115 protein-coding genes, 4 tRNA genes and 2 pseudogenes (1 of these 121 cut by a window edge) are annotated in these 109840 nt (G+C 72.2%); 58 read left to right on the top strand and 63 right to left on the bottom strand.

What is annotated here, in order from left to right; all coding sequences use genetic code 11:
• Positions 1 to 267, top strand: partial view of an AmpG family muropeptide MFS transporter gene (locus miv_RS05875; RefSeq protein WP_207181847.1) — the end only. 1086 nt of this gene lie to the left of the window's left edge; 267 of the gene's 1353 nt are visible here — the last part of the coding sequence; its start codon lies beyond the left edge, outside the window; the stop codon is at positions 265 to 267.
• 107 nt (positions 268 to 374) lie between these two features.
• The gene (locus miv_RS05870; RefSeq protein WP_048425882.1) at positions 375 to 1361 is read left to right on the top strand and encodes an EcsC family protein; all 987 of its coding nucleotides are present in this window, start codon (positions 375 to 377) and stop codon (positions 1359 to 1361) included.
• Positions 1362 to 1368: 7 nt separating this feature from the next.
• Here the strand turns inward: miv_RS05870 and miv_RS05865 are convergent, their stop codons facing one another.
• Entirely contained in the window at positions 1369 to 2766 is a 1398-nt protein-coding gene (locus tag miv_RS05865) for a leucyl aminopeptidase family protein (protein ID WP_425312964.1), read from the bottom strand.
• 215 nt (positions 2767 to 2981) lie between these two features.
• On the opposite strand from miv_RS05865, the gene miv_RS05860 reads away from it, so the two are divergent.
• Complete coding sequence (locus miv_RS05860; protein ID WP_082711420.1) at positions 2982 to 3167, top strand: hypothetical protein; 186 nt, start codon at positions 2982 to 2984, stop codon at positions 3165 to 3167.
• 89 nt (positions 3168 to 3256) lie between these two features.
• Positions 3257 to 4090 (top strand): tetratricopeptide repeat protein, encoded by an 834-nt coding sequence (locus miv_RS05855; protein ID WP_048425885.1) that lies wholly within the window; start codon positions 3257 to 3259, stop codon positions 4088 to 4090.
• 40 nt (positions 4091 to 4130) lie between these two features.
• Here the strand turns inward: miv_RS05855 and miv_RS05850 are convergent, their stop codons facing one another.
• Positions 4131 to 5090: an aliphatic sulfonate ABC transporter substrate-binding protein gene (locus miv_RS05850; protein ID WP_058617236.1), complete on the bottom strand. Its 960-nt coding sequence runs from the start codon at positions 5088 to 5090 to the stop codon at positions 4131 to 4133.
• 880 nt (positions 5091 to 5970) lie between these two features.
• Between miv_RS05850 and miv_RS05845 the strand changes: the two genes are divergently transcribed.
• From miv_RS05845 to miv_RS05805, 9 genes are all read left to right on the top strand, one after another.
• Positions 5971 to 6660 carry a glutathione S-transferase N-terminal domain-containing protein gene (locus miv_RS05845; protein WP_207181843.1) on the top strand — a complete coding sequence of 230 codons (690 nt, stop codon included), beginning with the start codon at positions 5971 to 5973 and terminating at the stop codon, positions 6658 to 6660.
• Between the two features lie 86 nt (positions 6661 to 6746).
• A complete protein-coding gene (locus miv_RS05840; RefSeq protein ID WP_207181841.1) occupies positions 6747 to 8255 on the top strand; it encodes an ATP-binding protein in 1509 nt (502 codons plus the stop codon).
• 201 nt (positions 8256 to 8456) lie between these two features.
• A complete protein-coding gene (locus tag miv_RS05835) occupies positions 8457 to 9041 on the top strand; it encodes a PilZ domain-containing protein (RefSeq protein WP_244276429.1) in 585 nt (194 codons plus the stop codon).
• Positions 9042 to 9269: 228 nt separating this feature from the next.
• Positions 9270 to 9560, top strand: a complete 291-nt coding sequence (locus tag miv_RS05830) for a hypothetical protein (RefSeq protein WP_125901102.1) — start codon at positions 9270 to 9272, stop codon at positions 9558 to 9560.
• Positions 9561 to 9749: 189 nt separating this feature from the next.
• The gene (locus tag miv_RS05825; protein ID WP_048425889.1) at positions 9750 to 11183 is read left to right on the top strand and encodes an NAD-dependent succinate-semialdehyde dehydrogenase; all 1434 of its coding nucleotides are present in this window, start codon (positions 9750 to 9752) and stop codon (positions 11181 to 11183) included.
• A gap of 163 nt (positions 11184 to 11346) precedes the next feature.
• Positions 11347 to 11423: transfer RNA gene (locus miv_RS05820), tRNA-Arg, on the top strand.
• Positions 11424 to 11498: 75 nt separating this feature from the next.
• Positions 11499 to 11575: transfer RNA gene (locus tag miv_RS05815), tRNA-Arg, on the top strand.
• Between the two features lie 75 nt (positions 11576 to 11650).
• Positions 11651 to 11727, top strand: a tRNA-Arg gene (locus tag miv_RS05810).
• A gap of 129 nt (positions 11728 to 11856) precedes the next feature.
• Positions 11857 to 12639, top strand: a complete 783-nt coding sequence (locus miv_RS05805; protein WP_207181839.1) for a class I SAM-dependent methyltransferase — start codon at positions 11857 to 11859, stop codon at positions 12637 to 12639.
• Positions 12640 to 12658: 19 nt separating this feature from the next.
• Here miv_RS05805 and miv_RS05800 read toward each other — a convergent pair whose 3' ends face one another.
• The 4 genes from miv_RS05800 to miv_RS05785 are packed head-to-tail and all read right to left on the bottom strand — an operon-like array spanning position 12659 to position 17941.
• Positions 12659 to 14194 carry a hypothetical protein gene (locus miv_RS05800; protein ID WP_207181837.1) on the bottom strand — a complete coding sequence of 512 codons (1536 nt, stop codon included), beginning with the start codon at positions 14192 to 14194 and terminating at the stop codon, positions 12659 to 12661.
• Positions 14191 to 16158 (bottom strand): NAD-dependent epimerase/dehydratase family protein, encoded by a 1968-nt coding sequence (locus tag miv_RS05795; RefSeq protein WP_207181835.1) that lies wholly within the window; start codon positions 16156 to 16158, stop codon positions 14191 to 14193. The genes miv_RS05800 and miv_RS05795 overlap by 4 nt, the downstream gene beginning before the upstream one ends.
• A complete protein-coding gene (locus miv_RS05790; RefSeq protein ID WP_207181834.1) occupies positions 16155 to 17051 on the bottom strand; it encodes a transketolase family protein in 897 nt (298 codons plus the stop codon). Before miv_RS05790 ends, miv_RS05795 begins: the two co-directional genes overlap by 4 nt.
• Complete coding sequence (locus miv_RS05785) at positions 17051 to 17941, bottom strand: 1-deoxy-D-xylulose-5-phosphate synthase N-terminal domain-containing protein (protein WP_244276428.1); 891 nt, start codon at positions 17939 to 17941, stop codon at positions 17051 to 17053. The genes miv_RS05790 and miv_RS05785 overlap by 1 nt, the downstream gene beginning before the upstream one ends.
• Positions 17942 to 18331: 390 nt before the next feature.
• Between miv_RS05785 and miv_RS05780 the strand changes: the two genes are divergently transcribed.
• Positions 18332 to 19492: a polysaccharide deacetylase family protein gene (locus miv_RS05780; RefSeq protein ID WP_207181833.1), complete on the top strand. Its 1161-nt coding sequence runs from the start codon at positions 18332 to 18334 to the stop codon at positions 19490 to 19492.
• 44 nt (positions 19493 to 19536) lie between these two features.
• A complete protein-coding gene (locus tag miv_RS33810) occupies positions 19537 to 20826 on the top strand; it encodes a L,D-transpeptidase (RefSeq protein ID WP_342345230.1) in 1290 nt (429 codons plus the stop codon).
• A gap of 106 nt (positions 20827 to 20932) precedes the next feature.
• On the opposite strand, the gene miv_RS05770 is transcribed toward miv_RS33810, so the two are convergent.
• Positions 20933 to 21187 carry a PilZ domain-containing protein gene (locus tag miv_RS05770; RefSeq protein WP_207181832.1) on the bottom strand — a complete coding sequence of 85 codons (255 nt, stop codon included), beginning with the start codon at positions 21185 to 21187 and terminating at the stop codon, positions 20933 to 20935.
• A gap of 452 nt (positions 21188 to 21639) precedes the next feature.
• Between miv_RS05770 and miv_RS05765 the strand changes: the two genes are divergently transcribed.
• Positions 21640 to 22062 (top strand): DUF2852 domain-containing protein, encoded by a 423-nt coding sequence (locus miv_RS05765; RefSeq protein WP_207181831.1) that lies wholly within the window; start codon positions 21640 to 21642, stop codon positions 22060 to 22062.
• Positions 22063 to 22756: 694 nt separating this feature from the next.
• Here miv_RS05765 and miv_RS05760 read toward each other — a convergent pair.
• Positions 22757 to 24346: pseudogene (locus miv_RS05760) on the bottom strand (baseplate megatron protein TIM-barrel domain-containing protein); the annotation flags it as partial.
• A 244-nt stretch (positions 24347 to 24590) separates the two neighbouring features.
• Here miv_RS05760 and miv_RS05755 point away from each other — a divergent pair.
• Both miv_RS05755 and miv_RS05750 read left to right on the top strand, forming a co-directional pair.
• Positions 24591 to 25193: a DUF433 domain-containing protein gene (locus miv_RS05755; protein ID WP_058619497.1), complete on the top strand. Its 603-nt coding sequence runs from the start codon at positions 24591 to 24593 to the stop codon at positions 25191 to 25193.
• Positions 25194 to 25544 (top strand): PIN domain-containing protein, encoded by a 351-nt coding sequence (locus tag miv_RS05750; protein WP_207181827.1) that lies wholly within the window; start codon positions 25194 to 25196, stop codon positions 25542 to 25544. It abuts the gene before it with no gap.
• Positions 25545 to 25677: 133 nt separating this feature from the next.
• On the opposite strand, the gene gp17 is transcribed toward miv_RS05750, so the two are convergent.
• Together gp17 and miv_RS05740 are read right to left on the bottom strand one after the other, a co-directional pair.
• Complete coding sequence (gene gp17 / locus miv_RS05745; protein ID WP_207181823.1) at positions 25678 to 25983, bottom strand: tail completion protein gp17; 306 nt, start codon at positions 25981 to 25983, stop codon at positions 25678 to 25680.
• Between the two features lie 503 nt (positions 25984 to 26486).
• Positions 26487 to 26807, bottom strand: a complete 321-nt coding sequence (locus tag miv_RS05740; protein ID WP_207181821.1) for a hypothetical protein — start codon at positions 26805 to 26807, stop codon at positions 26487 to 26489.
• A 222-nt stretch (positions 26808 to 27029) separates the two neighbouring features.
• Between miv_RS05740 and miv_RS05735 the strand changes: the two genes are divergently transcribed.
• Positions 27030 to 27362, top strand: coding sequence for a hypothetical protein (locus miv_RS05735; protein ID WP_207181818.1), 333 nt, complete (start codon positions 27030 to 27032; stop codon positions 27360 to 27362).
• Positions 27363 to 27640: 278 nt separating this feature from the next.
• Here the strand turns inward: miv_RS05735 and miv_RS05730 are convergent.
• Positions 27641 to 27730 (bottom strand) — tRNA-Ser (locus tag miv_RS05730).
• A gap of 300 nt (positions 27731 to 28030) precedes the next feature.
• Between miv_RS05730 and miv_RS05725 the strand changes: the two genes are divergently transcribed.
• Positions 28031 to 28420, top strand: coding sequence for a response regulator (locus miv_RS05725; protein ID WP_058618168.1), 390 nt, complete (start codon positions 28031 to 28033; stop codon positions 28418 to 28420).
• 34 nt (positions 28421 to 28454) lie between these two features.
• On the opposite strand, the gene miv_RS33185 is transcribed toward miv_RS05725, so the two are convergent.
• From miv_RS33185 to miv_RS05700, 5 genes are all read right to left on the bottom strand, one after another.
• Complete coding sequence (locus tag miv_RS33185; RefSeq protein WP_244748887.1) at positions 28455 to 28592, bottom strand: hypothetical protein; 138 nt, start codon at positions 28590 to 28592, stop codon at positions 28455 to 28457.
• A 242-nt stretch (positions 28593 to 28834) separates the two neighbouring features.
• Positions 28835 to 29041: a hypothetical protein gene (locus miv_RS05715; protein WP_207181813.1), complete on the bottom strand. Its 207-nt coding sequence runs from the start codon at positions 29039 to 29041 to the stop codon at positions 28835 to 28837.
• A 118-nt stretch (positions 29042 to 29159) separates the two neighbouring features.
• Complete coding sequence (locus tag miv_RS05710) at positions 29160 to 30176, bottom strand: ABC transporter substrate-binding protein (RefSeq protein ID WP_048426678.1); 1017 nt, start codon at positions 30174 to 30176, stop codon at positions 29160 to 29162.
• A gap of 89 nt (positions 30177 to 30265) precedes the next feature.
• The gene (locus miv_RS05705) at positions 30266 to 31120 is read right to left on the bottom strand and encodes an ABC transporter permease (protein WP_058618172.1); all 855 of its coding nucleotides are present in this window, start codon (positions 31118 to 31120) and stop codon (positions 30266 to 30268) included.
• Positions 31121 to 31212: 92 nt separating this feature from the next.
• Positions 31213 to 31983 carry an ABC transporter ATP-binding protein gene (locus tag miv_RS05700; RefSeq protein WP_207181811.1) on the bottom strand — a complete coding sequence of 257 codons (771 nt, stop codon included), beginning with the start codon at positions 31981 to 31983 and terminating at the stop codon, positions 31213 to 31215.
• Positions 31984 to 32124: 141 nt separating this feature from the next.
• Between miv_RS05700 and miv_RS05695 the strand changes: the two genes are divergently transcribed.
• The 4 genes from miv_RS05695 (at position 32125) to miv_RS05680 (ending at position 35585) form a co-directional block, all read left to right on the top strand.
• A complete protein-coding gene (locus miv_RS05695; protein ID WP_207181809.1) occupies positions 32125 to 32802 on the top strand; it encodes a response regulator transcription factor in 678 nt (225 codons plus the stop codon).
• Positions 32799 to 34184, top strand: coding sequence for a sensor histidine kinase (locus tag miv_RS05690; RefSeq protein ID WP_207181807.1), 1386 nt, complete (start codon positions 32799 to 32801; stop codon positions 34182 to 34184). Before miv_RS05695 ends, miv_RS05690 begins: the two co-directional genes overlap by 4 nt.
• Positions 34181 to 35299, top strand: coding sequence for an ABC transporter substrate-binding protein (locus miv_RS05685; RefSeq protein WP_207181805.1), 1119 nt, complete (start codon positions 34181 to 34183; stop codon positions 35297 to 35299). The genes miv_RS05690 and miv_RS05685 overlap by 4 nt, the downstream gene beginning before the upstream one ends.
• A gap of 130 nt (positions 35300 to 35429) precedes the next feature.
• Positions 35430 to 35585 (top strand): hypothetical protein, encoded by a 156-nt coding sequence (locus tag miv_RS05680; protein ID WP_165602118.1) that lies wholly within the window; start codon positions 35430 to 35432, stop codon positions 35583 to 35585.
• Positions 35586 to 35615: 30 nt separating this feature from the next.
• Here the strand turns inward: miv_RS05680 and miv_RS05675 are convergent, their stop codons facing one another.
• The 3 genes from miv_RS05675 to purM all read right to left on the bottom strand — a co-directional run bounded on the left by miv_RS05675 (position 35616) and on the right by purM (position 37919).
• A complete protein-coding gene (locus tag miv_RS05675) occupies positions 35616 to 35972 on the bottom strand; it encodes a VanZ family protein (protein ID WP_048426644.1) in 357 nt (118 codons plus the stop codon).
• A gap of 214 nt (positions 35973 to 36186) precedes the next feature.
• The gene (gene purN, locus miv_RS05670; RefSeq protein ID WP_207181804.1) at positions 36187 to 36846 is read right to left on the bottom strand and encodes a phosphoribosylglycinamide formyltransferase; all 660 of its coding nucleotides are present in this window, start codon (positions 36844 to 36846) and stop codon (positions 36187 to 36189) included.
• Positions 36843 to 37919, bottom strand: coding sequence for a phosphoribosylformylglycinamidine cyclo-ligase (gene purM / locus miv_RS05665; RefSeq protein ID WP_207181803.1), 1077 nt, complete (start codon positions 37917 to 37919; stop codon positions 36843 to 36845). Before purM ends, purN begins: the two co-directional genes overlap by 4 nt.
• 101 nt (positions 37920 to 38020) lie before the next feature.
• Here purM and miv_RS05660 point away from each other — a divergent pair, with 101 nt between their 5' ends.
• Positions 38021 to 38593, top strand: a complete 573-nt coding sequence (locus miv_RS05660; protein ID WP_207181802.1) for a CDP-alcohol phosphatidyltransferase family protein — start codon at positions 38021 to 38023, stop codon at positions 38591 to 38593.
• Between the two features lie 15 nt (positions 38594 to 38608).
• On the opposite strand, the gene miv_RS05655 is transcribed toward miv_RS05660, so the two are convergent.
• The 4 genes from miv_RS05655 to miv_RS05640 all read right to left on the bottom strand — a co-directional run bounded on the left by miv_RS05655 (position 38609) and on the right by miv_RS05640 (position 41996).
• Positions 38609 to 38935 (bottom strand): hypothetical protein, encoded by a 327-nt coding sequence (locus miv_RS05655; protein ID WP_207181801.1) that lies wholly within the window; start codon positions 38933 to 38935, stop codon positions 38609 to 38611.
• A 104-nt stretch (positions 38936 to 39039) separates the two neighbouring features.
• Positions 39040 to 39885 (bottom strand): class I SAM-dependent methyltransferase, encoded by an 846-nt coding sequence (locus tag miv_RS05650; RefSeq protein ID WP_207181800.1) that lies wholly within the window; start codon positions 39883 to 39885, stop codon positions 39040 to 39042.
• Positions 39882 to 40946 (bottom strand): lysylphosphatidylglycerol synthase domain-containing protein, encoded by a 1065-nt coding sequence (locus miv_RS05645; RefSeq protein WP_207181799.1) that lies wholly within the window; start codon positions 40944 to 40946, stop codon positions 39882 to 39884. Before miv_RS05645 ends, miv_RS05650 begins: the two co-directional genes overlap by 4 nt.
• Positions 40947 to 41108: 162 nt before the next feature.
• Positions 41109 to 41996, bottom strand: a complete 888-nt coding sequence (locus miv_RS05640; RefSeq protein WP_048426651.1) for an alpha/beta hydrolase — start codon at positions 41994 to 41996, stop codon at positions 41109 to 41111.
• Between the two features lie 204 nt (positions 41997 to 42200).
• Here miv_RS05640 and miv_RS05635 point away from each other — a divergent pair, with 204 nt between their 5' ends.
• A complete protein-coding gene (locus miv_RS05635; RefSeq protein ID WP_244748886.1) occupies positions 42201 to 42812 on the top strand; it encodes a GNAT family N-acetyltransferase in 612 nt (203 codons plus the stop codon).
• Between the two features lie 37 nt (positions 42813 to 42849).
• Here the strand turns inward: miv_RS05635 and ppx are convergent, their stop codons facing one another.
• The 8 genes from ppx to miv_RS05595 all read right to left on the bottom strand — a co-directional run bounded on the left by ppx (position 42850) and on the right by miv_RS05595 (position 52304).
• A complete protein-coding gene (gene ppx / locus miv_RS05630; RefSeq protein WP_048426652.1) occupies positions 42850 to 44385 on the bottom strand; it encodes an exopolyphosphatase in 1536 nt (511 codons plus the stop codon).
• 64 nt (positions 44386 to 44449) lie between these two features.
• Positions 44450 to 46804, bottom strand: coding sequence for an RNA degradosome polyphosphate kinase (locus tag miv_RS05625; protein ID WP_420865489.1), 2355 nt, complete (start codon positions 46802 to 46804; stop codon positions 44450 to 44452).
• 121 nt (positions 46805 to 46925) lie between these two features.
• Entirely contained in the window at positions 46926 to 47645 is a 720-nt protein-coding gene (locus tag miv_RS05620) for a P-loop NTPase family protein (RefSeq protein ID WP_207181797.1), read from the bottom strand.
• Between the two features lie 23 nt (positions 47646 to 47668).
• Positions 47669 to 48802 carry an AI-2E family transporter gene (locus miv_RS05615; protein WP_207183412.1) on the bottom strand — a complete coding sequence of 378 codons (1134 nt, stop codon included), beginning with the start codon at positions 48800 to 48802 and terminating at the stop codon, positions 47669 to 47671.
• A 205-nt stretch (positions 48803 to 49007) separates the two neighbouring features.
• On the bottom strand, positions 49008 to 49280 hold the full coding sequence (locus tag miv_RS05610; RefSeq protein WP_048427822.1) for a hypothetical protein: 273 nt from the start codon (positions 49278 to 49280) through the stop codon (positions 49008 to 49010).
• A gap of 94 nt (positions 49281 to 49374) precedes the next feature.
• A complete protein-coding gene (locus tag miv_RS05605) occupies positions 49375 to 50307 on the bottom strand; it encodes a hypothetical protein (protein WP_207181795.1) in 933 nt (310 codons plus the stop codon).
• Between the two features lie 210 nt (positions 50308 to 50517).
• Positions 50518 to 50904, bottom strand: a complete 387-nt coding sequence (locus tag miv_RS05600; protein WP_274534413.1) for a phasin — start codon at positions 50902 to 50904, stop codon at positions 50518 to 50520.
• A gap of 131 nt (positions 50905 to 51035) precedes the next feature.
• The gene (locus tag miv_RS05595) at positions 51036 to 52304 is read right to left on the bottom strand and encodes a TadE/TadG family type IV pilus assembly protein (RefSeq protein ID WP_207181793.1); all 1269 of its coding nucleotides are present in this window, start codon (positions 52302 to 52304) and stop codon (positions 51036 to 51038) included.
• Positions 52305 to 52561: 257 nt separating this feature from the next.
• On the opposite strand from miv_RS05595, the gene miv_RS05590 reads away from it, so the two are divergent.
• Entirely contained in the window at positions 52562 to 52975 is a 414-nt protein-coding gene (locus miv_RS05590) for a hypothetical protein (RefSeq protein ID WP_207181791.1), read from the top strand.
• 72 nt (positions 52976 to 53047) lie between these two features.
• Here the strand turns inward: miv_RS05590 and miv_RS05585 are convergent, their stop codons facing one another.
• From miv_RS05585 to miv_RS05575, 3 genes are all read right to left on the bottom strand, one after another.
• The gene (locus miv_RS05585; RefSeq protein ID WP_244276540.1) at positions 53048 to 53410 is read right to left on the bottom strand and encodes a hypothetical protein; all 363 of its coding nucleotides are present in this window, start codon (positions 53408 to 53410) and stop codon (positions 53048 to 53050) included.
• A gap of 234 nt (positions 53411 to 53644) precedes the next feature.
• The gene (locus tag miv_RS05580; protein WP_048427826.1) at positions 53645 to 54529 is read right to left on the bottom strand and encodes an HpcH/HpaI aldolase/citrate lyase family protein; all 885 of its coding nucleotides are present in this window, start codon (positions 54527 to 54529) and stop codon (positions 53645 to 53647) included.
• A 162-nt stretch (positions 54530 to 54691) separates the two neighbouring features.
• Entirely contained in the window at positions 54692 to 55582 is an 891-nt protein-coding gene (locus tag miv_RS05575) for an N-formylglutamate amidohydrolase (protein WP_207181789.1), read from the bottom strand.
• Positions 55583 to 55823: 241 nt separating this feature from the next.
• On the opposite strand from miv_RS05575, the gene cpdR reads away from it, so the two are divergent.
• From cpdR to miv_RS05555, 4 genes are all read left to right on the top strand, one after another.
• On the top strand, positions 55824 to 56180 hold the full coding sequence (gene cpdR / locus miv_RS05570) for a cell cycle two-component system response regulator CpdR (RefSeq protein WP_048427828.1): 357 nt from the start codon (positions 55824 to 55826) through the stop codon (positions 56178 to 56180).
• A 95-nt stretch (positions 56181 to 56275) separates the two neighbouring features.
• On the top strand, positions 56276 to 56533 hold the full coding sequence (gene grxC, locus miv_RS05565; protein ID WP_048427829.1) for a glutaredoxin 3: 258 nt from the start codon (positions 56276 to 56278) through the stop codon (positions 56531 to 56533).
• Between the two features lie 83 nt (positions 56534 to 56616).
• Positions 56617 to 57456, top strand: a complete 840-nt coding sequence (locus tag miv_RS05560) for a carbon-nitrogen hydrolase family protein (RefSeq protein ID WP_207181788.1) — start codon at positions 56617 to 56619, stop codon at positions 57454 to 57456.
• A 74-nt stretch (positions 57457 to 57530) separates the two neighbouring features.
• Entirely contained in the window at positions 57531 to 58016 is a 486-nt protein-coding gene (locus miv_RS05555) for a DUF1178 family protein (protein ID WP_207181787.1), read from the top strand.
• 4 nt (positions 58017 to 58020) lie between these two features.
• Here the strand turns inward: miv_RS05555 and miv_RS05550 are convergent, their stop codons facing one another.
• Both miv_RS05550 and miv_RS05545 read right to left on the bottom strand, forming a co-directional pair.
• The gene (locus tag miv_RS05550) at positions 58021 to 60219 is read right to left on the bottom strand and encodes a cation:proton antiporter domain-containing protein (RefSeq protein ID WP_207181786.1); all 2199 of its coding nucleotides are present in this window, start codon (positions 60217 to 60219) and stop codon (positions 58021 to 58023) included.
• A 118-nt stretch (positions 60220 to 60337) separates the two neighbouring features.
• Complete coding sequence (locus miv_RS05545) at positions 60338 to 60625, bottom strand: hypothetical protein (RefSeq protein ID WP_207181785.1); 288 nt, start codon at positions 60623 to 60625, stop codon at positions 60338 to 60340.
• A 199-nt stretch (positions 60626 to 60824) separates the two neighbouring features.
• Between miv_RS05545 and miv_RS05540 the strand changes: the two genes are divergently transcribed.
• The gene (locus miv_RS05540; protein ID WP_207181784.1) at positions 60825 to 61175 is read left to right on the top strand and encodes a hypothetical protein; all 351 of its coding nucleotides are present in this window, start codon (positions 60825 to 60827) and stop codon (positions 61173 to 61175) included.
• A 9-nt stretch (positions 61176 to 61184) separates the two neighbouring features.
• On the opposite strand, the gene miv_RS05535 is transcribed toward miv_RS05540, so the two are convergent.
• Positions 61185 to 61709 carry a disulfide bond formation protein B gene (locus miv_RS05535; RefSeq protein ID WP_244748885.1) on the bottom strand — a complete coding sequence of 175 codons (525 nt, stop codon included), beginning with the start codon at positions 61707 to 61709 and terminating at the stop codon, positions 61185 to 61187.
• Positions 61710 to 61719: 10 nt separating this feature from the next.
• On the bottom strand, positions 61720 to 62301 hold the full coding sequence (locus tag miv_RS05530) for a YqaA family protein (protein ID WP_048427835.1): 582 nt from the start codon (positions 62299 to 62301) through the stop codon (positions 61720 to 61722).
• A gap of 280 nt (positions 62302 to 62581) precedes the next feature.
• Between miv_RS05530 and miv_RS05525 the strand changes: the two genes are divergently transcribed.
• On the top strand, positions 62582 to 62878 hold the full coding sequence (locus miv_RS05525; protein WP_207181783.1) for a hypothetical protein: 297 nt from the start codon (positions 62582 to 62584) through the stop codon (positions 62876 to 62878).
• Between the two features lie 417 nt (positions 62879 to 63295).
• Here miv_RS05525 and tyrS read toward each other — a convergent pair whose 3' ends face one another.
• Positions 63296 to 64570: a tyrosine--tRNA ligase gene (gene tyrS, locus miv_RS05520; protein WP_207181782.1), complete on the bottom strand. Its 1275-nt coding sequence runs from the start codon at positions 64568 to 64570 to the stop codon at positions 63296 to 63298.
• A gap of 138 nt (positions 64571 to 64708) precedes the next feature.
• Between tyrS and miv_RS05515 the strand changes: the two genes are divergently transcribed.
• The 3 genes from miv_RS05515 (at position 64709) to trhA (ending at position 67845) form a co-directional block, all read left to right on the top strand.
• Positions 64709 to 65848 carry an anhydro-N-acetylmuramic acid kinase gene (locus miv_RS05515; RefSeq protein WP_207181780.1) on the top strand — a complete coding sequence of 380 codons (1140 nt, stop codon included), beginning with the start codon at positions 64709 to 64711 and terminating at the stop codon, positions 65846 to 65848.
• Between the two features lie 65 nt (positions 65849 to 65913).
• Positions 65914 to 67026 (top strand): COX15/CtaA family protein, encoded by a 1113-nt coding sequence (locus tag miv_RS05510; RefSeq protein ID WP_207181778.1) that lies wholly within the window; start codon positions 65914 to 65916, stop codon positions 67024 to 67026.
• 93 nt (positions 67027 to 67119) lie between these two features.
• On the top strand, positions 67120 to 67845 hold the full coding sequence (gene trhA, locus miv_RS05505; protein WP_048427838.1) for a PAQR family membrane homeostasis protein TrhA: 726 nt from the start codon (positions 67120 to 67122) through the stop codon (positions 67843 to 67845).
• 239 nt (positions 67846 to 68084) lie between these two features.
• On the opposite strand, the gene miv_RS05500 is transcribed toward trhA, so the two are convergent.
• The gene (locus tag miv_RS05500; RefSeq protein WP_048427839.1) at positions 68085 to 68333 is read right to left on the bottom strand and encodes a hypothetical protein; all 249 of its coding nucleotides are present in this window, start codon (positions 68331 to 68333) and stop codon (positions 68085 to 68087) included.
• 186 nt (positions 68334 to 68519) lie between these two features.
• Between miv_RS05500 and miv_RS05495 the strand changes: the two genes are divergently transcribed.
• Positions 68520 to 68735, top strand: a complete 216-nt coding sequence (locus tag miv_RS05495) for a hypothetical protein (protein WP_048427840.1) — start codon at positions 68520 to 68522, stop codon at positions 68733 to 68735.
• 37 nt (positions 68736 to 68772) lie between these two features.
• Here miv_RS05495 and miv_RS05490 read toward each other — a convergent pair whose 3' ends face one another.
• Positions 68773 to 69258 (bottom strand): DUF192 domain-containing protein, encoded by a 486-nt coding sequence (locus miv_RS05490; RefSeq protein ID WP_207181775.1) that lies wholly within the window; start codon positions 69256 to 69258, stop codon positions 68773 to 68775.
• Between the two features lie 94 nt (positions 69259 to 69352).
• On the bottom strand, positions 69353 to 69982 hold the full coding sequence (locus miv_RS05485) for a cold-shock protein (protein ID WP_048427842.1): 630 nt from the start codon (positions 69980 to 69982) through the stop codon (positions 69353 to 69355).
• A 307-nt stretch (positions 69983 to 70289) separates the two neighbouring features.
• Between miv_RS05485 and miv_RS05480 the strand changes: the two genes are divergently transcribed.
• Complete coding sequence (locus miv_RS05480) at positions 70290 to 71285, top strand: acetyltransferase domain-containing protein (RefSeq protein ID WP_425312975.1); 996 nt, start codon at positions 70290 to 70292, stop codon at positions 71283 to 71285.
• 6 nt (positions 71286 to 71291) lie between these two features.
• Here the strand turns inward: miv_RS05480 and efp are convergent, their stop codons facing one another.
• The gene (gene efp / locus miv_RS05475) at positions 71292 to 71861 is read right to left on the bottom strand and encodes an elongation factor P (protein WP_048427843.1); all 570 of its coding nucleotides are present in this window, start codon (positions 71859 to 71861) and stop codon (positions 71292 to 71294) included.
• A gap of 155 nt (positions 71862 to 72016) precedes the next feature.
• On the opposite strand from efp, the gene epmA reads away from it, so the two are divergent.
• The 7 genes from epmA (at position 72017) to miv_RS05440 (ending at position 77262) form a co-directional block, all read left to right on the top strand.
• Positions 72017 to 73084, top strand: a complete 1068-nt coding sequence (gene epmA / locus miv_RS05470) for an EF-P lysine aminoacylase EpmA (RefSeq protein ID WP_207181773.1) — start codon at positions 72017 to 72019, stop codon at positions 73082 to 73084.
• Entirely contained in the window at positions 73081 to 74142 is a 1062-nt protein-coding gene (locus miv_RS05465) for a lysine-2,3-aminomutase-like protein (protein ID WP_207181772.1), read from the top strand. The genes epmA and miv_RS05465 overlap by 4 nt, the downstream gene beginning before the upstream one ends.
• A 17-nt stretch (positions 74143 to 74159) precedes the next feature.
• Entirely contained in the window at positions 74160 to 74777 is a 618-nt protein-coding gene (locus tag miv_RS05460; RefSeq protein WP_207181771.1) for a glutathione S-transferase family protein, read from the top strand.
• A gap of 105 nt (positions 74778 to 74882) precedes the next feature.
• Positions 74883 to 75587: a ribonuclease activity regulator RraA gene (locus tag miv_RS05455; RefSeq protein WP_207181770.1), complete on the top strand. Its 705-nt coding sequence runs from the start codon at positions 74883 to 74885 to the stop codon at positions 75585 to 75587.
• 26 nt (positions 75588 to 75613) lie between these two features.
• Positions 75614 to 76402, top strand: coding sequence for a YdcF family protein (locus tag miv_RS05450; protein ID WP_207181769.1), 789 nt, complete (start codon positions 75614 to 75616; stop codon positions 76400 to 76402).
• A gap of 63 nt (positions 76403 to 76465) precedes the next feature.
• Positions 76466 to 76762, top strand: a complete 297-nt coding sequence (locus miv_RS05445) for a type II toxin-antitoxin system TacA family antitoxin (RefSeq protein ID WP_207181767.1) — start codon at positions 76466 to 76468, stop codon at positions 76760 to 76762.
• Positions 76759 to 77262: a GNAT family N-acetyltransferase gene (locus miv_RS05440; protein ID WP_207181766.1), complete on the top strand. Its 504-nt coding sequence runs from the start codon at positions 76759 to 76761 to the stop codon at positions 77260 to 77262. Before miv_RS05445 ends, miv_RS05440 begins: the two co-directional genes overlap by 4 nt.
• 4 nt (positions 77263 to 77266) lie before the next feature.
• On the opposite strand, the gene miv_RS05435 is transcribed toward miv_RS05440, so the two are convergent.
• From miv_RS05435 to miv_RS05420, 4 genes are all read right to left on the bottom strand, one after another.
• A complete protein-coding gene (locus miv_RS05435; protein ID WP_207181765.1) occupies positions 77267 to 77530 on the bottom strand; it encodes a DUF3253 domain-containing protein in 264 nt (87 codons plus the stop codon).
• On the bottom strand, positions 77520 to 78227 hold the full coding sequence (locus miv_RS05430) for a DUF599 domain-containing protein (protein WP_048427850.1): 708 nt from the start codon (positions 78225 to 78227) through the stop codon (positions 77520 to 77522). The genes miv_RS05435 and miv_RS05430 overlap by 11 nt, the downstream gene beginning before the upstream one ends.
• 13 nt (positions 78228 to 78240) lie before the next feature.
• On the bottom strand, positions 78241 to 78528 hold the full coding sequence (locus miv_RS05425) for an acylphosphatase (RefSeq protein ID WP_207181764.1): 288 nt from the start codon (positions 78526 to 78528) through the stop codon (positions 78241 to 78243).
• An 83-nt stretch (positions 78529 to 78611) separates the two neighbouring features.
• A complete protein-coding gene (locus tag miv_RS05420) occupies positions 78612 to 79019 on the bottom strand; it encodes a hypothetical protein (protein WP_207181763.1) in 408 nt (135 codons plus the stop codon).
• Between the two features lie 223 nt (positions 79020 to 79242).
• Between miv_RS05420 and miv_RS05415 the strand changes: the two genes are divergently transcribed.
• Genes miv_RS05415 through miv_RS05405 form a run of 3 tightly spaced genes read left to right on the top strand, consistent with a single transcriptional unit; the run spans position 79243 to position 82555 of the window.
• Positions 79243 to 79593 (top strand): hypothetical protein, encoded by a 351-nt coding sequence (locus miv_RS05415; RefSeq protein WP_244748884.1) that lies wholly within the window; start codon positions 79243 to 79245, stop codon positions 79591 to 79593.
• Entirely contained in the window at positions 79590 to 81557 is a 1968-nt protein-coding gene (locus miv_RS05410) for an AAA family ATPase (RefSeq protein ID WP_244748883.1), read from the top strand. Before miv_RS05415 ends, miv_RS05410 begins: the two co-directional genes overlap by 4 nt.
• The gene (locus tag miv_RS05405; RefSeq protein ID WP_207181762.1) at positions 81554 to 82555 is read left to right on the top strand and encodes a hypothetical protein; all 1002 of its coding nucleotides are present in this window, start codon (positions 81554 to 81556) and stop codon (positions 82553 to 82555) included. The genes miv_RS05410 and miv_RS05405 overlap by 4 nt, the downstream gene beginning before the upstream one ends.
• A gap of 24 nt (positions 82556 to 82579) precedes the next feature.
• Here the strand turns inward: miv_RS05405 and miv_RS05400 are convergent, their stop codons facing one another.
• Together miv_RS05400 and miv_RS05395 are read right to left on the bottom strand one after the other, a co-directional pair.
• Positions 82580 to 83332, bottom strand: coding sequence for a glyoxalase superfamily protein (locus miv_RS05400; RefSeq protein ID WP_207181761.1), 753 nt, complete (start codon positions 83330 to 83332; stop codon positions 82580 to 82582).
• A 192-nt stretch (positions 83333 to 83524) separates the two neighbouring features.
• Positions 83525 to 84205 carry a hypothetical protein gene (locus miv_RS05395; protein ID WP_207181760.1) on the bottom strand — a complete coding sequence of 227 codons (681 nt, stop codon included), beginning with the start codon at positions 84203 to 84205 and terminating at the stop codon, positions 83525 to 83527.
• A gap of 343 nt (positions 84206 to 84548) precedes the next feature.
• Here miv_RS05395 and miv_RS05390 point away from each other — a divergent pair, with 343 nt between their 5' ends.
• Positions 84549 to 85289, top strand: coding sequence for a trna delta -isopentenylpyrophosphate transferase (locus tag miv_RS05390; protein WP_207181758.1), 741 nt, complete (start codon positions 84549 to 84551; stop codon positions 85287 to 85289).
• A gap of 55 nt (positions 85290 to 85344) precedes the next feature.
• Here the strand turns inward: miv_RS05390 and miv_RS05385 are convergent, their stop codons facing one another.
• The 6 genes from miv_RS05385 to miv_RS05360 form a co-directional block, all read right to left on the bottom strand.
• On the bottom strand, positions 85345 to 86226 hold the full coding sequence (locus miv_RS05385) for a 3-hydroxybutyryl-CoA dehydrogenase (protein ID WP_048427856.1): 882 nt from the start codon (positions 86224 to 86226) through the stop codon (positions 85345 to 85347).
• A gap of 137 nt (positions 86227 to 86363) precedes the next feature.
• Positions 86364 to 87314 (bottom strand): electron transfer flavoprotein subunit alpha/FixB family protein, encoded by a 951-nt coding sequence (locus miv_RS05380; RefSeq protein ID WP_048427857.1) that lies wholly within the window; start codon positions 87312 to 87314, stop codon positions 86364 to 86366.
• A gap of 43 nt (positions 87315 to 87357) precedes the next feature.
• Entirely contained in the window at positions 87358 to 88107 is a 750-nt protein-coding gene (locus miv_RS05375) for an electron transfer flavoprotein subunit beta/FixA family protein (protein WP_207181756.1), read from the bottom strand.
• Between the two features lie 232 nt (positions 88108 to 88339).
• On the bottom strand, positions 88340 to 88915 hold the full coding sequence (locus miv_RS05370; protein ID WP_048427859.1) for a cob(I)yrinic acid a,c-diamide adenosyltransferase: 576 nt from the start codon (positions 88913 to 88915) through the stop codon (positions 88340 to 88342).
• 184 nt (positions 88916 to 89099) lie between these two features.
• Entirely contained in the window at positions 89100 to 89690 is a 591-nt protein-coding gene (locus miv_RS05365; protein ID WP_058620076.1) for an acyloxyacyl hydrolase, read from the bottom strand.
• 135 nt (positions 89691 to 89825) lie between these two features.
• Positions 89826 to 90011, bottom strand: coding sequence for a twin transmembrane helix small protein (locus miv_RS05360; RefSeq protein ID WP_048427861.1), 186 nt, complete (start codon positions 90009 to 90011; stop codon positions 89826 to 89828).
• A gap of 429 nt (positions 90012 to 90440) precedes the next feature.
• Here miv_RS05360 and miv_RS05355 point away from each other — a divergent pair, with 429 nt between their 5' ends.
• Complete coding sequence (locus miv_RS05355; protein WP_207181754.1) at positions 90441 to 91196, top strand: outer membrane protein; 756 nt, start codon at positions 90441 to 90443, stop codon at positions 91194 to 91196.
• A gap of 95 nt (positions 91197 to 91291) precedes the next feature.
• Here the strand turns inward: miv_RS05355 and miv_RS05350 are convergent, their stop codons facing one another.
• From miv_RS05350 to lptM, 4 genes are all read right to left on the bottom strand, one after another.
• A complete protein-coding gene (locus tag miv_RS05350; RefSeq protein ID WP_207181752.1) occupies positions 91292 to 93913 on the bottom strand; it encodes a TIGR02302 family protein in 2622 nt (873 codons plus the stop codon).
• A 98-nt stretch (positions 93914 to 94011) separates the two neighbouring features.
• Positions 94012 to 94251, bottom strand: a complete 240-nt coding sequence (locus miv_RS05345; protein WP_207181750.1) for a hypothetical protein — start codon at positions 94249 to 94251, stop codon at positions 94012 to 94014.
• Between the two features lie 86 nt (positions 94252 to 94337).
• Positions 94338 to 95609, bottom strand: coding sequence for a diaminopimelate decarboxylase (lysA, locus tag miv_RS05340; protein ID WP_207181749.1), 1272 nt, complete (start codon positions 95607 to 95609; stop codon positions 94338 to 94340).
• A 101-nt stretch (positions 95610 to 95710) separates the two neighbouring features.
• Entirely contained in the window at positions 95711 to 96061 is a 351-nt protein-coding gene (gene lptM / locus miv_RS05335; protein ID WP_058618689.1) for an LPS translocon maturation chaperone LptM, read from the bottom strand.
• A 320-nt stretch (positions 96062 to 96381) separates the two neighbouring features.
• Here lptM and miv_RS05330 point away from each other — a divergent pair, with 320 nt between their 5' ends.
• Positions 96382 to 98490, top strand: coding sequence for a hybrid sensor histidine kinase/response regulator (locus miv_RS05330; protein WP_048430008.1), 2109 nt, complete (start codon positions 96382 to 96384; stop codon positions 98488 to 98490).
• A 75-nt stretch (positions 98491 to 98565) separates the two neighbouring features.
• On the opposite strand, the gene miv_RS05325 is transcribed toward miv_RS05330, so the two are convergent.
• The 3 genes from miv_RS05325 to miv_RS05315 form a co-directional block, all read right to left on the bottom strand.
• Entirely contained in the window at positions 98566 to 98799 is a 234-nt protein-coding gene (locus tag miv_RS05325) for a 3',5'-cyclic-nucleotide phosphodiesterase (RefSeq protein ID WP_420865519.1), read from the bottom strand.
• A gap of 271 nt (positions 98800 to 99070) precedes the next feature.
• Positions 99071 to 99982 (bottom strand): hypothetical protein, encoded by a 912-nt coding sequence (locus tag miv_RS05320; protein ID WP_207181747.1) that lies wholly within the window; start codon positions 99980 to 99982, stop codon positions 99071 to 99073.
• Between the two features lie 163 nt (positions 99983 to 100145).
• Positions 100146 to 100778, bottom strand: coding sequence for a DUF1134 domain-containing protein (locus tag miv_RS05315; RefSeq protein ID WP_207181745.1), 633 nt, complete (start codon positions 100776 to 100778; stop codon positions 100146 to 100148).
• Between the two features lie 100 nt (positions 100779 to 100878).
• Here miv_RS05315 and miv_RS05310 point away from each other — a divergent pair, with 100 nt between their 5' ends.
• Positions 100879 to 101364, top strand: coding sequence for a YHS domain-containing (seleno)protein (locus miv_RS05310; protein WP_207181743.1), 486 nt, complete (start codon positions 100879 to 100881; stop codon positions 101362 to 101364).
• A 6-nt stretch (positions 101365 to 101370) separates the two neighbouring features.
• Here miv_RS05310 and miv_RS05305 read toward each other — a convergent pair whose 3' ends face one another.
• The gene (locus tag miv_RS05305; protein WP_207181741.1) at positions 101371 to 102225 is read right to left on the bottom strand and encodes a 3'(2'),5'-bisphosphate nucleotidase CysQ family protein; all 855 of its coding nucleotides are present in this window, start codon (positions 102223 to 102225) and stop codon (positions 101371 to 101373) included.
• A 208-nt stretch (positions 102226 to 102433) separates the two neighbouring features.
• On the opposite strand from miv_RS05305, the gene chpT reads away from it, so the two are divergent.
• The 6 genes and pseudogenes from chpT to miv_RS05275 all read left to right on the top strand — a co-directional run.
• On the top strand, positions 102434 to 103144 hold the full coding sequence (gene chpT, locus miv_RS05300) for a histidine phosphotransferase ChpT (protein ID WP_207181739.1): 711 nt from the start codon (positions 102434 to 102436) through the stop codon (positions 103142 to 103144).
• A 192-nt stretch (positions 103145 to 103336) separates the two neighbouring features.
• Positions 103337 to 106081 carry a hybrid sensor histidine kinase/response regulator gene (locus miv_RS05295; RefSeq protein WP_207181737.1) on the top strand — a complete coding sequence of 915 codons (2745 nt, stop codon included), beginning with the start codon at positions 103337 to 103339 and terminating at the stop codon, positions 106079 to 106081.
• A gap of 78 nt (positions 106082 to 106159) precedes the next feature.
• The gene (locus miv_RS05290; RefSeq protein ID WP_060848869.1) at positions 106160 to 106660 is read left to right on the top strand and encodes a chemotaxis protein CheW; all 501 of its coding nucleotides are present in this window, start codon (positions 106160 to 106162) and stop codon (positions 106658 to 106660) included.
• A gap of 15 nt (positions 106661 to 106675) precedes the next feature.
• Entirely contained in the window at positions 106676 to 107041 is a 366-nt protein-coding gene (locus miv_RS05285; RefSeq protein WP_048430017.1) for a response regulator, read from the top strand.
• Between the two features lie 138 nt (positions 107042 to 107179).
• On the top strand, positions 107180 to 108370 hold the full coding sequence (locus tag miv_RS05280) for a protein-glutamate methylesterase/protein-glutamine glutaminase (protein ID WP_058618692.1): 1191 nt from the start codon (positions 107180 to 107182) through the stop codon (positions 108368 to 108370).
• A gap of 40 nt (positions 108371 to 108410) precedes the next feature.
• A pseudogene (locus miv_RS05275) lies at positions 108411 to 109232 on the top strand (CheR family methyltransferase); the annotation flags it as partial.
• Positions 109233 to 109840 lie beyond the last annotated feature (608 nt).

Here is a 109840-nt window from a genome sequence, read left to right as displayed (position 1 = left end):
GGCACCGCCCTCATCGCCTACATGTCGAGCCTGACCTCGCCGGCCTTCGCGGCGACGCAATACGCGCTCCTCTCCTCGCTCTACGCGCTGCCGGGCAAGTTCGTCGGCGGCCTGTCGGGCTTCGCCGTCGAATCCCTCGGCTACCCGGTCTTCTTCGTGATGACCGCCGCGGTCGGCATCCCGGTGACGCTGCTCTGCCTCGGCCTGCGGCTCCTGCCCGGCGAGACGGAGCCGGTCCGGGCGGAGAAGGTGCCGGCCCGGGCCTGAGGCGCGCCGCCCCTTGCGGAACCGGGCACCGGCGCCCCAGCTTTATCGGCACGTCCGATGCGACGGCCCGCCCGTCGCAACCGCCTGTCGCCCGAAAGGGAGCTCCCGTGTCCGAGATCGTCGCCGTCGAGCCCGTCCCGTCCCCCGTCCCGGTCGGGGCGCAACCCATGAGCGCGGAGGACCGCGCGGCCTTGCGCCGGGCGGTCGCGGCGCTGGAGCGGCCGAGCCTCGCCGGCCGGCTCTCCGCCATGGCGGGCGCTCCCCTCGACATGATCGGCCGCGCCCTGCCGGCCCCGGTGATGGACGCGGTCGGCCATGCCACCGAGACGGCGATGCGCGGCGCCCTGCGGGCAGCGCTGGCGACCCTGCCGGCCAAGGCCTCCGGGACGACCGCCGGGACGGAATCCGATCCCGAGGCCGCGGCGCTGGCGCCCCTCGGCCCGGACCTCTCGCCGTCCGCGTCCTGGCGCGACCGGGCGATCGACCTCATCGGCCGCTTCCCCCCGGGCGACCGCGGCCACAAGGCGCTGGCGGCGGTCTCGGGCGCCATCGGGGGCGCCTTCGGGCTCACCACGCTCGCCGTCGAGTTGCCGCTCTCCACCACCCTGATGCTGCGCTCCATCGCCGAGATCGCCCAGCGCGAGGGCGAGGATCTCGGCGATCCCGAGGCGGCGCTGGCCTGCATGCAGGTCTTCGCCCTCGGCGGCCGCGGCCCCGTCCAGGCCGACGCGCCGGCCGGCACCGCCGCCGAGAGCGGCTATTTCGCGGTGCGCGGGGCGCTGGCCAAGGCGATGTCGGAGGCGGCGCGCTACGCCGCGGGCCGCGGCCTCCTCGACGAGAGCGCCCCGGCGCTGATGCGGTTCGCCGGCCAGGTCGGCGCCCGGTTCGGCGGCGTGGTCTCGCAGAAGCTCGCCGCCCAGGCGGTGCCGGTGCTCGGGGCGCTCGGGGGCGCCGCCGTCAACACCGCCTTCATGGACCACTTCCAGTCGATCGCCCGCGGCCACTTCACCGTGCGGCGGCTGGAGCGCCGCTACGGCAAGGGCGTGGTGCGGGAGGCCTACGAGGCGGAGCGGGCCTCCCTCGGCACGGCATGAGGCCGGCTCAGCGCGCGCCGTAGCGCGCCTTGAGGAGGGCGTAGACGAGGCGTGCGGTCTGCACCTCGCCGCCCTCCGGCCGACCGGGCTTGGCGCTCGGGTTCCAGCCGTAGAGGTCGAGATGGACATGCGCCTTGGCGGCGGGCGCGAAGCGGCGCAGGAACAGCGCCGCCGTCACCGCCCCGGCGAAGGGGCCGCCCGAGACGTTGTTGAGGTCCGCGACCTTCGAATCGAGCAGCCCCGCATAGGGCGCCCAGAGCGGCATCCGCCAGACCGGGTCGTTCACCGCGAGGCCGGTGGCGGCGAGCTCCGCCGCCAGGGCGTCGTCCTCGGTGAACAGGGCCGGCAGGTCGGGACCGAGGGCGACCCGGGCCGCCCCCGTCAGGGTCGCGAAGTCGAAGACCAGCTCCGGCGCCTCCTCGTCGGCGAGGCTCAGCGCGTCGGCCAGGATCAGGCGCCCCTCCGCGTCGGTGTTGCCGATCTCGACCGTGAGGCCGTGGCGGCTCTTCAGCACGTCGCCGGGGCGGAAGGCGTCACCGGCCACCGCATTCTCGACCGTCGGGACCAGCACCCGCAGCCGGACGGGGAGACCCGCCCCCATCACCATCTCGGCGGCGGCGAGCGCCACCGCGGCGCCGGCCATGTCCTTCTTCATCAGGAGCATCGCGGCCGAGGGCTTGATGTCGAGGCCGCCGGTATCGAACACCACGCCCTTGCCGACCAGGGTGACGCGGGGTGCCGACGGGTCGCCCCAGGTGATGTCGATGAGCCGCGGCGCCCGCGGCGAGGCCCGGCCGACCGCGGCGATGAGCGGGAAGCCCGTCTCCAGCGCCTCGCCCTCCACCACCGTGCAGGCGGCACCGAACCGCCCGGCCAGCGCCCGCGCCGCCGCCTCGATCTCCGCCGGGCCGAGGTCGTTCGCCGGGGTGTTGACGAGGTCGCGGCCCGCCGCCACCGCGTCGGCGATGCGGTCGATCTCGGCGGCGTCGACCCCCGCCGGGACGGCGAGCCGTGCCGTCGGCGCCGCCCGCTCGCGGTAGCGGCCGAAGCGGTAGCCCGACAGCCGCCAGGCGAGCGCGGCGAGCGCCGGATCGCCGGGGTAATCCGCCAGCCGGTAGGTTCCCTCCGGCAGGGCGTCGGGCAGGCGCCCGACCGCGAAGGCATCGCCCTTGCCCTTGTCGTCGCCCTTGCCCTTGCCCTTGTCCTCGATCCCGAACAGGACGGTCTCGAGCCTCCCGTCCGCCCCCGGCAAGAGGGCGATCCGGCCGGGCTTGGCCTCGAACCCGCTCGCTTGCGCGAAGGCCGCGGCGAGCGGCGGCAGCGTCGCCAGCACGGCCGGCCAGCCGGCGGCGTCGACGCAGCGGATCGGGGTGGCGGCCTCGGTCGCGGGCAGGAGCGTGGTCACGCGGGACATCCCTTCCTTCAACGCGGACGGCTGAGCGCCGGAGGGGGAGCCAAGACCGGCCGCTTGTCAATCCTCGGGGGCGTGCCGCGGGACGTTGCCGCTCGATCCGGCCCGGCCGGGTGCGCCGCCCGGGCGCCTCGCCGCAGGCCGGGAACCCCGCGGGCCCCTCGGCGTCACCCCGCACGACACACAGTCCCAATCGAGAGGAGCCCGCCATGGCCGAGGACAGGAAGCCCATCAACCCGCTGGAGCGGCGCGAGGCGATCGGCATCGAGGATGGCAGCCGGCACGACGGCGAGGCCGTGACGACGAGCCGCCACGGGGTCGGGACCGACCGGGGCGGCGCCGAGGCCCGGCCGCCCGCCCCGAAGGCGTCGCCCTCGGACACGCCCCGGCGTTAACGGCCGATTAGGGTTAACGACCTATCACCACGGTCACGAGGGCCGTGGGAGCGGGTTGCCACATCCCAGGCCCGTCCCTGGAGTGGCCGATGCCCGCGACCGTCGAGACCCGTCCCGCCCGCTCGAATGCCCTGCGGCGCCTCGCCGTCGTCGCGGCGGTGGCGCTGATGGCCTCCGGCTGCCTGTCGCGCCAGCCCCTCACCACCGGGTCGATCGACGCCGCCGCCCCCGCCGACACCGCGCGCCGCGACGTCGGGCGGCTCGCCCAGCGCTACGAGCGCGACCCGGGCGACATCGGCACCGCGATGGCCTACGCCCAGGCGCTGCGGGCCACCGACCAGGGCGCGCAGGCCGCGGCGGTGCTGCAGCAGACGGCCTTGCGCAACCCCAAGAATCCCGCGGTGCTCGCCGCCTACGGCAAGAGCCTGGCCGAGATCGGCCGCCTCGCCGAGGCGGCGGAGGTGCTGCGCAACGCCCATTCCCCGGCCAATCCCGACTGGCGCGTGCTCTCGGCGCAGGGCGCGGTGGCCGACCAGATGGGCGACCATGCCCAGGCCCAGCGCTACTACGAGGCGGCGCTGAAGATCGTCCCCGGCGAGCCGGCGGTGATGTCGAATCTCGGCCTGTCCTACGCGCTCGCCAAGCATCTGCCCGAGGCCGAGGCGACCCTGCGCCAGGCCAGCGCCGATCCCCGCGCCGACGCGCGGGTGCGCCAGAACCTCGCCCTCGTGCTCGGGTTGCAGGGCCGCTTCGGCGAGGCCGAGCAGATCCTCACCCGCGATCTCGGGCCGGCGGAAGCCGCGCAGAACGTGGCGGCGCTCCGTGCCTCGATCACCCAGCCCAACGCCTGGAAGGCGATCCGCTCGGCCGAGAAGGCCGAGGCACCGGCCCCGCGGCCCCGCGCGGCCGCCTCGGCGATGTGACGCCGCGGGCCCCACGTGTCGCGAAGGCCGGCCGCACGCGTCAGGACGGCGGCGGGGCCACCCACACCGCGTCGCGCACGGTGATCGCCCGTGGGATCAGGCCGAGGCGGTGGAAGCGGTCGGCGGTGGCCTGCTGGCCGGCGAGGATCGCGTCGGTCAGCGGACGCACCGCGAACTGGGTGCGGTCGGCGGCGGCCTTCTGGATCGGCAGCGGGATCCCGGTAACCTCGGCGAGCGCCTGCGCCACCTGATCGCGATGCGCCTCGGCCCAGGCGGCGCCCTGTTCCAGGCCCCGCAGGGCCGCGCTCACCACCGCCGGATGGGCCTGGGCGAAGCTCTTGTTGGCCAGGAAGTAGCCGGACACGTCGAGGGTCTGCCCGGAGGTGGTGAGCACCCGGGTCTTGTCGCGCGCCTGCGCGATGGCGAAGTACGGGTCCCAGATCGCCCAGGCGTCGACGCTGTCGCCGGTGAAGGCCGAGCCCGCATCGGCCGGCGACAGGTAGACCGGCGTGACGTCGGTGAAGCGCAGGCCCGCCTTCTCCAGGGCGGCGACCAGCAGGTTGTGCGAGGAGGTGCCGCGGGCGACCGCCACCTTGCGGCCCTTGAGGTCGGTGACGGTGCGGATCGGGGACGCGTCCTTGACCAGGATCGCCTCGCCCTCGCCGGACGGCGCCGCGGCCGCCGTGTAGACGAGGTTGCCGCCGGCGGCCTGGGAGAAGATCGGCGGCGCGTCGCCGGTATAGCCGAAATCGATGCTGCCGGCGTTGAGCGCTTCGAGGAGCGGCGGGCCGGCCTGGAACTCGAACCAGCGCACCGCGATGCCGCGCGGCGCAAGCTGCCGCTCGATCAGCTGCTGCTGGCGCGTGACGACGATCAGACCGATCTTCTGGTAGCCGATCCGGAATTCCTTGGGCGCGGCGTCCCCGGCGCGGGCCGGGCCCGCCGCCAGGGCGCCGGCCGTCATCAGCCCCGCGAGGACGGAGCGGCGTGTCGGATGCATCGAGTCAACTCCGGTAAGTCATCCGGGGCAAGCGACAGTCGTTGCCGGATCGTCGAGGATGAGCGAAAGCTCTCATTCCCCGGATATGCCGTCAATGAATGAGAAAACCAAAATTGAACGCGAGATAAGGCAGGGTTTCTCTGGTGGCCTGCGTCGCTGGAATTTATTTTCTTGCGCTCATGGAGGCGGACGGCGCGACGCGCATCATCGCGTCGACCAAGCTGTCGCGCTGCGTCGCCACCGCCTCGCTCGCTTCAGGCCGGGCTGTCCGGGGAGGCAGGCGTTCGAAGATCGCGCGTGAGGGCGACATGTTTCAGTGTGAGAGCCTGTTTGAGTGGTTTTCTTTCGCTGAAATCCGGATGATCAAGCATATCCTACCTTCCCACCTCAGGATGAGGTCGTGGGCCGGATATGCCCTGCTGGTTCCGGCTTTATGAAAGACGATCCTGCTCGAACAGGCTCTGAGAGCCTGTTCGACATGACCGACAGTCTTCATACCCTCATCGTCATTCCGGGTTCTTGTGCGCGGACCCGAAATCACATTGAGGATGTCAAATCCGTGGGATGCATTCAAACAGGCTCTGAGCCGCTCGGCGTCGTGCTGATAGCGGGACGATCATAGCCTGACGCAGGATCGCAGTACCCTGCGCGATCTTCGGTCGTCCCTGCCCCTCTCCCACGCGGGAGAGGGGATCCCGAGCTTGATTCTCGGCCGTGGTTTCACCCGGCAGCCATGCGTTGGCGAGCGAGCCCCCGAGACGATCTGCCGAACCGGACCATCCCCCGGGAGGAGACGATCCCGCGTTGCCGCCCGGGCCGCCCGCCGCCATGATCCGCCGGCAAGGCCGCCCGGCCCACGGGGCGCCGCCGGAGGAAGCCCGTGACCCGCGTGCTCTACGAACTCGCCGCCGCCGACCCGGACCGGCGCTTCAGCCCGTTCTACTGGCGCATCCGCCTCGCCCTCGAACACAAGGGCCTCGCCTTCGAGGGACGGCCGTGGCGCTTCACGCAGACGGAGGCGCTCGCCTTCTCGGGCTCGGACAAGGTCCCGGTCCTGGTCGAGGACGGACGGCCGATCGCGGAGTCCTCGGTCATCGCCGCCCATCTGGAGGCGGCCTATCCCGACCGCCCGTCGCTGTTCGGCGGTGACGCGGGCGAGGCGCTGACGCGCTTCCACGTCGCCTGGACCGACCAGGTGCTGCACCCGGCCCTGGTGCCGCTGCTCCTGCTTCCCATCCACCGCCACCTCGCCGAGGCGGACCGGGCCTATTTCCGCCGAAGCCGCGAGGCCCGCTTCGGCAAGCCGCTCGAGGCGGTCTGCCCCGATGAGGACGCGCAGCGCGTCACAGTGCGGCGCACGCTCTCTCCGGTCCGGGCGGTGCTGCGGGCGCAACCCTTCCTCGGCGGGCAGGCCCCGCTCTACGCCGACTACGCCGTGATGGGCGCCTTCCTGTGGGCTCATGCCGTCGGCGGGCCGGACCTGCTCGAGCCCGACGACCCGGTCGAGGGATGGCGGAAGCGGATGCTGGGCCGGATGGGGGAGGGATCGCGGGCCCTGACCTTCGGCTGACGCGAACTCCCTGTGGACCCCGCCGCGCGGCGCGGATCGGGGCGGGGCCTGCCGTGTTACGAGTCGGGCCATCGCAGGGAGCCGAGATGACGATCAGCGTCGAGATGGGGGTGGCGAGCGGCGGCCGGCCGGCCGCCCTCGACCTGGAGGAACTGCTGGCGACGCGCCTCCTCGTCCAGGGCAATTCCGGCTCGGGCAAGTCGCACCTGCTGCGCCGGCTGCTGGAGCAGAGCGCCCCGCACGTCCAGCAGGTGGTGATCGACCCGGAGGGCGACTTCGTCACCCTGGCGGACGCCCACGGCCACGTCGTCGTCGAGGGCGATCACGGCGAGGCCGACCTCCAGCGCATCGCCGCCCGGGTCCGGGCGCACCGGGTCTCGGTGGTGCTGACGCTCGAGAACCTCGACGTCGAGGCGCAGATGCGCGCCGCCGCGGCCTTCCTGGGCGGCCTGTTCGAGGCCGAGCGCGACCATTGGTACCCCGTCCTGGTGGTGGTGGACGAGGCGCAGCTCTTCGCCCCGGCCGCCGCCGGCGAGGTCTCGGACGAGGCCCGCAAGGCCTCGCTCGGCGCGATGACCAACCTGATGTGCCGCGGCCGCAAGCGCGGGCTCGCCGGCATCATCGCGACCCAGCGCCTCGCCAAGCTCGCCAAGAACGTCGCGGCGGAAGCGTCGAACTTCCTGATGGGCCGCACCTTCCTCGACATCGACATGGCGCGGGCCGCCGACCTGCTCGGCCTCGAACGGCGCCAGGCCGAGAGCTTTCGCGATCTGGAGCGCGGTCACTTCATCGCGCTGGGGCCCGCCCTGTCGAAGCGCCCGCTGCCGATCGCCATCGGGCCGGTCGCGACCTCGGCCCGCTCGTCGAGCCCCAAGCTCGTTCCGCTGCCGAGCCCGGCCGCCGGCGATTCCCTGCGCGACCTGATCCTGACGCCCGCCGAGAGCGAGGTGAGCTGGATGCCCGCGCCGCGTCCGGCTCCCGCGCCGCGGGCGACGCCGACCGACCTCCTGCAGCAACTCGCCCAGTACCGCCCGCCGGAGCCGGTCGAGGCGCCGCCGAGCATGAGCGAGGCGGAGCGGGACGCGGCGCTCGCCGAGATCCTGCGCGAGATCGCCGCCGACCCGGACGGGGCCCACCACCCGATCGCGGTGCTCTACCAGGACTTCCTCGTCCGCTGCCGGATGCGCCGGCTGCCGGGCGAGCCCCTCGATCTCGGTCGCTTCCGCCGCCGCCTCTCCATCGCGCGGGCCGGCGTCGACGGCGAGGCCGCCGAGGGCGACGAGGCGGAGGCCGTGATGGCGGCCTGCGCGGGCCTGCCGGAGGAGGTCCAGGGCCTCTTCCTGCTGCTCGCCCGCGCCGCCCGGGCCGGCGCCCCGTGCCCTTCGGACGATGCCCTGGCGCGGGCCATCGGCTCGCGCTCGCCCGGCCGGGCGCGGCGGCTGCTGGCCTATGTCGAGAGCCGCGGCGCCGCGGTGTGCCGCACCGATTTCCGCGGCAACCGCGTCGTCGCCCTGCCGGCCCTCGGCTGCGAGACCGCCCCCGGCGATCCGAAGGGCACCGTGGAGGAGCCCGCCGGCCTGTTCGCGGCGGAGTAGGGCTCCCGGCTTCCGTGATCGCGGCATCCACGGAAGCCGCTTCCACGCCGATGCCGAATCGTGTCCGTTCGTGTCGCATGCACGCCGCATTAAGCCTCTTCGTCGATGGTGGAGCGGCAGCAGCCTGCGCCCTTGCGGTCGAACGATCCTCGGGCGACACGACTGCTGATCGATCGAACGACCGTGGCGGACGCCTTGAAGTTGCATATCCAGCCTGAATCGGAACCGGGTACCCAGCCGATCCACATTCGGGTCGGCGGCCGCTACCTTCTGCCGGGCGGGGCGGAGCATGCCTGCGAGACCCGCAGCCTGTCCCTCGCGGTCATCGACGTGCTGGCGCCCGAGAGCGGCCTCCTGGGCGATCCGGTCACGCTCTATCTCGACGATGTCGGCCCGGTGGCCGGCGCCATCCAGTCGATCCGGCCGGACGGCTTCACCCTGGCGGTCGATGTCGGACCCGAGCGCCGGGCCCGCTTCGCCGCCCGCCTCGACTGGCTCGCCGGCCTGGCGAGCGGGCGGACCGACCAGCGCAGCGACCCGCGCATCGTGCCGACCGTGCGCAGCGTCGAGGTGCGCCGCGCCGACGGCCAGGTCCAGTCCGGGACGATCATCGATCTGTCGATGACCGGTGCGGCCATCTCGGTCGCCGAACGCCCGGCCGTGGGCGAGGTCGTCACCCTCGGCAAGCGCCGCGCGACCGTGGTGCGCCACCTCGAGACCGGGTTCGCCGTCACGTTCCGGCTGCCGTTCCGGCCCGAGACCTTCGGCCTGCACGTCATGCTGTAGGCTGCGGGATCGTCGCCGGGGATCGCGCATGTGCCGACGACGCGGCACCATCAACGACCTGGGGCCGCGCCGGTCGCCGGGCGATCGGGTGCCGCTCGAGACCGCGGTGAGCGGCCGGGGGACGGGATGCTGGGCAAGAGCCGCAGTAGGAGCCGGAGCGAGAACCGGGGCGAAACGTCCGCGACCGGCGGGATCGGGCGCCTCGACCGTGGCCCCGGCCGGGAGCCGGTGGACATCCGCATCATCGTCTCGGCCGCCCCGGCCCGGAGCGCGCGGGAGCGCGCCTCCGCCTACCTGCCCTGGCCGGTCAGGCTCGTGTTGAAGCTCGGCCTTCCGGCCTTCGTGCTGTTCATGGTCTTCGTGCTGCCGAACTACCTCGACTGCCGCACCCGGCACGGATCCGGCCAGTTCTTTCACGGCATGACGGTCGCGGCCTGCACGCGCCAGACGGTCTCCGGCCAGATCGACGAGACGCACAAGCGGTTCGAGGACATCGCCCGCGCCATCGGCGCACGCTGACCGGGCAGGTGGCCCGATTGTCAGGCGGCAACCGTAAGGCGGCAATCGTAAGGCGGGAAGTCTGTCAGGTCCTGGCACGGGCGACAAGGCGCTTGCGGGCACGGGGCCTTGCGCGGCACCGCCTGTCGGTGGCCGGGGGACTGCCTTAAGTTCGGGGCCATTCGCTCCGGTACGAGGACGAGGCCCCCGATGTTCCCAGACGTGAAGCTCCACATCGCCGGCGAGTGGCGCGCCGGCAGCGGTGGCCAGACGATGCCGATCCTCAACCCGGCCACCGGCGAGACCCTGAGCCAGCTCGCGGTCGCGACCACCGACGACCTCGACCAGGCCCTCGCGGCGGCCGAGCGCGGCTTCCAGGCCTGGCGCAAGGTCTCGGCCTTCGAGCGCAGCAAGGTGCTGCGCAAGGCCGCCAACCTCATGCGCGAGCGCGCCGACGAGATCGCCCGGATCATGACCCTCGAGCAGGGCAAGCCGGTGGCGGAGGCCAAGATGGAGGTGCTCGGCGGCGCCGACACCATGGACTGGTTCGCGGAGGAGGGCCGGCGCGCCTATGGCCGGGTGATCCCGCCCCGCGCCGAGGGCGTGATGCAGCTCGTCATCCGCGAGCCCGTCGGCCCGGTCGCGGCCTTCACGCCGTGGAACTTCCCGATCAACCAGGCGGTGCGCAAGGTCTCGGCGGCGCTCTGCACCGGCTGCTCGGTGATCCTCAAGGGTCCCGAGGACACCCCCGCGAGCTGCACCGCGCTGATCCAGGCCCTGCTCGACGCCGGCGTGCCGGGCGACGTGCTCGGCCTCGTCTTCGGCGATCCGGCGACGATCTCGTCCTACCTGATCCCGCACCCGATCATCCGCAAGATCACCTTCACGGGCTCGACCGCGATCGGCAAGGAGCTCGCCGCGCTCGCCGGCAAGCACATGAAGCGCGCCACGATGGAGCTCGGCGGCCACGCCCCGGCGATCGTCTTCCGCGACGCCGACGTGAACAAGGCCGTGCAGGTGCTCGGCGCCAACAAGTTCCGCAATGCCGGCCAGGTCTGCGTCGCGCCGACCCGCTTCCTCGTCCACGATTCGGTGTTCGACGCCTTCGTGGACGGCTTCGTCGGCCTCTCGCAGGGCCTCAAGGTCGGCAACGGCCTGGAGGACGGCGTCAAGATGGGCCCGCTCGCCCATGGCCGCCGCATCGAGGCGATGGAGGGCTTCGTGGCCGATGCCGAGCAGAAGGGCGCGACCTTGCGCACCGGCGGCAAGCGCATCGGCAACCAGGGCAACTTCTTCGAGCCGACGGTCTTCACCGACGTGCCGCTCGACGCCCGGATCATGAACGAGGAGCCCTTCGGGCCGATCGCCGCGATCCAGCGCTTCTCGGACGACGAGGAGGCCTTCGCGGAAGCCAACCGCCTGCCCTATGGCCTCGCCGCCTACGCCTATACCCGCTCGGCCGAGACGGCGACCAAGCTCGCCACCCGGGTCGAGAGCGGCATGATGTCGATCAACCACCACGGCATCGCCCTGCCGGAGACGCCCTTCGGCGGCGTCAAGGATTCGGGCTACGGCAGCGAGGGCGGCTCGGAGGCGATCGAGGCCTACCTCAACACCAAGTTCGTCACCCAAGCCGGCTTCTGACGCAGGGACGGCCCCCGGCGTCGGGGGAGGGGGCTCGATGCCTCCGCCCATCTCCGACGCCCCCTTCGCCGGTGACCCCGCGCCGGCGAAATAAGGGTTGCCAAGCCAGGGCGGACCCCTTAGATCCCACTTCCACCGGCGGGGAGCAATTCCCGCCGTTCAGGCGCCCGTAGCTCAGCTGGATAGAGCACCAGACTACGAATCTGGGGGTCAGAGGTTCGAATCCTTTCGGGCGCGCCATTCCACACCTGTTGCCCGGCTTCGATCGTTACGCGATCGTGGTCGGTTATAGTCGAAGATACGATCTTCGGTCGGGCGCCCGTAGCTCAGCTGGATAGAGCACCAGACTACGAATCTGGGGGTCAGAGGTTCGAATCCTTTCGGGCGCGCCATTCCACACCTGTTGCCCGGCTTCGATCGTTACGCGATCGTGGTCGGTTATAGTCGAAGATACGATCTTCGATCGGGCGCCCGTAGCTCAGCTGGATAGAGCACCAGACTACGAATCTGGGGGTCAGAGGTTCGAATCCTTTCGGGCGCGCCATATTGCTCCGGCATCTCTTACCGACGGCACTTCGCTTCATGATCGTCAGCCTGCCGGACTGCGCATCGCCGCGCGTCGGTATGGCGGCTGTGAGCGCATGAGCGCCCTCGGCGATCGGATCGCGACCGGATGAGCACGCACGCCACGCGCCGCAACCTGATCGAGGCGACGGCCGAGCGCTTCAAGCCGCCGGTCTTCCGCCCCCGCCGCTCCCGCTGGGACGCCCTGCTCGCTGCCGGCCGCCGCCTGCTCGATCTCCAGGCCGGGTCCGCCTGGCGCGACCTGCGGGGCGAACTCGCCGCCGCCTCCGGCGACGTGCTCGATGTCGGTTGCGGCGCCCAGGTCTTCCGTCCGCTCCTGCCGCGGACCGCCCGCTATCGCGGCATCGACCGGGCCGACGCCCGCGACCGCTTCGGCTACGCCATTCCCGATACCGAGTATTACGAGGGCGACGACTGGCCGGTCGCCCCATCCTCCGTCGACCTCGTCCTGTGCACGGAGGTCCTGGAGCACGTCGAGGCCCCGGCGCCCTTCGTCGATCGGCTCTTTGCCTGCCTGCGGCCGGGCGGACGCCTCGTCCTCACGGTGCCCTTCGCGGCGCGCTGGCACTTCGTTCCCTACGATTACTGGCGCTACACGCCGTCCTCGCTCGACCGGCTGCTGCGCCGGGCGGGGTTTCGCGAGATCCGCGTCACCGCCCGCGGCAACCCGGTCACCGTCGCCTGCTACAAGGCGATGGCGCTCTGCCTCCTGCCGCTCGGCGATCCCGCCGGGCATCCGGCGCGACGTCTCCTGGGTCTCGCCCTGCTGCCGGTCCTCGGCCTGCTCGGTCTGATCGGCACCCTGTCCCTGCGCGGCGACTGGGGCGAGGATTGCCTCGGCTATACCGTGACGGCCCGCCGGCCGGGCTGACGGCCCGCCGACGAGGGCCTCAGAAGATCGTCCCGGCATGCTCCTGGTGGGCCGGGTGGTCGGGCCAGCACATGGCCTGCGGCACGCGCCGCACCAGGGCTTCGGGCCTGGCGAGCACGCGGTCGGCGGGCTGCCCCCGCAGGGCGTCGATCCGGGCGACGTAGTGGAAGAGCGGGCCGTCGTTCGGCGGCGTCCGGGCGGCGGCGAGCAGCGAGCAGGAACTGACCGCGAAAGCCGGCACGCGGAGAGCCCGGATCACCTCGTAGACGGGCGTGACGGCGCCGAAACCGAGGATCGCCACCGCGATGATCCGGCGGGGGCCGTGCAGGTCCGGGACCGCCGCCCCGACCCGGAGCGCCAGGAGGGCGAGCGCCGGGATCGAGGCGCGCATGACGAAATCCGCCCCTCCGAGCCGGTAGAGCGGCACGGCGAGCAGCAGACCGGCGACGAGGCCGGTCTCCCGCCGCGTCCAGCGGTCGCCCGCGGACGGCGAAAGCCGGAGGATCAGCAGGAAGGGCAGAAGTTCGAGAGCGATCAGCAGGACGTAGCGGCCGGCGAAGGTGCCGGTCAGCGCCTGCAATCCGTGCGGCACGCGCGTGGCGTCGGCGCCGAGATAGAGCGCCACCGGCACGAGGCCGAGGCCCGCGCAGGCGAGGGCCGTCAGGCCCGCGAGGGTGAGCCGCCGCGCGGAGAGATCCGCGACCAGTGCCGCGGCGAGGAAGGGCAGGGCGCCCATCATGCTGAGCGGCGACCAGAACACGCAGAGGCCGAACACCACCGCGAGCGAGGTCGCCCGCAAGGCGCAGGAGCGCCACAGGCCGTAGGCGCCGACGAAGACCCAGCCGGAGGCCGCATGGTTCGGCACCCAGAAGAGCTGCGTGACGTGGGAGGAGAATTGCAGGGTGCCGAGCCACTGCTCGAGATGACGGCCGGGGATCAGCGGATCGTCGACGATCATGCTGCCGACGATGTCCCAGCCGCTGAAGACCACGAAGACCGCCAGCAGGGCGAGGCCGCGCCGGCGCGAGGGCGCGAGGCGGGCAAAGCCGTAGAACAGGCAACCGAACAGGATCGTGTCCTGGGCCAGCAGCGCGGCATGGGCCCCGGCGAGGCCGACGAGTTTCCCGATCGCCGCCGGCAGCAGGTAGAGGCCGAGCGGCGCGCGCAGCATCGTCGCGTCGCCGGCATAGAGGTAGCCGACCGGCCAGGGCTCGGCGACGAGGTCGTGCAGCACCGCGTCGCGGATCAGCCAGTCGTCGTTGGCGAAGAACAGGTGCGCCTGACCGCCCAGGAGGCAGAGGACGAGGGCGGTCGCGAGACAGACCAGCAGGAGCGGACCGTCGAGCGGCGCCCGCATCCGGCCGAGGTCGCGCAGCACGAGGGCGAGCGCCGCCGCGACGCAGGCGCAGGCGCCCACGGCCAGCGGCCGGTTCGCCAGGTGGGTCGCCAGGAACAGGAGGTTCGGCGCCGCGGCGAGCATCACCACTGCCGCGAAGGGCAAGTGGCCGAGCCCGCGACGGGGCATGTCGTCCGGCCGGGAGGCGTCCGGCGTCACGGCCGGGTCCCGCCCTCGGGCGGCAGGTCGGTCGCGGCGCCGTTGCGGATCAGTGCCGCCCGGATGAGGCGCGGCCGCGCCTTCACCTCCTCCATGATCTTGGCGACGTACTCGCCGACGAGCCCGATCCCGAACAGGTTGAGGGCGCCGAAGAACAGGATGGCCAGCTGGGTCGAGACCGCGCCGCGCGGGGCGATGCCGGGAACGGCGAGGTGCAGCACCACCATGGCGAGGCCGAGGAGCGCGGAGAGGCCGAGGAGCGCGGTCCCGGTGGCGGTGAGCAGCTTCAGCGGGGTGTTGCTGAACGAGAAGATCCCGCGCTTGGCCCATTCGAGGTTGGAGAGCAGGTTGTTCGTGCTCGATCCGAACATCCGCTTGGGGCGCACGTAGTCGACGCCGGTCTGGCGGAAGCCGACATAGGCGCGCAGGCCCCGCATGAACAGGTCGCGCTCGGGGCAGTTGAGCAGCCAGCCGACGACGCGCCGGTCCATCAGCGAGAAGTCGCCGGCATCGTGGGGGATGCGCACGTAGCTGAAGGCGGCGAAGACCCGGTAGAACGCCTTGTAGAGCAGGCCCCAGATCACCGGCATGTCGCGCTTGACGCGCCGGCCGTAGACCACATCGTGGCCTTCGAGCCAGGCGGCGTGGAACTGCTCGATCAGCTCGGGCGGGTCCTGGAGGTCGCCGTCGAGGAGCACGCAGGCCTGGGCGGTCGCCAGCTCCATGCCGCTGCGGAACGCCATCTGCGAGCCGAAGTTGCGCGAATGCGTGATGCCGAGCACGTGCGGGTCCGTGGCCGACAAGGCGCGGATGCGCTCGCCGCACCCGTCCGGGCTCGCGTCGTTGACGAAGATGATCTCGTAGTCGACGTCGATCTTGCGAAACACCGCCGTGAGGCGGGCATGCATGATCGGCACCGCCTCCTCGTCCTTGTAGCAGGCGATGATCGCCGCGATGCTGCGCCGGCGCGTCGCCCCGGCCTTGGTGAGGCCGGTGAGGTCCGCTCCCGCCTCGCGCATCCAGGCGGCGGTGCGGGCGAGCCCCTGCGCCAGCGGCGTGCCGGCGCGCCAGCCGAGCAGGCGCTCGGCCTTCTCGGGGTTCGCCTGCCAGCGCGCCATGTCCCAGGCCCGGGGCGCCATCGCGCCGAAAAGCGGGGCGTCCGCGATCCCCAAGACCTCGCGGGCCGTGCCGGCGAGGTCGCGGATCGTGGTCTCGATCCCGGTGCCGATATTGATCGATTCGCCGTAGAGGTCGGGCGACATCTTGGCGGCCGCGCGCACGAAGGCCTCGCACACGTCCTCGACGTAGACGAAGTCGCGGGCGATGGTCGGGTCGACGAGATCCGGGTAGCCCCCGGCGATTCCCCGCGAGACCACGGCCGGGATCAGCCGGTTGGCATCCTCGTAGGGGCCGTAGACCGAGTAGAGCCGCAGGTTGGCCACCGGCCAGCGCCGCGTCTTGCCGGCATAGGCGAGGTACTGGGCGGCCGCCGCCTTCGACACCGCGTAGGCGCTGTTGGGGACAAGCGCCGCGTCCTCCGGGGGGGCGGCGGAGTTCAGCCCGTACTCGGAGGAGGAGCCGGCATGGATGTAGGCGGCGAGCCGCCCGCTTTGCGCGAACCGCTCCACCCGGTCGACCAGGGCGGTGAAGTTGGTGGCGTAGGTCAGGTCGGCGTCGGTCTCGAACGAGTAGGCGCCGTAGGCGATGCAGTCGAACACCGTTGCCGGATGGATCGCCTCGGCGAAGCTGGCGAGCGCCGCCCGGTCGGTGACGTCGACGGCGACGAGGTGCCTCGGGTCGATGCCGCGCAGGCGGGGCGCCGGCAGGGTGCGGGCGACCGCGTAGACGTCGCGCCGCCGCGCCAGGATGTGGCGGAAGAGGTTGCAGCCGACGAAGCCGCCCGCGCCCAGCACGGCGATGGGGCCCTTCAGGCTGTCGATCCAGTCGGTGGTGGTCGGGGTCATGCGAGAAGCCCGCGGAGCGCCTCGGCGTCGAGGCCGCTCTCGCGCCGATGGAAACCTTGCGAGCCATAGGTGCCGGACGGGTAGCCGGCCGCCGTCACGGTGCGGAATCCCGTGAGCGCCGCGGCGCTGGTCAGGCACCAGGCGGCGAGCGCCTGGCCGAGGCCGCCCTGCGCGACGTGCTCCTCGACGACGCAGAGCGTGCGGCCGGCGAGCGCGTCCGCGAAGGCCTGCGGCGGGGGGCTGAGGGCGAGCGGCAGCTCGCTCACCGCCCAGACCTCCGGTCCCGCCTCGCCGTCCTGCGCGAAGGCCCCCCAGGCGATCCCCGCCATCGGTCCGACCGCGACCACGACGGGGCCGCGGCCGGAGCGCAGGCGGCGCCACGGGGCGTAGGCCGGGGCGGCGCATCCCGCCGGCAACTCGCCGCGGCCGAGCCGGACATAGACCGGGCCGGGCGAGGCGCCGGCCGCCGCGACGACGTCGCCGACGTCGGAATCGAAGGCCGGGACCAGGATGCGCAAGCCGGGCAGCGTCGAGAGGATACCGTAATCCTCGAGCGCATGGTGGGTCGGGCCCATCACCCCGTAGCCGTAGCCGCCGCCATTGGCGAGCATCCGGACCGGCAGGCGGTGGAGGCAGACGTCGTTGCGGATCTGCTCGAAGGCGCGGGCATAGCAGAACGGCGCGATCGTGTAGGTCCAGGGCTCCAACCCCTCGCTCGCCAGCGCCGCCGCCACCCCGATCATGTTCTGCTCGGCGATCCCGGCATTGAGGAAGCGTTCGCCGAGCGCGTCGCGCAGGGGTTCGAGGGCCCCGAATCCGAGGTCGCCGGTGAGGAAGACCAGTTCCGGCCTCGCCGCCCGGGCGACGAGGGCCTGGCACAATTCCCGTCGCATCAGGCATTCTCCCCGGGGCCGGCCTCGTCCCCGGTCGTCCCGGGGGTGCCGAGAATCGCCGCGAGGTACTGCGCCTCGGTGAGGGGCAGGTAGTGGCTGTCGAGGCGGCCCTCGATCGCCGGCACGCCACGGCCCTTCACGGTGTGCAGGACGACGACCACCGGCCGGTCGATGCCGGGCGCCAGCGCCCGGCGCATCGCCGCGAGGTCGTGCCCGTCCGCCTCGCGGATCTCGACGTCGAAGCCCGCGAGCGCCCGGCCGATCGGGTCGAGCGAGGCGACCTCGCCCGTCGTGCCGAAGCCCTGGAGCCGGTTGTGGTCGATCAGGATCGTCAGGTTGGCGAGCCGCTGGTGGGCCGAGAAAATCATCGCCTCGAAGGTCGAGCCCTCCTGCCATTCGCCGTCGGAGGTCAGGCAGAAGACCCGCCCCGCCCGGCGCTGCAGCCGGGCCGCGAGGGCGAGCCCGGCGGCGAGCGAGAGGCCGTGCCCGAGGCTGCCGGTGCCGAAGCGGCTTCCCGGCAGGCCGCGGGCCGGGGGGTGCCCGGGCAGCCGGGTGCCGTCGCCGTGGAAGGTGTCCAGCTCGGCATCCGCGATCAGCCCGCGGCTCCACAGGGTGACGTAGAGCGCACCCGCCGCGTGGCCCTTCGAGAGGACGAAGCGGTCCGCCTCGCCCAACATCTCGTGATGGACGAGCATCATCGCGTCGAGCGCCGACAGGTTGCCGCCGAGATGCCCGACCTCGGCGTTCCGGTGCATGGCGAGCAGCCGCCAGCGCGCCAGCGTCAGGAGGCCCGGCGCCAGCAGACCGGGCTGCGGCGCGGGAGGCGCCGCCGTTGCGACGGCCCCGGGCGGCCGGCTCTCCGCCCGAAGGGTCTGTCCGTGCCGTGCCATCCGCCCCGATCCCGCTGCTCCCCGGATGACGGAACGACGGCCATGGTTAGCGTCCCGTTAAGCGGCCCGCTCGGGGCCGGCGGGTCGGGCGCGATGCGGGGTTTCACAGTGCGCGTCGCCGATAACGCCGCGGGAGATCGGCCGGGTTCTCGACGGCCGGTCCCGACGTCGATCCCTCGGCCTCGCCTGTCGTCGCCTGATGGCCGGGAAGTGACCGATCCATGAATCCGGGTCCTTCCGCCGGATGTTCGACATCGGAACGGCGACGGGGGCGGTTCTTGCTGCCTTCGTCCCGGATGGACGACGGCGGATCGCCGGAGCGTTTACCCGCGGCTCAGCTTTCCCCGAGATAATGCGCGGAACGGCCGGCGTCGGTGGCGGGGTTTGTTCGTGCGTTGCTTCAAGCTCCCGCTGTCGCCCGGTGTCCTCGCGGGCGCCGTCGCCGGTCTTCTCGCCGCCTCGCCGGTCCTGGCGACGCCGGAATGCCGGGACGATGCGCTGGGCACCGCCCGCACCCTCGAAGTGCCGTTCGCGCAGGGCCCGGTGGGCCGGGCGAGCTACGGCCGCACCCTGCCGCTCGCGCGCGGCGAGGTGGTGCTGACCTTCGACGACGGCCCGCTGCCCCGGCGCACCCACGCGGTGCTCGACGCCCTGCGGGCCGAATGCGTGAAGGCGACGTTCTTCGTCATCGGCAGCATGGTGGCGCAGTTCCCCGACACCCTGAGGCGGACCGCCGCCGAGGGGCACACCGTCGCGACCCATACCTGGTCGCACCGCTACCTCGACCGGGTGCGCAGCCAGGCGGTGCGGCGGGACCAGATCAACGGCGGGCTGGCGGCCGCCCGCACGGTGCTGGCCGGCGACGAGGCGGCGCTCTCGCCGTTCTTCCGCTTCCCCGGGCTCGGACACAGCCCCGCCCTCGACCGCTACGCCGCCGCCCAGCGCCTGGTGCCGTTCAGCATCGACGTCGACGGCGACGACTGGAAGCGCATCGCCCCGGCGGCGGTGATGGAGCGGGTGCTCCGGCGCCTCGACGCGGCGGGGCGGGGAATCATCCTGCTCCACGACATCCAGCCCCGCACCGTCGCGATCCTGCCCGAGCTGCTGCGCGCCTTGAAGACCCGGGGCTACCGGGTCGTCCATGTCGTGCCGGCGCAGGCCGACACCCAGGCGGCGCTCGCGGTCCTCGACGCCCCGCGGGCGCGGCCGATCCGCCTCGCCCTCGACCGCCTCGGCACCCGCATGGCGGCCCGGCCGCCGGCCGGCGAGCGCCAGCGCGTCGCCGAGGAGGCGCCGCTCCTCCTGCGGGCGGGGCTGTTCGAGGAAGAGCCGGCACCCCCGCCCCCCGCCCCGGCCCCCCGGAACCAGAGCCGGAGCGACGGCGAGGTGCGCCTCGCGCTCGTCGCCGACGCTCCCGGCCCGGCCCGGCCCGCCGCCTCCGCCGGCCCCGCCCCCCGGGCCGGCTGGAGCGGCTTCGTGGTGGTCGGCGTCGCCCCGGCCGCGAACGGCTTCCGGTCGGTCGCCGCCGCGGACGCTCCTCGCACGCGATGATCCCCGCCTCGCCGACGCCGCCTCCCGCTCCGAAAGCCTCCCCGATGCGACGCCTCGCCCGGCACCTGCCCGTGCTCCTGCCCGTGCTCCTGCCCGCGCTTCTCCTCTGCGGCGGCGCCCACGCGATGAAGCCCGACGAGTCGCCGGCGGGCTGGTGGGCGCCGACCCTGCGCGACTGCGCCGACCCGGCGAGCCCCCGGGCCTTCGAGATCCGCCTGAAGCCGCAGGCGGAGGCGCGGCTGCAGGCGCACGACCTCGATTGCCGGATCGACAAGGTCTCCGACACCGCGATCGGCTACCGCCTCCATATGCGCTGCTTCCGCTCGCCCGAGGACCGCCGCGCCGGCACCAACGCCGAGCCCCGGCAGATCGTCGTCGACGCGATCGGCCCGGTGACGATGCGGGCGGATGGTCGACGCGTCTATCGCTGCCGCTCCCGCCCCGCCGCAGCCATCGGGGTGACCGACCGCGTTACAGCCGATGCCGCCCCGGCTTCACCGGCCGGGATGCCGGAGCAGGCTCGACCGCCCCAGGCGGCCCAGACCTCGCCGGCGGCCCAGACTCCTCAGGCGGTGCAAGCCCCGCAGGCGGTGCAAGCCCCGCAGGCGGTGCAAGCCCCGCAGGCGGTGCAAGCCCCGCAGGCGGTGCAAGCCCCTCCGCCCATGCCAGCCCCGCAGGCGAGCGTCGCGACGGTACCGGCCTTGCCGCTGCCCGACGCGCCGATCCGCCTGGTCTCGCTGACGCCCGACGCGCCGACCGGCCCGGTCGCGGCCCCGGCGGCGCCCCCGCCGGCTCCCATCCGGGTCGCCGCGCTTCCCCCCGAGCCGCTGCCGCCCGCGCCGCGTCTCGTGCCCCCGGCCGCTCCCGCGCCCGTCGCCCCGATCGCATTGCCGTCGGTGCGGCGCGGCAAGGTGATCGGCTTTCCCGGCGTCCAGGCGCCCGGGACCATCGTGGTCGATACCGCGGCCCGCTTTCTCTACCTGGTACGCGGCGACGGCACGGCGATCCGCTACCGCGTCGCGGTCGGGCGCCCGGGCACGACCTGGAAGGGCGTCGAGACGGTCACCGCCAAGCAGGAATGGCCGCAATGGACCCCGACGCCGGAGATGCGGCGCAGCCGCCCCGGCCTGCCCCGTCACGTCGCCGGTGGCCCGCGCAACCCGCTCGGCGCCCGGGCGCTCTATCTCGGCTCCACGCTCTACCGCATCCACGGCACCACCAACCCGCACTCGATCGGCCGCGCCGCCTCCGCGGGCTGCTTTCGCATGCTGAACGAGGACGTGATCGAACTCTATCGCTTCGTCCCCGTGGGCACGAAGGTGCAGGTGATCTGAGAGGCAGCGGATCTGAAGGGGCCGGTGCAGCGCTCCTCGCGCGTCGAGGACCGGGGGGCTCCACCGCGGTGCGCCGCCGGGCCGTCCTCGATCCCTCAGACGCGGCTCAGACCGGCATCTCGAACGCTACGGTGATCCGCCCTCGCCGACGGTCCACGACGCGGCAGCGCCGCATCACGAACTCTCCTGCGATGGCGAGCGTGATCGTCTCCGGCACCGCACCGCCGTCCGGAACGGCCAGGGTGGCGCCGGCCGCCGACATGTTCAAAATCCGACAATCAAGGGCCGGTGAGCCCGAGTCCGCAAAGATCTCGCCGCGCGTTCCCGCAGGCCCGGACGGCTGTGCGGACAATAGGTTCATGCGCCGACCTCGAGGTTTTTCCGTAAACAACTGTCGAATGAAATACCGGTGATTTTCGAGAGGCAATCGGTCGGAGGTTCTAGTCACAAGGAACTAGGGCGTGGGGTGCAGGGCGGCGGCGATGAATCCGGTATGCCGCCGTGCCCCGCCTCCTGCGATGGGGCGGCCGCGAAACGTCCCTGCCCGGCCGGGGCTCGACCTCCGTCCTTGGCGCCGGGACCCCGCTCGACGCGTGAGATGGCCTGTTGGCTTCCGCCGGTCGCAGGGGCGCCCCTGAGACTCCGTGGCTTGTCCATGGGTCCCATCGTCGGTTCCCCCTGCGGCCAACCGGCGACACGGCCATCGCTGGAAAGCTGAACCCATTCTGAACGGGGTGGTTCAGGCTGCATCGGGGGCACGGTGGCATGCTCCGGGCTCCATCACCGGCGCCGATATGCGCGAGGAGCCTTCCCATGCCCATCATGCCCTTCATCCATGACGCCCTCTACATCGGCGGCTTTGCCGGCCTCGTCCTCGTCGCGCGCCAGGCGCTCGGGCGGTACGATCTCAAGCTGTCCGGCCTCTCCGGCTTCCAGCGTCTACGCCGGCCTTTCGAGCGTGGCGCCGTGCTCCGCGACCGGCCTTGGTTCACGTCGGCACGCACCAGCGGCAACACGGCCTTCGATGCGTGGCGCGATGGCGAGATCAGCCGTATCGAGGCGCAACGCCACGCTCTCGAAACCCGTCGCCAGGAGTTCGACAGCTTCATCGACACGCTGAAGCGCGCCGAGGATCGTGCCACCTTCGAGCGCTTCATGGCGGAGCATCCCAATGGCCCGGGGACGGTGAGCGACATCGCCGGAACGACCGGGCACCAGGATCGCCGACCCGGCTAGCTCGCCCGCATCCCATCGAAGAGGCCGGGGTATTCCGACACACCTGCCTCCAGGGCTCCGGCCGCGAGACATGCCGCTCCCAAGCGGGATCGGTATCGTCCCGGCCTGCAACGCAGTCCTTCCGGATTGCCGAGGTTCAGCCCTAGAGCGCTTCACGATCGCGTTGCCATCGCGAAGCTCTCTAAGTCTTTGTTTTGCCGCATTTTCTTCGACGAACCGGCATCCACTTCGTCGGAAAATGCTCTAGCGGCGGCTGTTGGATCGGCTGCGGCGCACGCGGCGGAGGGAGGGCACGCGTCTCGTGCGTGATACGCCGCGGGTGCCCTGCCCCTCAGCACTTGCGAGCGTCGAAACCGGCTCTCACAGCCTGCCGCATCTCGCGGCGGACGCTTCGGGGAACATCCCCAGGAGCGTAAACACTCAATCTCTGAAAAGATGGGATAGTTCAGACCAGCAAAGTACTGGCGGAGAGAGGCCGTCGTGCCGACCTCTCACACGAGTTAAGCCGTTGAAAAACAACGAATGGCGATGGCCGGAACGGCGTCAATGTTACGCTGTTTGTTATTCCGTTCTCAACGGGGGTTCGGCGGGCAAGGTCCGGGGTGAGGAGCTTGCGCATGGATGTGCCTCTCGACAGGAGGCGCCGGATGCCGCCGGCGCTCGGATCTCAGGCGGCCCGGGCGCGCCCGCAGGTCGGACAGGCAGGAGCGCTCGCGGGCGCGGCGTGGAGCGCGAGCGCCGCGGCCCGCACCTCCTCGACCCGCCGGCCCCAGCCCCGGCCGAACCGCGGCCAGGTCGACAGGGCCCGCGGGAAGGCCAGCCGCCCGTCGCACAGGGCGTTCACCAGCCCCGGCACGTCCCGGCCGGCGAGCGCCGCCAGCGTCACCGGCCCGAGCCGCCCGTCGTCGGCGATGCTCAAGGCCCGTTGCAGCCCGATCACCGCCCGCGTGGGCCCGCTGTTCACCGCGAAGTCGAACAGCGCGTAATCCAGACCCGCCGGCGCCTCCACGGATACCGACTGGTAGCCGCGATGCGGATCGATGTAGGTGAGCGCCACCACCCCCGGCAAAGCCGTCTCTTCGCCCCGGGTGCGCCGGTAGTCCCCGCCGGTGCTGCCCCGCGCCACCAGGTCGTCGGCGGTGAGCTGCATGGCCGGCGCTCGCGCCAGCGGGGCGAAGACCAGCCGCCCGGCCGACTCCGCCGCGTCGAAGAAGAAGCACGCCCGCAGCGGGTCGAGGGAGGCCCGCGGCGTCTGCACCTCCGCGATGGCGTAGCCCTCCACCAGGCCATGGAGCCCGCCGACATCGATCGGCACCCCGAGCCCGCCGCACAGCTCGGCCACCACGTCGGCGATCGGCGTGAGCCCGAGCCGGCCGTTGATCCAATGGCCGAGCCGGTAGTTCGGCCCGTCGCTCCACACGGCGGCCTGACGCGGGAAGTCCGGGTAGGGCCGGGCGTCCCACGTCCAGACGAACAGCCGCTCGGGATCGACCATCCGTCCGCCATAGACCGACGAGACCGGGTTGCCGCTCGCGCCCTGCCAATACGCCAAGGTGGCTTCGAGGTAGGCCCGTTGCGCGGCGAGGTCGCGCCGGCCGTTCGAGTAGTACGGCAGGAACGACTCGGACGACTTCGGATCGACGAAGACGTTGGGCTGGTTCATGCCCTTGTCGACCGCCGGGCAGCCTACTTCGATGAAGCGCACCGGCTTGCCCTGCGGCACCCACGCGGTCGCCTGCGCCTGGCGCACCCCGCCCGGCCGGTGGCGGTGCGGGTTCGCCCACCAGCCCCGCAGGTCCTTGAGGCGGAACACCCAGTGCTCGCCATGGGCCGTATCGGCGATCGGCGCCCGGGCCTGAGCGTCCCCGGCGGCGGGCGTCGGATAGTACCAGTCGAACAGCTCGCCGGCCGCGACGTTGCTGGTGAGGTATCCCGGATCGTAGGGCGAGGGCACCCCCGATGTGAACGTGCCGCCCTTGGCGTCGAGATGGTCGAAGCCGTCGCGCCAATCGGCGAGCGGCATGTAATTGTCGATCCCGACGAAATCGATATTGGCATTCGACCACAAAGGGTCGAGGTGGAAATACACATCGCCCGAGCCGTCCGCCGGGCGATGACTGGCGTATTCCGTCCAGTCGGCCGAATAGCCGATCTTCGTCGCGCTCCCCAGGATCGACCGGGCGTCGGCTGCCAGGCCGATGAGCTGCGCCACCGCCGGGAAGGTCGCGGCGTCCGACCTCACGGTGGTGAGCCCGATCATCTCGGACCCGATCAGGAAGGTATCGTCGAACTCGTTGACCCACTCGATCTCCTTGGTGGTGATCATCGCCACGAAGTCGGGGGTGGTGTCGGTGGCGGAGTCCTTGAGCAGGACGCGCAGGTCCTTGCCGCCGAAGGGGACGGTCTGGGTCATCGGGTTCGCTCCGGTGAAGGGGGGATCTCGGCCGACGCGACGCTCGGAGCGGTGCCCGAGGGAGCTTGCGTCGGTACTAATGCGACCCTATCTCAGGGGTCGTATTGGATGTCGCATGAGCAGCCCCGAGATCTACCCGCTCCCGAAGGCCGCCTTCGTTCTGCGCGAGCCCGTCCGGGAGGTTCGGCGGACCGTCGAGCGCAAGCACGTCGATTGCCAGCTGGTCTCCTACGGCGGCCGCAAGGTCCGCGCGCTGGACCACAAGACGCTGGTCTTCCTCAGCTGGGCACGGGACCACCGCGACGACCTGAATGCGGCGCTCTGGGGCAAGCTCTACGCGGCCCTGCAGCAGCATGCCGAGCTGCCGACCCATCTCGAGGCCGGCGTCTTCCGGGCCTCGCTGGACGAGGCCGCGCAGCAGGTCGATGACCGCCTGCAGGCCTTGCGGGACCTGGAGACGTCCGTCGAGCATGACGCCAAGGGCGACGTCGTCCTCAAAGGCACGCGGGTCGAGGTCCATCGCCTCGCCGCGCTCCTCGACGGCGGAATGGCGATCGAGGACGTGCTCCGGGACTATCCCAGCCTGAGCCGGGACCAGCTCGCCTTCGCCGAGGCCTATGCCGCCGCCCATCCCAAGGCGGGGCGCCCCTATCCGAAGCTGACGGCGAAGGCGGCCCTCGCGCAGGCCGACCTGAGCGCCTTGGACCTCGACGATTAGGTGCTGACCTACCTCCTCGACACCGACGTCATCAGCAAGCGGGGCGGCCCGAACGGCAAGGCCATCCGCCGCTGGCTCGCGAGCATTGACGACAACGCGCTCGCGATCAGTGCCATCACGGTCTTCGAGATCGCGCGGGGCGTGCAGAAGAAGCGGGATGCCGGCGATGCCGCTGTGGCTGCGACGCTTCAGGCGGCCCTGGATGCGCTCAAGGAGGGCTTTGCCGGCCGGATCCTGCCCGTCGACGGCGACGTGGCGGAGGCCTGGGGCCGGCCGCCGGCTTGGATCGCCCGCAATGGATGGATCGGGGCCAGGTCGCCACCGCGATGCGGCACGGTCTCGTTCTCGTGACCTGCAACGCGAAGGACACGAAGGGCCGGGGCGTTGCCGTGATCAGCCCCGACCGCGAGACCCCGGGCCGCTGGGCGCCCGACGGAAGCGAAATCCGGTGATCCGCGCCCGTCCGGTCGCGTGAGGGCTGCCGCTACGCATCGAGCATCAGCGCGGCGACGTCGAAGAACACGGCCTTGACGGTGAGCGGGCTGATCACGTCGCCGGCCTGGCGCACGCTCAAGCGGTCGCAGAACCCGCCCTCGGCGGGCTCGAACCCCTCGACGGCCCGCATGCCCGCCCGGGCGAGACTCCAGGCCTGGTCGCGGTCGAAGGCTGCCGACTCGATGAAGATCCGCAGACGCAAATCCCAGGCCGGCAGGCCGCCCACCTCGATGCGGGTCGCGTTGAGCGGCCCGTGGACGCCTGTCTCCAAGTCGAGGAGGCCGATGATGGGCATGTGGTTACGCGGCTGTTCAGCGAGATGCTGCACCGCAGGCAGGCCCCGTTCCCCGCCCAAGCATGTCGGAAGCCGGGTTTGCAGCGGCGGTGAGGAAACCCCCACTGCCGCATGTGCAACCTGATCGGTCCAATAGGTCCTGCCCTACGGGACCGACGACCCCGCCCCCATCCCGACCGTCGCGATCCGCGTGCCGACGATCGTGCGCGGCACGACCTGGACGGTGTTGATCAAGAAGGTCTCGCTGCCGACTACGGCCCGCAGCTCGTGCCCCATGCCTACCCCGGCGCCGCGGCCGGTCCTTGCCGTCCAGGTCGTGACGATCGCGACCGGGGACCCGTTCCGGCTCCTGGCCGACGCACGCTCGCGGGGTCCACCCGGTAACCCCGTAATTTTGCAGGGCCACGACGTAGACCGGCGCTCGCGGGACCCGCCCGCGCTTACCGCGTCCGCACTCGGCCTTGCCCGAAGACTTGCTCGAAGGTGAGGTCCCCGAACACGAACTACCGGCTCTGGCCGTTGCTGAGCACCACGATCGCCGATCCGGTCATGAAGCCGGCCTGCCGTGTCACGACCGCCTCGCCCCGCACCCGGGCGCCGCAGGTCACCGGGATCACGATCGTCGGGTTGGGATCGCGCACCGACCATGTGCCGGTGCAGCGGATCGACCCCGGGAAGGCCGCCCAGAACTCGCTTACGCCATTGTTGTAGCCCGTGGCCTGCCCAGCCGCGGCGTTGCCGTTCGTGAGTTGCCCCGTGATCGGGATGGCGGAGATCGGTGCTGGTGCCGGCTGAGCGCTCGCGGGCGCGCGTGCTGAGATCATGAGGCGGCAGCGGTAAGGAATGCGAGCTTTTTCATCCGCCGCGGGTAGCGGGCGGCGTTCCGGTTGTCGCCATGGCAAAGGATAGATCTTGTGCGATTCGCATCAAGCACAAATGCAAAAGTAAGTCAGCAATGACTTTTGCGCATAAGTTTGCCTTGTGATTGATTTTCTTGCGTCTCACGTGCTTTTTCCCCAAATGCACATTGCGAGCGAAGGCAGAAAATGCACGCCCATCTTCACGTTAAATATCTCGAAATCCAATCGCGTGCCGATCTTTGGGGTGGTCTACTGATTCGCAATCGTTACGTTGATGGCGCCGAAGATGTAACGTTCGGTGGGCATCCGCAGCTTGGTATCGGCATCGTCAGTCACTATGGTTTCGAGAATTGCACGCGGTGGATAACGCGCGAGCCGATCGACTCCATAGCTGCTATCGCAGGAGCAGTTTCTGTCAGACCATCATTCGCGATAGAGGATGGCGGTCCGGTTGCTATTGCGCACCGAATCACATCTGTAGCAACATACTGGATCATGCGCGATCAATGGACTTCATGAAGACCGATTCGATCGCGTGGGACCCTTCGCCGGTCGAGTGCATCAGGGTCGAAGGCGAGACCGAATGCGGCTGGGGCCTCGCGGTTGTCGTCCTGACCATCAAGCAGAACGAAAGGCGAGCTGAGGCAGAGAAGCGCGATGCCGAGGCAGCCCATGCGCGAGAGCGCCCAAAGCGTCCGGCCGTCGCTAGCTCGGCTACACATCCAGAACCATAATCGCACTACAAAGCGCGACACGAATGCCAAGCTAACCGCTTCAAATACAAGGGAAAATTCAATTGGCGGAGAGAGAGGGATTCGAACCCTCGATACGGTTGCCCGTATACACGCGTTCCAGGCGTGCGCCTTCAACCACTCGGCCACCTCTCCGGGCCAGATCCGCGGGGCGCCGGGGCGCCCGTGCAGGTCGGGTGCCGTCCTCTAGCGGGGCTGGGGCCGCGGCGCAAGCGCGAGATCGTCGGAGCGGCGAATTCCTCTCGTGCGCGCCGACACCGCATGTCTCGCGACGCCGCCGCTGCAACCGGTGCAGGGTATCGGCCGTTTCGATCAACGGCCGGCGCGTGGGTGTCGGCCGGCCGGGAGCGGCCGAGCGACACCAGGAGCCCTCCGGACCCCGCGCCGCTCCCGGGCGGTCGTCCGGACGGGGCACGACCGGCAAGGACAGGCGACGTGGGAAACGACACCGTGAATGCCAAGGACGAGCGGCCCGTGGTCCTGGTGGTCGAGGACGAGGCGCTGACGATCATGGATCTCAGCGACGTGCTGGATGCGGCCGGCTACGAGGCGTTGCAATCGGCCTCGGCCGAGCGGGCCCTCGGGTTGCTGACCGCCCGCACCGACATCGTCGCGCTGATCACGGATGTGGAGCTGTCGGGCAAGACGGACGGGTTCGATCTGGCCCGCGCGGCGGCGCAGATGCGGCCCGATCTGCCGATCGTCGTGGTATCGGGGCGCAGCAAGCCGGACCCGGACCGGATGCCCGACCATGCTCGCTTCGTCGCGAGGCCCTGCCGCGGCGACGACATTCTCGAAGTGCTCGGGACCCTGATGGCGCCTTGAAGCGCGGCAGGGGTCGGGACGAGGGCCGGTCGGCTCAGGGCGGGGTGACGGGGGCGCCTTGCGGCTGCGGCTGCGGCTCGGCGAGCCAGACCTCGACCGGGGCGCAGGCCGGCCCGAAATCGAGGATCAGGTTGCGCAGCCGTCGCCCCGGATGGCCCGGCTCGCTGGGCATGTCGACGGTCTCTCCCACGGCCCGCAGGACACCCTCAATCCTGCGTCGACCCAGGGTCAGGCTGACGGGCGTCCCGCTACAGGTGTCCACGCTTCCTCTCCTCTCACTGTCAACCGGACAACGCCGAGCGGGAGGGCGTGGTCCATTCCCGAGTCGATCACGGTTACGGCTTGGTCACCCGCGTGTGCGACTCGCGAGCCTGCACTTCGAGGTTGTGTCCCCGACGGCGTGACCTGCTTTCCTCAGGCTTGGCGGGCCTTCAAGGCGCGCAGGCGGTGCGCGCCCGTCTCGGCCGGGGTGCCGGGCGGGGAGAGGCGGCGTTCGATCGCCTCGAACTGGCGGCTCTGAGCCTTCAGGAGGAGGCGCAGGGCCGCGATGCTGGCCTGGAGATCCCGGGCATCCTCGAGGGGATCGAGGGTCGGTGGGGCGGTCGTCGCGTGAGTCGGCATGGCCTCCATCACGGACTGACAGGCTTAACCGGAGGTTAAAAAACCCCGCCGCGCGGGCGCGCGGCGGGGCTGCGATGTGACTATAGTCCGCTCTCTCGGGCCGCTTTGCGGACCGTCCTCAGCTGCCGGCGCGGTCGCGCAGGGCCGGGATGAACAGCTCCTGCCAGGTGGCGGGCTTGGTCTTCATGATGCCGGCCCGGTTCATGAAGGTGACGAACTCCATGATGCCGTGCGGGGTCGCCGAGAACTTGCTGTCGGGATCCTCGAGGATCTGGGCGACCTCCTGGGGCGACACCTTCACCTTCGAGGCGCGGGCGAAGATCTCGGCGGTCTCGGCCTTGTTGGTGGTGATGAAGTCGCAGGCCTCGTCGAGGGCGGCCAGGAAGGCCTGGGTGGTCTTCGGGTTCGCCTCGGTGAAGCGTTTGAGCGCGAACACCACGTCGAGAGTGATGTTGCCGAAGATCTGCGACGCCTTGAGGATCGTGCGGACCTTCGGGTCGGCGCGCTCGACGTTGGTGAAGGGCGGCGAGGCGAAATGGCCGACGATCTCGGTCTTGCCGGACAGCAGCGCCGCGACCGCCTCGGGGTGGGGCAGGCCGACGGTGCTCGAATCGAGCTTGGTGTAGTTCTCCGGCCCGAACTGCTTGGCCACCGCCATCTGCAGCACCACCGCGGCGAGCGAGGTCTTGATGCCGGGAATCGCGATCTTGTCCTTCGGGGTGAAGTCGGCGAGGGACTTGATCTCCGGCTTGTTGACGTTGAGGTCGAGGGCGGTGGCCGACATGCCCGAGACGCCGATCACCTCGGTCTTCGGGCTGCCGCGGCCCTTCGACCACAGGGCGAGGAACCCCGGTGCGCCGGTGCCGGCGATGTCGAGCGAGCCGGCGATCATCGCGTCGTTGATGACGTTGCCGCCGTCGAGCGTCAGCCAGGTCACCTTGACGTCGCCGAGCCCCGCCTTGGCGGCCTGGGCCTCCAGGAACTTCTTCTCCTGCATCACGAAGAGCGGCAGGTAGAGGACGCCGTAGCCCTTCGAGATGCGGATCTCCGAGACCTCGGCGCGGGCCGGGGCGAAGCCGAGCGACAGCGCCAGGGCGGCGCCGGCGGCGAGGCCGAGGAGCTTGCGTGCGAACATGAGGGTCCTCCCGGTTTCGTGGTTCTTGTCGTGGTTCTCGCGGGGCATCTCTGCCCCCTGGGCCGCGGGAGGTCCAGGGGGCGTCGGCGTCAGTGCTGCATGCCCCAGCGGCGGATCGTCTTCTTCTCGATGTTGGCGAAGATCACGTTCTCGACGAAGAGGCCGATCATGATGACGGTGAACAGGCCGGCGAAGACGTTGGTGGTCTCGAGCGCGTTGCGGTTCTCGAAGATGTACCAGCCGAGCCCGCCCGAGCCCGAGGAGACGCCGAAGACCAGCTCCGCGGCGATCAGCGTGCGCCAGGCGAAGGCCCAGCCGACCTTGAGGCCGGTGAGGATCGAGGGGAAGGCCGCCGGGATCAGGATCGCCCGCACCAGGGACAGGTTGCGCAGGCCGTAGTTCAGCCCGACCATCCGCAGCGTGTTCGAGACCGAGCGGAAGCCCGCATGGGTGTTGAGCGCGATCGCCCACAGCACCGAGTGGACGAGGACGAAGACCACGCTGCCCTGGCCGAGGCCGAACCAGATCAGCGCCAGCGGCAGGAGCGCGATCGCCGGCAGCGGGTTGAACATCGCCGTCAGCGTCTCGAGGAGGTCCGTGCCGATCCGCGAGCCGATGGCCAGCGTGGTCAGCAGCGCCGCCAGGACGATGCCGATGCCGTAGCCGATGGCGAGCGTCTGGAGCGAGACGAGTGCCTTGGTGGGGATCTCGCCGCTCAGGATCGCGGCGGCGAAGGCCTCGACGGTCGCCGAGAAGGTCGGGAACAGCAGCGGGTTGTCGAGCCAGCGCCCGTAGGCCTCCCAGATCACTGCCAGCACCGCGAGGACGACGGCCTTGCGCAACCAGCTCTGGCGGTAGGCGAGCTCGGCGAAGGACAGGCGCTGCTCGACGCTGATGGCGCCCGAGGCGGAGGTCTCGCGGACGATCTCGGGCCGCTGGGCCAGCGGCGGGGAGGCGAGGGGCGAGGAGGCGAGGGGTGGAGCGGAAAGAGGACTGAGGGTGGCGGTCACGGCGTGTCTCCCGGATCTTGTGGTTGTCAGGCGAACAGCATGTCGTTGATGCGGGTCTCGAGGGCGCCCTGCGCGGCGGTGCCCAGCTCCGAGGCCGGCAGGCTGTTCAGCTCCGCCTTGACCTGGCCCGGATGGGGCGAGAGCAGCAGGATGCGGGTGCCGACCTTGATCGCCTCCTCGATCGAGTGGGTGACGAACAGCACCGTGAACCGGGTGTCCTCCCACAGGCGCAGGAGCTCGTCCTGCATCTTGCGGCGGGTCAGCGCGTCGAGGGCCGCGAAGGGCTCGTCCATCAGGAGAATGTCGGGCTCCATCGCCATGCCGCGGGCGATGGCGACGCGCTGCTTCATGCCGCCGGACAGCATGTGGGGGAAGGAATCGGCGAACTTCGCCAGGCCCACCTTCTCGATGTAGGACATCGCCCGGTCCATGGCCTCCGTGCCGGTGGCGCGGCCGCTGGCGGTCAGCGCGAAGGCGACGTTCTGCTTGACCGTCTTCCACGGCAGGAGCTGGTCGAATTCCTGGAAGACCATCATCCGGTCGGGGCCGGGTTCGGTGACCTTGCGGCCCTTGAGCTTGATCTCGCCCTCGACGGGGGTCATGTAGCCGCCGATCGCCTTGAGCAGGGTGGACTTGCCGCAGCCCGACGGCCCGAGAAGGATGTAGCGGTCGCCCGGCATCACCTCGAAATCGACCCGGTAGGTCGCGGTGACCAGATGATCGGTCGTCTTGTACTGGAGCGTGACGCCCTCGACCTGGAGCAGCGGCTCGGGAATGATGGTCGGACGTGCGTTCATGGCGGTGCCTCCCCGGATCTTCGTCGCTTGGCCCGGCTTCCTCGCGGCATGCGCTTGGCCGGGCGTTGGAGCGTGGGGTAGGGTCCGAACCTGTCGCCGACCTGACAGATATCTCCACCGGCCCGACGAAGAGGAACTTTTGTGCGCATCCTGCTCGTTGAGGACACGCGGGACGTCGGCGAGGCCATCGCGGCGCGCCTGCGCGGGCTCGGCCACGCGGTCGACTGGGAGGTGGACGGGGAGGCCGGCGACGCGCTGCTCGCGGTCCAGGCCTACGACCTCGTGATCCTCGACGTGAACCTGCCGGGGCTCGATGGATTCGCCATCCTCAAGCGGCTGCGGGCGCGGCGCGGCCCGGTGCCGGTGCTCGTCCTCACGGCCCGCTCGGAGGTCGACGACCGGGTCGGCGCGCTGGATCTCGGCGCCGACGACTACCTGGTGAAGCCGTTCGACTTCCGCGAGCTGGAGGCTCGGGTCCGTGCCCTCCTGCGCCGCAACAGCGGGCATGCCGACAACGCGCTGATCCTCGGCAACCTGCGCCTCGACCGGGAGGCCCGCAGCGCCAGCGTGGCGGGCGAGGCCCTCGACCTGACGCGGCGCGAATGGACCCTGATCGAGATCCTGGCGGCGCGGCCGGGCCGGATCTTTCCCAAGGGCGAATTGCTGGAGCGGGTCTTCGCCCTCGACGAGGAATCGAGCGAGAACGCCGTCGAGCAGATCGTGGCGCGGTTGCGCCGCAAGCTCGCGGCCGCCGGGGCCCAGGCGGAGATCCGCACCCTGCGCGGGCTCGGCTACCAGGTCGTCGGCCCGGAGGCATGATCCTGCGCGGCTCCTCGCTGTTTGCCCGCCTCGTCGCGGTGCTGGCCCTGGTGCTCGCCGTCGGCGCCGGGCTGCTCCTCGTCGCCGCCTGGGCCTCGGCGCGGCTCGCCGCCGACGAGGCCTACGACCGGCTCCTCGTCGGCGCGGCGCTCCAGATCGCCGAGACCATCGCCAGCGACGGGCGCGAGATCTCGGTCGACCCGCCCTTCTCGGCCTTCGAAACGCTCGGCCTCAGTCCCCGCGACCGGATCTTCTACAAGGTGGTCGATCCCGCCGACCGCCTGCTCACCGGCGACGCCGACCTCGCGGTGCCGGTGGACCGGACCCGCCTCGCCGCCGGACCCGTGCTGCTCGACGCGGAGCATCGCGGCCAGGCGGTGCGGGCGGTGGTGGCCGGGCGCTACGTGCCGGACGTCGCCCAGGCGGGCTTCGCCGCCGTGGTGGTGGCCCAGACCCGCGAGGCGCGAGGTGGGCTCGCCCGGGCGCTCACCGTCAAGGCGAGCCTGATGGTGCTGGCGATGAGCGCGCTGGCGCTCGGCGCCGTGGCGGTGGCGGTGCGCGCCGCCCTGCGGCCGCTGCGCGCCATCGAGGGCGTGCTGGCCGCCCGCGGGCCTAACGACCTCCAGCCCCTCGGCCTCGCCGCCCCGCGGGAGATCCACCTCCTCGTCGCCTCGATCGACCATTTCATGGGCCGGCTGTCGGGCCATGTCGGCGTGATGAAGCGCTTCATCGCGGATGCCGCCCACCAGATCCGCACGCCGCTGACCGCGCTCGCCGCCCAGCTCGATCTCCTGTCGCGCGAGACCGACGAGGGGCGCCGGCGCGATCAGCTCGCCCGCATCCGCGTGCGCACCGCCGAGCTCGGCCACCTCACCAACCAGCTTCTCAACCACGCCATGGTGATCCACCGCGCCCGCTCCGTCGCCTTCGATCCCGTCGACGTGGCGGGTCTCGCCCGGCGCACCCTGATCGAGGCGGTGCAGCAGCAGACCGGGGACCGGGCGGTCGATGTCGGCTACGAGGGACCGGAGGAGGCCGTGACGATCCCGGGCGACGCCATCGCGCTGCGCGAGGCCGTGTCGAACCTGATCCACAACGCCTACAAGCACGGCGCCCGCCGCCGGCTCACCGTCCGGGTCGGGCGCGAGCGCGGCCGGGTGCTGCTGGCGGTGGAGGATGACGGGCCCGGCATCCCGACCGGGGAATGGGCCCGGGTGCGCGAGCCGTTCCGGGCCGCCGCCGGCGGCGCGGTCGGGTCCGGCCTCGGCCTCTCGATCGCCGCCGAGGTCGCGGCGGCCCATGGCGGCGAGATGCGCTTCGAAACCCATTCCGAGCGGGGCTTCTCCGTGATCCTGTGCCTGCCCGACGGAGCCGAGGCATGATCCGCCGCCTCGCCTACGCCCTGGTGCCGCTCCTCGCCCTGCTGGCCGCCGGGGCGGTGCGTGCCGAGGAGGTGAGCCGCTTCCCGGCGAGCGAGCACGAGCGCACCGTTCTGACGATCCGCGCCGCGGCGGATACGGATGCGATGGCGCCGCTGATCCACGACTACCAGCTCCTCTACCCGGACGTGACGGTGGTCTACCACGAATACGTCACCGCCGACCTGTTCGGCGAGGTGGCGGCGGCCTGCGCCTCGGGCCGGGCGGGGCGGGACTACGCCGCCGACGTGGTGATCTCCTCCTCGGTCGATCACCTGATCAAGCTCGCCAACGACGGCTGCGCCCGGGCGCACCGCTCCTTCGAGACCGCCCGCCAGCCCGACTGGGCGGCCTGGCGCGACGAGGTGTTCGGCTTCACCACCGAGCCGGCGGTGATCGCCTACCGGCCCGACCTCGTGCCGCCGGAGGACCTGCCGCACAGCCGGGTCGCCCTCGTCGACCTCCTGCGGCGCAAGCCCGAGGCCTATGCCGGCAAGATCGGCTCCTACGACATCACCCTGTCGGGCATCGGCTACCTGTTCGCCGCCTACGACGCTCGGAGCGCGGCCACCTACGGCCGCCTCGTCGAGGCGTTCGGCCGGGCCGACCTCAAGGTGCGCTGCTGCACAGGCGACCTGATCGCCGACCTCGAGGCCGGGCGCCTCGCCATCGGCTACAACCTGCTCGGCTCCTACGTCTACCGGGCGATGCGGCGGGGCGCCCGGATCGGCCTCGTCGTGCCGCGGGACTACACCCTGGTGCTCAGCCGCGCCGTCCTGGTGCCGGTCACCGCCCGCGCCGTGGGCGACGCCTTCGCGTTCGTGGACTACCTGCTGTCGGCCCGCGGCCAGAGGGTCTCCCGCGAGGAGGCGTTCTTCTTCGACCGCACCGGTCCGCTGCCGCCCGGCGTCGAGGGCCCGCCGAGCTTCGCCACCGCCGGCATCCTGCGGCCGATCACCGTCGGGCCGGTGCTGCTCGCGGTGCAGGACCGGGCGAAGCGCGCCCGCTTCCTCGCCGAGTGGCGCCAGTCGATCGGCGCGGAGGTGCCCCGTGGGGGCCCGCGACGGGAGGAGCCGTGATCCCTTTGGGCGGACCCCGCTCCGAGCCCCTTCGCGCCCGAGCCCCTTCGCGCCCGGGCCGAATCGGCTTAAGGTCGTCGGCCGTGATCCGGCCCCGTCACGAGAGGCCGGACATCGGAGGAAGCATCAGATGCAGGACCCGGTTCGCATCACCGTGCGGCCCGACGGCCGCTACACGCTCTATCGTGGCGAGACGCCGCTGATCTTCGGGCTCAGCCGCGACATGGCGTTCAGCCTCGCCGAGAGCTGCGGCGTCGTCATCGAGCGCGCCTACAGCATCAACTGAACGATCGCGGCGCCTTCCAGGCGCCGCCCCTCATGCTTCGCTGCGGGGATTCAGCCGGGGCCACACCAGCCCGGCAGCCAGCGACGCCGCCGAGCCGAAGCCGCAGCCGACGACCTTCACCATGAAATCGGCGATCCGGCCGTGCCGGGACGGCTCGAGCAACTGGAACGCCTCGAGGGCGCCGGCCGCCGCGACCGTCAGGAGCAGCACCCGCCAGCGGTGGCGCGGATAGCCGAGCGCGAACAGGAAGCCGAGCAGCGCGAAGGCGCCGAACCGCTCGACCGAGACCGGTGCGCCGCTGACCGGCCGGTAGCCGATCGGCGCGACGGTCGCCACCGTGATGGCGGCCAGGATCAGCCAGCCGAGAAGACGAGACGCTCGGGACATGGGAGGCAAGACCCGTGGGAGGCAAGACCCGTGGGAGGCAAGACCCGTGGGAGACGAGACGCGTCCGGGCCTGGACGGCCCGGATTCGGGGGGATCGCGCATGCCCGGTGACAGACCGCGCCGGGCTCCGCAATCCTGGCTCGGAAGGTTTACGATCCCGTCCGGCGACCGTGCGTCGCCGTGCCGGGCAGAGGCTCGGTCGGGCGGGGCGCGGTCAGGCGAAGCTCGGGGCGACCAGCGCGCCCTCGGCAGCCCCGGCCCCTTGCGCGAACACCACCCGGTTGCCATCGAGGCGCGCCCGCCCGCTCGCCACCAGGGCGAGGGCCGCCGGGTAGAGCCGGTGCTCCTGCACCAGCACCCGGGCGCTCAAGGCATGCTCGTCGTCGTCGGGCAGCACCGGCACGGCGGCCTGGGCGACGATCGGGCCGGCATCGAGCTCCGGCACCACGAAATGCACCGTACAGCCGTGGACCCTGACCCCGGCGGCGAGCGCCTGGGCGTGGGTGTGGGTGCCGCGAAACAGCGGCAGCAGGGACGGATGGATGTTGAGCATCCGCCCGGCCCAGGCCTCGACGAACCAGGGCGTCAGCACCCGCATGAAGCCGGCGAGCACCAGGAACTCGACGCCGTGGCGGCGGAGCGCCGCGTCGAGCGCCCGCTCGAAGGCGGCCCGGTCGGAAAAGGCGCGGTGGTCGACCGCCTCGGTGGCGAGGCCGGCTTCCGCCGCCCGGGCGAGGCCCGGCGCGTCCGGCCGGTTCGAGGCGACGAGGACGATCTCGGCCGGGTAGTCGGGCGACTGCGCAGCCTCCAGCAGCGACACCATGTTGGAGCCGCGGCCGGAGATCAGGATCGCGATCTTGGCGCGACGGCTCATAGGGCGAGGCGTCCCGAATAGGTCACCGGGCTCTCGCCCCGCGCGGTGATCTCTCCGAGCCGGACCGGCGCCTCGCCGGCGGCGACGAGAGCCGCGCTCACCGCCTCGGCCTGGGCCGGATCGACCACCACCACCATGCCGATGCCGCAGTTGAAGGTGCGCAGCATCTCGGCCTCGGCGACGTTGCCCTGGCGGGCGAGCCAGCCGAACACCGGCGGCACGCTCACGGCGTCGAGGTCCAGCGCGATGCCGACGCCGTCCGGCAGGACGCGGGGCAGGTTGTCGGGAAAGCCGCCGCCGGTGATGTGGGCGAGCGCCTTGATGGCGCCGTGGCCGGTCGCCCTGAGGGCCGCCAGCAGCGGCTTGACGTAGATGCGGGTCGGCTCGAGCAAAGCCTCGCCGAGGGTCTTGCCCGCCGCGAACGGCGCCGGCGCATCGTAGCCGAGGCCGGAGGCGGCCACGATCCGGCGTACCAGCGAGAACCCGTTCGAGTGCACGCCCGAGGAGGGCAGGCCCAGTACCACGTCGCCGGGCGCGATGCCGGCCACCGGCAGCAGCGCGCCGCGCTCCGCCGCACCGACCGAGAAGCCGGCGAGGTCGTAGTCGGACCCGTCGTAGAGGCCCGGCATCTCGGCGGTCTCGCCGCCGATCAGCGCGCAGCCGGCCTGGCGGCAGCCCTCGGCGATGCCCTTGACGATGTCGGCGCCCACGCCCGGCACCAGCTTGCCGGTGGCGTAGTAGTCGAGGAAGAACAGCGGCTCGGCGCCCTGCACGATGATGTCGTTGACGCACATCGCCACGAGGTCGATGCCGATCGTCGCGTGGCGCCCGGTCTCGATCGCGATCTTGACCTTGGTGCCGACGCCGTCGTTGGCCGCGACCAGGATCGGGTCCTTGAAGCCCGCCGCCTTCAGGTCGAACAGGCCGCCGAAGCCGCCGATCTCCGCATCCGCTCCCGGCCGGCGGGTCGCCCGCACCAGGGGCTTGATCGCCTCGACCATGGCGTTGCCGGCATCGATGTCGACGCCCGCCTCCGCGTAGGTCATCCCGTTCTGGCGCTCGCCCGTCGTCATCCCTCGACCCTTCGCCTCATCCGTCCGCTATTGCGGATGCTCTTAGCCGCTCTTGCCCGCGACCGCGAGTCGGGGCAGCCCGGAGGAATCACGGAGGAGCCATGACGCTGCCGACGGTCCTGTTTCGCGCGCTGCCGAACCTGATCACCGCGGCGCGGCTCGCGCTCGTGCCGGTCGTCGTCGCGGCGATCGCCCGCGAGGCCTGGGGCGCCGCCTTCCTGCTCTTCGCCCTCGCGGGGATCTCGGACGGGATCGACGGGTTCCTCGCCCGCCGCTACAGCCTGGAGACCCGCCTCGGGGCGATCCTCGATCCGCTCGCCGACAAGACCCTGATGCTCGCGGTGCTGGTGAGCCTGACGCTCGCCGGCCTCGTGCCGGCCTGGTTCCCGGCCGTGCTGATCGCCCGCGACGCCCTGGTGGTGCTCGCCGCCGGTCTCGCCCGGCTCGCCGGCAGGCCCCTCGCGACTCCGCCGCTTCTCGTCGGCAAGCTCAACACCGCCTGCCAGATCGCCTTCCTGGCCTGGCTCCTCGGCAGCCGGGCGCTCGGCATCGGGGCCGCAGGGGCGGAAGGTGTGGCGGAAGCGGTGGCGATGGCGGCGCTTGCCGGGCTGTCCGTCGCGTCGGCGGTGGCGCAGGGCGTTTCCGCCATGCGGGGAGGGGCGGCTGCGGTGTGAGGTTCAGGCGAATCGTCAGTTGATCGCGCAGAAGCCGGCGCCCGAGCCGAAGATCCGACCGGTGGTGCACCACGGCTTCGCCGGCACGGGGCTCGGGGCGGGGGCCGGGGCGGCCACGCGCGGAGCGGGCGGCGCGGTGGTGCCGGTCGTCATCGGCTCCGGCCCGTCCGCGGAGGCCGTGCGCAGGCGCGGCGCCTCGGCGGCCGCGGGGGCCGCCGCCGGAGCGGCGTGACTGCGGCCGATGAAGGAGAAACCACCGCCGCGCCGGCCCTTGGCCTCGGCCGGCATCGTCGCCGCGAGGATCCCGAGGGCGGTCAGCCCGAGCATCAGACCCGCACGCATCGCCCCGCCTCCTTTATCCGACGGACGGCATGGTCACAGGCAACCGTTAAGGCGCCGCTCCATCCGATCGGCGGCATTCGAGCGATCCCGGCAATCCACATCCTTCAGCGCTTGCGCAGCCACAGGCTGGTCTCGAACGCGCCGGCCGGCAGGGGCAGGCGGGCGAGGATGCCGTCGAGGGCCCATCCGGTCTGGGCGACGACGTAGCGGCTGGCGAAGAGCGGGGCGTAGGCGCCGCCCTGGAGCAGCGCGCCGACCAGCAATTGCTCGTTGTAGCCGCGCCAGGCCCAGGAGGCCGGGTAGGCGTCGGGCAGGAAGATGTCGTGCAGGTGCACGATCACGCCGGAGCGCAGGCGCGGCAGGACGTCGAGGACCAGCCGGTCGACGTCGGTGCCCGGCATCGCGACGTGGCTCGAATCGACGAACAGGATGTCGCCGGGTTCGAGCGCCGCCGCCTCCTCCGCATCCGCCGGCCCGAACAGCCGCGCCTCGTGGCGCAGGCCGAGACCCGTCAGCGGTGCCCGGGGCGCCGGATCGATGCAGGTGATCGCGGTCGAGAGGCCGCCGTCGCGGACGGCTTGCGCGAGGAAGCGGGTCGAGTGGCCCGAGCCGATCTCGACGATGCGACGGGGCCGCTCGCCCCGCACCAGAGCGTAGGCGGCAGCCGCGTCGAGGCGGGGGAACCAGTCCTGGGTGAAGCGGGCCGGCCGCTCGCCGACGAGGCCGGGGCCGCCGGCCGCGATACGGGCGAGGTCCGGGGCATGCGCCTCGATCTCGGCCAGCACGGCACGGAATGCCGGCTCGGCCTCGACGAAGAGCGGGCGGAGAGCCGGATAGCCCTCCGCCCGCGCCGTACCGGCATGCCGGTACGGGATCAGGAAGCCGCCCGCCGGCAGGCCGAGCAGGGTGCGAAGACCGAGCCCGGCGCGGCGCAGGCGGGTGCGGGTCATACCGCCTTGCGCACCTTCAGGTCGCGCCCCTGCACGTCGCGCAGGTCCGGGGTGACGCCGGGACCGTCGACCGGCGGCGGCGGCACGGTCGCCGGAGACGTCGCCTTGCTGCGCAGGGCGTCGGCGAGGCGGCCGCGCTCGAACAGCAGCACCACGCCGATCGCCAGCGCGAAGGGCACCAGCAGGTAGAACAGGCGGAAGATCAGGACGGCGGCGAGCACGTCGGTCTTCGGAAGATCCGGCATCGCCGTGATGAAGACGAGCTCGAACACCCCGATGCCGCCCGGGGCGTTGGAGACCAGCGCCACCGAGAACGAGGCGAGGAAGACCGCCAGCACCACCAGGAAGCCCGGGTTCCCGGCCTCCGGCAGGGCGAAGTAGATGATGCCGGCGGCGCCCAGGAGCTCGAGCGGGGCGGCGATCAGCTGGCGGCCCATGATGTTGGGGCGCGGATACTCGATCTTGAACGAGCGGATGTGCAGCGGCCGGAAATGCAGGATCGAGCCGATGACGTAGAGCGCCACGAAGCCGAGGAGCCCGAAGCCGACGAGGCGGGCGGTGGTCGGGCTCGCCAGCACCGGCGGCAGGAGGCTCGCCACGCGCTGCAGGAGTTCGGGCTCGAGCACCAGCACCAGGCCGCCGAGGAACGCCGTGCCGAGGCCGAAGGTGAAGGAGCAGAGCGCCACCAGGACCGCCACCTGGGCGGTGGAGAGGCCCTTCGACGTGTAGGCGCGGTAGCGCACCACCGCGCCGGAAAATACCGAGGCGCCGATATTGTGCGACAGCGCGTAGGTGGTGAAGGAGCAGACCGAGACGAAGAGCCAGGAGATGCCCTTCACGCCGAGATGCAGCAGCGCGATCCGGTCGTACCAGGCGAGCGCGCCGTAGGCGACCAGGGTCGAGAGGACGGCGAGAGCGTAGCGGTGCGGCGGGATCGCCGCGAGGCTTGCCTTCACGTCGGCGAAGGACAGGCCCTTCAGCAGGTGCCACAACAGATAGACGGAGACCACGACGGCCCCGAGGCCGATGACCGGCCAGATGAAATCCTTGATCTTCTTCATCGCGGTCCCGTCGCGTCCCCGTTCTCGCGCGCGCTTCTGCCCGACCCTGCGGAGGACCGCAAGGACGGCCCCGCGTCGGCGGCTCCTCCTTTCATGGGATCGTGACGGTTTCGTGCCGGTCCCGAGGCGGAGCCGGGCCGTGTTTCGGCAGCGCGGACGCTGTCACACGCCGCTTGCGTCGAGCCAGTCGAGGAGCAGGCGGGCGACGCCCTCCGAGCCGAGATCGAGCTGCAGGAAGTGGGCGATGCCCGGCACGGTGCGGTGCTCGGCCCCGTGGTAGAGCGCGGTGCGCCAGGTGGTCGCCGGCCAGATCATGCGGTCGTCGGCGCCGCCGAGCACGAGGGCCGGCACCCCGGTGAAGGCCGCCGAGAGCGGCAGCATCGGCCAATGCGCCTCGGCGAGCGCCACCGGGCTCTCGGCCGACATCCGGGCGGCGTAGTTCTGGGCGCGCTCCAGCGGGAGCCCTTCCGAGAACAGCCAGTGCCGGGCGAGGGCCACCGCGGGCTCGCGCCCGGGCAGCAGCGAGCCGGCCAGCGCCTCGACCCAGAACCCCGCATCGGTCATGGCGATGCGGGGGCCGACCACGCCGAGCCCCTCCGGCGGCAGCGAGGCCATCAGGACGAGGCCGCGCAGGGGCACCCGGCCGAGCAGGCGCTGGGCCAGCAGCCCGCCGAGGGAATGCCCGACCAGAACCGGCGGCTCGCCCCATTGCGACAGCGCCAGGGTCAGGTCGGCGAGGTAGTCGGACAGGGTGGCGTCGCGCAAAGCCCGTCCGCCCTGGCTGCGGCCGTGGCCGCGCAGGCTCACCGCGGCGGCGCGGCGACCGCGCCGGGCGAGATGGGGCAGAAAGATCTCCTCGAACATCCAGGCGCCGCCGAAGGCGCCGTGGACGAAGAGCAGGGGGGCGCCGCGGGGCTCGCCCGCCGGCTCGGCCTCGATCCATTCGAGGGCCGGCCCGTCGCGGCGCTCGATCAGGCGGTGCGTGATCCGGGCTTGGGGCTCGGTGACGACGGTGAAGCGGCGTCGATCCCGCGCCTGTGCCTCGTGCATGCCCGTGCCTCTCTCGACGATGCGATGGGCGGTCCGCCGCCAGGGGCCGCGACCGAGCCGTCAGGACACCTAACGGCCGAGCCCGCTTCGCCCAGCCTCGCCGGAGCGAATCGCTGCCCTGTGCCAGCGTCGCACGACAAAGCTTGACACAAGGGAAACGGACCTGCCCCCTCCCGGCATCCGCCACAGGAGACGCCCCCCGCCGTGAGCGACGCCCCGACCGACGACCTCCGCCTGCGCCTCGACGGCTACACCCCGATCCCGCCGACCCACGTCGCCGCCGTGGTGACCTACCTGGAGATGACGGCGCCGCCGGCCCGTCCGTCGCCGGAGTCGCTGCCGCTCGCCCCCATCGGCGCCGATCTCGCCCGCTACCGGGCCCTCTACGCGGCGATCGGCACGCCCTGGCTGTGGTTCGGCCGCGCCGGCATGACGGACGAGGCCCTGACGACGATCCTCGGCGACCCGGCGGTGGAGGCCCTGGCGCTGACCGAGGGCGGGCGCGACATCGGCCTCCTCGAACTCGACCGGAGGACGCCCGGCGAGGTGAACCTCGCCTATTTCGGCCTCGTCCCGGAGGCGGTCGGCAGCGGGCGCGGCCGGCGTCTGATGGACGAGGCGATCCGCCGGGCCTTCGCGCGCCCGATCGGCCGGTTCTGGGTCCATACCTGCACCCTCGACCATCCGGGCGCGGTGGCGTTCTACCAGCGCTCGGGCTTCCGTCCCTACGCGCGCGCGATCGAGGTGGCGCCCGATCCGCGCCTCACCGGCGCGCTGCCCCGCGAGGCCGGGCAGGTGCCGCTCCTCGCCGGGTGAGGCGGGATCCGGGCGGTCTCCCGCCCGGACGCCGGCGTCACGCCGCGATCTCGATCCGCGCCTCGACGCCGAGCAGCCGGCCAAGGCCGCGCAGGCGGTTCGACAGGCGGTCGCTGGCGAGGTCCTTCAGATCCTGCGGCAGGGTGAGGACGATCGCGCCGTCGCGCATCGCGAGCGGCGTGCGCGGCAGGATGCCCTCCATCGCCACCGAGACCGGGAAGGCGACGCGCAGGACCGCACCGAGCAGCCGCGCCTGCTCGAACAGCCGCGGGCCGGCGAGCTGACGCAGCAGCGGGCTCGCCTTCTCGGGAGAGACGCCTTCGTGACGGAAGAACACCGCCACGGCGAGGTAGGCCCGGCCCGGATGGTCGATGCCGACGAAGGAGGCGTGGGCGATGACGTTGAGGCTCTGCTCGCCGCGGTAATCCGGGTGCGTGCGCCAGCCGACATCGGCGAGGAGACAGGCGGCGTGGCGAAGCCGGCGCTCGTCGGCGGTCTCCGGCGTCGACAGGCTCGCCATGAAGGCGTCGGTCCAGGCCTGCAATTCGGGGCCGTGGCCGGGGCTGCGGCAGCGCAGGCGGTTGAGTTCGGCGGCGGCGAGCAGCAGCGGGTCGCGGGCCCGCGCCGCGTCGTCGAGTTTTTCGTAGAGCAGCCCCTCGCGCACGCCGGTCGCCGAGATCGCGATCTCGCGCGGGCGCCCGGAGCGGATCACCTCTTCGAGCACCACCGCCCCGTAGGCCAGCAGCGGCCGGCGTGCCTCGGACACGCTCTCGACGGCGGCGAGCGTCGCGGCGTCGGATTGCTCGACGACCTGCAGGAACGACAGCTCGTCGTTCGGCTCGATCGAGTAGCCGTGCATGACGTGCAGGCGGTAATCCCGCGCTGCCTGGTGCAGGCGGGCGAGCGCCCGCCAGGTGCCGCCGACGGCGTAGAAGGTGCGGCCCTTCAGCGTGTCGAGCTGCGGGCCGGCCTTCTTGAGCGCCTCGGCGGCGATCTTGCGGGCCTTCTTGAGCGAGCCGCCGCTGAGGTCCTGGAGCGCCAGCCCGCCGAGCGGCATGGTCACGCCGCTGCCGACGGCCGAGCCGCGCAGGTCGACGAGTTCGAGGCTGCCGCCACCGAGATCACCCACCACGCCGTCCGGGGCATGGAAGCCCGAGATGATGCCGTAGGCCGACAGCTCTGCCTCGCGCCGCCCCGAGAGAAGCTCGATCGGGTGGCCGCAGGCGGCCTCGGCCGCCTCGAGGAAGGCCGGGCCGTTCTCGGCGTCGCGGGCCGCGGCGGTGGCCAGCACGAAGACCTGGCCGACATGCATCGCCTCGCACAGCACCCGGAAGCGGGCGAGCGCCTGGAGGGCGCGGCGCACCGCCTCCTCGTTGAGGCGGCCGGTGGTCAGCACGTTGCGGCCGAGGCCGCACAGGACCTTCTCGTTGTAGAGCGGCGTCGGCGCCCGGCTGATGCCCGAATAGGCGACCAGCCGGACGGAGTTCGAGCCGATGTCGATGATCGCGACGGGGGCGCCGGGCTCGATCCGGGCGAGCGCGGCTTCGTTGAGGGCGGTCTGATCCAGGCCCATCCAGGTCCTCATGACGGGAGCGCCGCCGGACGGATGGCCCCGGGGACCGGCCCCGGCCGCCGCGTCAGGCGCGCTGGGCGCGCCGGCTGAGCGCGCGCGGACTCGATTTCTTCGATGCCTTCCCGCGCCCCGACAGGCTCGGGTTGGTCATGAAATACTTGTGCGCGTTGAAGGGCTCCTCGCCCTCGGCGGGCTCGATCCGCTCGCTCGCACCCGACGCCAGTACACGCCAGCTCTGCTGGTTGTCGAGGAGATTCGCCATCATGATCTGGTCGAGCACCTGCTGGTGCACGGTCGGGTTGAGGATCGGCAGCATCGCCTCCACCCGGCGATCGAGGTTGCGGCTCATGAGGTCGGCCGACGAGATGTAGACCCGGGCCTTGGGGTGGGGCAGCCCGGCGCCGTTGCCGAAGGCGTAGACCCGGCCGTGCTCCAGGAAGCGCCCGACGATCGACTTGACCCGGATGTTCTCCGACAGGCCGGGCACGCCCGGCCGCAGGCAGCAGATGCCGCGCACGATGCAGTCCACCGGCACGCCGGCCTCGCTGGCGTCGTAGAGCGCGTCGATGATCTGGGTGTCGACGAGGGAGTTGCACTTGATCCAGATCGCCGCCGGCCGCCCCGCCTTGGCGTGCTCGATCTCCTCGGCGATGTGCGCGAGGAGCCGTGCCTTCAGGGTCAGCGGCGAGACCGCCATCCGCTCCAGTTCCGCCGGTTCGGCATAGCCGGTGATGAAGTTGAAGATCCGCGATACGTCGCGGCCGATCACCGGGTCGGCGGTGAAGAACGACAGGTCGGTGTAGATGCGCGCCGTGATCGGGTGGTAGTTGCCGGTGCCGACGTGGCAGTAGCTCACCAGGCGGTCGCCCTCGCGGCGCACCACCATCGAGAGCTTGGCGTGGGTCTTCAGCTCGATGAAGCCGAAGACGACCTGCGCGCCGGCCTTCTCGAGGTTGCGGGCCCAGCGGATGTTGGCTTCCTCGTCGAAGCGTGCCTTCAATTCGACGAGCGCCGTCACCGACTTGCCGGCCTCCGCGGCCTCGGCGAGCGCCGCGACGATGGGGGAGTTGGACGAGGTGCGGTAGAGCGTCTGCTTGATCGCCACCACGTTCGGGTCGCGGGCGGCCTGCGACAGGAACTGCACCACCGAGTCGAACGACTCGTAGGGGTGGTGGACGATGAAGTCCTTCTGGCGGATCGCCGCGAAGCAATCGCCGCCGCTCTCGCGGATGCGCTCGGGGAAGCGCGGGTTGTAGGGTTTGAACTTCAGGTCCGGCCGGTCGATCCCGACGATCTGCGAGAGTTCGTTGAGGGCGAGCATCCCCTCGACCACGAACACGGCGTCGGACGCGATCTCCAGTTCGTCGGCCACGAAGGTGCGCAGGTCCTCCGGCATGGTGGCGACGACCTCGAGCCGGATCACCACGCCGCGGCGGCGCTGCTTCAGCGCCGTCTCGAAGTGGCGCACCAGGTCCTCGGCCTCCTCCTCGATCTCGAGGTCGGAATCGCGCACGACCCGGAAGCCGCCCTGGCCCTTGACCAGGTAGCCCGGGAAGAGGCGGCTCGTGAACAGCACGATCACCTGCTCGATGGCGATGAACCGGGCGGTGCCGGTCTGGCCGAGATCGGGCAGGCGCACGAAGCGGTCGATGATCGAGGGAAGGCGGATCAGCGCCCGCAGCGCCCGGGCGTCCCGCGGCCGCACCAGGGTGAGCGCGATGGTCGAGCCGAGATTCGGGATGAACGGAAAGGGATGGGCCGGATCGATGGCGAGCGGCGTCAGCACCGGGAAGATGTGCTGGAGGAAGTAGTCCTCGAGCCAGGCGGCCTCTTCCGCCGAGAGGTCCATCGCCTCGACGAGGTCGATGCCGTTGTGATGCAGCTCCCCGCGCAACTCGCTCCAGCGCCGCTGCTGGTCGCCGGCGAGCCCGGTGACCTCGGCGTCGATGCGGGCGAGCTGCTCGGCCGGCGACAGGCCGTCGGCGGACGGCGCGGTGAGGCCGGCGCGGACCTGGTCGTGCAGGCCGGCGACCCGGACCATGAAGAACTCGTCGAGGTTGTTGGCCGAGATCGAGAGGAAGCGCAGCTGCTCCAGCAGCGGGTGCCCGGTATTCGAGGCCTCTTCGAGCACCCGGCGGTTGAACTGCAGCCAGGATAATTCGCGGTTGACGTAGCGGCCCGGCTCGTGGCGCAGGGCCCGGCCGGCCTCGACCGCCTCGGCCTTGGCGCGCCGCGCCGCCTCCTGGGTTGGGCCCTTCCCGTCGCTCTCCTTGTCCGCATTCCCTTGCTCGGGGCCTTCCTGCGCGGCCGCCCCGGCCGGGCCGGCCTCGTCGCGGCGGCCATCCGCCACCGTCTCCGGCGTCGCCTCGGTCTCGTCGAGGACCGGGATGGCACTGGTTCCGGCAGCGGTATCCGACACGATGGGACCTCCTTGAAGGGATGCCGGGTCAGGGCCTCCAGCCCTTCCCGGTGACAGGACAGTTTGACATTTGCGTGAAGGACGCCGGATCCGGGCCGTCAAGAGCCCGTCCGGCGCAGGGTCACGTCTCGTCTTCCGGCTCCTCGATCTCGTCGTCCCCGGTGCCTTCCAGGGCCGCCAGCGTCGCGAGGGCGAGCGGCCGGGTGATGCGCCGGCGCCGGCTCAGTCCCTCGCGGTCGAGGACCGCCACCACGTCCCGGGCGCGCGCCAGGGACCGGTCGAGGCGCAGGGCCAGGGCGTCGACGACGCTGGTATCGACGACGAGCTGACGGTCGAGGAAGAGCTTGACCAGCACGACCTTCAGCAGGGCCTCGTCCGGCGGGTCGAGGGCGACGCCGGGGGCGAGCCGCAGGCGCGAGCGCAGGTCGGGGGTGGCGAGGCCCCAGGCCTCCACCGGGCCGGAGCCCGTCACCACCACGCTGAGGCCCCGCTCCCGGACGAGGTTGAGGAGGTGGAACAGCGCGGCCTCGTCGCGGTCCTCCGCCCGGTCGGCATCCTCGATCACCAGGGCGTCGGCCCCGGCGATCTCCGGCACCGCCGCCGCGGTCACGGCGGCGACCGGCAGGACGCGGGCGCCGGAGCGCTCGGCGAAGATCGCCGCGAGATGGCTCTTGCCGCTGCCCGGCGGACCCGTGAGCACGAGGACCCGGTCCGGCCAGTCGGGCCAGGCCTCGATGCGGGCATAGGCTCCCTCGTTGGAGGGGCTGACCAAGAAATCCTCGGAGCCGAAGCGGGCGTCGACCGGCAGGTCGAGGGCGAGCTGGCGCGGCTGGTCTGGCATGCGGGGCGGGGGATCTCGCGGGGTCACGGCTTCGACGGGACGGGCGGGGCGGGCTCGGCGGTCGTCACCCGGGCGACCGCCGCGTCGGCGGTCAGGATCGGCGTGCCGTCGTGGTAGAGGCGGCTCTCCAGATAGCGCTTCACCCCGAACCGGGCGACCACCCCGATCGCCGCCGCCACCGGCACCGCGAGCAGGAGGCCGAGGAAGCCGAACAGCGAGCCGAAGGCGAGGAGGGCGAACATCAGCCAGACCGGGTGCAGCCGCACCGCATCGCCGACGAGCTTGGGCTGGAGCACGTTGCCCTCGAGAAACTGCCCGACGAGGAACACCCCGACCGTCAGCACCACCGAGACCCAATCGGGCGAGAACTGCACCAGGGCGACGCCGGTCGAGAGCAGGAAGCCGGTGAGCGAGCCGACATACGGGATGAAGGTCAGGAGGCCCGACATCAGGCCGATCAGCACGCCGAAATTGAGCCCGACGCACCACAGGCCGACGGCGTAGAAGGTGCCGAGCAGGAGGCAGACCAGGGTCTGGCCGCGGATGAAGGCGGTGATTGCCCCGTCGATCTCGCGGGCGAGGGTGCGGGCGGTATCCCGGTGGCGGGGCGGCACCCAGCGGTCGAGGGTGGCGATCATCCGGTCCCAGTCGACCAGGAGGTAGAACGCCACCACGGGCGTCACCACGAGCAGCGAGACGATGCCGACCACCGCCTGGCTGCCCGACCACAGCGAGCGCAGGAAGCCGAGGAGCCAGGCCACCGCCTGCCCGGTCAGGTTGCCGACGGAGGATTGCAGCTCCTGGAACGCGCCCGCGCCGCCGGCCCGCTCGATCAGGGGGCCGGCCCGCTCGGCGATGATCGCCTGGAGCTTGGCGATCATCGCCGGCAGCGAGGCGACGAGGGCGGCGATCTGGTTGGCGGCGAGCGGTACCACCACGATCAGCGCCAGGATCAGCCCGCAGACGAAGGTGGCCAGGATGAGCAGCGTCGCCGCGAGCCGCCCGAGTCCGAGGCGCTCCAGCCGGTCGGCGACGGGATCGAGGGCATAGGCCAGGGCCGCGCCCGCCACGAAGGGCAGCAGCACGTCGCGCAGCTGGTAGAGCAGGAAGACCAGCAGGGCGAGGACCGCCAGGGTGATGGCGGCCCGGCGTTGGATCGGCATCGGTGCGGAACCCCGTCCCCCCACGCGAATCCGTCGCGCCCCGGCCGGTCCGAGATGGAAGCGGTGCGCCGCACGGTCAAGCGGGGCGTGAGGGGGGAGGGCGTGCGCGCGGGGTCGTCCGGAGCGGTTCCGGGGCCGTCGCCGGAGGGCGCGGCGCTCCCGGGCGTGCCCGGGAGCAACGGGAGAGTCGCGTCGCCCGTCAGTGGCCGGCGGGGTGATCGTCGGTGGGCGTCGAGAGGCGCGCGACGTTGTTGCGGACGTGCTCGCGGTAGCGATCGATCACCGCCTCGGGCGTGCCGCCGCCGAGCAGGGTGCCGGTCGCCTCGAGGGCGGCACCGATCTTCTCGCTCACCATCCGCTGCGCCTCGACCTGGCCGGCGAGGCCGCCCCAGGCGAGCTTGACCATGCGCAGCTCGATGACCTTCTGGGATTCCATCGCGAGCATCGCGGTCGCGTACCAAGCGTCGAACATCCCGGTCTCCTTCTACTGGTGGCGGGTCGAGGCCCGGATTCGTCGCCGATCCGGGCCCGGCGACCGGCATCGGGGATGCCGGCCGGGCGTGCGGTCAGGCGGCGCGGGACCGGGACGGCACCACGGTGGCGAGACGGCCCATGCGGCGGGCGAGGTCGGTCCAGCAGGCGAAGGCGGCATCGATCGCCCGGCTCATCTCGGCGGCCTGGAGCTGCGCCAGGTCGCCCGGCGAGCGGACGGTCATGGCCGACTTCCAGAACGCCACGGCGGCCTGGCCCTCGCCCTGGAGGAAGGCCACCAGCCGGCCGTTGATCTCGATGAAGCCCTGCAGGGCGGCAAGCGGCACCTCCTGCTCCGCACCGGACGGCTTCGACGCACCGGCGGCGGAGGCCGTGTCCGGCGACGCGGCGGAGGCCGTGTCCGGCGACGCGGCGGGGGCCGGCCCCGCGGCGCTCGCGACAGCCGGCACGTCGGCCGGTGCCGGGTCTGACGAGACGGTCTGCGGGCGCGCGGTCGCCTCGTCCGACCCCTGTGGGGCGACGGGCTCGGGCTCCTGGGTCGCCGGCTCCTGCGCCGCAGCGTCATGGGCCTCGGCGTCATGGGCCTCGGCGTCATGGGCCTCGGCGTCATGGGCCTCAGCGCTATGGGCAGTCGGCTCCTGCGCGGCAGGGACCTCGGCCGGCGCCTCGTCGGCGGCAGCCGCCGACGCCTCGGCCGGTTCGACGGGGGACTCGGACGCCGCGGCCCCGGTCTCCTCGCTCACCGCGTCGGCGGGCTGGGCGGCGGGCTCCTGCTCGGCGACGGAATCCGGCGCGGCGGGCTCCGGCGCGACGACCTCGGCTGCGTCCGGCGTGGCGGGAGGCGCGACGGCGACGGTCTCGGCGGCCGTGTCGGGAGCCGTCTCGTCGGTGCCGGCCAGGCCGGTCTCGCCCTGGACGGACTGGGATGCACCATTCGGGCGCGCGGCCGTCCGCACGGGGGGACGGCGGGGCGGCTTGCGGGTCTTGTCGATGCGGCGCGTGGTCATGGCTCGGCCTCCTGGAGTAGCGGGCGCGCCCGCCCTCACCCGGTGCGGGGGGCGAACGCGCGACACCGGAGCGCCGGCAGGCTCGTCCGGGGCACCGGCGGATCGGCGCGGGCGGGGCCGGACGCGGAAGGCCCGGCGGGCCTCGCGCGGCCCGGCCCGCTGCCGTCATCGGCGCGGGGCGAGGCCTGTCGGCCCCGCCCCGTGGCGGCCTCAGGCCTTGGTCTGGGCCTTGGTCAGGTCGTCCTTGATCGACTCGGACAGGGTGGCGAACTCCTTCGCCTGGGCCTGCAGCGCGCTCATCTGGTTGCGCATGTACTCGCCCTGCAGCTCCAGCGCCTCCTTGACGTCGCGGGTGCGCACGAGCTTCTCGGCGAGGTCGAAGGTCGCGGTGGCGTGCTGCTCGGTGTAGTCGAAGCCGCGGGCCACGGCGGCGCCCATGCCGGTCTGCGAGGTCTGGGTCGAGGTCTGCACGGTTTCGGCGAGCTTGCGGGCGGAGCCCAGGAAGGTGCCGAACGCGGTGCGGGCGTTCTGCACGCCCTTCTCGGCGAAGTCGCGCATCTCGGTCGGGATCTCGAAGGGCTTCTGGGTGCTGCTCACGGGCGTGGCCTCCGGCTTGTCGCTACGCGCGCCGCCCTGAGGATTTGTGCGACGCAGCAATCACGATGCTGCAACGCAACGCAAGAGTCAACGGGTGGTCTCCGGCCGGCTTGTTGCGGACCGAGCCCGCCCTACTGCGTCAGCCGGAATTGCGCGATCGAGCGGCCGATGCTCTGGAAGGCCGGTTTCAAGTCGTCGGCCGTGATCACGTTGTAGAAGAACCCGTCCTTGCTCGCGCAGGACCGCAGCATGTCGGCATTCCCGTCGATCACCCGCACCGTGTAGATGACGATGCCGGCGGTCTTGGCGGCCGTGCAGGCGCTGAGCGTGCGGGCGTCGATGACGCTGTCGTCGACGCAGCCGGGGAGGGCGAGGAGATCGTACAGGAAGTTGCCGGTGCAGGCGACTTTCCAGCGGTTCTGCGTGTTCAGCCCGTCGGTGAGCACGATCATGACCTTCGTGACCCGGTCGTCGGCGAGGCTCGTGGCATTGGCGAGCGGCCCGTAGGGCGTCAGCGCCTCGAGACCCCAGGCCACCCCGACGGTGACGTTGGTGGCGCCGCCCGCGCTCATCGCGTCGATGGCGGCGTTGAGCGTCGCGTAGTCGGTGCCGAGGGGGCGGATCTCCGCGAGCGTCGGCTTGCCGTTCTGGAGCGAGGCGCAGCGGTCCGCGGGATAGGCGGCGGCCCCGGTCGGCTCGGCGTTCGGAGCCTGGACGTCGTAGGGCTGGTCGCGGTCGGTGATGCAGCCCTGCCAGCTCGTCGGCCCGACGGTGCCGAGCTTGCCGTAGCTGAGCCAGCCGGCGCTCGTGACGGCGGTCCCGAGATTGACCTGGGTCGAGAACGGGACCAGCGCGACCTTGGCGTCCGCCCGGCTGACCACGACCTTGTCGAGATAGGCCAGAAAGTCCTTCGCCGCCTGCTTGAGGGCCGGCAGCTTGCCGGCGTCGTTCATCGAGCCGGTATTGTCGAGGACCAGCGCCACCTCCAGCGCCCGGCCGCCGGACATCGCCTGCGACGTGCCGCTGACCACGAGCGGGGCCGGGTGCATCAGGCGCCCGAGGGTCATCTCGACCTGCGCGGTGGCGCTGACCGTCACCTGCGTGCCGGCGCGGGCCGGGGTGAAGCCGGTCACGGTCACGCCGGACTGGGGCGGGAAGCTCGCATCGAAGAAGGCCCGGGCGCGGGCGCGGAACGCCGCCTCGGAGGGCAGGGTCGGCGCCTCGCGGATGACCGCCAGCACCGCGGCGTCGGTGGCGGTCTGGAGCTTCGCCCGGACGGCGGCGGCGCGGGCGTAATCGACCCCCGCCCCGACCAGGAAGGTCACCGGGATCATCGTCAGCGCCATGATCACCGCGATGCTGCCGCGGCGGTCTGATCGGAAGCGGTCGATGAGCCGCATCATGACGGGTCCGCCCCTCCCGGCGCCGGCCTTGCTCTAACAGGACTAGGCCTAACGGATGGGGTGTTAAGCCTTCGTCCCGCGATCTCCCGGCAGGAGCGAAGGTCGCGGTAACCCAGCATCAAGGTTTCCCGCCGCGTCGCCGAGCAAGGCCGCGTTAACGAAGATCCGTCATTGTTGCGGACAGTCGTGTTCCCGGGTTCGGGACATCCTCGGCCGCCACCGGCGGCCCTACGAGTATCTGACGAGGACTGCCGATGCGCGCCCTGCGGTTCCGCCCCACGCCCGCCCTTCTCGCGGCCGGCATCCTCGGCCTCGGCACCCTGTCGGGCTGGGGCGCCTACGGGGTGTCCTCGTCGGGCAAGAGCGCCCTGCGGGCCCAGCTGGCGGAGACCGAAGGCCAGCGCGACGCGCTCGCCGCGCGCTTCAAGCAGTTCCAGGACGTCGAGGCCGAGCTGCGCGACCGTCAGGCCAAGATCGCCGCGACCCGCGACGAGATCGCCCAGCTCGGCGCGACCCGCGACAAGGCCAAGGCGCAGCTCGCCACCACGCAGCGCGACCTCGCCGCCCTGACGAAGCGCCTCGACACGGCGCGGGACAAGGTGAGCCAGACCGGCAGCATCGCCCCGGCCGCGGCGGCGGCCGAGCCGGCGAAGAAGCCCGCTCGCTGACGAAAACCCGCCGGTCGAAAGCCACCGAAGCCCGGTGACGCCGCGGGTGTCGCAGGCCGGCGACCCGGCCGCTCAGGCCGGGATGGCGTCGAGCACGGCGCCCTGCGGGTGCTGGAGCGCCGTCTCGGCCTCGCGCCGCGACAGGCTCTCGACCAGGGCGGCCCAGCGCATCCCGACCTCGTGCCCGAGGGTGAGTCGGCCCGCCTCGTCGTAGCGGCGCCAGCCGCAGCGCGACGCACCGTCGGCGCCGACCTCGTCGTAGGTCTCGTAGCGCGCCACCAGGCGGTCGCGCCGGTCGTATTCCCGGTGGAACCAGCACAGGCCGAAGACCCGGCCGCCGCGGCCGAGCATGCCGTCGCTCTCCAGCCGGTGCTCGCCCGGGATGCGGAAGATGGTCTCGAAGGCCGGGGGCTCGCAGCGCATGGGCGTCTCCATGGGCGTCTCCGTCGCGGGGGGGTGACGAGGGAGCGGCGCCGAAGGGCCGGGGGCGCCGAGGTGGGCCGGGCCTTGCGGCGGGCCGGAGGTGACGCGCGAGCCAAGGTGCCGTGGGGGGGGAGACGGTCTCGGCGCCCGCGCGTTCACTGTTCGTTAGGAATTTGTGCAGTGCGAACGTCCGGCGGTCAAGCCGGACGCACCGCGCGGTCCACCTGCCTCGGCGGCCTCGGGGCCTTACTGGCCCCGGGCGGCGATCGCCTCCGACCAGGCGACGGCGCGCCGAGCCATCGGGATGTGCTGGCGCTCGAACATGCGGCCGCTGATCTGGATCGCGCCGCGCCTGGCGTTCTCGGGCCGCTCGAAGGCCTCGATCACGCTGCGGGCCACCGCGACCTCGGCCTCGGTCGGCGCGAAGGCGGTGTTGGCGAGCGCCACCTGGCTCGGATGGATCAGGGTCTTGCCGTCGAAGCCGAGGATGCGGGCCTGCTCGCATTCCTCGCGGCAGCCGTCGAGGTCGGAAAAGTTGTTGTAGACGCCGTCGAGGATCGTCAGCCCCTCGGCCCGGGCGCCGGCGAGCGCGGTCATCAGCCAGGGCATCATCGGGGCGCGGCCGGGGACGATCTGGGTCCAGGTGTCCTTGGCGAGGTCGTTGGTGCCCAGCACGAAGCAGGTGAGACGGGTGCCCGGGTTGCGCCGCGCCGCCGCGATCGCCTGGATGTTGAGGATCGCCGCCGGGGTCTCGATCATCGCCCAGATCTTGATGCCGGCGGGCGCGTCGAGGGCCTCGAGCCGGTCGGCGATGTTCTCCAGCACCGCCGGCGAGGAGACCTTCGGCATCAGGATCGCGTCGGGCCCGGCTTCGATCGCCGCCCGCAGGTCCGCCTCGCCCCACGGAGTCTGCGGGGCGTTGACCCGGATGATCAGCTCCCGGTCGCCGTAGCCGCCCTGGCGCACCGCGGCGCAGACCTGCTCGCGCGCCACGTCCTTGGCGTCCGGGGCGACCGCGTCCTCGAGGTCGAGGATCAGCGCGTCGGCCGGGAGGCTGCGCGCCTTCTCGAGGGCGCGCAGGTTCGAGCCCGGCATGTAGAGCACGCTGCGGCGCAGGCGGAGGTCGATCATCGCGGGCTTCCCCAAAGTTCGCGTAAAAGAGTTTCACGCAGGAGTCTTGCGCCCCGGACCCGCGAGGGGAGCCGCGGGGCCGCGTCGCCGCCCTGCTTAGCCGATCGAACCGGCCGCGCCAGCCCGGCGATCGTCGGACGACGAAAGGGGACTTCGCAGGTTCTATTCGGCGGCGATGCGCCGGGGGCCGAGGTCGAGGGCGGCGTGCCCCAGCGTCTCGGCCACTCCCGTCAGGACCCGCGACAGCGCCTCGAAGCCGGGCCGGGGCAGGAGCTTGCGCTCGTCCATGTAGAGGGCGCGGTTGACCTCGATCTGCAGGGCGTGGCGGCCTTGCGCCGGCTCGCCGTAATGCTCGGTGACGAACCCGCCCGCATAGGGCTTGTTGCGCACCACCCGCAGGCCGTGGCCGCGGAAGGCGGCCTCCGCGCAGTCGATCAGGTCGGGCGCGCAGGCGGTGCCGAACCGGTCGCCCAGCACCACGTCGACCACCGGTCCCTCGTCGCGCGACAGGCTCGTCGAGGGCATCGAGTGGCAGTCGATCAGGACCGCGTGGCCGAAGGTCCGGGCAGTGCGCGCCACCAGCTCCTTCAGGGTCCGGTGATAGGGCTTGTACAGCTCCTCGATGCGCGCGAGCGCCTCCTCGACCGGAAGCCGGCCGCGGTAGATCTCCTGACCGTCCGCCACCACCCGGGGCACCGTGCCGAGGCCGCCCGCCACCCGCATCGAGCGCACGTTGACGAAGGGCGGCAGCCGCCCCTCGAACATCCGCGGGTCGAGCTCGTAGGGCTCGCGGTTGACGTCGAGATAGGCGCGCGGGAACGAGGCGCGCATCAAAGGGGCGCCGAGCCCGACGACGGGCGCGTAGAGCCGGTCGACGAAGGCGTCCTCCGAGCGGCGCAGGGCCATCGCGTCGAGCCGCGAGGCCGCCACGAAGGAGGCCGGGTACACCGCTCCCGAATGGCCGGTATTGTAGACGAACGGCAGGGTCTGCCGCTCCGGCTCGTCCACCTGGAAGGGCGGGGCGAACAGGCTGGCGGGAGAAGCTCGGCTCATCCGGACGTGCCGGGGCGGGGGGCGGGATGCGATCGCACCATCATCATCCGGCTAATCTGGCGCCCCGGCCCGGGCCTGTCCACTGCCGCGCGGCCCCGGGGCGGCCGGATTCCGCCCGACGATTCCGCTCGACGATTCCACCGTGGACGGAGCGGCTTGGCGGCGCGGCGTCAACACTCTGTTTACCACGACGCCGCTTTATGGAATGAACGCTCCGAATCGGTATCCGGGACTTTCGTTCATGAAGATCCTCCTCGCGGAAGACGACAACGACATGCGTCGCTTCCTCGCCAAGGCGCTCCAGAACGCAGGCTACGACGTGGCCTCGTTCGACAACGGGCTCTCGGCCTATAACCGCCTGCGCGAGGAGCCGTTCGAGCTCCTGCTCACCGACATCGTGATGCCCGAGATGGACGGCATCGAGCTGGCGCGCCGCGCCACCGAACTCGACCCCGACATCAAGGTGATGTTCATCACCGGCTTCGCCGCCGTGGCGCTCAACCCCGATTCGAAGGCTCCGAAGGACGCCAAGGTCCTCTCCAAGCCCTTCCACCTGCGCGAGCTGGTGACCGAGGTCGAGAAGCTGATGGCGGCCTGATCCGGACGTCCGGGGGCCGCCGTGCAGGCGCCGCTGGCGTGCCGATCCGCCGGCGCCTATATCGGGTGACGTAACCCAGCAGCGCGAGCCGACGGATGCAGCCGGTCACGATCTACACCACCAGCTGGTGCCCCTATTGCTCGGCGGCCAAGTCGCTGCTGAAGGAGAAGGGCGCCGCCTTCACCGAGATCGACGTCGAGGCCAAGGCCGGCGCCCGCAGCGAGATGGTCGGGAAGGCCGGCGGGCGCACCAGCGTGCCGCAGATCTTCGTCGGCGAGACCCATGTCGGCGGCTGCGACGACCTCTACGCCCTCGACCGGTCCGGTCGCCTCGAGCCGCTGCTCGCCGGCTGATCCTCCGGCCGGGCGGGGCCCGCTCTAGCGGAGCGGGGGCTCGACGGCGTAAGCTTCCCGGATCGTCCCGGAGTCCGCCGCCCATGACCGCTCCCCGCTTCGTCGCCGCCTGCGTGCAGATGCGCTCCGGCCGCGACCCCGCGCAGAACCGCGACGCCGCGGTGGCGGGCATCCGCGAGGCGGCCGGGCGCGGCGCGCACTACGTCCAGACCCCCGAGATGACCTCGCTCCTGGAGCGGGACAGGCCGAGCCTGTTTCAGAAGATCCGCGCGCCCGAGGACGACGCGACGCTCGGTGCGCTGCGCGACGTCGCCCGCGAGCGGGGGGTCGTGGTCCATGTCGGCTCGCTGGCGGTGACGAACGGCGACAAGGTCGCCAACCGCGCCTTCGTGATCGACCGCGAGGGCGCGATCGTCGCCGCCTACGACAAGCTCCACCTCTACGACGTCGATCTTCCCAACGGCGAGAGCTATCGCGAATCCGCCACCTATACGGGCGGCGACCGGGCCGTCGTCGCCGACCTGCCCTGGGGCCGTCTCGGCGTCGCGATCTGCTACGACGTGCGCTTCCCCGCCCTCTACCGGGCGCTCGCCGAGGCCGGGGCCGAGATCCTGTCGGCCCCCGCCGCCTTCACCCGCCAGACCGGCGAGGCGCATTGGCACGTCCTGCAGCGCGCGCGGGCGATCGAGACCGGCTCGTTCATGATCTCGGCCGCGCAGGGCGGCCGGCACGAGGACGGACGCGAGACCTACGGCCACTCCCTCATCGTCGATCCCTGGGGCCGGGTGCTCGCCGAGGCCGACGGCAACGAACCGGGGGTGATCCTGGCCGAGATCGATATGGCCCTCGTCGCGGAGGCCCGCGCCCGCATCCCGGCCCTGCGCCACGCCCGCCCCGTGGCGGTCGAGGCGGCCCGCGCCTGACTGACACCGCACGGCGCGCCTCCAGCGTCGCATCTCCCTCGCAACGGCGCGCCCGCGCACCGATATCCGGTTCCATGATCCGCTACGCCCTGTCCTGCGATTCCGGCCACAGCTTCGAGAGCTGGTTCCCGTCGAGCGATTCCTACGACGAGCAGGCGCGCGCCGGCTTCGTGACCTGCCCGTTCTGCGACAGCGCGAAGGTCTCCAAGCAGATCATGGCGCCCTCGCTCGGCCGCGCCGTCGCCTTGCCCGCGCCCCCGTCCGATGCACCGGCCGCGGCGCCCGCGCAGGCGGTGCCGGCCCCCGCCGAGGCACCGGTGAGCCTCGTATCCGAGCCCGAGCGGCAATTGCGGGCGATGATCCGCTCCCTGCACGAGCACGTCGCCCGCACCGCCGACCATGTCGGTGCGAACTTCGCCGCGGAAGCGCGAAAGATGCATTACGGCGAGACCGAGCAGCGGGCGATCTACGGCGAGGCGAGCCTCGACGACGCCCGGGCGCTCCTCGACGAGGGCATCGCCGTGCAGCCGCTGCCGTCCCTGCCGGACGACCGGAACTGAGTCGTCAGCTCGCCAGAAAAAGCACTGAGCGGTCCGAGGCCTCCAGCACCGTTTCGGCGAGCGGCCCGAAGGACGCGGCTTCGCCGGCGCGGCGCGTGACCCCCATCACGATCAGGTCGTGGTCGCCGGCCCGGGCCTGGCGCAGGATCTCGCGCTCGGGCGAGCGGGTCGCCCGGACGTGGGTGCGCACCCGCAGCCCGGCCCGCTCGGCGAGATCGACCACCTCGCGCAGGGCCGCGGCGTCGCCCTGACGCATCCCGGCGAGCCGGCGGCCCGTCCCCCCGCCGTCGGCCAGGAAGAGCACTGAGAGCGGGGCGCTCGCGCCGCGGGCCAGGGTGACGGCGATCTCGGCACCGCGGCGCGCGGCCTGTGTGCCGTCGATCACCGCCAGGATCCTGAGCGCGGCGTCCGGATCGTCGCGGTGGGCGCCGCGGGCGGCCGCGATGGCGAGCGGCCCGTCGAACCGCTCCGCCGCGCCCGCCACCGCGTCGGTGAGGCCGCCCTCGGGCGCCACGGTGGGGCTGATGCCGACGATCAGGAGATCGTAGCCCTTGGCGGCCTCCTCGCCCACGGCCTCGGCGGCGGGCTCGGGACGAGCGTGTTCCGTCACTTCGACCAGCCCGGTCTCCTCGCCCCGGGCACCCTCCGCGGCGGTCGCCACCGCTCCCGACAGCACGGCCTCCTCGGTCGGCGTCCCGAGCCGCACCACCGTCACCGGCATGCCGCGGGAGCCCGCGACGAGGCCGGCGATCCGCGCGGCGAAGCGGCCTTTCGCCCCGTCGTCGGCGGCGACGAGCAGGCGCTCGAGCCGGGCGACGAAGCCGGTCTCCTCCGCCGCCTCGCGCTCCAGCCGCTCCTTCTCCTCGCCTTCCAGCGGCAGGCGGTGGAGGGCCCAGCGCAGCATCGGCGGCATCGCCAGGGTGGTGATCAGCGCCATCGCGACGATCATCGTGAACAGGTCCTGGCTCAGCGCGCCCATGCCGAGCCCGATCGAGGCGACGATCACCTCGGTCGAGCCGCGGGCGTTCATCCCGCAGGCGAGCGCCAGGGATTCCGGCCGCCGCAGGCCCCCGATGAGCCCGCCCGCGAAGGCGCCGGCGAACTTGCCGAGGCTCGCCACCGCGATGAGCCCGAGGGTGAGGAGCAGGAGGCGCGGGTCGCGCAGGATGGTGAGGTCGGCGCTCAGGCCCGCGAGCCCGAAGAAGATCGGCGCGAACAGGGCGGTGACGACGCCGCGCAGCTGCTCGTCGATCCGGCGCGTCAGGATCGGCGACTGGCCGACCAGCAGCCCGGCCACGAAGGCGCCCAGCACCGTGTGGACGCCGAGGGCCTGCGTGACCAGCGCCAGCACGCCCATCAGCACCAGGATCGCGGTGATCACCGCGGCCTCGCTCTTCAGGGAATCGTTGGCCCAGCGGATCAGCCAGAACACCAGGCGGCGCCCGACCGTCAGGCTGATCCCGAGGAAGACCAGGGTGCCGGCGAGGCTGCGGCCGACCTCCCACGGATCGATGGTGCCGGCCCGTGCCAGGCTGAAGATCACCGCGATGATCACCCAGCCGATCGTGTCGTCGATGATCGCCGAGGCGACGATGACCTGGCCGACGTTGCGGCGCAGGAAGTTCATCTCGCGCACCACCATGGCGACGATCTTGACCGACGAGATCGCCAGCGCGGTGCCGAGGAAGAGCGCGGTGACGAGGCGCAGCTCCGGATGCGGCAGCATCGCCTCCGGCAGGAACCAGCCGAGGAGGAAGCCGCAGGCGAACGGCACCGCGACCCCGGTGACCGAGACGCTGACCGCCGCGCGCCGGACCTTGCGCACCAGCGCGAGGTCGGTCTCCATCCCGGTCATCAGCAGGAGCAGCAGGATGCCGAGCTGGGCGATGCCGTCGAGGAGCGCCCGCTGGTCGCGCCCGGGCGGAAACAGCCAGTGCTGCGCCTCCGGCCAGACCGCCCCGAGGAAGGACGGGCCGAGCAGCAGCCCGGCGAGCAGCTGGCCCATCACCGCCGGTTGCCCGACCCGCAGCATCGCCTCGCCGAGCAGGCGCCCGAGGCTGAGGAGCAGCACGATCTGGACGACGAGAACGACCTCGGACGGGCCGCCGCCCGAACCGATCCCGGCGGCGTGCGCGCTTCCGGCCATCACGAAAGCGGCCAGGGCCAGGACGGCCGAGGCCGGGACGGGGTATGCGGGACGCATGCGCCTCACGCGGCGGGTCCGGGCCGGGCCGGAGAGAAGGTCGGTGCCACGCGGATCGCTCGGGTCCTCGCCGGATTGCGGCCGTCAACCGGGCCGCACTGCCCGGGTTCCGGCGGGATCAACGCGGGGAGGCGAGGATCTCGACGGCCGGTTCCCGGTGGCGCGCGAAGCCCCGCGGCGCGGCGCGGCGGCGGTGCGGCAGGCGCGGAAGATCGTCGGATGCTCGTCCGGCGTCGATGGCCGGATCGATCCGGCGGTCGAGCCGGGCGAGAAGGGCTGCGGCCATGACGGCACTCGCCGCGCCGGCCATGGCCCCCGCTGCCGCCGCCACGGCCGGGCCGTCCTCGAGCAGCCAGATCGCGGCCATCATCCCGCCGCCGATCGCCGCCGTCATGGTAAAGAACATCGATCTCTTCCCCTTTGCGGGAAGAAGTCGTTAGGAACTGACAGGTTCGGACGGCCGCAGGAACAGCGTGTACGAACCCTGAATCGGATCGTGGATGGACAGGTGGCACCGGCAGGGCGAGAGATCAGGAGGCAAGGGGATCATTAAGGGTCGGCGCCTAGGCTCCGGGATGGTCAACCGTTCCTTGAGTACCCGGCCCGTGTCCCTGCGTACCAACCTCTTCCTCGCGAGCGTCGCGAGTCTCGGCTTCGCCACGGTCTGCGCCGTCTGCTCGGCCCAGCTCGACCGCGAGCCGCCGCGCCCGCAGCTCGTCGCCGCCGCGAAACCCGCGATGCCCCTCGACGAGCCGGTCACCACCGGCTCGATCGTGCCGACGCCGCCCGTCGCGAAGGCCGCCCGGATGGCGCGGCCGGAGAAGATCGAGGCCAGGAAGGCCGAGGCGGCGAAGGAGGCCCGCAAGGAGGCAAAGCCCAAGCCCGAACCCGCCCTCGATTCCGAGCGGCTGGCCGCGCTCCTGGCCGAGCCGACGGTGATGAAGCCGAAGCGCTGATCCGCCGGATCAGCCGCTGCGCAGGGCGCGCCAGGCCGCCGTGCCGGCGAGCCCCGAAAGGGCCAGCGCGATGAGGGCGTTGTAGCCGGCGAGCGAGATCCCGAGGAAGCGCCAGGCCGCCGCGGTGCAATCCACCGGGCGGGTGGCCTGCAGGGATTTGAGGAAGTCGTCGACGCCGGCCGGCGCCGGGCCGGCCCCGCCGCCGCAATCGCTCGGCCCGGGCCAGAAGCCCCATTCGGCCCCGGCATGGTAGACGCCCAAGCCCGCCCCGACGAGGAAGATCACCGCCGCCAGCGCCAGGAGCCCGCCCGCAAGCCGGCGCGGCAGCAGCAGGGCGGCGGCGAGCAGCGGCAGGGCGAGGTAGTAGGGCTGACGCTCCGTCAGGCAGAGCTTGCACGGCACGTAGCCGAAGCCGTGCTGGAAGATCAGCGCGCCGCCGACGGTGGCGGCCGCTCCGACGAGCAGCAGCAGGGCAGCCGGCCGGGGCGCCGTGAGCCGCCGGGCGAGGGTGGGAGCCATGAGGGTGTCGGCCATGGCGATGTCCTCAGACCAGGTAGCGGAAGCCGACGAAGCCGAGCACGGCGACCGCGACGCAGATCGCCGCCACGGCGTTCAGGTGCCGGTCGAGGACGGTGCGGATGCCGACGCCGTAGCGGCGCACCAGCCCCGCCAGGATGAAGAACCGCGCCCCCCGGGTGACGAGCGACAGCACGACGAACCAGAACAGGTCGTAGCCGGCGAAGCCCGACGTGATGGTGACGAGCTTGTAGGGGATCGGCGTGAGTCCCTTCAGCAGGATCACCCAGTGGCCGTAATGGGCGTAGGCCTCCCGGAACTGGTCGGCGCCCTTGTCGAGGCCGTAGAGGTGGAAGAGCCAGGCGCCGAGGGAATCGTAGAGCAGCGCGCCGATGGCGTAGCCGGCGATGCCGCCCGCGACCGAGGTCAGCGTCGCGATCAGCGCGTAGGTCCAGGCCTTCTCGGGCCGGGTCACCACCATCGGCACCAGCATCACGTCGGGCGGGACCGGGAAGAACGAGCTCTCGGCGAAGGAGACCGCGCCGAGCGCGTAGGGAGCCGAGGGGCGCGCGGCGAGCGCGAGGATCCACTCGTAGAGGCGGCGCAGCATCGTGGGGGTCAGCCCGTCAGTCGTCAGGTGGCGCCCTTTGAGCACAGGATGGTGGCGCTGGCGAGGGTTCCGGCCGCCACAGCCGGGCGGGAACCGTCGGGTCGGGGCGGGGCGCCTCCCCCGGATCGGCCAGACCGGGCCTCGTCCTGTCGGATTAGGCCTCTTGGCGGTTCCTCTTGGCGAGATCCGGCTTCTGCTTGACGGGACTGCGCCGATCCGCCCGATCCACGCCACGATCGTCTCGCATCGATCCGTTCGTCTTGACCGAAGGTCCCGTGCGATGCCGTCCCTGCGTCCGTTCCTCGTCCTCGTGCCGCTTCTCGCCGGCACCGTCCCGGCCGCCGCGGAGGACCTCGTCGCGCGCTGGCAGCGGGCCGACGCGGCCTGTGCCCTGCCGGCCTCGCCCCTGGCCAACCAGGCCTGCGAGGATCGCGACCGCGCCGCCACGGCGCTCCGCCGCCAGGGCTGGTGCGAGGCCCGCGCCACGACCGCCTACGACCATTGGGGCTGGCAGCTTTGCGCGCCGGCAGCGACCGCGCGGGCCGCGACCCGCCGCCGGGCCCGCCCGCACGCCTGATCCGTTCCGCGCAGCCTCCGCGACGGCTCGTGCCTGAGCCCTCCCCCGCTGAGGCAGGGCTGTCCGGGGATGAGGATAAAGGGCGCGGGTTTCCCCTCTCCCCGCGGGCGGGGAGAGGCCTTCGCCCCCCTCGTCGGGGGCGAAGGGAGCAGCGGACCGCAGGTTCGCCGCGAGGGTGAGGGGGTGTTTCCGGAGGAGCCTCACTCGTCGAGACCCCCTCACCCTCGCTCCGGCTGCGCCTGCGCTTGCCCCGTCTCCTGAACGGAGACGCGGCCCTCTCCCCGCCCGCGGGGAGAGGGGGAAACCCGCGCTCTTTTGCTTGTCCCCGAACAGCTCTGCCGCAGAGAGGGAGGGTTGTCGCGCCGGTCCGGGAAACGCCCCGGCCTGGGCCACGCGCACGCTCTCGCGCGAAAAACCCTACACCACCCGCAGCAGCACGTGCTTCTTGCGGCCGAAGGACAGCTTCACCACGCCTTCCGGCGTCACGTCACCGGTGCCGATCACCGCGCGCTCGTCGGTGACGGGCGCATCGTTGACCTTGAGGCCGCCGCTCTTCACCTGGCGCCGCGCCTCGCTGGTCGAGGGCACGAGGGCGGCATGATCCGGCCCGAAGGCCGAGAGCACGCCCAGCCCCGCCTCGATCGCGGCGCGCGGCACCTCGACGGTGGGCAGGCTCTGGGCGAGCGCGCCTTCCTCGAAGGTGCGGCGTGCCGTCTCGGCCGCGGCCTCCGCAGCTTCACGACCGTGCAGCAGGGCGGTGGCCTCGGTGGCGAGCACCTTCTTGGCCTCGTTGATCTCCTGGCCGCCCAAGCCTTCGAGCCTTGCCACCTCGTCGAGGGGCATCAGGGTGAAGAGGCGCAGGAAGCGGCCGACATCGGCATCCTCGGTGTTGCGCCAGAACTGCCAGTACTCGTAGGGGCTCAGCATGTCCGGGTTGAGCCAGACCGCGCCCGACGCCGTCTTGCCCATCTTGGCGCCCGACGCGGTGGTCATCAGCGGGCAGGTCAGGGCGTGGAGCTGCGGCGTGCCGAGGCGCCGGCCGAGATCGATGCCGGTGACGATGTTGCCCCACTGGTCCGAGCCGCCCATCTGCAGCGTCACGCCGTAGCGGCGGTTCAGCTCGGCGAAGTCGTAGGCCTGGAGGATCATGTAGTTGAATTCCAGGAACGACAGCTCCTGGTCGCGCTCCAGCCGCAGCCGCACGCTGTCCATCGACAGCATCCGGTTGACCGAGAAGTGCCGGCCGATGTCGCGCAGCATCTCGATGTAGTTGAGCGTGGTCAGCCACTCGGCGTTGTCGGCCATCACGGCGGCGTTGGGGGCGCTCCCGAAATCGAGGAAGCGCGCGAAGGTCTTGCCGATCTCGGCCTTGTTGGCCTCGATCTGGTCGAGCGTCAGGATCTTGCGGGTCTCGTCGCGGCCCGACGGGTCGCCGACGCGGGTCGTGCCGCCGCCCATCAGTGCCACCGGCTTGCCGCCGGTCGCCTGGAGCCAGTGCAGCATCATGATCGAGAGCAGGTGGCCGATATGCAGCGACGGCGCCGTGCAATCGTAGCCGACATAGGCCGTCAGCCGGCCCTCGCGGGCGGCCTCGTCCACGCCCGCGAAGTCGGAGCATTGGTGGACGTAGCCGCGCTCGATGAGGACGCGGAGGAAGTCGGAACGCGGCGCGAAGTCGGTGGGCGCGGCCATGGAACTCTCGATCAGTCTCGTGAAGGCAATCTGCCGTGGGCTCGGCGACAGCGCGGCGCCGCCATGCTAGCTCCGTCGGATTCGGAACGGGTCGGTCCATAGCAGTGCCGGCCCCGAAAGGCACGGGGGCGATTCGGCATGACGATGCGGCGGGCGATCGGGCTGATGAGCGGCACCTCCCTCGACGGCGTCGACGTCGCGTTGATCGAGACCGACGGCGAGGCGATCCGGGTCGAGCGCAGCCACAACGGCTACCTGGAGCCGCTGGGGCCGACCGGCTACCGCGCCTATTCCGACGACGACCGGGCGCTCCTGCGCCAGGCGCTGATCGACGCGGAAGCCGTGACCGAGCGCAGCGAGCGGCCGGGCTGCTTGCGCCAGGCCGAGGAGCTGGTGACGCGGCTGCACGCCGAGGCGGTCGAGAACTTCCTCTCCGAGAACGGGCTCACCGCGGCGGACATCGACGTGATCGGCTTCCACGGCCAGACCGTGGTGCACCGGCCCGACCAGAAGATGAGCGTCCAGATCGGCGACGGCCGGGTCCTCAGCCGCCGCCTCGGCATCAAGGTGGTGTCGGACCTGCGCCACGCCGACATCGAGGCGGGCGGGCAGGGGGCGCCCCTGGTGCCGGTCTTCCACCGGGCCCTGGCCCAGGCCTCGGGCTTCACCGAGAGCCTCGGCATCCTCAATATCGGGGGTGTGGCCAACGCGACGCTGATCGCCCGGGACGGACAAATCCTCGCCTTCGATACCGGGCCCGGCAACGCGCTCATCGACGACTGGATGCGCGAGCGCACCGGCCACGCGCTCGACGACAACGGCCGCACCGCCGCCCGCGGCCGGCCCGACGAGCAGCTCCTCGCCTGGCTCCTGGTCCACCCGTTCTTCGCCCGCCGGCCGCCGAAGTCGCTCGACCGCAACTGGTTCTCGCACAAGCTCGCCGGTCAGCTCACGACCGAGGACGGCGCCGCGACGCTCACCGCCTTCACGGCCCGCGCCGTCGCCCGCGCCCTCGACCACGCCTCCGACCCGCCGGTCCGATGGATCGTCGCCGGCGGCGGCGCCCGCAATGGCGAGTTGCTGCGCCAGCTCAACTACCACCTGCGCGCCGAGATCACGACGGCGGATGCGATCGGCTGGTCCTCCGCCTTCCTGGAGGCCCAGGCCTTCGCCTATCTGGCGGTGCGCTCGGTGGAGGGCCTGCCGATCACCTTCCCGTCGACCACGGGGGTGCGCGAGGCGATCAGCGGCGGCGTGCTGGCGCGGCCGGAGGAATAAGGTGGGGGTGGTGCGGCACCGCTGGATGTTGCGCGAGGCCCGGTCCCGCCGCTAAGCGGGCGCGCATGAGCAGCACGTCCTCGATCGGCCTCGTTCCTCCCGCGGCACCGGCCGCCGCCGCGCCCCGGTCCCGCCGCGCCGTGCGGACCTGGCTCTTCGTCATGGCCGCCCTGGTGGTGGCGATGGTGGCGGTGGGCGGCGCGACGCGGCTGACCGGCTCCGGCCTGTCGATCACCGAGTGGAAGCCGGTGACCGGCGCAATCCCGCCGCTCTCGGCGGCGGCCTGGGCCGAGGAATTCGCCAAGTACCAGGCGACGCCGCAATACACGCTGCTCAACCAGGGCATGACCCTGTCCGAGTTCCAGTTCATCTACGGGTGGGAATGGGGCCACCGGCTGCTCGGCCGGATCATCGGGCTCGTGTTCTTCCTGCCGCTGCTGGTCTTCTGGCTGCGCGGCCAGCTCGACCGGCGCTTGGCCTTAAGCCTGCTCGGCCTCGGGGTGCTCGGCGGCCTGCAGGGGGCGGTGGGCTGGATCATGGTGGCGTCGGGCCTCCAGCCCGGCATGATCGCGGTCGCGCCGATCAAGCTCGCCCTGCACCTGACGCTGGCGAGCGGGATCTATGCCGGCCTCGTCTGGCTCGCCGCCGGCCTCGACCGCAAGCGCGACGAGGTCGTGCCGGCGCGGCTCTCCCGCACGGCGCTCGCCCTGATGGCCCTGGTGCTGGTGCAGATCGCGCTCGGCGGCCTCGTGGCGGGCTCGAAGGCGGGGCTCACCTACAACACCTGGCCGCTGATGGATGGCGGCCTCGTGCCCGGCGGCCTGTTCGCCGGCACGCCGTGGATCGAGAACTTCGTCGACAACGTCGCCCTGGTGCAGTTCAACCACCGGCTGACCGCCTACGCGCTCCTTGCCCTGGCGATCGTCCATGCTCTCGACGCCCGCCGCAGCGCGCCCGGCACCGGCGCGGCGCGGCGCGCCACCGCGCTCGCCGGCCTCGTCGCCGCGCAGGCGACGCTCGGCGTCGTCACGCTGCTTCTCGCGGTGCCGCTCTGGGCCGGCCTCGCCCACCAGGTCGCCGCCATGCTGGTGCTCGGGATGGCGAGCGCCCATGCCCGGCTCAGCCGGGCGACCCGCGATGACCGGCTCGGCCGGGGCCCCGCGATCCGGGCGGTCTGACGCGGGGCGGGAACGTTCGTCCCACGTTCATGCTTGCGCTTTAACCTCGATCGACCGGGAGGCCGTCTCCCGACCCCGAGGAGCGGAGGCCCGATGTCCGTGCAGGAGCACTCCCTGGAATTGTCCTCAATCCCCGCCCCGCGCTTCGCGCCGGACGGACGGCCCCTGAGCCTCGCCTGGACCTACACGCCGCGCGAGCTGCTCGCCGACGGCATCGTGCACGTGGTCGGGGTGAGCCTCGGCGTCATCGGCGCCGTGGCGCTCACGATCAGCGCCGTCGTCTCGAGGCTCGGCCCCGCCGAGACGGTGGCGGTGGGCGTCTACGCCGCCGGTCTCGTGGCGATGCTGGGAACCTCGGCGGCCTACAACATGTGGCCGATCGGCCGGATGAAATGGCGCCTGCGCCGGTGCGACCACGCCACCATCTTCTTGATGATCGCCGGCACCTACACGCCCCTCGTGATGCTGGTCGGGACGGATGGCCTCGCCTTCGGGCTGCTCGCCGGGATCTGGCTCGTGGCGGTGGCGGGCGCCGCCGTGAAGCTGACCCTGCCCGGGCGCTTCGACCGCCTGGCGATCGCCCTCTACCTCGCGCTCGGCTGGAGCGGGATGATGGTCTACGATTCGGTCATCGCCGCCCTGTCGCCGCCGGCCCTGTGGCTCCTCGCCGCCGGCGGCCTGCTCTACTCGCTGGGCGTCGTCTTCCACGTCTGGCGCCGGCTCCCGTTCCAGAACGCGATCTGGCACGGCTTCGTGCTGGCCGCCGCCGCCTGCCATTACGGCGCGGTGTTTCGCAGCATGCTCGACGTCGGGGCGTGAGACGGGAGAGGTCGGCCAGAGCGTCGATCGGCCGGGTGTTGCGACCGACGGCCCGAGCGGTTTTGCGGGTCACTCCGGGGCCACGCCGGCGGAGTCAGGAATCCAGAGCCGCGGAGGCTCGAGGAGATACCGGCGGACATTCGACCCGATCATCGACCAGGCGAATGCCCGAGATCCCGGGCTCTGCGTCGCGGCCCCGGAACGAGGGGGGAGCGCGACGATCCCTGTCGAGCCGGTTCTCAGAACGGCGTGTAGTCCCCGCCATCCGTGATCGTATCGAGCGCCCGCTCGATCGAGGTCACGGCGTCGAGCACCATCTGCACCGTGCGCTCGGCCTCCGTGCGCGGCCGGCCGAGGGCGGCGGCGCGGGCGCCGATGTCGTGCAGCTGCTCGGCGATCGTCACCAGGTCGGAGACGACCATCGCGGTGGCGCGGGCGGCGGCATCGGGCGCCGGGCGCGGGCGCAGCAGGGGAACGACGTTGCTCATCGGCCCGGACTCTCGCGCAAAGCCCGGGACTCCGCCAGCCGGAGAATCGCGGTCCTCCACACATTCCGCGGAGCGCGGCCCGGGAGGCACAGGGGCGGAGGTTTCCCGCCGCGCGCGGGGCCGGCGCCTTGACGGGGGGGCGGCAGCCGGGCACCCCGGCTCGACTGTCAGAGCCCAGGATCCCCCATGCGTCTCCTCCGTGTCGCCGCGGCGCTCACCCTCGCGGGCCTCGCCGCCGCCTGCACCAGCTCCGGCGACCCGCGCGGCAGCGGTCTCGCCGAGTCCTTCGACACCAAGAACTACGTGCGCTCGAACGACACCAACGGGACGCAGCGCCGCCCCGACGTGAACCGCGCCTTCACCCAGCCGTCGATTCCGAGCATCTCGAACCGCGGCTTCTGAAGCCCGGACGTCCCGGCGGCGAGAGCCGCCGGGGCTCTCAGCGCCCGCGAAACAGCGGGTGCTCGACCTTGTCGCCCGGATGGATGCCGAGGCGCGCGGCGGTGCCGGCATTGAGCTCGAGCACGCCGAGGACCGGCTCGCCCGAGGTGATGGTACGGGTCGAGAGCGGCTCGGTATCCGCCGCGATGCGCGCCACCGTGCCGTCCGCGCGGATGAACAGCATGTCGAGCGGCAGGTAGGTGTTCTTCATCCACATCGCGACCGGCTCGTTGCGTTCGAAGTCGAACAGCATGCCGCGGTCCGGCGCCATGGTGCGGCGGAACATCAGCCCCTGGGCCCGGCCCGCATCGTCGCGCATCACCTCGACCTGGAAGGTGTGGCGGCCGGAGCGGGAGGCGATCGTCAGCGGCTCGAAGGCGCCGTCGGCGAGCGCCGCCGAGGGCGCGAGCGCCATGAGGAGAAGGAACGCGGCGAGGAGCCGGCGCGGCGAGGCGGCGAGAGGCCGTGCGAAGCGGAGCGACATGAGGCTGAGCTAGAGCATCGTCCGGCGAAGGGGATGGGCGCCCGCCGCCGGACATGCACGGGAAACCAAAAATCCGGTGGCGGGACGCCTGGCCTCAGTGCGACGAGGGCGGGCCGGCCTCGGTCAGCAGGCGCACCTCGGCGGCCATCAGCCCCTTCGAGCCGTCGCCGTAGCGCACCTGGACGTACTCGCCGGGCTTGAGCTCGGCGATGCCGTAGCGCCGCAGGGTCTCCATGTGGACGAAGATGTCCGCCGTGCCGTCGCCGCGGCTGAGGAAACCGAAGCCGCGCAGGCGGTTGAACCACTTCACCACCGCGGTCTCGAGCCCGCTCGTCGGCACCACGGTGACGTGGGTGCGCGGCATCGGCAATTCGGCCGGGTGGGTCGCGGTGGTCTGGTCGAGGGAGACGACCCGGAAGGCCTGCCAGCCGCGGGGGCGCTGCACCGCCTCGACCACGATCCGGGCGCCCTCGCTGGCGCTCTGGTGGCCGTCGCGCCGCAGGCAGGTGACGTGGAGCAGCACGTCCGGCGAGCCGTCGTCCGGGACGATGAAGCCGAAGCCCTTGGCGACGTCGAACCACTTGATGCGGCCGCTGACCTCGACCAGTTCGACCGGGCGCTCCAGCGTCGCCGCGTCAAGCCCGGACCGGGTGTCGCGCGCGTCGTCCCCGAACGCGCCCTCCCGCCGCTCCCCGGCGAGACCTGAACCGAACTCGTCCGACATCGTAAGCAACCCACTCGAATCGCGTCGCGCGCTTCACCGGCAGATTAACAAAGTCATGACTCGGGGGAAGCCCAAATCCGCCGAGTTGAGACACCGGACCGGCCCCGTTCCCCGCCGATGTCGCCTCGTTGCCGCGCATCCTGCAATCGCGGGAGGCATGATGTGGGGTCGCTACCCGGTAGTTGTGGTGATTCCCGGCTCTCACAGGCCAGGACTGCGCGTTTTCGCCGCAGGAAGGGGCCTGGATGGCGAGCCTCGGCCGAGGCTCGGCTATGACGGCGCCCGTGCGTCGTCCGGGAGAACCGCGATTCAGACCTCATCGTCTCCAGCCTTGCCGGCCCGGCGCTTCGCGGCCATCGATCTCGCCCGCGGGGTCGCGCTCCTGGCGATGGCGCTCTACCACCTGACCTGGGACCTCGGCTTCCTACGGCTGACGCCCGAGAATTTCGCCCTGACGCCCCTCGGCCGGGCGGCGGCCCACTGCATCGCCGGGAGCTTCCTGGTCCTCGTCGGAATCAGCCTCGTGCTCGCCCGGCCGGGGCACTCCGGGGCGTGGCGCCCCTATCTGGTGCGGCTCGCGCGCATCGCGGCGGCGGCGGGCGCGATCTCGCTCGCGACCGTCTTGATGTTTCCGGATTCGTGGATCTTCTTCGGCATCCTGCACTGCATCGCCGTCGCGAGCGTGCTGGCGCTGCCGGCCCTCGTCGCGCCGCTGCCGCTCGTCGGGCTCGCGGCCGCCCTGGTCTTCGCCGGACCGACGCTCGCGGCATGGATGGGGGCGCCGGCCGTTCTCGACGCGCCGGGGCTCCTGTTCCTCGGGCTCGGCGCGACGGTGCCGACCACCAACGACTACGTGCCGCTCTGTCCCTGGTTCGGCTTCGTGCTGGCGGGGGTCGGGCTCGGCCGGCTCGGGCTGCCGCGGCTCGCGACCTCGCGGCTCGGGACCTGGGCGCCGCGGGAGCGGATCGCACGGTTCGGCGCAGCGGCCGGGCGGCACAGCCTCGCCGTCTACCTGATCCATCAGCCGGTGCTGCTCGGGCTGCTCTACGGGGTCGCGACGCTCGCCGGGCCGCATCCGCGGGCGGGGGAACCGCAGTTCCTGCGCGAGTACCGGGCGAATTGTGCCGAGGCCGGCGGGGGCGAGGCGGCCTGCCGGGTGGCGGCGCGCTGCGTCGTCGGGCGCCTGCGCGCGGAGGGCCTGTGGCGGGCCGGCGGCGGCTTCTCGGCGGAGGAGCAGGGCCGGGCGATCGTCGCGTCCCGGGCCTGCTTCCACGCGGCGGGCGGCGGGGCGCCGCCCACCTGAGGGCGATCAGTCCTTGGCGCGCTCGACGTAGGAGCCGTCGGCCGTCATCACGACGATGCGGGTGCCGGTGCCGATATGCGGCGGCACCAGGGTGCGCACGCCGTTCGAGAGCGTGGCCGGCTTGTAGGACGAGGAGGCGGTCTGGCCCTTGGTGACCGGCTCGGTGTCCGTCACCTCGAGGGTGACGCGCTGCGGCAGCTCGAGCGCCAGCGGCACGCCGTTATGGGTCGAGAGCATCACCGCCATGCCCTCCTGGAGGTAGGGAGCCATGTCGCCGATCACGTCCTCGGGCACGGCGAGCTGCTCGTAGGATTCCGGGTTCATGAAGTGGAACCCCTCGCCGTCGCTGTACAGGAAGGTGTGCTCCCGGTCCTCGACATAGGCGCGCTCGACCTGCTCGGTGGTGCGGTAGCGCTCCGAGACCTTCACGCCGTCGGTGATGCGGCGCATGTCGAGCTGGGTCACCGGCGTGCCCTTGCCGGGATGGATGTTCTCGGCGGAGAGGATCACGTAGAGCCGGCCGTCCTTGTCGACGACGTTGCCTTTGCGGAGAGAACTGGCGATGACCTTCGGCACGGGGCGAATCCTGGACTGGAAGCGTTGACAGAAAGCGGCGGCGTCCGCCAAGCCGCGCACGTTCGAGCGCCGCGCCGGCAGAGGATGCCTTCGGCCCGCCCTATCGCATCTCAGGCGCGACCGCCAGTCGCCCGCCATTCGATGATATCCGCACCATGACCTCCGCCTCGCCCTGGTGGGCCCCCCACGTCCACGCCGACCGCCGGCCGCGGCTCATGGCCCGCAACCGCATCGCCGCGTCCCTGCGGGCCTGGTTCTCCACCCGCGACTTCGTCGAGGTCGAGGCGGCGATCCTCCAGGTCTCGCCCGGCAACGAGGCGCATCTCTCGGCCTTCGCCACGCAGGGCATCGCGCCGGACGGGACGGCGCATCCGCTCTACCTGCACACCTCGCCGGAATTCGCCTGCAAGAAGCTCCTGGCGGCGGGCGAGCCCCGGCTGTTCAGCCTCGGGCCGGTCTACCGCAACCGCGAGCGCGGGGCGTTGCACCACCCGGAATTCACCATGCTCGAATGGTATCGGGCGGGGGAGACCTACGACAGCCTGATGCGCGACTGCGGCGCCGTCTTGGGTCTGGCCGCCGAGACGGCGGGCGCCAAGGTCTTCGCGTGGCGCGGGACCGAGGCGGATCCCTTCGCCGAGCCCGAGCGGGTGAGCGTGGCGGAGGCGTTCCATCGCCACGCCGGCATCGACCTCCTGGCGACGGTGGCGCCGGACGGGGCAACCGACCGGGCGGGCCTCGCCGCGGCGCTCCACCGGGCCGGAATCCGCACCGCCCCCGACGACACCTGGGCCGACCTGTTCAGCCGGGTGATGGTCGAGCGGGTCGAGCCGGCTCTGGGGCGCGGCCGGGCGACGATCCTGTGCGAATACCCGATCCCCGAGGCGGCGCTCGCCCGGCCGAGCCCCGCCGATCCGCGGGTGGCGGAGCGCTTCGAGCTCTATGCCTGCGGCGTCGAGCTCGCCAACGCCTTCGGCGAGCTGACCGATGCCGATGAGCAGCGCCGCCGCTTCACGGCCGAGATGGACGAGAAGGCGCGCGTCTACGGCGAGCGCTACCCCCTCGACGAGGATTTCCTGGCTGCCCTGGCGCAGATGCCGGAGGCGAGCGGCATCGCGCTCGGCTTCGACCGGCTCGTCATGCTGGCGACCGGCGCCCGCCGGATCGAGGACGTGATCTGGACGCCCGTCGCCGACTATCCCCGCTCCGAGGATCCCCGGTGAGCGGACCGATCCGTAGCGCCCGCGACCTCGCCGCGGCCAGCCTCGTGCCGGCGGAGCGGCTGCCGGCGCTGGAGCGGGTGGCGGCGCGCTACGCGGTATCGATCACCCCGGCCATGGCCGAGCTGATCGCGGATGCCGATGACGCCATCGGCCGCCAGTTCGTGCCGCGGGCCGAGGAACTGGTCACCACGCCCGAGGAGCGCGCCGACCCGATCGGCGACGAGGCTCATGCGCCGCTCCCCGGCATCGTCCACCGCTATCCCGACCGGGTGCTCCTGAAGCCCCTCCATGTCTGCCCGGTCTATTGCCGGTTCTGCTTCCGCCGTGAGGTCGTGGGCCCGGAGGGGCAGGGCAGCCTGACCGAGGCGGAGCTCGACGCCGCGCTCGCCTACATCGCCGCCCGCCCGGAGATCTGGGAGGTGGTGGTCACCGGCGGCGACCCGCTCGTCCTCTCGCCCCGGCGGCTCGGCCGCATCGCCGAGGCGCTGCGGGACATCCCGCATGTCCGCGTCCTGCGGCTGCACACGCGAGTGCCGGTGGTCGATCCGGCCCGGGTCGAGGCCGACCTGATCGCGGCGCTCAAGCGCTTCGAGGGGGCGGTGTTCGTGGCGCTCCACGCCAACCACCCGCGGGAATTCTCGGATGCGGCGCGCGGGGCGATCGCCCGGCTGGTCGATGCCGGCATCCCGATGGTGAGCCAATCGGTGCTGCTCGCCGGCATCAACGACGATCCCGATACCCTCGCGGCCCTGATGCGGGCCTTCGTCGAGAACCGGATCAAGCCGTACTACCTGCATCACGGCGACCTCGCCCCCGGCACCGGCCACCTGCGCACCACCCTCGATCACGGCCAGGACCTGATGCGGTCCCTGCGCGGGCGGCTGTCCGGTCTGGCCCAGCCGACCTACGTCCTCGACATCCCGGGCGGATACGGCAAGGTGCCGGTGGGGCCGGGCTACCTGGCGGGCGGGGCCGCGGCCTGGACCGTCACCGACCTGGCGGGCGGACGCCACGCCTACCCGCCCGATATCGATCCACGCGAGATCGATTCGGAATAAACCGAGGAGGACACGCCATGCGCAGGCTCTGGGGACGGCTGAGTTCCGTCAACGTGCAGAAGGCGGTGTGGGGGCTCGAAGAGGTCGGCCTGGCCTACGAGCGGGTCGAGGCCGGCGGCGCCTTCGGCCGCGTCCGCGACCCGGACTACGTCGCGATGAACCCCAACAGCCTCGTGCCGGTGCTGGAGGAGGACGGCTTCGTCCTGTGGGAGTCGAACGCGATCCTGCGCTACCTCGCCCGCGGGCAGGCGGCGTACGGCCTCTGGCCCGAGGATCCCCGCGAGGCGGCTTTGGTCGACCAGTGGCTCGACTGGCAGGCGACCCGCTTCACGCCCGCGACCCGGGACGCGTTCTGGCAGACCGTGCGCACCCCCGCCGAGCAACGCGACCAGGCGGTCATCGACCGCTCGGTGGCGGCCTCGGAGGCGTGTGCAGCGCTCCTCGACGCGCACCTGATGGGCCGTCCCTTCCTGGTCGGCGACCGCTTCACCGCGGCCGACATCGCGGCCGGCGCCGCGGCGCATCGCTGGCTCCACCTCGACGTGACGCGCACCGAGCGGCCGGCCCTGCGGGCCTGGTACGAGCGGATCCGCACCCGCCCGGCCGCCGCCTCGGCGCTGCCGCCGCTGAGCTGACGCCGGGCCGTGCCGGAGCGGGGCCATGCGCTGATGGCGTGGCCGCGTCCTCCCGGATCGGCTACGTCTCGAACCGTCCCTTCTCCCCACGCTCCCGAAGGCCCGATGCCGCTCGACAAGACGCTCCTCGACGCCCTGCAGGCCGTCACCACCGCCACCCTCACCACCGTGCTCCTGAAGAAGGGCATCCGCCGCTGCTGGATGCGCGGGCCGATGCCGCGCTTCGCCGCCGGACAGCGGATCGTCGGCCCGGCCTTCACGCTGCGCTTCGTGCCGGCCCGCGAGGATCTGGCGACCCCGGAATCCTGGTCGAGCCCGACCTCGACCCGCGCGGCGATCGAGGCGATGCCCGAGGGCTGCATCGCGGTCGTCGACGCGATGGGGGTGCAGGAGGCCGGCATCTTCGGCGACATCCTGTGCGCCCGGATGAAGAAGCGCGGCGTCGCGGCGCTCGTCACGGACGGCGTCGTGCGCGACGGCGAGGGCGTGGACGGCACCGGCCTGCCGGTCTGGTGCTCGGGTGTGGCGGCGCCGGCCTCCGTCGCCGGCCTGACCTTCGTCGGCTGGGGCGAGCCGGTCGGCTGCGGCGGCGTCGCGGTCTATCCGAACGACATCGTGGTGGCGGACGGCGACGGTGCGGTGCTGATCCCGGCGGCGCTCGCCGAGGAGGTGGCGCTCGCCGCCGTCGAGCAGGAGCGTCTCGAGCTCTGGATCATGCGCGAGGTCGACAAGGGCCTGCCCCTGCCGGGTCTCTACCCGCCGAACGCAGAGACCCGCGCCCGCTACGAGGCCGAGACGAGCAGGGCCTGATCGATCGCGCGGCCGGGACCGTCCCGATGTTCTTCGTGCTCTCGAAGGTGCTGTGGTTCCTCGCGGCACCCTCGAACCTGCTCCTGCTCCTCGTCGTCGCCGGGGCGGGGCTGGCGTTGCGCTGGCGGCGCCTCGGTGCCGGTCTCGCCGCCCTCTGCGGTCTCGCGCTCCTCGCCGGCGGCGTCTCGCCGCTGGCTTCCCTGGTCTTCAGCCCGCTCGAGAACCGCTTTCCCGAGTTCCGCGACGACGGCGCCCCGGTCGCCGGGATCGTGGTGCTCGGCGGCGCGGTCGAGACCGGGCTGTCGGCCGCCCGCGGCCAGCTCGTCGTCAACGATGCCGGCGAACGGATGATCGCGCTCGGCGACCTCGCCCGGCGCTACCCCGCCGCGACCGTCGTCTTCGCCGGCGGCTCCGGCCGGCTCACCGGCGACGGGGCCGTGTCGGAATCCGCGATCACCCGCCGCCACGCCGCGTCCCTCGGCGTCCCGCCGGAGCGGATCACCTACGAGAACCGGTCCCGCAACACGCACGAGAACGCGACCTTCAGCGCCGAACTGGTCAAGCCGAAGCCCGGCGAGCGCTGGCTCCTCGTCACCTCGGCGTGGCACATGCCGCGGGCGGTCGGCTGCTTCCGCCGCGCCGGCTTCACGGTGGCGGCCTACCCGGTCGATTACCGCACCGGCCCCGGCGCGCTCACGATCCACGCCACGGCCGGCGACGGCCTGTTCGAGCTCGACATCGCGGTGCGCGAATGGCTCGGCCTCGCGGCCTACCGGGCCTCGGGCTACACCGAGGCGGTGTTTCCGGGGCCGTGATGCGAGCGGAATTGTCGTGACAATGTCGGGCATCGCGCGATAGTCTCGACGAAGGAGAGTGCGATGGCCGAGCGAGCAGTCCGCAGCGAGAAACTCGATCTTCGTCTCACCCCGACTGCCAAGCAGACGCTTCAAGCTGCTGCAGAGGCTGCGCACAAGAGCGTGAGCGAGTTCGTCCTGGATTCGGCCCTGCGCGAGGCCGAGGAGAAGCTGGCCGATCGTCGTGTCTTCGTGCTCGGCGACGCGGACTGGGACCGCTTCGTGGAAGCGCTGGATGCCCCACCCCGCGCTCTCGACCGCCTGCAGCGCCTGTTTCGCGAGCCCGCGTTGTTCGAACGCGACGCCGACCGCGAACCGTGACGGGCTTCCGGATAGAGCCGCTGCGACGCGACCACGTCGTCGATGGCTTCACGTGTGGCCAGCCGGCTCTGGACCGCTTCCTGATCCGGCAGGCCCTGCAAGCTCAGGCGGCGAATTCGGCGCGGACTTACGTCGCGCTGGACGGCGTGGAGGCGGTCGGCTTCCATACTCTGATCGCCGGTGAGGTCCAGCATGCGAACGCGCCGGAACGCGTCGTGAAGGGTATGCCGCGCCACCCGATCCCGCTGCTCGTCCTGGCCCGGCTCGCGGTCCATACGCGGCTGCAGGGCCGAGGGGTCGGCGCAGGCCTGCTGCGCGATGCTCTCGACCGCGTGCTGCAGGCCACGGACCTGATCGGAGTTCAGGCCCTCGCCGTTCACGCGAAGGACGACGCGGCGGCTGCCTTCTATCGGCATTTCGGCTTTGTCCCGTCTCCGACCGACCCGCGACACCTCTTCCTGCTGGTCAAGGACATCCGCGCCGCCCGTGGAGACGCCTGATCCGCTACCGCGGCAGCGACAGCCGGTAGATCCCGCGAAAATCGTCCGGGTCGTCCACCACCTTGCCCTTGCGCAGGATCGCGATGCGGCCGGCCTTCATCAGGCGCACCGCCTGGCGGCGGACCGGCTGCATCAGCGGGCCCCAGCCGTCGGGGTGGGGGCCGCCGAGCGCGCGGGCGACCTCGGAGGGGCAGACGGTCTTGTCGGCGCCGCGTTCTTCGACGAGGCGCACCAGCGTCAGCTCGATCTCGTAATCGTCAGGGATCATCGTGGTCCTGCAGGGCCCGGCGGGCGTCGGAGGCGAATTGGCGCTGCCACATCACGGTGAGCACCATCGCGGTGGTGGCGAACAGCACGTAGGCGCTGACGAACCATCCGAGATACGCCAGCGCGAAGAAGAACGCACGCTGCCCGCGGTTGAAATGGCCGCCCGCCACCACGTTCATCGCCGCGGCCCGCCGCGCCGCCCGCTCGATCCGCACCGGGTCGCCGTCGCGCGGCGGCACGGCGCCGATCAGGATGGCGCCGTAATTGAACAGCCGATAGGCCCAGGCGAACTTGAAGAACGCGTAGACGAAGATCAGGGCGAGGCCCGCCACCTTGATCTCCCACACCGCCCGGGTCATCGGCGCGCCGAAGGGCAGGGTCGAGAACAGGGTCAGGGCGTCGTCGGTGGAGCGCGACAGGGTGAGCGCGCTGCCCAGCGCGATCAGCGCCGTCGAGGCGAAGAAGGCGGTGCCGTTCTGCAGCGAGGCGTTGATGGTGGTGTCCACCACCCGGTTCTCGCGCACGATCTGCTGGTCGGCCCAGGCGTGGCGGTAGCGGTTCATCATGCCGTTGAGGCTGCGCTTGCCCCCGGCGAGATGCTCGACCGCGTAGGAATAGCCGAACCACGCCGACAGGAAGCAGACGAGGGCGGCGAGATCGAGGAGCGAGAAGCTGCTCAAGCCCAGATCCGGTTGCATTGGCCGGGCGCCGTCAGGCCGTCGGCAGGATCTGCACGCCGCGCGTGCCGGCGGGCGGAGCAGCCTCGCTCACGGCGAGGTCCGCGACCCGCGCCCCGGGCGGGCCCTCGCGGCAGGCCTCGATCATCGCGGCGATCGCCTCGGCGGGTCCGGCGAGGCGGGCCTCGACGCTGCCGTCGAGCCGGTTGCGCACGGTGCCGACGAGACCCTTGGCCTCGGCCACGCCCTTGGTCCAGGCCCGGTAGCCCACGCCCTGGACGCGGCCCCGGACGACGATCTCCACGCTGCGCTGCCCGCTCACGCTCGCCCACTCCCCGTACGGCGTCACACGGGGCGGGCTCTAGAGCATATTTCGCCGCGAGGGGAGAGCGCGGTTCCGCGCCGTCAGGCGCTCGCGGCGACGAGCGGGCGGACCAGGGCCGGGCGGGGGGCCGGCGCGCGGGGACGCACGAGGTCGGCGAGGGGCACGAAGGCGTCGGGCGCCGCGCCTCCGACCCGCGTGCCGAAGCCGAGGGCGAAGGACAGGGTGAGCTTGCGGTCGGGGGCGATGCCGAAGGCGCCGAGCGCCGCCGAGAACGCCTCGCGGAAGCTGCGCACGCCGCACCAGCTCTTCTCCGAGAGGTGGAGCGGCCATTCCCAGTAGCCGTCCGGCCGCCGTGCCGCGAGGGCGGCGCGGTCGATGAAATAGCCGGTGCCGCGGTGCTCCAGCCCGTCCGCGTGGAGGCACCAGTCCCGGTTCTCGAACAGCGGGGCAGCCTCGGCCGCGACGTTCTCCAGGAGGTTGGTCTCCATGCCGGGTCTCCCACGATTCCGTTGCGACGCCGTGCCGCCTCCCGGGCCGGCTCGTCGCATGGAACATTACCGGAACACTGGTCTGATTTGCACAGGTCGTCAACAGGGCGCGGCGAACATTTCTCGAACGGCGCCGCTGTTGCCAAAGGTCGGTCCGGGTGCCACCTCCGGGCCCATCGGTTCCGCGGCAGGGACCGGCATGAGACCCGGCATGAAACCCGGCATGGGAACGAGGACCGAGATGGAGCGCGGCCGCAAGGGGCAGGAGAACGATCAGGGTCTCCGGGAAACGGGTCCCGATGTCGAGGCCCTGCGTCGCCTCGAGGCGCTGCAGCCGGCCTACGAGCGCCTGCGGGCCGACCGGATCCGGGCCGAGAGCGACGTCGAGCGCCTGACCGCGGAACTCGCCGCCGCGCGAGCCCAGGCCCGCGAGGAGCTGGGCACCGACGACGAGGCCGAGATCCGCCGGATGATCGAGGAGGCCCGGGCCGAGAACGCCCGCCGGGTCGAGGACTTCGCGCAGGCCCTGCGGGCGGTGCAGGACCGTCTCTCCGCCCTCGACACCGCGCGGTGACCGCGGCCTTGCCCGTTTCCCCGGCCCCCGCCGACCGCCAGGACGCGCTCTCCCGCGCCGGCCGCCTGCTCGCCCGCCTGGAGGCGACCCGCGACCGCGATCGCGAGACCCTGGCCGTCCGGACCCGGGAGGTGGCCGCCGCCAAGGGCCGTCTCGCCCAGCGCGACGCGGTCGACACCTACCTGCGCGAGCTGCAGCAGGACGCCAACCGCCGCAGCGTCGCGACCTTCGAGACCCTGCTCACCGCCCTCGTCCAGGAGGTGCTGCCCGGCGAGAAGCCGGTACGCCTGGATCTCACCACCGAGCGCGGGCTGCCGGCCCTCGACATCGGGGTCGAGCGCCCGGATGGCGGCCGCGAGGACGTGCTGGAGGACAATGGCGGCGCCATGACCAACGTCGTCGGCATGGCGCTCCGGCTGATCGCCGTGGTCAAGGCCGGGGTCGGGCGCTTCCTCGCCCTGGACGAGGCCGATTGCTGGATCGCTCCCGACCGGGTGCCGGCCTTCTACCAGGTGCTGGAGGAGAGTGCCGCCAAGCTCGGCGTGCAGTGCCTGGCGATCTCCCACCACGATGTGGCGGGCTTCGGCGCCGACCTCACGGTCAGCCGGATCGCCGGGCGGCCGGAGACCGGCGTCGCGATCGTGGGGCCGGCCGCTGCCTGCGCGGCGGCCTGGAGCCCGGATGCGCCGGGCTTCCGCTACCTGCGCCTGCTCGACGTCCAGGGTTTTGCCGACGCGACGCTGCCGCTCGCCCCCGGCGTCAACGCGCTGGTCGGCCCCAACAACCACGGCAAATCGACGGTGATCCGGGCCCTGCGGGCGGTCTTCTACGGCGAGGTGCGCGACAGCCTGGTGCGGGCGGGCGCGAGTGCCGCGCGGGTCGAGATCGGCGTTGCCGACGGTCGGCTGCTACGCTACGTCCGCCAGCCCAAGCGCACCCCGGTCAACCTGTGGTCGCTGCACGAGGCCGACGGGGCGCTGGTGCGGGAGAACGGCACCACCCTGGAGACCGGCGGCCGCGACGTGCCGCCCTGGGTCGAGCGGCTGTTCGGCATCACCCGGGTCGAGGATCTCGACGTCCACGTGGCGCACCAGAAATTCCCGGTCTTCCTGCTCGGCGAGAAGCCGGCCCGGCGCTCGGCCGTGCTGTCGATTGGCCGCGAGGCCGGGCTCGTGCGCGACATGCAGGCTTTGCAGCGCGAGCGGGTGACGGAGGACCAGCGCACCATCCGCGAGGGCGAGCGTGAGATCGCCCGCCTGCGCGAGGCGCTCGGGCCCCTCGACGACCTCGACGCCCTGGCCGAGACCCTGGGTGGGCTCCGGGCGCGGGCCGATGCGCTCGCCGCCGCGGAAGCGCGCCTGCGCGAGCGCGAGGTCCTGGCCGACCGCCTCGCCCGGTCCGAGCGTCTCGCCACCGGGGCCGCCGCCCGGGCCCGGGTGCTGGCGGATCTGCCGGCGCCCGAGACCGGAGCGGAGATCGGCCGCGCGCTGGCCGAGGCGCGCCACCGCGCCGCCCTCGGCCGCCGGGTGCTCGTGACGGCCGACGATCTCGCGACGGCGCACGACCGGGTGGCGGCCCTCGGTCGGTTGCCGGCCCGGGCGCCGGTACCGCGCGACACCGCACGGAACACGTTCCATGCCGCGCGGCTGCGAGGCCTGCGCGCCGCCCTCGCGGAAGCCGAGGCCCGCGCCTCGGTCCTCGCCGGGCTGCCGGACGCGGCGCCCCGGCCGCTGCTCCGGCCCGACGCCGCCACGACGGCGCGGCGCCTCGCCGAGACCGGCCGGCGCCTCGCCGAGGCGCGGGGACGCGCGGCCGCGGCCCGGGACGGACTCGCCGTCGCGGAGGCCGAGATGGAGATGGTCCTCGCCGCGACCGGCGGACGCTGCCCGGCCTGCGGCACACCGGTCGCCCCCGCCTCGCTGCTTGCCGGCCACCGCCACTCCGGTAGGGGAGACGCCGCATGATCCTCGGCCGCGAGCGGCTCGACGCCGCGCCGGTGGCGTGCGCCGGCCTCCTCGTCATCGGCGATCCCCACGTCGCGTCGCGCCGGCCCGGGCGGCGCAAGGATCCCGACTGGCCGGCGCCGGTCCTGAACAAGCTCGAGCATTGCGTCGCGCTGGCCAATGCCCGCGACCTCGCACCCGTGCTTCTCGGCGACCTGTTCGAGCGGCCCGTGGAGCCGGACGAGAGCCTGAAATCGCGCCTGATCCGGATCCTCAAGGGCTTCCGGCACCGGCCGCTCGCCAATGTCGGCAACCACGACATCCGTCACACCCGCCTCTCCGACGGCGACAGCCTGGCGATGCTGGCGGTGAGCGACGTCCTCGACGCCGTCCCCGAATCCGGCCCGGCGGCGCTCTACGCGGTGGCGGGGCGCCGCCTCGGCCTGGGTGCGACGCCCTTCGGTCAGGCGATCCCCTCGGACGTGCGCGGGCTGATCCCGCAGGCCGATGCCGTCGTCTGGCTCACCCACCACGACCTCGCCTTCGGGGCGGGTTATCCGGGCGCAAAGCCGCCGGAGGCGATCCATGGCTGCGCGCTCGCCATCAACGGCCACGTCCACAAGCGCCACGCCCCGATGCAGGTCGGGGAAACGCGCTGGTTCAACCCGGGCAACATCACCCGCGGCTCGGTCGACCTGATCGCCCACATCCCCGCGGTCTTCGTGCTCGGCGGCGATCTCTCGCTCATCGAGGAGCGCCTGCCGCACGTCGCCGACGTCTTCGACCTCACCGGCCGCCAGGTCGCCGCCGACGCGTCGCCGGAGGCGATCGGCCGGATCGAGAGCGCCTTCGTGTCGCTGCTCCAGGCCGAGACCGCGACCGACCTCGCCCGCAGCGACGACGGCGCCCTGATTCGCGAGGAGATCGAGGCGAAGTTCGTGCGCGACGCGACGCCGGAGCCGGTCCAGGCGGCGATCCGCTCGCTGGTCGAGGCGGCGGTGGCGCGGCGCGGGACCTGACGCCCCGCGCGCTCACGCTCGTCCTCAGCGTGCCGTGCCCGCTCCCCGCGAGGGCTCGGCGAAATCGAGGTTCACCGGCGCCGGGCTGATGCGGGCGCGGGCGGCCTCCCCGTCCTCGGGCGAGGCCTCCCGTAGCTCGAACCCGCCGGCCCAGGCCTCGCCGCTGCCGCGGAGATAGAACCCGAAATGCAGGCTCTCTGCCGTCTCCGGGACGTCGAGCACGATGCGCCGGCCGGTCCAGCCCTGCGTGCCCGTCAGCGGCCCGTCGACCGAGCGCTCCTCCATGTTGTCGAAGGCGACGCTCCGCCCGGTCGCGGCGTCGGCCCGCAGCCACAGGGTCGCGGCGCCGACGACGTCGCGGCTCCGCAATTCGGCGCTCAGGCAGACCCGCTTTCCGCGATAGGGCGCGGCCGCGATGCTCTGCATCAGCGTGGCGAAACCCTTCTCCATCGCCGCGTAGATCGGGTCGTCCTCGGCGTAGCGGCAACGGATCAGCGCCGCGCGACCGCCGCCATGGGGCGTGGCGGGATCGATGCCCGCCTCGTAGAGGTGCGGCTTCGAGCCGGAGACGATCCAGCCGGCGGGCCGTTCCAGGGGCACGGCCGTTGCCGGTTCGGGCGAGGCCGCCAGGCGGGCGGACAGCACGTTCCAGTTGTCGAGGCCGAAGAGCCGCGCCACGATCTCCAGGCAATCGCCATGAGAGAGCGCCGTGCCCCGCCGCCCGAGTTCCTCGCGAAGGCTCTTGGCCATCGCCTTGGCGTCGCGAAAGGTGCGCATGATCCCATCCCAGCTCGCGGGCAAACCAGCGGGATCAGTGCCTGCCTTGCTGACCGGTTCGCCCGACGGACGGGGAAGGACGGATGCGCCTCGCGGAATGCATTCACCGAACCCCGAACGGGGCGCAGGCGGCAGGCTGCATCGGCCTTGGGAAGGATCAAACCGTGGACCGGCCCCAGCGTCAAGACGGTCTCAGAACCCGAACGGATCCGGGTAGGGCAACGGCCGCCGGCGCACCGCGGTCTCGGGCAGGATCGGCCGGCCGATATCGACCGCCACGAGACCCTCGACGGCGAGCGCCAGCACCGCCGCGACGCCGTCCTGGGCGTTGATCGCCATCCCGGCGCAGTCGACCAGCCGGCCGGTGCCGCATTCGTCGAGGTGGTGCAGGATGCGCACCCGGTCGCCGGCCGAGACGTAGGTGCGGCGACACGCCATGATCAGCCGCACCGTCGAGATCCGGGGCTCGGCCCGCAGCGAGGCCGCGCTCTCGATGACGAAGCGCCGTCCGTCCTCGGCCACAACCGGCTCGCCTGCCACGTAGGCGGTGCGGAAGGGATGACGGCTCAGATCGGCCTCCGCCACCACGTCGACGAGAAGGCCCGGCTCGTCGGTGCGGACCTGCTCGAAATCGGCCGCGTGCTCGATCACCGCGTCGCCCAGCGGCAGGCGGATCGGCGCCGGCGCCGCCCTCAGCCGCTCCACCCCCGGATCGAGGGCCGCGATGGCGAGAAAATCCGCGATCAGGGCCTGGCGCGGCACCGCGGCGACGAGGGGAGCGCCGCGTCGGGGCGAGGGGCTGCGCACGGCGCTGTGGCGCTGGCCCGGCCGCTCGAGCAGGGTCGAGGAATCGAGGAGGGCGGGCGTGCTCATGCGGGGCTCCGGGCGGGTGGCGGGGCGCGCCACGCGATCCGCTACAGTCGAGGTGGCGTCTCTCCATAGGAACATTTAGCGAACATGATCCAGTTCGGCAACGCGACCCAATCCTCGTGACCCAAGTGTCGGGGCGATATGGGATGGCCGATGCGGCGGCAGCTTGGCGCTGGGACGATCGAGTGGCGACGCTGCGACGAAAAATCCCTCGCCGCAGCGATCTCGTCTCGCGGCGAACCCGCGAAAACCCTCGCGAACCGGATGGCGGCATGCTAGAGAACAAATACGGAACGCGCGACCCGGCCCGCCGGGCGCCCGCCGTCAGCAGGTGAGATCGATCGAGATGAGCGCAACCACCGACAAGCAGATCGCCGACATCCTCGCCACCTACGGCGAGCCGCTGGCCGGCAACGTCTGGCGCGTGCAGGGCACCGCCGTGATCTACCACAAGGCCCTGGAACGGATCGCCGTGCAGGCCCGCATCCGCTTCGATGCGCCGGTGATCGTGCGGGCGGAGCGCGACGAGGCGGTGATCCTGGTGACCGGCCACATGCCGGGCCCGAACGGCGACCGCACCGAATGGTCGATCGGCGAGGCGCTGATCGGCGTGAATTACCGCGTCTCGGGCCGCCAGGCGGCCTACGTCTTCGCCATGGCGGAGAAGCGGGCGAAGGACCGGGTGATCCTCAAGCTCGCCGGCCTGCACGGCCTGCTCTATTCCGAGGACGAGGCCGACGAGTTCAAGGCGAGCCGTCCCGACCTCGTGGCCGCCAACGCCCCGGCGCGCCGGGCCGAGCCTGCGCCGGAGGGGGACCGCAAGGCGGAGGTCGCGAACGACGCCGAGCTGCCGCAGGCCGAGATGAGCGGCGGTGCGAGCGAGGCCGACCTGACGGCGCGCATCGACGAGGCGCAGTCGATCAATGCGGTCACCGACCTGATGCTGGCGCCCGAGACCCAGGCCGCACTGGCGGCGATGGCGCCGGGCCTGCGCGACGAGGTGCGCGAGCACGCCAAGGCCCGGCTCGTCGCTCTCGGCTGGCCGGCCCGCAATACGGCCAAGTCCCGCAAGGCCGCGGTGGCGTGATCCGCCCGGCCGCGCGGACGGCGCGGGAGCGAGAGACGCCCGGTGCGCTCCGCCCTCAGCGGGTCGGCACCGGCTCCGCGCCGCGGTAATCGTAGAAGCCGCGCTTGGTCTTGCGGCCGAGCCAGCCGGCCTCGACGTACTTCACCAGGAGCGGACAGGGGCGGTATTTCGAATCGGCCAGGCCCTCGTAGAGCACCTGCATGATCGACAGGCAGGTATCGAGGCCGATGAAGTCGGCGAGCTGGAGCGGTCCCATCGGATGATTGGCGCCGAGCCGCATCGCGGTGTCGATCGAATCGACCGAGCCGACGCCCTCGTAGAGGGTGTAGATCGCCTCGTTGATCATCGGCAGCAGGATGCGGTTGACGATGAAGGCCGGAAAATCCTCCGACACCGTCACGATCTTGCCGAGGCGCCGCACGAAGGCCTTGGCCGATTCGTAGGTCGGGTCCTCGGTGGCGATGCCGCGGATCAGCTCGACGAGCTGCATCACCGGCACCGGATTCATGAAGTGGATGCCGATGAAACGCTCCGGCCGGTCGGTCGAGGCGGCAAGGCGCGTGATCGAGATCGACGAGGTGTTGGTCGCCACCATCGTCTCGGGGCGCAGGGACGGACAGAGCGCGCTGAAGATGCTGCGCTTGATCGTCTCGTCCTCGGTCGCGGCCTCGATCACGAGGTCGCAGGGGCCGAAATCGTCGAAGGAATCGACCGCGATGATGTGCTCGATCGCGTCGCGGCGCTGGCTCTCGGTGATCGCGCCCTTCGAGACCTGACGCTGCAGGTTGCCGTTGACGGTGGCGAGCCCGTTCTTCAGGCGCTCGGGATCGCGGTCGTTCATCCGCACGTCGAGACCGGCCAGGGAGCAGACATGGGCGATGCCGCTGCCCATCTGGCCGGCCCCGATGATCCCGACCGTCTTGATCTCGATGCCCATCACACCCTGCCTTCCCGCCACGCGGTCCAGACCGTTCATATCATCGCGCCTTCGCAGATGCGAAGGGTTCCAGGGGAGCCCGGAGGGGTCTCGATGCCGCCCCTCGCGCGGGTTACGTGCGCGAGGGGCGGTCTGCCTCAGCCCTTGGCCTTGGCGATTTCCTGCTGCAGGTCCGGCACGACGCTGAACAGGTCGCCGACGAGGCCGTAATCGGCGACCTGGAAGATCGGCGCCTCCTCGTCCTTGTTGATGGCGACGATGACCTTCGAGTCCTTCATGCCGGCGAGGTGCTGGATCGCCCCCGAGATGCCGACCGCGACGTAGAGGTCCGGCGCCACGACCTTGCCGGTCTGGCCGACCTGCCAGTCGTTCGGGGCGTAACCCGCATCGACCGCCGCGCGGGAGGCGCCGACCGCGGCGCCGAGCGAGTCGGCCAGCGGCTCGATCAGCTCCTTGAACTTGTCGGCCGAGCCGAGCGAGCGGCCGCCCGACACGATGATGCGGGCGCCGGCGAGCTCCGGACGGTCGGACTTGGCGATCTCCTCGCCCTTGAACGACGACTTCGCCGCGGGCGCCGACGCGGCGGACACCGCCTCGACCGGGGCGGCGGACCCGCCCTCGGCCGTCGCCTGGAAGGCGGCGGTGCGCACCGTGATCACCCGCTTGGCGTCGGTCGCCTGCACGGTCTGGATCGCGTTGCCGGCATAGATCGGCCGCTCGAAGGTGTCGGGACCGACCACCTTGATGATGTCGGAGACCTGCGCCACGTCGAGGAGGGCGGCGACGCGCGGCAGCACGTTCTTGCCCTCGGTCGAGGCGGCGGCGATCACGGTGTCGTAGGAGGCAGCGAGCTCGGCGACGAGCGATGCCGTCGGCTCGGCGAGGAGGTGGTCGAAGGCGGCGTCGGCGGCCACCAGAACCTTCTCGATCCCGTCGAGCTTGGCGGCGGCCTCGGCCGCGCCTTGCGCATCGGCGCCGACCACGAGGGCGTGGACCGGGGCGCCGAGCTGCTTGGCGGCCGTCAGGGCCTTGGTGCTGGCGTCCTTCACGGCGCCGCCGGCATGCTCGACCAGCAGGAGGGTGGTCATGGCGTGTCGTTCCTTCCTTTCCAGGGATGCCGATGCGCCCTCGTCAGAGGACGCCGGCCTCGACCTTCAGCTTGTTGACGAGCTCGGCGGCGCTGGCGACCTTGACGCCGGCCTTGCGGCCGCCCGGCTCGACGGTCTTGAGCACCTTGAGCCGCGGGCTCACGTCGACGCCGAGCGCCTCCGGCTCCACGGTGTCGAGGGGCTTCTTCTTCGCCTTCATGATGTTGGGCAGCGAGGCGTAGCGCGGCTCGTTGAGGCGGAGATCCGTGGTGACGATCGCCGGCAGCGTCAGGTTCAGGGTCTGCAGGCCGCCGTCGATCTCGCGCACCACGTCGAGGTTGCCGTCCGCGACCTCGAGCTTGAACGCGAAGGTGCCCTGCGGCCAGCCGAGCAGCGCGGCGAGCATCTGGCCGGTCTGGTTCGAATCGTCGTCGATCGCCTGCTTGCCGAGGATGACGAGATCCGGGCTCTCCTTCTCGACCAGCGCCTTGAGGAGCTTGGCGACGGCGAGCGGCTCGACGGCGGCGTCGGTCTTGACCAGGATGCCGCGGTCGGCGCCCATGGCGAGCGCGGTGCGGATCGTCTCCTGCGCCTGCTGCGGGCCGATCGACACCACCACGATCTCCGTGGCCTTGCCCTTCTCCTTGAGGCGGATCGCCTCCTCGACGGCGATCTCGTCGAAGGGGTTCATCGACATCTTGACGTTGGCAAGCTCGACGCCGGAACCGTCCGGCTTCACCCGGATCTTCACGTTGTAGTCGACCACCCGCTTGACGGGCACCAGGACCTTCATGATCGTCGCATCCTTCAGGACGAAGGGACGATGATGGCCGGGCCCTCCCTCGGCCGGCCAGCGATCATCCCCGATGGAGCACGGTGGCGCGGACCGTAGCGGCCGATTTTCGCAATTGTCAACGCGCGCCGGCGGGGCCCCGCCCCACCGTTAAGTGCAGCCCGCGGCACCTGCGCGGGACCCGTGCGGCCCGCGCGGGCGACGGTGCCTGTCAGCGCCCGGAGGGGGCGTCTCAGGTGCGGGTCTTGCCCGGCACCCACAGCACGTCGGCGGCTCCGCCGTCATTGGCGACCCGGGCGGCCACGAACAGGAAGTCCGACAGGCGGTTCAGGTACTGGATCGCCACCGGCGAGACCGTCTCGCCCGGCGTGGCGGCGAGGGCGACCGCCAGCCGCTCGGCCCGCCGGCAGACCGTGCGGGCGAGGTGCAGCGCCGCCGCCGCGGCCGATCCGCCCGGCAGCACGAAGGAGCGCAGGGGGGAGAGCCCGGCATTGAGCGCGTCGATCTCGCGCTCGACCCGCTCGACCTGGGCGGCGACGATCCGCAGCGGCTCGTAGGACAGGGGCTCCCCGGTCTCCGGGGTGGCGAGGTCGGCACCGAGATCGAACAGGTCGTTCTGCATCCGCCCGAGCATCGCGTCGAGGTCGCCGGTGGTGTGCAGGCGGGCGAGCCCCAGGCAGGCATTGGTCTCGTCGACGGTGCCGTAGGTCTCGACCCGCAGGTCGGCCTTCGAGCGGCGCTCGCCGCTGGCGAGAGCCGTCGTGCCGGTATCGCCGGTGCGGGTATAGATGCGGTTGAGAACGACCACGGGCCAGGCTCCCTTCGGCGGACCTCGAGCCCGCCGTCACGAGCGATGTTCTAGCGGCCCGCCGCCGCGGCGCCAGGGCCACCATCGTCGGGCCGGTCCGGACCCGGCTTCATCTTCGACGCCGCGCAGGGCATCGGGCCGTGTCGGCGATCAGACCGTATCGGCGATCAGAACGTGTAGGCGATCAGAACGTGTAGGCGATCTTGCCGCCGAAATTGGTCAGGCCGCGATTCGTGACGCAGAGGCCGGCATTCGACATGTGCTCGATCGTCGCCATGATGCTCCAGTGCTCGGTGAGCCGGAAGCCGACGGCCGCCGCCTCGCGGAACAGCGGGTTGCAGCCGAGCGCGTTGAAGGTCTTGGGCACGCCGGCCTTCGGGCCGGTATAGCCGTCGTGGAAGCCGGCGCCGAAGAAGCCCTCGACGAAGATCCGGTCGGTGATGTCGGCGGTCCAGGTCGCGCCGAGATAGGCGTAGCTGGTGCGGCCGTCGAAATTGTAGCTGCCGCCCACCGTCGGGCGCGGCACGAAGGCGGCCCAGAACCGGTCGAGCCCGGTGACCGGCTTGGCGAACAGGATCTCGCCGTTGATGTTGCTGGTGTTCTTCTCGTTGCTGCCCGGGTCCTGGGCGGAGCCGCCGATGCGGAACTCCGAGACGATGCTGAGGGGCTGGACCGGCGGCCGGTAGGACGGCACCAGGGCCGAGGGGTCGGCGGCCTGGGCGGCCGGAGCCGCCAGCACGATCGCCGCGGCAAGGCTCGGAAGGGTTACGCGCATCTGTCGAACGGTCCACCGCCCCGTGGCTGGGGCGGGATTCACCCTAGTCCTCCCGCTCCCGTCCCGTCTCGCCGCGCAATCCGCGCGCGCATGGTTTTCCACCCCGTGCGACCGGCTCGCCACAGTCGCGCTGGGTCAAGCGCCGCGCCACCACAGCACCCCCATGATCACCACGATCGCGACGAGCTGGAGCACCACCCGCAGCCGCATCAGGCGCTGCGAGAGATTGGGGCTGCCGCCGCGCAGCATGTTGACGAGCCCGAGGAGCAGCACCGCGGCGACCGCGAGGCAGGCGATGAGGACGACGGTGTTGCTGGACATCGGGCGCGAACTCGTGGCGGCACGTCACCCGGGCAGGGCGCGCGAGGAGGCACGGCCTGATAGGGCGGATCGGGACCGCCCGGGGAGGTGGCTCCGCGCCGCAGGGGCGAGCGCCGAGGACGGCGCGGCAGTCCGTCCGCTCGGGCGCGACCCGTGCGCGCCCCGGCCATGCTCGACCGATCGTCTCACCCGCATCATTGTCGACCTGTCCCAAAGTCATCGCCACAATTGTGGCAACGCATATGCGCCTGAATCAGCTTTGACTGCAGGCTCCTGTGTTGCGCAAATGCGATAGCCTCGAACAGCCCACCATGATTGTGTGGGGCCGCCGGGCTGCTGCGATGCAGCAATGCGTCCGCCCGGCGCACCATTCGAACCGGGCGGCGACGGCATGATCCGGCCGGCCCGACGACCATGGGGGTTGTTCACGTGAAGTCCTATCTGCTCGCCGCCACCGGCCTGCTCGCGCTGGCGGGCGCCGCCCATGCCGCCGATCTCCCGCGCCGCGTCGCCCCGCCGCCGGTCTACCCGGTGGCTCCGCCGGCCTTCACCTGGACCGGGTTCTATGCCGGCGTGAACGCGGGCGGCGCCGTCGGCGGCGACTTCCGCGCCTCGACGACCTCCCCGCGTCCGGCCGCCCTGCCGGCCTCCCGCGCCGAGGTCTCGGCCGCCGGCTTCGTGGCGGGCGGCATCGTCGGCTACAACTACCAGTTCACGCCCAACAACGGCTTCGTGGTCGGCGTCGAGGCCGACGCCAATTACTCGGACATCCACAACGAGTTCCGCGCCTCGGCGGGGACCGCCAGCGCCAATGGCGGCCTGAAGACCGACACCTACTTCGTCACCGTCCGCGGCCGCATCGGCTATGCCTGGGGGCCGCTGCTCGCCTACGCCACCGGCGGCTGGGCCTTCACCGAGATCGGCGTCCGCGGCATCGCCACCGGACCCGGCCTCGTGCTGCCGGCTTCCATCAACGCCTCGATCCCGGTCGACGGCTACACCGTCGGCGCCGGCCTGGAATACATGATCACCCCGAGCCTCTCGGTGAAGGGCGAGTATCTCTACGCCGATCTCGGCCGCGACGTCCGCTTCCGCGCCTTCGGCACCCAGTTCGGCGCCCGCACCGGCCTCGACACCCACCTGCTGAAGGTCGGCATCAACTACCACTTCAACCTGTTCAACTGAGCGAGCGGGGCCGCTGCGGCGGCCCCGCTCCCATCGAACGGCGCAACGAGGAGCGGCGCGGTCTCTCGGGACCGCGCCGCTCCTCGTTGCGGGCCTCAATTGCGCCGCAGCAGGCGCTCGAAATAGTCGAGCTCTTCCGTCGGGCGGTTCGGGTCGCCGAGCTTGCGCCGCAGCTCCTCCAGGATGCGCCGGGCCCGCTCGACGCCGGATTCTTCGGCGGTCGGCACCCGCACGCGGCCGTCCGAGAAGTCGCGGCTGCGGGTCGGCCGGCCGAGGGGATCGCTGTCGCGGGCGCCCTGGCGGCCGGGCTGGTTGGGATTGCCCTGGCCCTGCTGCCCGTCGGCCTGCTGGCCCTCGCCGTCCTGGCCCATCTGCTGCATCTGCTGGGCCATGCCCTGCGCGCCGCGCTGCAACCCTTCGAGGGCGCGGCCCTGCGCGTCGACGGCGGAGCCGTCCTGGCCCTGGCCGATCGCGTTCTCGGCATCCTTCATCGCCTGCTCGGCATCGGCGAGGCCCTGCTCGCCCTGCATGCCGAGTTCCTTCATCTTGCGCTGCATGTCCTCCAGGCGCTGGCGCAGGGCCTGCTGGCGATCGCCCAATCCTCCCTGCTGCTGGCCGCCCTGCTGGCCGCGCTGGCCCTGCTGCTGCTGGCCCTCGCCCTGCTGCGGCTCGCCGCCGCGCTGGCCCTGCTGGCCGCGCGGCCCTTGCTGGCGCTGTCCCTGCTGGCCCGGCTGCGGCTGGCCCCGATTGCCGAAGCGGCGTTCCTGGCCCTGGCGGAAGGTTTCGTCGCGCAGGCCCTGCTGTTCGCGGGTCATCGCCTCGAGGTCCTGCATCTGGCGGTTCATCTCGCGGGCGGTCGGGTCCGACATGCGCGAGTTCGGCTGGGCCGTCTGCAGGTTCTCGAGAATGCCGCGGAGCTGGTCGAGCAGGCGCTGGGCCTCGGCGGTATCGCCGCGCTTCATCGCCTCCTGCATCTGGTCGAGCATCTTGGCGAGGTCGTCGGGCGTCACCGTCCGGTCGGCCTGCTGGCTCTGCTGCCCGGGATTCTGCGGGTTCTGCTGCTGGCGCTGGGCGAATTCCTTCAGGAAGCGGTCCATCGCCTGGCGCAGCTCGTCGGTGAGCTTGGCGATCTCCTGGTCGGAGGCGCCGCGGTCGAGGGCGTCCTTCAGGCGGTCCTGGGCGGCGCGCAGGGCCTTCTCGGCATCCGAGAGGTCGCCCTCCTCGATCTGCAGCGCCATCGTCCACAGGAGATCGGCGACCTCGGTCAGCGCCTCGTCGGTCCGGGCCGCGCGCAGGCGCCGCGCCGCTTCCTTGAGGCCGAGGAAGACGCCCCATTGCGGCGTGAAGCGCTCGGGCGCGATCAGGAGCGCGTCGAGGGAGGTCTCCACCCGCGCCCGGCTCCCGTCGGGATCGAGGACGAGGCGGCGGCGCTCCTCGGCCAGCGACCGCGCCAGGGGCTTGGTGAAGACGCGGCCCGGCAGGGTGAAGGCGAGGGAGGCGGACCGCCCCTCCTGGCCCGCCTCGTCCTTCGCCACGAGGGTCAGCAGCACCTTGGCGCCGGCCCAGGGATTGTCGGTGAGATCGACCAGGGTGCGGGTGTCGCTGGTGCCCTGTGAATCGGACGGCAGGGTCAGGGTCAGGCGCGGCGGCGGCACCAGGCTGCGCCCCTTGGTCTGCGGCTCGACCACGCCCTCCGCCGAGGCGAGGCCGTAATCGTCCTTGGCCCGGTAGGCGAGCGTGAAGGTCCCGCGCCCGTTGGGCTCGGGGTTGCCCGCGAAGGCGATCTCCGGCGGTCGGTCGGGAATGGTGTCGACGGTCAGGCGGTGGCTCGAGGCGAAGCCCGTCTGCACCGACACCTCGGCGGTGCCGCCGGTCAGCGTGAAGCGCTCCTCGCGCAGGTCGGCCCGGGCCGGCGCCGTCGGGGGCAGGGGCTTGAGGCCGGCTCCGGGCGTCACCGTGGCGGCGCCGGTGCCGGCGATGCGCACCACCAGGGTCGAGTTCACCGGCGCCCGCAGGTGCTGCCCGGCTTCGGCCAGGGAGACGATCAGGGGCGGCATCCGGGTGTAGAGCGGCGGATCGATCCAGCCGTCGACCCGGAAGGAGGGGGCGGCCGCGACCGGCCCGCGCCAGTCGAAGGCGGCGCGCAGGCGCTCGCCGGCCTCCGGGCCGGCGACGAAGGCGCCTGCCACCGCGGCGAGGATCGCGCCGGCCCGCAGGGCATAGGGGTCGCGCCGGGCCATACCGGGCCGGGGACCCGAGACCTTGAGGCGGGCGAGCGTCGCGGCGGCGCGCCGGCGGTGCAAGTCCCACAGGGCGACCGTGCCGGGATCGTCCTGCCCGAGCGCCAGGCTGTCCTCGAGCGTCCGGGCGGGGCGGTGGGCGAGGCCGGCATCGCGGTCGATCCGCGCCAGCGCCTGCGTCCGGGCGATCCGGCGCAGCCGGACGAGCGGCAGGAGGACGCCCAGGAGCGCGAGGCCGAAGACCGCGACCCCGGCCATCCGCAGGACGGGACCGGCATCGAGCCACAGGCCGAGCCAGGACGCGGCGAGGAACACCAGAACGACCGCGAGGCCGCGCCACAGGATCGGCCAGGCCTGCTCCCACAGGGTGACACGCCCGGCCCGGACCACGAGCCGGTCGAGCCCGGCGCGCACCGGATCGGCCCGGTGCTCCGGCGCCTCGGCGCTCCGCGCGGTGTCCGGCTCGGCCTTTGTCATGCCCTGCTCCCGCTCGCTTCCCGTCGCGGAGGAGCCGCGGGGGAACGAAGCGGGCAGGCTACCACGCCGGTCCGGACGGGCCAGCGGGTCAAATCGGCTCAGGCCGGACGGCCGGCGCGCTGCCGGTCGGCATCCTGGGGCAGGGCCGGCGAGACCCCGCCCGAGACCCCGCCCGAGACCCCGCCCGAGATCCCGCCCTCTTGCCGCGCCGCCGCCTCGCGCAGGGGCTGCACGGCGCTGCGGGCGCGGGCGAGCGCGGTCTCGTGCTCGGCCGCGATGCGGAATGCGCGCTCGACCACGGCCTCGGCACGGGCGAGCAGATTGCCTTGGGGCGCCATCGCTTCAAGTCCTCCCGGTGACTGTCCGGGACGTTAGCGCGGGGGGACTGGCGGACCGGTTCGGAAAACCGGTCGCATTTTAGAGATCAGGCCGTGAGCCACTCCGGCACCCGGTCGAGCCCGATCAGCTCCTCGTAGCTCTGCCGCGGCCGGATCACCGCGTGGTCGGCGCCCCGCACCAGCACCTCGGGCACGAGGGGCCGGGTGTTGTAGGTGCAGGCCTGCACGGCGCCGTAGGCGCCCGCCGACATCACGGCGATCAGGTCCCCGGGCTTCACCTCGGGCATCTCGCGGGCGAGCGCCAGGTAGTCGCCGCTCTCGCAGACCGGGCCGACAACGTCGGCGGTGACCCGCCCGGCCTCGGGCTTCGGCTCGGCCACGGGGCGCAGGGCGTGGTAGGCCTCGTAGAGGGTCGGGCGGATCAGGTCGTTCATCGCCGCGTCGACGATCACGAAGGTGCGGCCCTCGCCGTGCTTCACGTAGAGCACCCGGGTGACCAGCACGCCGGCATTGCCGGCGATCATCCGGCCGATCTCGAAGACGGGCTTCAGGCCGAGCGGCTTGAAATGCGGCCGCAGCACCGCCGCGAAGGCGGCCGGGTCGGGCGGGGGGGCGTTGTCGTCCCGGTACGGAATGCCGAGGCCGCCGCCGAAATCGACGTGGTGGAGCCTGTGACCGGCGGCCATCAGGTCGCGGGCGAGCCCGCAGAGCAGGGCGGCGGCGTTGTCGTAGGGCGCCAGATCGGTGATCTGGCTGCCGATATGCATGTCGACGCCGACGAGCGACAGGCCCGGCAGGCCGGCGGCGCGGGCATAGACCTCGCGCGCCCGCGAGATCGGGATCCCGAACTTGTTCTCGGACTTGCCGGTCGAGATCTTGGCATGGGTGCGCGCGTCGACATCCGGGTTGACCCGGATCGAGACCGGCGCCGTCGCGCCCTTGGCGGCGGCCACCCGCGACAGCTGCTCCAGCTCCGGCTCGCTCTCGACGTTGAAGCACAGGATGCCGGCATCCAACGCGGCGGCCATCTCGCCCTCGGTCTTGCCGACGCCCGAGAACACGATCCGCTCGCCCGGCACGCCGGCGGCGAGCGCCCGGCGCAATTCGCCCTCCGAGACGATGTCCATGCCGGCGCCGAGCCGCGCCAGGGTGGCGAGCACCGCCTGGTTCGAATTCGCCTTCATGGCGTAGCAGACCAGCGCGTCGTCGCCCGAGAAGGCCTCGGCGAAGACCCGGTAGTGCCGCTCCAGGGTGGCGGAGGCGTAGCAGTAGAACGGGGTGCCGACCGCGCCCGCGAGCCGTGCCAGGTCGACGTCCTCGCCGTGGAGCACGCCGTCGCGGTAGGTGAAGTGATGCATGGCAGAGAGACCGATGGACCGGGGGCGCTGGCGCGCCGCATCCGGCGCGAGGCGCCCTCTACACGAAACCGGACCGCCTTGGCACCCTCACGTCGGCGCCGTCACAGCAGCGGATCGAGCGGGAACGGCTCCTGGGGAATGGTGAAGCCCTTGCGGCGGCGCGAGGACGACACGGTCGGGGCCGGGATGCCGGTCGGGGGGGCGACGGCGGCGGCGGGCAGCTCGTCCTCCTCGTCCGGGACCGAGGCCCCGGCCGAGAGCCCGACGCCGCCCGGCAGCGTGTTGACGGCCGCCGCTCCGGTCTTCGGCCGCGCGGCGCTCGCGCCCGGGCTCGCCTTCGGCGGAGCCGTCGGCGCCGCGGCGGGCGGCGGCTCGAGCGGGCCGCGACGGCCGCAGGCGGCGGCCGAGAGGGCGATCAGGCCGAGAAGGACGAGGGTACGGGGACGGAACACGGGCGAAATCCGGGCGGCAAGCGTGGCGGCGGCACCATAGCGGCCCGCGCCGTGCGAGGCGAGCCCGGGCGGCGCGGGGGTTGCACGGCATTCGAGCTTGGCCGTTAAGAGGGTGTTGGAGCCCGGGCCGGAAGAGTGCGGCGACGGCCCGCCTCCGGTCTCCCCGGGGCTTTCGGCCGATGCCCGGGCGACACACCGCCCGGGAAAGCCGGAGGCCGACGGGGTCGGGCGGCGCTCGTTTCGCTCGCCTTCCCGTTAACGAACGGTTAAGCTTCTGGCCGATCGCCGCGTCGGCTCCCCGTCGCGTTTGTGAGTGTCCCGTGAGCCTTTCGACGGTGCGGCTGCACCAGCTCCTCGTCGCCGCGGCTTTCCTGGTGCCCTGCGTCGTCCTGGTGGGTGCGGCGTGGTGGAACCGGGCCGAGGTCCTGCGGGAGGAGGACAGCGCCGTCGTGCGCACCGCCGCGGTGATGCACGAGCACGCCTCGAAGGTGTTCGACACCGCCGAACTCGCGATGGACCGGGTCGACGACTACATCTTCGACCGCAGCTGGACCCAGATCTCGACTCCCGCCACCGGCGGCTTCCTCGCCAGCCTGAAGGCGCCGCTGGCCCAGGCCCGGGCGGTCTGGGTGGTGGACCCGCAGGGGCGAATCCGCGCCTCGAGCCGCGAGGCCGATCTCGGACGCGACCTCGCCGAGCGCGACATCTACGCGGTGCATCGCCCCAAGGACATCGGCATCTATGTCAGCCCCGCCCTGCGGGAGCCCGACGGCACCGCCGCCTTCATGGTCAGCCGGCGGCGCTCGACCGAGGACGGCCGCTTCGACGGCGTGATCGTGATCGCGCTCGGCACCGAGTACTTCGCCCGCTTCTACGCCGAGATCGCCGCCCCGACGGCGCACCGGGCGATGCTGCTGCGGGCCGACGGCGCCGTGCTGGTGCGCGAGCCGCCGGGCCCGGAAACCGACGAACGCCTGGGGCCGACCGACCCGCTCCTGCGGGCGATCCGCGCCCGGCCGCAGGGCGGCGCGGCCACCGGCACCCCGCCCGGCGAGGCCGAGCGGCTCTATGCCTGGCGCCGCATCGGCGATTACCCGGTCGAGGTCGCCTTCTCGGTCGAGACGATCGTCGCCCTCGACCGCTGGTACGACAACCTGCGGGTCTACGGCCTCGTCGCCACGGTCTCGGCCCTGACCCTGGTGCTGATGGCCTGGCTGGCGCTCGCCCGCGCCCGGGCCGAGGAGCAGGCGCTCGCCGATCTCAAGCGCGAGCACGCCCAGCGCCTCTCGGCCGAGAGCCAGCTGCGCCAGTCGCAGAAGATGGAGGCGGTGGGCCAGCTCACCGGCGGCATCGCCCACGACTTCAACAACCTGCTCGCGGTCATCACCGGCTCCCTGGAGCTGGTCCAGCGCCGCATCGCCCGGGGCGACACCGATGTCGGCCGCTTCATCGCCGGTGCTCTCGACGGCACCGATCGGGCCGCCAAGCTCACCCACCGGCTCCTCGCCTTCGCCCGCCAGCAGCCGCTGGAGCCGCGCCCGACCGACCCGAACCGCCTCGTCGCCGGCATGGTCGACCTCCTGCGGCGCACCCTCGGCGAGACCGTGAAGGTCGAGACGCGCCTGATGGCCGACCCGCCGCCGATCTTCGTCGACCAGAACCAGCTCGAGAACGCGATCCTCAACCTCGCGGTCAATGCCCGCGACGCGATGCCGGGGGGCGGGCGCCTCGTCCTCGAGATCGCACCGGGCAGCCTGGAGGACGGCATCCAGGGCGTGTCGATCACGGTCCGGGACACCGGCACCGGCATGCCGCCCGAGGTGGTGGCGCGAGCCTTCGAGCCGTTCTTCACCACCAAGCCGCAGGGGCGGGGCACCGGTCTCGGCCTGAGCCAGGTCTACGGCTTCGTCACCCAGTCGGGCGGGCGGGTGCGGATCGACAGTCAGCCGGGGCAGGGCACCGCCATCACCCTGACCCTGCCGGTGAGCCGCGACGGGCTGCCGGTCGAGGATGCCGGGCGGGCGCGGCTCGCGGCGCCGTCGCCCGGCCGGGCCCGGCGCACGATTCTGGTGGTGGAGGACGACGCCGCAGTGCGGCTCGCCAGCGCCGAGACGATCGGCGAGCTCGGCTATCGGACCGTCACGGCCGCCGACGGGGCGGCGGCTCTCGCCGTCCTCGACGGGGAGCGCGAGGTGGCGGTGCTGTTCACCGACGTGGTGATGCCGGGCATCGACGGCCCGACGCTCGCCGCCGAGGCGCGGCGGCGGCGTCCCGACCTGAAGGTGGTGTTCGCCACCGGCCACCCGGCGGGCGACGAGCAGGAAGGGCCCCGCCCGGGCCCCGGCGAGACCGTTCTGCGCAAGCCCTTCAGCATCGAGGACCTGGCCGAAGCGCTGGAAGTCGCGAGCCGCGAACAGGCCTCGGCGTGAGCGGAGGCGGGTCGGGGAGGCGCGCGCCTCATGTCGACGCGCCTCCGAACGACCTCGTCCGGAGGCGTCGCCGCCTTACTTCTTGTGCGTCTGCTCGTAGAAATCGATCGCGCGCTTGCAGTTGACCGAGATCTTCTTCATGTTCTTCTCGAAGCAGCGATCGACCTCGGGGCTTTCCGGCGGCAGGTTGCCGCAATAGGTCATGTAATCGCCGGTGCAGTACTTCTTCAGGTTGGGGTCGTCCCGCTGGGCCGAAGCCGGAGCGGCGAGCAGCATCAGGCTGCCGGCAGTCAGGAGGGCGAGCGACATCGGCCTGAGCATCATGTCTGTCGAAGCCTTGCAAAACGTGGGAAGTCGCAGCGAGATGGCCCGAAACCGGCGACCTGACAAGGGTCGCGGGGTGCCGCAGGGCGCGTCGCGCCGAGGTCAGGTTCCGCCGCCGTCGTGGCGACGGAGCGCGAAAGCCGAATGGCGGCAACGGCTTGAGCGATGTTTCCGCGCTGTTTCCAGCGTCGCGCGGTCGCCCGATGACGGGGTCCGATCGCACGCGATGTGCCCCTGAGCACACCGCATCCTTCCGTCAACCGGCCGTGGCGGGAGCCGTGCGCGGCGCGGCCGACGACAGCGTCGTCGCCGGCGGCATCCGCGGTTCCGGCCGGCTCTGCCCCTTGTCGTGTCCCGCGTCCTGTCCCCGCATCAGCGCGTCGGCCACCTCGGCGATCCGGCGCTCCAGGAGCGCGTTCTGGCTCGCGATCTCCGCCGGGGGCATGCCGGCCGCTCGAACCGCCTCCTGTAGCCGCGCGATCTCGGCGCGGGCGGCCTCGATCTCGGCGGCGTGGCGGGTGGTGAGATCGGCGAGCGCGTTCTCGAGGGCCTGGATCTGCCCGCGGGCGGCGGTGGCGACGCTCTCGCCCGCCTCGGCGACCTTGCCGCGGGCGGCCCGCACCTGCTCCTCGGCGACGCCCCGGGCGGTCTCGGCCTCGGCCTGCCCCCGGCTCACCGCCTCGAGTTCGGCGCGCAGCGTCGCGAGGTCGGACAGCGCCCGCTGGTAGGGGCCCTCCAGTGCGCGCATCGCCTCCTCGGCCGCGGCCCGGGCGGTGCGGGCCTCGGCCAGCTCGCCCTCGCCCCGGGCGAGACCGCCGCGGGCCTCGACGAGGTCGCGCTCCAGCTCGGCGAGCCGGGCGTCCCGACGCTCGATCTCGGTGGCGAGCGTGCCGAGGCGCACCGTGCGCCGGCCCGTCTCCTCCATCTCGGCCTGCCGGGCGGCCTGTGCCTCCTCGACCCGGCGCTCGAGCTGGCGCTCGCGGACCGCGAATTCCGCCCGCAGGTGATCCTTCTCGGCGGTCAGCTCGACGATCGACATCGGGTAGAGCGCCTCGAGCCGGCGGCGCGTCAGGCGCTCGGCCCGGGCATTGAGCGCCGGCAGCACCAGCAAAGCGCACAGGCTGGCGCCGAGGAACCCCAGCGCCACGAACATCAGGGACTCGATCACCCGGGCGATACTTTCTCGGCGTCCGGGCGGAGCCCCGCACGGACGGTTGCAGCGGATCGGCGCGGCCCGGCACGGTGGCGCCGGCGTCGCGGCCGGACCCTGCCACGGGACGGCCGCGAGGACCAGCGTGGCCCGGCCGGGGCGACGTGGGCGGCGCAAAACCTCAGAACGGGTTCCAGGTCGGCGCGTCGGTGAACTTCAGATAGCCGATATTGATCCCGAACCGGGCGCCGACGCCGGCCCGGATCGGCACCACCACGATGTTGTCGGCGGTCACCGCCGACATGCCGAAGCCGCCGACCACGTAGGCCGAGCCGTCCATGCCGACGAAGCGGCGGTAGAGCGCGTTCACCCGCGGCAGGTTGTAGACCAGCATCATGCTGCGGGCCCCGTCGCCGCCGACGTCGAAGCCGAGGGACGGGCCCTGCCAGTACACCTTGCGCTGGCCGGCATTGCGGGTGAACAGCGTGCCCTCGCCGTAGCGCACGCCGCCGATGATCGCCCCGGAGGCCTCCTGGCCGAGGATGTAGCCGTTGGGCTCGCCCCAGCGGCGCGTCGCCTCCTGGACCGTCAGGGCGAGGCCGCGCGAGACCGAGCCGAAGAACTGGTGGCCCGAATCGATGATCTCCTGCGGCTGGAACGTGCCGGGATCGCCAGGCCGGCGTCCCTGCGCGGCGGCGGCGCCCGGCAGGGCAGCGGGCAGAACCGTGGCGGCGAGCAGCAGGGCCGCGAGGGCGCGCCGACGCGACATTCCGGGTCTCTGCCGGGCCGAGGAGGCGGAGGAGGCTGAGAGCATTCGTTAGGCATCCCGGCTTAAGAGAGGTCGTGACCGGCCCCGCCGATTCCCGGCGGCAGGCCGGCGCGGACGGCGGCGGGATGCCACGAATGCTGCGGATATGGGCAAGATCTGGTTAACGCGGCGCGGCCTGCTGTCGCTTCTGCCCGCTGCGGCGCTCGCCGCACCGGCATCGGCGGAGATCCCGCTCGGCGTGCCGTCCCTGTACGCCGCCGATCCCCTGACCGGGCTCGCGCTCCGGGGCTACGATCCGGTCTCCTACCGGCTCGGCTCCGAGCCGGTCTCCGGGTCGGATGCCCACGACTACGTCTGGTCCGGCCTCGTCTGGCGCTTTGCCAGCGCGGCGAACCGGGGCGCCTTCGCGCGGGCGCCGGAGGTCTACGCCCCGCGCCTCGGCGGCTGCGACCCGGAGGGAATCGCCGCCGGTCGGCTCGTCGAGGCCGATCCCCTGATGGCGAGCCTGTACGGCGATCGCCTCTACCTCTTCCGCGACGCGGAGCGCCGGCGGCGGGCCGGACCCGAACTCCTCGATGCCGCCGAGGCGCGCTGGCCGGATCTGCGGCGCGATGCCGCGATCGGCGGCTGAGCCGGCTCAGGCTCCCCGCGCCGGGCATCTTTTCGGCAGCACCGCGCGGGCGGCCTGCGACGGGTCGCCGAACGCCGCGAACGGGCCGTTGCGATACTGGCCGGGGTGGCGGCCGTAGCCGAACGGTCGCCCGTCCGGGCCGACGAGGCAGCCGCCGGCCTCGGTCAGGATGTGGTCGCCGGCGGCGGTGTCCCATTCCATGGTCGGGCCGCAGCGGACGTAGACGTCGCCCTCGCCGCAGGCGATCAGGCCGAACTTGAGCGCCGAGGAGACCCCGCGCCGGTGCCCGATCGGCAGGCCGGCGAGGCAGGCCTCGTCCGCCGCCTCGCCGTGGCTGCGGCTGACCAGCGCCGTCATTCCCTCCCCGGGAAGCGACCGGGCCGCGACGGGCCGGAATGCGCCGGGGCGGCCCGCGACGATCGAGGCTTCGGCGGCGCCGACGCCCGCGGTCCAGACCCGGCCGAGGGCGGGCGCGGCGAGCGCCGCGGCGACCGGACGCTCGCCCGCCACGAGGGCGATGTTGACCGTGTACTCGCCGGTGCCCTTCAAGAAATCCTTCGTCCCGTCGAGGGGATCGACCAGGAAGAAGAGGGCGGCCGGAGCGGCCTCGGCGGCCGTCTCCTCGGCGATCACCGGGATGCCGGGCCAGGCCTCGGCGAGCGCGGCGACGATCAGCGTCTCGGCGGCGAGGTCGGCCTGGCTCGTCGGCGAGCCGTCGGCCTTGAGGTGGTGGCTGCACCCGCCGCGCTCGAAGTCCCGCAGGATCTCGCCGGCCGCGACGGCGATCGCGGCGAGCCGGACCGCGACGGCGTCGCGCTCGGGTTGCGTGGGGACGCGGTCGAGGGTGAGGGCGGGCGTCATCCGTTCGTCATGCCCGGCGGCAGCGGGTTTGTCGATGCGTGCGCCCGCCCCGCCGCCGCGCGATCGCCTTTTCAAACCGGTCCGCGGCGGCTATCCGTGCCGGCAAACCGTGGCGGGAGCCGCCGCGATCCACGTCTCGGGACCCAGGTCTCGAGCTTCACGTCCCAAGACCGACGTCCCGACCCTGCCGGCCCCGCGGAGCGCCCCCATGACCACCGTCACCCTCGACGCCCTCGACCTCTCGGCGCTGCTCTGCTCGCGGGTCTGCCACGACGTGATCAGCCCGGTCGGCGCCATCGTCAACGGCCTCGAGGTGCTGGAGGACGAGGACAGCGCCGAGATGCGCGACTTCGCCCTCGACCTGATCCGCAAGAGCGCCAAGCAGGCCTCGGCCCGGCTGCAATTCGCCCGCATCGCCTTCGGGGCCGCGGGCTCGGCGGGGGCCAGCATCGATCTCGCCGATGCCGAGAACGTCGCCCGCGGCATGTTCGGCGACGAGAAGACCAAGCTGACCTGGAGCGCGCCGCGGGCGCTCTTCCCGAAGAACAAGGTGAAGCTCGTCCTCAACCTCGTGGTCATCGCCGTGACGGCGATCCCCCGCGGCGGCGTGATCGACGTCTCGATCACCGGCGAGGCCGAGGCGCCGGTCTTCGTGCTGACCGCCAAGGGCGCCTATGCCCGCATCCCCCCCCACGTCGAGACGCTGATCGCCGGAGCGCCGGAGAGCGGCACCGTCGACGCCCACGCGATCCAGCCGTTCTATGCCGGCCTCGTCGCCCGCGCCGCCCAGATGGACGTGCGGTTCTCGATCGAGGGCGACACGGTCACGATCCGGGCCGAGCCGGCCGCCGCTCCGGCCGAGGATGTCGAGGAGGTCCAGGATTCCGGCGACCGCCACGACGGCGGTAACGGCATCTAACCCTAGGGCCGGTCGCGGGGCCGGTCCCGCTTCTCCTCTGTTTTCTCTCGCGCGACCCGGGATTTCCACCGATCCCGGGCGACTTGTACCCGGAGCCGGCACAGTATGAGGCTTCCCGGCAACGGATCATAAAGGCTCCCGTGGCAGCGTAGGTCTGCGCAGAGATCCTGCGTGGATCGACGAGTGGCCGCGATGGACGATTTGTTGCGTGAGTTCCTGACGGAGTCCGGGGAGCATCTGGACACTGTCGACCTCGAGCTCGTCCGGTTCGAGCAGGATCCGAACAACCAGACGATCCTGCGGAATATCTTCCGGCTGGTTCATACCATCAAGGGAACCTGCGGGTTCCTCGGGCTGCCCCGCCTCGAGGCGCTGGCGCATGCCGCCGAGACCCTGATGGGCAAGTTCCGCGACGGGATGCCGGTGACGAGCCCGGCCGTCAGCCTGATCCTGCAGACCCTCGACCGGATCAAGCTGATCCTGGCCGAGCTGGAGCGCACCGGCGGCGAGCCGGCCGGGATCGACGAGGACCTGATCGGCGCCCTCGAGCGCATGTCGGAGGAGCCGGCACCGGCACCGGCGCCCGAGCCGGTGCCCGTCGCCGCCCCGGCGACCTCCGGCACCCTGGTGCTCCAGGTGCTGGAGCGCGCCTTGAAGCCCGGCGAGGTCTCCCTCGACGACCTCGAGCGCGCGTTCCGCGACACCGCCGTCGAGATCGAGGCGCCCGCTCCCGTGGCCCTCGCCCCGCTGGCCGAGCCCGAGCCGTTCCGGCCGGCGGCGCGTCCGGAGCCCGTCCGGCAGGAGGCGGCTCCCGTCGAGCCCCGCGCCGCCGCGCCGGCCCGCGCCGAGGCCGCCGCGCCCGAGACCGAGAACGGCCCGGTCAGCAAGGTGCAGACGATCCGGGTGAACGTCGACACCCTCGAGCACCTGATGACGATGGTTTCCGAGCTGGTGCTGACCCGCAACCAGCTGCTCGAGATCGCCCGCCGTCACGAGGACGGCAACTACAAGGTGCCGCTGCAGCGCCTCTCCCACGTGACCGCCGAGCTGCAGGAGGGGGTCATGAAGACCCGCATGCAGCCGATCGGGTCGGCCTGGCAGAAGCTGCCGCGGGTCGTGCGCGATCTCTCGTCGGAACTCGGCAAGAAGATCGACCTGGTGATGCAGGGCGCCGAGACCGAGCTGGACCGCCAGGTCCTCGAGGTCATCAAGGACCCGCTCACCCACATGGTGCGCAACTCGGCCGACCACGGCATCGAGTCGGGCGCCGACCGCAAGGCCTCCGGCAAGCCCGAGAAGGGGACGATCCGCCTCAACGCCTTCCACGAGGGCGGCACGATCACGATCGAGATCGCCGACGACGGCAAGGGTCTCGACCTGTCGGCGATCCGCCGCAAGGCGGTCGAGCGCGGCGTCGCGACCGAGGCGGAGGTCGAACGGATGACCGACGCCCAGGTGGCGAAGTTCATCTTCCACGCCGGCTTCTCCACCGCCAAGGCCGTCACCTCGGTCTCCGGCCGCGGCGTCGGCATGGACGTGGTGAAGACCAATATCGAGCTGATCGGCGGCACGATCGACATCCAGACCCAGCTCGGCGCCGGCACCACCTTCACGATCAAGATCCCGCTGACGCTGGCCATCGTCGCGGCGCTCATCGTCTCGGCCCGCGAGCACCGGTTCGCGATCCCGCAGGTCTCGGTGCTGGAGCTGGTGCGGGTGCAGCCCGGCAGCGATCACGCGGTCGAGCGCATCAACGGCTCGCCGGTCCTGCGCCTGCGCGACCGCCTGCTGCCGATCGTCCCGGTGGCGGCGATGCTCGGCCTCGACGCGCCCGACGCCCCGGCCTCGACCGACGAGGGCTTCGTGGTGGTGAGCCAGGTCGGTCGCCAGCGCTTCGGCATCCTGGTCGACGGCGTCTTCCACACGGAAGAGATCGTCGTGAAGCCGATGTCCTCGAAGCTGCGGCACATCCCGCTCTTCTCCGGCAACACGATCCTCGGCGACGGGGCGGTGGTGCTGATCATCGATCCCAACGGCGTCGCCCGGATGGTCGGGTCGGGCACGGCGAGCGGCCAGCCCGGCGAGATCGAGGCCGAGGCCGAGGGCGACGAGAACGCGGGCGATCAGGCCGTGACGCTGCTGGTGTTCAAGGGCGGCGGCGACGCGCTCAAGGCGGTGCCGCTCTCCCTCGTCACGCGCCTCGAGGAGATCGACGCCTCGAAGATCGAGTGGGTCGGCGGACGCCCGCTGATCCAGTATCGCGGCCGCCTGATGCCCCTCGTCCCGGCCGATCCGGCGCAGGCGATGAAGCGCGACGGCGCCCAGGCCCTGGTGGTGTTCTCCGACGGCGAGCGCTCGATGGGCCTCGTGGTGGACGAGATCGTCGACATCGTCGACGAGGTGCTGGACGTCGAGCTGGTGACCGAGCGCTCGGACCTGATCGGCTCGGCGGTGGTGCGCAACCGGGCGACCGAGATCGTCAACATCGCCCACTACCTGCCGCTCGCCCACGACGATTGGGGCCAGCCGACCCACCGGGCGGTGCCGAAGGCGCCGAGCCTGCTCCTCGTCGACGACTCGGCGTTCTTCCGCGAGATGCTGACCCCGGTCCTCAAGGCCGCGGGCTTCCGCGTCGCCCAGGCCGCCGATGCCGAGGAGGCGATGCGCCATCTCCTCGGCGAGGCGCGGACCGACCTCGTGGTCTGCGACCTCGAGATGCCGGGCCGCTCGGGCTTCGACCTGATCGAGGCGATGCGCAAGGCCGGCGGCCGGCTCGCCGAGATGCCGGTGGTGGCGCTCGCGGGCACGATGGCGCCGGACTCGATCGCCCGCGCCCGGGCCCTCGGCGTCGCCGATTGCGTGGCGAAATTCGATCGCTCGGGCCTCGTGGCCGCGGTGAACGAGATCGCCAGCACCCCCCTCGACGCCGCGGCGTGATCCGCTGACCGCGATCGCCCGGATGCGCGCATAGCGCGTCCGGGCGCCCGATCCCTCTCCCACGCCCGAGCCCCGCCCATGATGGCCGCCAACACGAACACCGCCGGCACCCCCGCGCAAGCCACCGGCGAGACCACCGACTACGTCACCGTGCTCCTGGGCGACGAGCTGTTCGGCCTGCCGATCGACCGGGTGCACGACGTCTTCATCGCCACCAACCTCACCGACGTCCCGCTGTCGCCGCCGGAGATCAAGGGCCTGCTCAACCTGCGCGGCCGGGTCGTCACGGCGCTCTGCCTGCGCCGACGCCTCGGCCTGCCCGACCGCACCGGCGACGGCCGCAACATGGCGGTCGGCCTGGAACATGGCGGCGAGGCCTACGGCCTGCTCGTCGACCAGGTCGGCGAGGTGATGAAGCTCGCCAACGACACCTACGAGCCGAACCCGGTCCATCTCGACACCCGCTGGCGCGCGGTCTCGCGCGGGGTGCACCGCCTCGACGGGCGCCTCCTGATCATCCTCGACGTCGAGGCGGTCCTGGCCTTCGGCGACGAGCGGCCCGCCGCCACCGCCGCCTGACGCGGGACCGGCCGGATGAGAACGTTCCTGATCGTCGACGACTCGGCGGTGATCCGCAAGGTGGCGCGCCGGATCATCGAGGGCCTGGGCTTCCGGGTCGCGGAGGCCGAGGACGGCCGCGAGGCGGTCGAGCAATGCCGGTCGGCGATGCCCGACGCGGTGCTCCTCGACTGGAACATGCCGCACATGGACGGGTACGAGTTCCTGCGCGCCCTGCGGCGGCTGCCGGAGGGCGACCACCCGAAGGTCCTGTTCTGCACCATCGAGAACGACGTCGCGTCGATCGCCCGGGCCCTGCATGCCGGCGCCGACGAGTACATCATGAAGCCCTTCGACAAGGACATCATGACCGCCAAGCTCCAGGCGGTCGGCCTTGCATAGGTGCGACCGCGCCGTCGGCCCTGCCCGGGGCCGACGGCAGAGCGGGCCCCGCCCGGGGCCGACCCGATAAGAAGCCCCGGCTCGACCCGGGACCGATCCCCCTGGCCCGCCCCGTCGCGGCGCCGACCGAGAAACGCCATGGCCGCCTCCGCCGCGCCCTCCAACCCGTCCCCGAGCGCCGGACCACGCATCCGCGTCCTGGTGGCCGACGATTCCGTGGTGGTGCGCGGCCTGGTCTCGCGCTGGCTGGAGGAGGCCGGCTGCGAGATCGTCGGCACCGCCGCCAACGGCCGCATCGCGCTCGACGCCCTCGACCGGGTCCAGCCCGACATCGTGCTCCTCGACATCGAGATGCCCGAGCTCGACGGCACCCAGGCCCTGCCCAAGATGCTGGCCAAGCGCCCCGGGCTCCAGGTCGTCATGATGTCGACCCTGACCCAGCGCAACGCCGAGATCTCGCTGCGCTGCCTGGCGCTCGGCGCCATCGACTATCTGCCCAAGCCCGAGGGCAATCGCGGCGTCACCACCCAGGCGAGCTTCCGCGAGGACCTGGTCCAGAAGATCCGGATGCTCGGCGCCGATCTGCGCAACCGGCCCCGCGCCCGCCCGGCGGCGCATTCCGAGCGCCCGAGCCTCGCCGGGGCCGCGCCGGTCGAGCGGATCGCCGCGCCGCTCTCGGCCCCCGCGCCGCGCCCGGCTCCCGCGGCGGTCTCGACCCGTCCGCGGCCGCTGCGGGTCGCCGCACCCCGCTGCCTGCTCGTCGGGGCCTCCACGGGCGGCCCCCGGGCGGTGGGCGAGGTGCTGGAGAGCATCGGCGCCGCGACCCTGCGGCGCGTCCCGATCCTCATCGTCCAGCACATGCCGCCGGTCTTCACGGCGGTGTTCGCCGAGCATCTCGGCGCCCGGATCGGCCTGCCGGCGGCGGAGGCCAAGCATGGGGAGCCGGTGCGCCCGGGCGTCGTCTACGTCGCCCCCGGCGGGCGCCACATGGCCCTGTCGGGGAGCGCCGCCGAGGCGGTGATCCAGCTCAACGACGGACCGCCGGTGAATTTCTGCCGGCCGGCGGTCGACGTGATGTTCCGCGCCGCCGCCGAGGTCTACGGGGCCGCCACCCTGTCGGTGGTGCTCACCGGCATGGGCTCGGACGGCACCAAGGGCGCCCAGGCCCTCGTCGATGCCGGCGGCGTCATGCTGGCCCAGGACGAGGCCTCGTCCACCGTATGGGGCATGCCCGGCAGCCTGGTGCGGGCCGGCTACGCCCACGACATCCTGCCGCTGTCAGGCCTCGGCCCGGCCCTCCGCTCCGCCATCGCCGGCCCCGGCCACTGATGCGCGTCCTGCCACGGATCCGGGGGAGGATGCCGCGCCGATGACCGAGACCGAATTCGATTTCCTCCGCGCCTACCTCAAGCAACGCTCCGGCCTCGCCCTGACGGCGGAGAAGCGCTACCTGGTCGAGAGTCGCCTGTCGCCGGTCTGCCGGCGCTTCAACCTCGCCGGGCTGACCGAGCTCGTCGGCTGCCTGCGCGTCGCCCGAGACGGCGCCATCGAACGGGCGGTCGTGGAGGCGATGACCACCAACGAGACCTTCTTCTTCCGCGATCGGACCCCGTTCGACCTCTTCCGCGACGTGCTGCTGCCCGGCGCGCTCGCGGCTCGGGCCAATCAGCGCCGCCTGCGGATCTGGTGCGCCGCCGCCTCGACCGGCCAGGAGCCGTATTCGCTGGCGATGCTGCTCGCCGAGGCCGCACCGCGGCTCGCCGGCTGGCGGGTCGAGATCGTCGCCACCGACCTCTCGACCGAGGTGCTGGAGAAAGCCAAGCTCGGCCTCTACAACCAGTTCGAGGTCCAGCGCGGCCTGCCGGTTCAGCTGATGCTGAAGCACTTCACCCAGGTCGGTGAGCAGTGGCGCATCGCCGAATCCCTGCGCCAGATGGTCGATTTCCGGCCGCTCAACCTGCTGCAGCCGTTCGAGCAGCTCGGCACCTTCGACATCGTCTATTGCCGCAACGTGCTGATCTATTTCGACACGACGACGAAGGCCGACGTGCTGCGACGGATCTCCGATCAGCTCGCGCCCGACGGCGCGGTGCTTCTCGGCGCCGCCGAGACGGTGATCGGCATCACCGAGACCCTGGTGCCCGATCCCGAGCATCGCGGCCTCTACCGGCACGGTCGCGCCGCAGCGAGCGGCGGCTTGGCGAATTCGGGTCTGGCGAATTCGGGTCTGGCGAATCCGGGTCTGGCGAATCTCGGCCTGGCCGCGAGCCATGCGGCGCCGGCCCCGAGCTATCAGGGTCACGCCGCACCGTCCGTCGGCGCCACCGCGACGCCGGCGCTCCCGAGCGCGGCCGCGGCGCTCGCGGGCCTGCGCTGGGCCTCCCGCTGACGGCTCGCCTCCGCGGCCGGGCGAGAGTCATACGATCTCCGCCTGATCGCTTCGTGATGCGGAAATCGGCTCCGCTCAAGCGCCGCGCGGGCGTGTGGTACCCGATCCGGAAGTGATCTTCCGGATCGGGTTATCAGACCCCGCGAGGACCGCCGCCGGCCCTCGCGGCCGATCACGGCTTGCCGATCCGGTGGGCCGTGCCGTCCGCCCGGCGTGGCCCCAAGCGCTTCGCTGCACAGCCCGGCGCAAGGCGAGAGAGGGAAGATCCTCTCGCCCCCTTCGAACCTCCCGCCGCACCCGCTCGATTGCCGTCACGGCTCTCGCCGTCGGCCGCGGTCGCCTCGGGCCCGCGCAAAGCGGCCTCGAAGCCGCGCCGGTCTTCCGGCTGCGCGGGCGCCGCGCCGGGTTCC

This window comes from Methylobacterium indicum (genome assembly GCF_017347565.1).
Taxonomy (GTDB): Bacteria; Pseudomonadota; Alphaproteobacteria; order Rhizobiales; family Beijerinckiaceae; genus Methylobacterium; species Methylobacterium indicum.
This window is presented reverse-complemented; position numbering and strand designations above follow the sequence as displayed.

Coding starts and splice junctions, on each gene's coding strand:
- miv_RS05650 (WP_207181800.1), bottom strand. CDS start 39,885: ATGACCCGCACCCGCCTGCGCCGCGCCGGGCTCGGTCTTCGCACCCTG.
- miv_RS05535 (WP_244748885.1), bottom strand. CDS start 61,709: ATGGCCGACACCCTCATGGCTCCCACCCTCGCCCGGCGGCTCACGGCG.
- miv_RS05855 (WP_048425885.1), top strand. CDS start 3,257: ATGCCCGCGACCGTCGAGACCCGTCCCGCCCGCTCGAATGCCCTGCGG.
- miv_RS05590 (WP_207181791.1), top strand. CDS start 52,562: ATGCGCGCCCTGCGGTTCCGCCCCACGCCCGCCCTTCTCGCGGCCGGC.
- miv_RS05515 (WP_207181780.1), top strand. CDS start 64,709: ATGACGATGCGGCGGGCGATCGGGCTGATGAGCGGCACCTCCCTCGAC.
- miv_RS05645 (WP_207181799.1), bottom strand. CDS start 40,946: ATGAAGAAGATCAAGGATTTCATCTGGCCGGTCATCGGCCTCGGGGCC.
- miv_RS05385 (WP_048427856.1), bottom strand. CDS start 86,226: ATGGGCATCGAGATCAAGACGGTCGGGATCATCGGGGCCGGCCAGATG.
- miv_RS05280 (WP_058618692.1), top strand. CDS start 107,180: ATGGCCGCCTCCGCCGCGCCCTCCAACCCGTCCCCGAGCGCCGGACCA.
- miv_RS05580 (WP_048427826.1), bottom strand. CDS start 54,529: ATGATCGACCTCCGCCTGCGCCGCAGCGTGCTCTACATGCCGGGCTCG.
- miv_RS05295 (WP_207181737.1), top strand. CDS start 103,337: ATGGACGATTTGTTGCGTGAGTTCCTGACGGAGTCCGGGGAGCATCTG.
- miv_RS05550 (WP_207181786.1), bottom strand. CDS start 60,219: ATGCGTCCCGCATACCCCGTCCCGGCCTCGGCCGTCCTGGCCCTGGCC.
- miv_RS05655 (WP_207181801.1), bottom strand. CDS start 38,935: ATGCGTGCGGGTCTGATGCTCGGGCTGACCGCCCTCGGGATCCTCGCG.
- miv_RS05585 (WP_244276540.1), bottom strand. CDS start 53,410: ATGGAGACGCCCATGCGCTGCGAGCCCCCGGCCTTCGAGACCATCTTC.
- miv_RS05765 (WP_207181831.1), top strand. CDS start 21,640: ATGCCCATCATGCCCTTCATCCATGACGCCCTCTACATCGGCGGCTTT.
- miv_RS05805 (WP_207181839.1), top strand. CDS start 11,857: ATGAGCACGCACGCCACGCGCCGCAACCTGATCGAGGCGACGGCCGAG.
- miv_RS05825 (WP_048425889.1), top strand. CDS start 9,750: ATGTTCCCAGACGTGAAGCTCCACATCGCCGGCGAGTGGCGCGCCGGC.
- miv_RS05680 (WP_165602118.1), top strand. CDS start 35,430: ATGCAGGACCCGGTTCGCATCACCGTGCGGCCCGACGGCCGCTACACG.
- miv_RS05400 (WP_207181761.1), bottom strand. CDS start 83,332: ATGCGCACCTTTCGCGACGCCAAGGCGATGGCCAAGAGCCTTCGCGAG.
- miv_RS05675 (WP_048426644.1), bottom strand. CDS start 35,972: ATGTCCCGAGCGTCTCGTCTTCTCGGCTGGCTGATCCTGGCCGCCATC.
- miv_RS05530 (WP_048427835.1), bottom strand. CDS start 62,301: ATGCTGCGCCGCCTCTACGAGTGGATCCTCGCGCTCGCCGCGCGCCCC.
- trhA (WP_048427838.1), top strand. CDS start 67,120: ATGTCCGTGCAGGAGCACTCCCTGGAATTGTCCTCAATCCCCGCCCCG.
- miv_RS05445 (WP_207181767.1), top strand. CDS start 76,466: ATGGCCGAGCGAGCAGTCCGCAGCGAGAAACTCGATCTTCGTCTCACC.
- miv_RS05660 (WP_207181802.1), top strand. CDS start 38,021: ATGACGCTGCCGACGGTCCTGTTTCGCGCGCTGCCGAACCTGATCACC.
- miv_RS05450 (WP_207181769.1), top strand. CDS start 75,614: ATGTTCTTCGTGCTCTCGAAGGTGCTGTGGTTCCTCGCGGCACCCTCG.
- miv_RS05390 (WP_207181758.1), top strand. CDS start 84,549: ATGAGCGCAACCACCGACAAGCAGATCGCCGACATCCTCGCCACCTAC.
- miv_RS05365 (WP_058620076.1), bottom strand. CDS start 89,690: ATGCGCGTAACCCTTCCGAGCCTTGCCGCGGCGATCGTGCTGGCGGCT.
- miv_RS05575 (WP_207181789.1), bottom strand. CDS start 55,582: ATGAGCCGAGCTTCTCCCGCCAGCCTGTTCGCCCCGCCCTTCCAGGTG.
- miv_RS05510 (WP_207181778.1), top strand. CDS start 65,914: ATGAGCAGCACGTCCTCGATCGGCCTCGTTCCTCCCGCGGCACCGGCC.
- miv_RS05485 (WP_048427842.1), bottom strand. CDS start 69,982: ATGTCGGACGAGTTCGGTTCAGGTCTCGCCGGGGAGCGGCGGGAGGGC.
- miv_RS05435 (WP_207181765.1), bottom strand. CDS start 77,530: ATGATCCCTGACGATTACGAGATCGAGCTGACGCTGGTGCGCCTCGTC.
- miv_RS05620 (WP_207181797.1), bottom strand. CDS start 47,645: ATGCCAGACCAGCCGCGCCAGCTCGCCCTCGACCTGCCGGTCGACGCC.
- miv_RS05380 (WP_048427857.1), bottom strand. CDS start 87,314: ATGACCACCCTCCTGCTGGTCGAGCATGCCGGCGGCGCCGTGAAGGAC.
- miv_RS05405 (WP_207181762.1), top strand. CDS start 81,554: ATGATCCTCGGCCGCGAGCGGCTCGACGCCGCGCCGGTGGCGTGCGCC.
- miv_RS05755 (WP_058619497.1), top strand. CDS start 24,591: ATGAGCAGCCCCGAGATCTACCCGCTCCCGAAGGCCGCCTTCGTTCTG.
- miv_RS05610 (WP_048427822.1), bottom strand. CDS start 49,280: ATGTTCGACGCTTGGTACGCGACCGCGATGCTCGCGATGGAATCCCAG.
- miv_RS05560 (WP_207181788.1), top strand. CDS start 56,617: ATGACCGCTCCCCGCTTCGTCGCCGCCTGCGTGCAGATGCGCTCCGGC.
- miv_RS05285 (WP_048430017.1), top strand. CDS start 106,676: ATGAGAACGTTCCTGATCGTCGACGACTCGGCGGTGATCCGCAAGGTG.
- epmA (WP_207181773.1), top strand. CDS start 72,017: ATGACCTCCGCCTCGCCCTGGTGGGCCCCCCACGTCCACGCCGACCGC.
- gp17 (WP_207181823.1), bottom strand. CDS start 25,983: ATGCCCATCATCGGCCTCCTCGACTTGGAGACAGGCGTCCACGGGCCG.
- miv_RS05595 (WP_207181793.1), bottom strand. CDS start 52,304: ATGCGGCTCATCGACCGCTTCCGATCAGACCGCCGCGGCAGCATCGCG.
- miv_RS05430 (WP_048427850.1), bottom strand. CDS start 78,227: ATGCAACCGGATCTGGGCTTGAGCAGCTTCTCGCTCCTCGATCTCGCC.
- ppx (WP_048426652.1), bottom strand. CDS start 44,385: ATGGGCCTGGATCAGACCGCCCTCAACGAAGCCGCGCTCGCCCGGATC.
- miv_RS05495 (WP_048427840.1), top strand. CDS start 68,520: ATGCGTCTCCTCCGTGTCGCCGCGGCGCTCACCCTCGCGGGCCTCGCC.
- miv_RS05315 (WP_207181745.1), bottom strand. CDS start 100,778: ATGCTCTCAGCCTCCTCCGCCTCCTCGGCCCGGCAGAGACCCGGAATG.
- lysA (WP_207181749.1), bottom strand. CDS start 95,609: ATGCATCACTTCACCTACCGCGACGGCGTGCTCCACGGCGAGGACGTC.
- tyrS (WP_207181782.1), bottom strand. CDS start 64,570: ATGGCCGCGCCCACCGACTTCGCGCCGCGTTCCGACTTCCTCCGCGTC.
- miv_RS05790 (WP_207181834.1), bottom strand. CDS start 17,051: ATGCGACGGGAATTGTGCCAGGCCCTCGTCGCCCGGGCGGCGAGGCCG.
- miv_RS05415 (WP_244748884.1), top strand. CDS start 79,243: ATGGGAACGAGGACCGAGATGGAGCGCGGCCGCAAGGGGCAGGAGAAC.
- cpdR (WP_048427828.1), top strand. CDS start 55,824: ATGAAGATCCTCCTCGCGGAAGACGACAACGACATGCGTCGCTTCCTC.
- miv_RS05455 (WP_207181770.1), top strand. CDS start 74,883: ATGCCGCTCGACAAGACGCTCCTCGACGCCCTGCAGGCCGTCACCACC.
- miv_RS05700 (WP_207181811.1), bottom strand. CDS start 31,983: ATGAACGCACGTCCGACCATCATTCCCGAGCCGCTGCTCCAGGTCGAG.
- miv_RS05785 (WP_244276428.1), bottom strand. CDS start 17,941: ATGGCACGGCACGGACAGACCCTTCGGGCGGAGAGCCGGCCGCCCGGG.
- miv_RS05640 (WP_048426651.1), bottom strand. CDS start 41,996: ATGCACGAGGCACAGGCGCGGGATCGACGCCGCTTCACCGTCGTCACC.
- miv_RS33185 (WP_244748887.1), bottom strand. CDS start 28,592: ATGCCCAGCGAGCCGGGCCATCCGGGGCGACGGCTGCGCAACCTGATC.
- purN (WP_207181804.1), bottom strand. CDS start 36,846: ATGAGCCGTCGCGCCAAGATCGCGATCCTGATCTCCGGCCGCGGCTCC.
- miv_RS05375 (WP_207181756.1), bottom strand. CDS start 88,107: ATGAAGGTCCTGGTGCCCGTCAAGCGGGTGGTCGACTACAACGTGAAG.
- miv_RS05290 (WP_060848869.1), top strand. CDS start 106,160: ATGATGGCCGCCAACACGAACACCGCCGGCACCCCCGCGCAAGCCACC.
- miv_RS05555 (WP_207181787.1), top strand. CDS start 57,531: ATGATCCGCTACGCCCTGTCCTGCGATTCCGGCCACAGCTTCGAGAGC.
- miv_RS05395 (WP_207181760.1), bottom strand. CDS start 84,205: ATGAGCACGCCCGCCCTCCTCGATTCCTCGACCCTGCTCGAGCGGCCG.
- grxC (WP_048427829.1), top strand. CDS start 56,276: ATGCAGCCGGTCACGATCTACACCACCAGCTGGTGCCCCTATTGCTCG.
- miv_RS33810 (WP_342345230.1), top strand. CDS start 19,537: ATGCGACGCCTCGCCCGGCACCTGCCCGTGCTCCTGCCCGTGCTCCTG.
- miv_RS05850 (WP_058617236.1), bottom strand. CDS start 5,090: ATGCATCCGACACGCCGCTCCGTCCTCGCGGGGCTGATGACGGCCGGC.
- miv_RS05305 (WP_207181741.1), bottom strand. CDS start 102,225: ATGACGCCCGCCCTCACCCTCGACCGCGTCCCCACGCAACCCGAGCGC.
- miv_RS05770 (WP_207181832.1), bottom strand. CDS start 21,187: ATGAACCTATTGTCCGCACAGCCGTCCGGGCCTGCGGGAACGCGCGGC.
- chpT (WP_207181739.1), top strand. CDS start 102,434: ATGACCACCGTCACCCTCGACGCCCTCGACCTCTCGGCGCTGCTCTGC.
- miv_RS05345 (WP_207181750.1), bottom strand. CDS start 94,251: ATGGCGCCCCAAGGCAATCTGCTCGCCCGTGCCGAGGCCGTGGTCGAG.
- miv_RS05525 (WP_207181783.1), top strand. CDS start 62,582: ATGCCGTCCCTGCGTCCGTTCCTCGTCCTCGTGCCGCTTCTCGCCGGC.
- miv_RS05735 (WP_207181818.1), top strand. CDS start 27,030: ATGCACGCCCATCTTCACGTTAAATATCTCGAAATCCAATCGCGTGCC.
- miv_RS05490 (WP_207181775.1), bottom strand. CDS start 69,258: ATGTCGCTCCGCTTCGCACGGCCTCTCGCCGCCTCGCCGCGCCGGCTC.
- miv_RS05605 (WP_207181795.1), bottom strand. CDS start 50,307: ATGACCACGCGCCGCATCGACAAGACCCGCAAGCCGCCCCGCCGTCCC.
- miv_RS05715 (WP_207181813.1), bottom strand. CDS start 29,041: ATGCCGACTCACGCGACGACCGCCCCACCGACCCTCGATCCCCTCGAG.
- miv_RS05360 (WP_048427861.1), bottom strand. CDS start 90,011: ATGTCCAGCAACACCGTCGTCCTCATCGCCTGCCTCGCGGTCGCCGCG.
- miv_RS05740 (WP_207181821.1), bottom strand. CDS start 26,807: ATGATCTCAGCACGCGCGCCCGCGAGCGCTCAGCCGGCACCAGCACCG.
- miv_RS05685 (WP_207181805.1), top strand. CDS start 34,181: ATGATCCGCCGCCTCGCCTACGCCCTGGTGCCGCTCCTCGCCCTGCTG.
- miv_RS05710 (WP_048426678.1), bottom strand. CDS start 30,176: ATGTTCGCACGCAAGCTCCTCGGCCTCGCCGCCGGCGCCGCCCTGGCG.
- miv_RS05420 (WP_207181763.1), bottom strand. CDS start 79,019: ATGGAGACCAACCTCCTGGAGAACGTCGCGGCCGAGGCTGCCCCGCTG.
- purM (WP_207181803.1), bottom strand. CDS start 37,919: ATGACGACGGGCGAGCGCCAGAACGGGATGACCTACGCGGAGGCGGGC.
- miv_RS05310 (WP_207181743.1), top strand. CDS start 100,879: ATGGGCAAGATCTGGTTAACGCGGCGCGGCCTGCTGTCGCTTCTGCCC.
- miv_RS05325 (WP_420865519.1), bottom strand. CDS start 98,799: ATGTCGCTCGCCCTCCTGACTGCCGGCAGCCTGATGCTGCTCGCCGCT.
- miv_RS05840 (WP_207181841.1), top strand. CDS start 6,747: ATGACGATCAGCGTCGAGATGGGGGTGGCGAGCGGCGGCCGGCCGGCC.
- miv_RS05460 (WP_207181771.1), top strand. CDS start 74,160: ATGCGCAGGCTCTGGGGACGGCTGAGTTCCGTCAACGTGCAGAAGGCG.
- miv_RS05350 (WP_207181752.1), bottom strand. CDS start 93,913: ATGACAAAGGCCGAGCCGGACACCGCGCGGAGCGCCGAGGCGCCGGAG.
- miv_RS05545 (WP_207181785.1), bottom strand. CDS start 60,625: ATGTTCTTTACCATGACGGCGGCGATCGGCGGCGGGATGATGGCCGCG.
- miv_RS05500 (WP_048427839.1), bottom strand. CDS start 68,333: ATGAGCAACGTCGTTCCCCTGCTGCGCCCGCGCCCGGCGCCCGATGCC.
- miv_RS05860 (WP_082711420.1), top strand. CDS start 2,982: ATGGCCGAGGACAGGAAGCCCATCAACCCGCTGGAGCGGCGCGAGGCG.
- miv_RS05795 (WP_207181835.1), bottom strand. CDS start 16,158: ATGACCCCGACCACCACCGACTGGATCGACAGCCTGAAGGGCCCCATC.
- miv_RS05690 (WP_207181807.1), top strand. CDS start 32,799: ATGATCCTGCGCGGCTCCTCGCTGTTTGCCCGCCTCGTCGCGGTGCTG.